This is a genomic window from Enterobacter sp. 342, assembly GCF_036663495.1.
Lineage (GTDB): Bacteria > Pseudomonadota > Gammaproteobacteria > Enterobacterales > Enterobacteriaceae > Enterobacter.
On the sequence record NZ_JAWUEI010000009.1, the window covers coordinates 56,439 to 171,781 of the forward strand.

Here is a 115,343-nt window from a genome sequence, read left to right on the forward strand (position 1 = left end):
CATTGTGGGTGATGCGGTCAACTATACGATTGGACGAGTATTTGGTGAGCGGCTTTTCAGTAACCCAGACTCGAAAATTTTCCGTCGTAGTTATTTAGACAAGACCCATGCGTTTTATGAGCGCCATGGCGGAAAAACCATTATCCTTGCGCGCTTTGTGCCTATTGTGCGTACATTTGCACCGTTTGTGGCGGGAATGGGACATATGTCCTATCGTCACTTTGCGGCATACAACGTGGTTGGCGCGCTGCTGTGGGTACTGCTGTTTACCTATGCAGGCTACCTGTTTGGCGATCTTCCGGTGGTGCAGGAAAACCTTAAGTTACTGATTGTAGCGATTATTGTGCTTTCTGTACTGCCTGGCGTGATTGAAATTATTCGTCACAAACGGGCGGCAGCAAAACAAGCGAAGTAAATGCACACTGGCGGTTCGACCACTTTTTTATCCAAAGTTTCGGGCTGTTATGTTTTAATGTGCAACATTCATGGTCTGTTGGAGGCAAAAATGGCATTATTCGCCTCTTATAGCAAAACTGGCATACGACCAGGTTCAGGCAGAAAGGTTATCAATGAGCTGGATTGAACGAATTAAAAGCAACATTACCCCAACGCGCAAAGCGAGCATTCCTGAAGGGGTATGGACGAAGTGTGATAGCTGCGGCCAGGTTCTGTATCGCGCAGAGCTGGAACGCAACCTAGAGGTGTGTCCGAAGTGTGACCACCACATGCGTATGTCGGCGCGCAACCGCCTGCATAGCCTGCTGGACGAAGGTTCTCTGGTAGAACTGGGTAGCGAGCTTGAGCCAAAAGACGTGCTGAAGTTCCGCGATTCCAAAAAATACAAAGATCGTCTGGCCTCTGCACAGAAAGAGACCAGCGAGAAAGACGCGCTGATCGTCATGAAAGGCACCCTGCATGAGATGCCGGTTGTTGCCGCTGCGTTTGAGTTCTCCTTTATGGGCGGCTCAATGGGCTCTGTGGTGGGTGCGCGTTTTGTGCGTGCCGTTGAGCAGGCGCTTGAAGACAACTGCCCGCTGATCTGCTTCTCTGCCTCTGGCGGTGCGCGTATGCAGGAAGCGTTGATGTCTCTGATGCAGATGGCGAAAACCTCTGCTGCACTGGCAAAAATGCAGGAGCGTGGTCTGCCTTACATCTCTGTGCTGACCGACCCAACCATGGGTGGCGTCTCCGCAAGCTTCGCGATGCTGGGCGATCTGAACATCGCTGAGCCAAAAGCGCTGATCGGCTTTGCGGGTCCTCGCGTTATCGAGCAGACCGTGCGTGAAAAACTGCCGCCGGGCTTCCAGCGCAGTGAGTTCCTCATTGAGAAAGGCGCCATCGACATGATCGTCCGCCGTCCGGAAATGCGCCTGAAGCTGGCGAGCATTCTGGCGAAGCTGATGAACCTGCCAGCGCCAAACCCGGATGAGCCGCGCGAAGGCGTGGTGGTACCGGATCAGGAACCCGAGGCCTGATAACTGAAAAGGGCAGGGCCGGTTGGCGCTGCCCTTTTGCTTTCTAAACTGTTAATGACAACCGGGCACCATGGAAAATAAAAGCATTCCCCAAGCCACGTCGCCCCTGGCCGCGTGGCTTTCTTATCTGGAAAACCTGCACAGTAAAACCATTGATATGGGCCTTGAGCGCGTAAGCCAGGTCGCTGCGCGTCTTGATGTGCTGAAACCTGCGCCTTTCGTTTTTACTGTCGCGGGCACCAACGGTAAAGGGACGACCTGCCGTACGCTGGAATCCATTCTGATGGCTGCGGGTTATAAGGTTGGCGTTTACAGCTCTCCACACCTGGTACGCTATACCGAACGGGTTCGCGTGCAGAACAGCGAGTTGCCGGAATCGGCACATACGGCCTCGTTCGCGGAAATTGAAGCCGCGCGCGGTGAGATCTCATTAACCTATTTCGAATTCGGTACGCTTTCGGCGCTGTGGCTGTTCAAACAAGCACAACTCGATGTGGTGATCCTTGAGGTTGGCCTCGGCGGACGTCTTGATGCCACCAATATGGTGGATGCGGATGTGGCGGTGATCACCAGTATCGCGCTGGATCATACCGACTGGCTGGGGCCGGATCGTGAAAGCATTGGCCGTGAGAAGGCCGGTGTTTTCCGGGCAGATAAGCCTGCCGTGGTCGGCGAGCCGGATATGCCGCATACCATTGCGGATGTGGCAAACGAGAAGGGCGCGCGTCTGCTGCGTCGCGACGTTGACTGGCAATATGAAGTGCTGAACCATGGCTGGCGCTTTAGCGATGCGCAGGGAGCGCTGGATAACCTGCCGTTACCGCAGGTGCCACAGCCTAACGCGGCAACGGCACTGGCGGCACTGCGCGCCAGCGGTCTCGCGGTCAGTGAACAGGCAATCCGCGATGGTATACAGAACGCGATTCTGCCCGGGCGTTTTCAGATCGTCAGCGAGTCACCGCGTCTCATTCTGGATGTGGCCCATAACCCACATGCGGCGGCTTATCTTGCCGGACGTCTTAAATCGTTACCAAAAACCGGGCGCGTACTGGCAGTTATCGGTATGCTTCATGATAAAGATATCGGCGGGACGCTGGCCTGCATGGAGAGTGTGGTCGATAGCTGGTATTGTGCTCCTCTGGAGGGGCCGCGTGGCGCAACAGCTGAGCAACTGATGGAACATCTTGGCAAAGGCGCAATCTACAATAGCGTGGCTCAGGCCTGGCATGCCGCGATGGCGGATGCTAAACCAGAAGATACCGTGCTGGTGTGTGGCTCATTCCACACCGTAGCACATGTCATGGAAGTGATGGACGCGGGGAGAACCGGTGGCGAGTAAGTTTCAGAACCGTTTAACAGGAACCATTGTGCTGGTCGCGCTCGGGGTGATTATCCTCCCGGGTCTGCTCGACGGGCAGAAAAAGCATTATCAGGATGAGTTTGCCGCTATTCCGCTGGTCCCTAAACCGGGTGACCGCGATGAGCCGGATATGCTCCCTGCGGCGACGCAGGCGCTTCCTGCTCAGCCACCGGAAGGTGCGGCAGAAGAGATCCGTGCGGGCGATGCCGCAGCGCCGTCGCTCGACCCGTCTCGTCTGGCGGCAACGAGCAACAATGAGATCGACCCTGTGCCGGTAGAGCAGCCTAAACCTGTTGAAAAACCGAAGCCGGTCGACAAACCTCAGCCTAAACCACAGCGCGATAAAACAGCAGAACAGCTGGCCGCTGCTTCAGAGACAGCTCCGCCTGCGAAACCGGCTCAGCAAGAGGCTGCAGCCCCAACGGGCAAAGCTTACGTTGTGCAACTTGGTGCGCTGAAAAATGCGGATAAAGTCAATGAGGTAGTGGGGAAACTGCGCAGTGCGGGGTATCGTGTTTACACTTCACCTTCCACGCCGGTGCAGGGTAAAATTACCCGTATCCTCGTGGGGCCAGAGGCGTCTAAAGACGAACTGAAAGGTTCGCTCGGCGAGCTGAAGCAGATCTCCGGTCTGAGTGGTGTAGTGATGAGCTACAGCGCTAACTAAGTACGACCTGCTCCTGAAAGAGAGAGGCGATAGGCCACGGCGTTGAACATTTTTTCAGCGCCTTTTTTATTTACGCGCGGGAAGGAAATCCCTACGCAAACGTTTTCTTTTTCTGTTAGAATTCGCCCCGAACTGGATGACAGGGCGTTAAATCGTGGGACACATATGGTCTGGATTGATTACGCCATCATTGCGGTGATTGGTTTTTCCTGTCTGGTTAGCCTGATCCGTGGCTTTGTTCGTGAAGCGTTATCGCTGGTGACATGGGGTTGTGCTTTCTTTGTTGCCAGTCATTACTACACTTACCTGTCTGTCTGGTTCACGGGCTTTGAAGATGAACTGGTCCGAAATGGAATCGCTATCGCGGTGCTGTTTATCGCGACGCTGATTGTTGGCGCTATCGTGAATTACGTGATAGGTCAGCTGGTCGAGAAAACCGGTCTGTCAGGAACGGACAGGGTGCTCGGGATCTGTTTCGGGGCATTACGAGGCGTGCTGATTGTAGCCGCGATCCTGTTCTTCCTGGATACCTTTACCGGGTTCTCCAAAAGTGAAGACTGGCAGAAATCGCAGCTCATTCCAGAGTTCAGCTTCATCATCAGATGGTTCTTTGACTATCTGCAAAGCTCGTCGAGTTTTTTGCCCAGGGCATAAACCCTGAGATGTGGCTTAACGAGGAAAAGACGAATGTGCGGTATTGTCGGTATCGCCGGTTTCATGCCGGTAAACCAGTCGATTTATGACGCGTTAACGGTGCTTCAGCACCGTGGGCAGGATGCTGCGGGTATCATCACCATTGATGCAAACAACTGCTTCCGTTTACGTAAGGCGAATGGCCTGGTAAACGATGTGTTTGAAGCCCGCCATATGCAGCGTCTGCAAGGTAATATGGGGATCGGTCACGTTCGTTATCCTACTGCTGGCAGTTCCAGCGCCTCTGAGGCACAGCCTTTTTACGTCAACTCACCGTATGGCATTACCCTTGCCCATAACGGTAACCTGACCAACGCGCACGAGCTGCGTAAAAAGCTGTTTGAAGAGAAACGTCGCCACATTAACACCACCTCTGATTCAGAAATCCTGCTCAATGTGTTCGCCAGCGAGCTGGATAACTTCCGTCACTATCCGCTGGAAGCAGACAACATCTTTGCTGCCATTGCTGCCACAAACCGCCAGATCCGTGGTGCGTACGCCTGTGTGGCGATGATTATCGGTCACGGCATGGTGGCCTTCCGCGATCCAAACGGCATTCGTCCGCTGGTGCTCGGCAAGCGCGACCTGGGCGATGGTCGTACTGAATATATGGTTGCCTCTGAGAGCGTGGCGCTGGATACCCTGGGCTTTGAATTCCTGCGTGACGTTGCGCCAGGTGAAGCCGTGTATATCACCGAGAAGGGACAGCTGTTTACCCGCCAGTGTGCAGATAACCCGGTCAGCAACCCGTGCCTGTTCGAATACGTTTACTTCGCCCGTCCGGACTCGTTCATCGACAAGATTTCCGTTTACAGCGCGCGCGTCAACATGGGCACCAAGCTGGGTGAGAAAATTGCCCGCGAGTGGGATGACCTCGACATCGACGTGGTTATTCCTATCCCGGAAACGTCCTGCGATATCGCCCTGGAAATCGCCCGCATTCTGGATAAGCCGTACCGTCAGGGCTTTGTGAAGAACCGCTACGTTGGCCGTACCTTCATCATGCCAGGCCAGCAGTTACGCCGTAAGTCCGTGCGTCGCAAACTGAACGCTAACCGCGCGGAATTCCGCGACAAAAACGTTCTGCTGGTGGATGACTCCATCGTCCGTGGCACGACTTCAGAGCAGATTATCGAGATGGCGCGTGAAGCAGGTGCGAAGAAAGTCTATCTTGCTTCCGCAGCGCCAGAAATTCGCTTCCCGAACGTGTATGGTATTGATATGCCAACCGCTAACGAGCTGATTGCTCACGGTCGCGAAGTGGACGAGATTCGCCAGATTATTGGTGCCGATGGCCTGATTTTCCAGGATCTGAACGATCTCATCGACGCAGTGCGTGCTGAGAACCCAGAGATTCAGCAGTTCGAATGCTCCGTGTTCAACGGCGTCTACGTGACCAAAGATGTTGACCAGCAGTACCTCGACTATCTGGATTCGCTGCGCAACGACGATGCGAAAGCCGTCCAGCTGCAAAACGATCTCGAAAGTTTAGAGATGCACAACGAAGGTTGATGTCTCTGCAAGTGAGGGTATTCGCCCTCACTTGCAACTCCCCGCAAAATCCTGCACAGTCTGCCCTGAAATCAGTAAGGGCGAAAATCATGAAACGACTCATTGTTGGGCTCAGCGGTGCCAGTGGCGCGATTTACGGCGTACGTCTGTTACAGGTTCTGCGTAACGTGGCGGAAGTGGAAACCCATCTGGTGATGAGTCAGGCGGCACGGCAAACGCTCTCTCTGGAAACCGATCTCTCCCTGCGTGACGTTCAGGCACTGGCAGATGTCGTTCACGATGCCCGCGATATCGCCGCCAGCATCTCTTCAGGCTCATTTAAAACCGCCGGCATGGTTATCCTGCCCTGTTCTATTAAAACGCTCTCCGGCATTGTGAACAGCTATACCGACACGCTGGTGACGCGCGCGGCAGATGTGGTGTTGAAAGAACGCCGCCCTCTTGTGCTTTGTGTGCGGGAAACACCGCTGCATCTGGGCCACTTGCGCTTAATGACCCAGGCCGCCGAGCTGGGTGCGGTGATCATGCCACCGGTACCGGCGTTTTATCATCGCCCAACCTCACTGGATGACGTGATTAACCAGACCGTTAACCGCGTACTGGATCAGTTTGATATCGACCTGCCCGAAGATCTGTTCACTCGCTGGCAGGGTGCTTGATTCTGTGCACAAACAAGGTGCATGAAAAGAGACGTTGCCCTGTTTCAGGGCAATTATGCAACGGCGATCATATCCTCGACATTTAATTCGTTTTTTCCCTTTTTCTCTTTCCGGTTCGTTCGGCAGACCTGCTATCTTTCACCATTAAGGCAATATCGCAACGTTTTATTAACATATTTAACGTCGAAGTTTTGACCAGACGGCAATGTGGCATAAGACCTGCAAGATGAAGCCTGCAACACAACACACAACACAATACATAATAAAATCACGGTACTTGAGGGTAAATGTATGAAGAAGACGGTTCTGGCTCTGTCTTTACTGGTGGGGTTAAGTGCGGCAGCAGGTAGCTACGCAGCGCTTCCACAGACAGTTCGTATCGGTACAGACGCAACCTACGCGCCATTCTCTTCCAAGGATGCGAAAGGCGATTTTGTGGGGTTTGATATCGACCTGGGAAATGAAATGTGCAAACGCATTGCGGTGAAATGCACATGGGTGGGCAGCGACTTCGACGCATTAATTCCGTCGCTGAAAGCCAAGAAAATCGACGCCATTATCTCTTCTCTCTCCATCACCGAAAAGCGTCAGCAGGAGATTGCCTTCTCTGACAAGCTCTACGCCGCAGATTCTCGTCTGATTGCGCCGAAAGGTTCCCCTATCAAGCCAACCATTGACTCGCTGAAAGGCAAGCATGTCGGTGTGCTTCAGGGGTCAACTCAGGAAGGTTACGCCAATGCAAACTGGCGTGAGAAGGGCGTAGACGTCGTCGCGTACCAGAACCAGGATTTGATTTACTCTGACCTGGCAGCAGGTCGTCTGGATGCGGCATTCCAGGATGAAGTGGCTGCAAGCGAAGGCTTCCTGAAGCAGCCTGCGGGTAAAGACTACGCGTTTGCAGGCCCGTCAGTGAAGGACAAAAAGTACTTTGGTGACGGTACCGGTATTGGCCTGCGCAAGGATGATACCGAGCTGAAAGCCGCCTTTGACAAAGCGTTCGAAGAGCTGCGTAAAGACGGTACTTACGACAAACTGGCGAAGAAATACTTCGACTTCAACGTTTACGGCGACTGATGCCTGACGGATATGCACCATAAAGGTGCGCCTCGGGAGTGAATGATCCACTACGGTGCATTTATTGCACTGTATTGGATCGTCATGTGCATACTTAAGCATTTATAATGCAAAAAATCCCAGCTGAAGGGCATTAATCTTTGCCTGTCAGAGGGGATTGATGGCACATTAGCACCACCCCGTCGTCGTAAAAATCCCGTATGAAGACAGTTTGTTGAGGACAGATATGAAAAAACTCGTGTTGTCACTATCTCTGGTACTGGCCTTTTCCAGCGCCACCGCGGCATTCGCAGCAATTCCGCAGAAAATTCGTATTGGTACTGATCCTACCTATGCTCCGTTTGAGTCAAAGAATTCTAAGGGTGAACTGGTTGGTTTTGACATCGATCTGGCCAATGAGCTGTGCAAACGCATCAAAGCACAGTGTACCTACGTTGAGAACCCACTGGACGCGTTGATCCCTTCTCTGAAAGCCAAAAAAATCGACGTGATTATGTCCTCGCTCTCTATCACCGAAAAACGCCAGCAGGAGATTGCCTTCACTGACAAACTCTACGCGGCCGATTCTCGTCTGGTGGTAGCTAAATCGTCTGACATTCAACCAACACTGGAATCGCTGAAAGGCAAACGTGTTGGCGTACTGCAGGGCACCACGCAGGAAACCTACGGTAACGAACACTGGGCACCGAAAGGGATTGAAATTGTCTCGTATCAGGGCCAGGAAAATATCTACGCAGACCTGACGGCAGGCCGTATTGATGCGGCCTTCCAGGATGAAGTCGCGGCGAGCGAAGGCTTCCTGAAGACGCCGGTGGGTAAAGATTACAAGTTTGGCGGCCCGTCCATTAAGGATGTGAAGTTGTTTGGCGTGGGCACCGGTATGGGCCTGCGTAAAGAAGACAACGAATTACGTGAAGCGCTGAACAAAGCGTTTGCCGAAATGCGCGCTGACGGCACGTACGACAAACTGGCGAAAAAATACTTCGATTTTAATGTTTACGGCGGCTAATCGCCCCGTCAAATAACGTGCGGCCCCTCCCGAAGTGGGAGGGGAAAAGACACGGTTCCACCACTCACGATACGACAGGGCTCGCGGTATGCTGTACGGATTTTCTGGCGTTATTTTACAGGGCGCGCTTGTCACCCTTGAGCTGGCTATCAGCTCCGTGGTGCTGGCGGTGCTGATAGGTCTGGCGGGTGCCGGTGCGAAGCTTTCAGCTAACAAACCACTGGCGTTAATTTTTGAAGGCTATACCACGCTCATTCGCGGTGTTCCTGATCTGGTGCTGATGCTGCTTATCTTTTACGGTCTGCAGATTGCGCTGAACAGCGCGACGGACGCGATGGGCATGGGACAAATTGATATTGACCCGATGGTGGCTGGTATTATCACCCTCGGTTTTATCTACGGAGCCTACTTCACTGAAACTTTCCGCGGTGCTTACATGGCCGTGCCGAAAGGTCACATTGAGGCGGCAACCGCATTTGGTTTTACCTCCTCACAAACGTTTCGCCGAATCATGTTCCCGGCCATGATGCGCTACGCGCTTCCGGGTATCGGTAACAACTGGCAGGTTATCCTCAAAGCGACGGCGCTGGTCTCGCTGCTCGGTCTGGAAGACGTCGTTAAAGCGACTCAGCTGGCGGGCAAGAGCACCTGGGAGCCGTTCTACTTTGCGGTGGTCTGTGGTGTGATTTATCTGGTCTTTACGACCGTCTCCAATGGTGTGCTGCTTCTGCTCGAGCGTCGCTACTCCGTGGGTGTGAAGAGGGCTGACCTGTGATTGAGATTATTCAGGAATACTGGAAATCGCTGCTGTGGACAGATGGCTATCGCTTTACCGGCGTGGCGATTACGCTCTGGCTGCTGATCTCCTCCGTGGTGATGGGCGGCATTCTGGCGGTGTTTCTTGCCATTGGCCGCGTGTCGAACAATAAATATATCCAGTTCCCGATCTGGCTGTTTACCTATGTGTTTCGCGGCACACCGCTGTACGTGCAGCTGCTGGTGTTCTATTCGGGGATGTACACGCTGGAGATCGTAAAAGGCACTGAGATGCTGAATGCGTTCTTCCGCAGTGGCCTGAACTGTACGGTGCTGGCGTTGACGCTCAATACCTGCGCCTACACCACCGAGATTTTCGCGGGGGCAATTCGTTCCGTGCCTTACGGGGAAATCGAAGCGGCACGTGCGTACGGTTTCTCGTCAGTGAAACTTTACCGCTGCATTATTCTGCCGTCGGCGCTGCGTATCGCGCTACCGGCGTACAGTAACGAAGTTATTTTGATGCTGCACTCCACCGCGCTTGCCTTTACCGCGACGGTACCGGATCTGCTTAAAATTGCGCGCGATATTAACTCCGCGACCTATCAGCCGTTTACTGCGTTTGGCATTGCGGCAGTGCTCTATTTAATTATCTCTTATGTTCTGATTAGCCTGTTCCGTAAGGCTGAAAAACGCTGGTTACAGCATATAAAACCTTCTTCGACGCACTGAGAAAGATGATGGCTGAGAACAAATTAAACGTTATTGATTTGCACAAACGCTACGGCGAACATGAAGTGCTGAAAGGGGTGTCGCTGCAGGCGAATGCGGGCGACGTGATCAGTATCATCGGCTCATCCGGCTCGGGGAAAAGTACCTTCCTGCGCTGCATTAACTTCCTCGAAAAACCGAGTGAAGGCTCGATTGTGGTGAGCGGGCAGAATATCAATCTGGTACGTGATAAAGACGGTCAACTGAAGGTTGCAGATAAGAACCAACTGCGCCTGTTGCGTACGCGTCTGACCATGGTCTTCCAGCATTTCAATCTCTGGAGCCATATGACGGTGCTGGAGAACGTAATGGAAGCACCCGTTCAGGTGCTTGGCCTGAGCAAGCAAGAAGCCCGCGAGCGTGCGGTAAAATACCTGGCGAAAGTGGGTATCGACGAGCGCCAGCAGATGAAATACCCGGTGCATCTCTCCGGTGGTCAGCAGCAACGTGTGTCTATCGCCCGCGCGCTGGCGATGGAACCCGAGGTGCTGTTGTTCGACGAACCAACTTCCGCACTGGACCCTGAACTCGTTGGCGAAGTGCTGCGCATCATGCAGAAGCTGGCCGAAGAGGGGAAAACGATGGTGGTGGTAACGCACGAGATGGGCTTCGCCCGTAACGTCTCGAACCACGTTATCTTCCTGCATCAGGGGAAAATAGAAGAGCAGGGGCATCCGGACGAGGTGCTGGCAAATCCGCAAAGCCCGCGTTTGCAGCAGTTCCTGAAGGGCTCACTGAAGTAGATTTTTCCTTTCGCCCTCTCCCGGTGGGTGAGGGCATCAAACCGCCCCGCACTCAAGCCGATACACCCAGTCGTCATAGCGCACGCCGTCAATCTCATACGCCTTTTCCAGTACCTGCGTACGCACAAATCCGGCTTTCTCTAATACCCGCACCGAGCCGCCGTTATCCGCCAGCACATACGCGTTAATTGCTTTCACGCCAGTCTGATTAAACGCGTAATTACACACCGCGCGCAGTGCCTCGCTGGCGATGCCTTGTCCCTGAGCAGCAGGCACGACGGTATAGCCGATATCGGCCTCTTCACGATTCTCAGGGCTGATTTGCAGGCCAATATCACCAAGCGGCGTATCATCATCCTGGAAGCGAATGACAAATACATGAGCAGCAGCGAGTCGCGCGGCAAACACGCGTCGGGTCTCTTTTTCCGGCGCGATGGCGGCCATATAGCGCATGATGCTGCGATCTTCTCGCAGTGAGCGGAAGAAGGCCCAGTCAGAGGGTTCGAAAGGGGTGAGGTGAAGCCGGGGTGTGGTGATGGTTGCCATTATTACGCCATTTCATCTGGACATGGCGTATGAATGTAGCATATTCACCGCACCACATCCTCCAGCGCTTCTTCTAAGTCATACCAGCGGAACGCAAACCCGGCCGCTTCCAGCCGTTTTGGCAGCGCCCGTTGCCCGCCTAATGCCAGCACCGATGCTTCACCCATTATCAGGCGAATTACCGTTGCAGGGACACGTAAAATCGCCGGACGATGCAGGGCGTGCCCCAGCGCATGAGCAAACTGTTCATTACGCACCGGATACGGTGCAACCATATTAAATGGCCCGCGTAGATCGTTATCCAGCAGCCAGAGAATGCCGTTCACCATATCGTCAATGTGGATCCACGCCATATACTGGCGGCCATTACCGATTGGCCCGCCGAGCCCGAGCCTGAAAGGGGGAAGCATCTTCGCCAGAATGCCACCTTTCGGCGCAAGCACGACGCCGGTTCGCAACAGGCAGACACGGGTATGATCGCTCTGCGCGGCACAGGCAATGCGTTCCCACTGGGCGCAGAGTTTGTGGGTAAACTCGTTATGGGGCGGCTCTTCCTCGGTCACTACCACTTCGCCGAGATCGCCGTAATAGCCCACTGCTGAGCCTGAAATCAACACCGAAGGCGGCGTGTGGCTATTGCGAATAAGCTCGACCAGCTTTTCGGTAATGTTCCACCGACTGCTGCAAAGCAGCTGTTTTTGCTCTTCCGTCCAGCGTTTGTCGGCGATGGGTTCACCTGCCAGGTTGATGACTGCGTCAAAGCCGTCCAGATTTTGCTGCTCGGACAGATTTTTCCAGATGTCGATACCTGTCCCAAGCACCTGGCGCGCTTTCTCCGGGCTGCGCGTCACAACGGTAATGTCGTGATGCAGCGCCTGCAGGCGCGCAACGAGATGACGACCAATCAGTCCTGTACCGCCGGTCAGCAAAATCTTCATACAACCTCCAGGTTTACGCCTGGTGTTGCCAGCTTAACGTCATGGAGACGGAATCGGCGTAACGCAGGGCGTGAAGTTTATCGATCTCTACTTCAGCATAAGTGACCCAGTGATGTTCGCGTGCGATGTCGAGCACATCCTGAGTTAATTTTTCCAGCAGAGAGAAGCGGTTATTTTCCACGTACTGGATGATGTTTTTGGTTATCGTGCGGTAGTTCAGCGCATCATTAATGTCTTCACTGGCCCGCGCTTTATCTGCCGGGTAGTGGATGACCACATTAATGACAATATCCTGACGGTTGGCGATCTCTTCCTCTTTGATACCGATGAAGGTACGCAAGCGTAAATTTTTTATACGAATAATAGCGTCTGGCTGTGACATTGCAGGTCTTCTCCGTGTCAGTATTTCCTGCTCATAATACATGAGAGGTTCGCAGGCACCCAGCCTCATATCAGGTTAAATCTGCTGGATTTTTTGCATTGCGCGTTCGGTGGCCGGGCGGGTCCGAATACGCTCAAACCAGTTGTTCACTGCCGGGTAAGAGGCCAGGTCAATCCGGTGCTTTTCATAGGTATTCACCCATGGCCAGCAGGCAATATCAGCAATACTGTAATGATCGCCCCCGAGCCATGGCGTTTTCTCCAGTCGACGATTCAGGACACCGTAGAGCCGTTGAGTTTCAACCTGGTAGCGTTCTATCGCATAGGGAATGGGCTGCGGGGCGTAAGCGGTAAAATGGTGATTTTGCCCCAACATGGGACCCAGTCCGCTCGCCTGCCAGAACAGCCATTGCAAGGTATGGTGACGTTCGCGCAATTCACCGCTCAACAGTTTGCCGGTTTTTTCCGCCAGATAGAGCAAAATTTCACCGGATTCAAACAGACTCAATGGTCTGCCCCCATCTGCTGGCTGGTTATCAATGATGGCTGGAATTTTATTGTTTGGTGAGATAGCCAGAAAGAGAGGGCTGAATTGTTCACCTTTGCTGATATCCACGCGAATGATCCTGTAATCCAGTTCGGCTTCTTCAAGAAAGAGGGTGATCTTTTGGCCGTTTGGGGTAGGGGCATAATAAAGGTCGATCATTTTCAACGCCTCTCCATGTGAATAATGGTGTCATGAAAATGAGTATAGGTGGTTGTTGTAAATCGTGAGTTTTCATCAAGTGACAGCGAGGCAAAGAGATTATATGTTGAGTAAAAACCGATCAGCCTATGAGGATGTTATGAACCAGCCTGTAATCACGTTGTGGTCCGATGCGAATTTCTTTTCTCCCTATGTAATGAGCGTATATGTTGCGCTGGCCGAAAAAGGGCTCACTTTTACGCTGAAGACCGTTGATCTTGATGGTGGTGAACATCTCAAACCGCAGTGGCAGGGTTATGACCTGACCCGACGCGTACCGGTGCTGGAAATTGATGGATTTGCGCTGAGCGAATCGTCAGCGATTGATGAATATCTGGAAGATCGGTTCGCGCCACCAGAATGGGAGCGCATCTATCCTCACGATCTGCAAAAGCGTGCCAGGGCGAGGCAGATCCAGGCGTGGCTGCGTAGCGATCTGGTACCGATTCGTGTGGAACGCTCGACGGACGTCGTGTTTGCCGGGGTGAAAAAGCCAGCCCTGAGCGCAGAAGGCACAGAAAGCGCGCAAAAACTGATTGAAACCGCCACTTCACTGCTTGCGCATGGCAACCCGAACCTGTTTGGGGAGTGGTGTATTGCTGATACCGATCTGGCATTGATGTTAAACCGCTTGATCCTCAACGGCGATGAAGTGCCGCAACTGCTGGTGGATTATGCTGCGTTTCAATGGCAGCGAGCTTCTGTGCAGCGCTATGTGGCACTCTCCGCTAAGCGTGCGGGCTGATAACCCCTGGCGCTTCAGGTATGATAAGGGCAGTTTGTTTTCCCGAGGAGTGACTGATGAAACTGATGTTTGCGTCGGATATCCATGGATCGCTGCCCGCTACCGAGCGTGTTCTTTCCCTGTTTGCGCAAAACGGTGCGCAGTGGCTGATTATTTTGGGTGATGTGTTAAATCATGGCCCGCGTAATGCGCTGCCGGAAGGTTATGCCCCGGCGCAAGTGGCGGAAAAACTCAACCAGTCTGCCTCGCGCATCATCGCCGTTCGCGGCAACTGTGACAGCGAAGTGGACCAGATGCTGCTGCATTTTCCCCTTACCGCGCCGTGGCAACAGGTACTGCTGGAAAAAAGTCGCCTGTTTCTGACGCATGGGCATCTTTTTAGCCCGGATAATCTCCCGGCGCTGGCGGCTGGCGATGTCCTGGTTTACGGTCATACTCATATTCCGGTTGCTGAAAAGCGCGGTGAGATTTATCACTTTAACCCGGGGTCGGTAAGCATACCCAAAGGCGGATACCCTGCGAGCTATGGCATGCTCGATGGAAATACGTTAAGTGTTATCGCACTTAATGATCAGCAAGTTATTGCGCAGGTAGCGATTAATCCGTAAGTTACACCTCAACTGCAAACGCGCCGAAAGAGCGCTTAGACGAGAAGGTTTCCCGATGGTGGAGCAGAATCATTTGGCAAGTACAGAGTGGGTTGACATTGTCAGCGAAGAGAATGAAGTGATCGCGCAGGCCAGCCGCGAACAAATGCGTGCGGAGCGTCTGCGTCATCGTGCGACATATATCGTTGTTCACGACGGTATGGGTAAAATTCTGGTTCAGCGCCGCACGGACACCAAAGATTTTCTCCCGGGTATGCTGGATGCCACTGCAGGCGGTGTGGTCCAGGCAGATGAAGTGCTGCTGGATTCAGCGCGTCGTGAAGCGGAAGAAGAGTTAGGTATTGCGGGCGTACCGTTTGCCGAACATGGCCAGTTCTATTTCGAGGATGAAAACTGCCGTGTCTGGGGCGGGCTGTTTAGCTGCGTCTCTCACGGGCCGTTTGCCCTGCAGGAAGAAGAAGTCAGCGAAGTGAACTGGATGACGCCGGAAGAAATTACCGCGCGTTGCGACGAGTTCACTCCAGATTCATTAAAAGCGCTGGCACTGTGGATGAGCCGTAACGCGAATAACGAGTCGACCAAATCAGAGAAAGAGGAAGAGGCTGAGTAAGCCTTAGCAACTCTCTCTCAGACACAGACTGGACGCGATGGGTTTTTGATCGCGCCAGTCTCCGTCATTCAGACGCTCCAGTAATGCTTTCCCGGCTTCGATCCCAATCTTGCGATGGGGAACTGCCATCGTCGTCAGCGGTGGCTGACAGACACGGCTGACATCGCTATCGCCAAATCCCACTACCGCCAGATCGTCTGGTACCTTAATACGTCTGCGTTGACACTCATACAGAGCACCGCAGGCCAGTTCGTCTGAGACGCACACCAGCGCATCCAGCTCAGGCCACGCCAGCAGGAATTCGGGCAGTTGCGCGGCACCGGTCGAGAAAACTGGCGGCATGGCGGCGTTAATGACCCGGTTCGGTGACATATGGTGGCGAAGCATTGCTTTGTACCAGCCCTGTAAATGCTGCTGGAAAATCCACTGTTCCTGGTTGGCGCACAGCAGACCAATATTTTGATAGCCGCGTTTAATCACCATTTCCGTCAGTTCGTACATGGCTGCTACGTTATCAATCCCGATATTCATATCAATCGGATCGGCACGCATGGCCCCCATTTCCACCACCGGAATGGAGGCATTTTTCAACCAGTGGCGAACGGTGTCAGTATGTTCAACGCTGAGCAAAATGGCGGCGGCAATATTCGACGCCAGCAGTGTCTCCAGCAGCTTCTCTTCCTGTTCAAGACGATGCTGGGATTCTGCCAGCATGATCTGATAACCGGCAGGCTGCAGCACCTGCTGTAGCCCGGCGAACATCTCCGAGCAACCGGCCTCGGAGAGATTAGGAACGACCATCGCAATCGTCCATGACGAGGCTGAGGCCAGTGCACTGGCCGCAAGATTGGGCATATAACCCAACTCTTGCACCGCAGCTTCAATTTTTTCTCGCAGTTTATCGGAAACTTGTTCAGGCGTGCGGAGTGCACGGGACACGGTCATCGTGCCCACACCGGCTAGCTGTGCGACATCGGCGAGTGTCACTTTTCCGGTACTGCGCCGTTTTCGGGTTAGAGACATACACCTTCCTGCTGACCAGACGCGTTCTTATTTTCCTTCGTTTCACGTGACAGGCAGTATACGCCCTAAATCCCTTTTTTTGCTGTGATTTCACACCATGATTACAATTTGATAGCGCTATCACATTTCTGAATGTTAGCGATTGGTAGCGCTATCTTTGTGATCTTGATCGCAGTCAGGTATTGATGTGTTGAATAAAGTTTGCTCATCTTTTGCAGTGTGGCGGGAGTGAAAAGTGCTGAAAAAATGGATATATGATGCAACCATTACGATTCAGGAAAGCGTTGAAAGCTGGCCGCAGGCGCTGGAGATATGCGCAAAACCGTTGCTGGATCTGCAGGTTATCGCGCCGGAATACGTCACGGCGATCGTTGAGCAACATCGTACATTAGGACCTTACTATGTGCTGGCACCAGGGCTGGCGATGCCGCATGCGCGGCCGGAGGAAGGAGCCAAAGGATTGGGGCTGTCATTATTAAAACTAAAACAGGGCGTCTCGTTTGGTGCCGGTGAGTTTGACCCTGTCGATGTCATTATTATGCTCGCGGCGCCGGACAAACATAGCCATATCGAGATGATTTCTGCGCTGGCTGAGCTGTTTTCCAGCGATGAAGATATGGTCGAATTACATCAGGCGAATACCCTGGAGGAAATTAAAACGATTATTGACCGCTTCTGATTTAATTATTTAATCCGATTTTTACAACATTACGCACCGGCGTGATGGGGCGTGCTTTACTCAAAAAAAAGGGGACAACAATGAAAATCATGGCTATTTGCGGCTCTGGCCTGGGCAGTAGTTTTATGGTTGAAATGAATATTAAAAAGGTGCTCAAAAAGCTGGAGATTGAAGCTGAGGTTGAACACTCCGATCTCTCCTCGGCCACACCGGGCGCGGCCGACCTGTTCGTGATGGCAAAAGACATTGCGGCCAGCGCCAGCGTGCCGGAAAGCCAGCTGGTGGTGATCAACAACATCATCGACATCAACGAGCTTGAAGCGCAGCTGCGCGCCTGGTTCGAAAGACAATAACCCTGATAAGGCGAGGTGGATATGTTTATCCTTGAAACGCTGAATTTCGTTGTTGATATATTAAAAGTCCCTTCTGTGCTGGTGGGGTTAATTGCGTTAATCGGTCTGCTTGCACAGAAAAAAGCGTTTTCGGACGTGGTGAAAGGGACAATTAAAACTATCCTGGGCTTTATTGTGCTGGGTGGTGGTGCCACAGTACTGGTAGGGTCATTAAATCCTTTAGGCGGTATGTTTGAGCACGCTTTTACTATCCAGGGGATTATTCCAAACAATGAAGCGATTGTGTCGATTGCGCTGGAAAAATACGGTGCAGCGACCGCACTGATTATGGCCTTTGGGATGGTGGCGAATATTATCGTCGCTCGCTTTACCCGCCTGAAGTATATCTTCCTGACCGGGCATCACACCTTTTACATGGCGTGCATGATTGGTGTGATCCTGACGGTAGCGGGCTTTGAAGGCGTAGGGCTGGTCTTTACCGGTTCGCTGATCCTTGGTCTGGTAATGGCCTTCTTCCCGGCCATCGCGCAGCGTTATATGAAGCGTATCACCGGTAACGACGATATCGCCTTCGGTCACTTCGGCACGCTGGGCTATGTGCTTTCCGGCTGGATTGGCAGCAAGGTTGGCAAAGGCTCCCGCTCAACCGAAGAGATGAACCTGCCGAAGAACCTGAGCTTCCTGCGCGACAGTTCTATCTCCATCTCGCTGACCATGATGATTATCTATCTGATCATGGCGGTGAGTGCCGGGCGTGAATACGTTGAGGCCACCTTCAGCGGCGGCCAGAATTACCTGGTCTACGCCATCATCATGGCGATTACCTTCGCAGCGGGCGTGTTCATCATCCTGCAGGGTGTGCGCCTGATCCTGGCGGAGATCGTTCCGGCCTTTACCGGCTTCTCGGAAAAACTGGTGCCTAATGCACGCCCGGCGCTGGACTGCCCGGTGGTCTATCCGTATGCACCAAACGCGGTGCTGATTGGCTTCCTGTTCAGCTTCCTGGGTGGGATTGTGGGGTTGATCATTTGCGGCCAGTTTAACTGGGTGCTGATCCTCCCGGGCGTAGTGCCGCACTTCTTCACTGGCGCAACGGCGGGTGTGTTTGGTAACGCCACCGGTGGACGTCGTGGGGCAATGATAGGTGCCTTTGCCAATGGGTTGTTGATCACCTTCCTGCCAGTGTTGTTGCTGCCGGTGCTGGGCGCAATTGGCTTTGCTAACACGACCTTCTCGGACGCTGATTTCGGCGCCGTAGGGATTGTGCTCGGCAACCTGGCGCGCTTCCTGTCGCCGCTTGCCATTACCGGGCTGGTTGTGGCGTTGTTCGCGCTGCTGGTGGCGTACAACGTCTTCGCGAAAAACAAACCTGCAGAGGGTAATGCGCAGGAAAACACCGGAGCCAAATCATGAATCAGAATGAGATAACCGAACTCGCACGCCAGATTCGCCTTGAGACGCTGAAATCCCTGACACAACTGGGGTTTGGGCACTACGGCGGCAGTATGTCAGTGGTTGAGACCCTGGCCGTGCTGTACGGTGCGGTGATGAAAATTGACCCGGCGGATCCGGACTGGCCAGAGCGTGACTATTTTGTCCTGTCGAAAGGTCATGCGGGCCCGGCACTCTACAGTACGCTGGCGATCAAAGGCTATTTCCCGATGGAAGAGCTGAGCACGCTGAACCAGAACGGTACCCGTCTGCCCAGCCATCCGGACCGCCTGAAAACGCGTGGTGTGGATGCCACCACAGGCTCCTTGGGACAGGGTATTTCCATTGCCGGGGGCATGGCGCTGTCGCACAAGCTGGCTGGGCGGCCGAACAGAGTCTTTTGCATCGTGGGGGACGGCGAATTAAACGAGGGGCAGTGCTGGGAGGCGTTCCAGTTTATTGCGCACCATCGTCTGAATAACCTGACGATATTCGTGGACTGGAACAAGCAGCAGCTGGATGGCGAGCTGGACGATATTATCTGCGTGTTCGACCTGGAAGGAAAATTCCGCGCCTTTGGTTATGACGTGGTGACGGTCAAAGGGGGCGATATTCCGGCGCTGCTGGAAGTGACTTCTCTGGTTCCGGCGAAAGATGCGCGCCCGCGGGTGGTGATCCTGGACAGCATTAAAGGGCAGGGGGTGCCGTATCTGGAGCAACTCAGTAACTCGCACCATCTGCGATTGACCGCCGAGAGTAAAGCGGCCCTCAACGAGACGATCCGCCAACTGGAGGAAACTCATGATTAAGGTTGCACCTGCAGGACAGAAAGATGCCATTGAGATGCGTAAAGTCTACGCGGGTTTTGTGGCTAAGCAGATTGAGGCGGGGAGTGAGATTATCGCCCTGGAAGCGGATCTGATGAGCTCGATGGCGATGGATAGCGTGGCGCGTGATTATCCGCAGCATGTGATTAACTGCGGCATCATGGAAGCGAACGTGATTGGGACGGCGGCAGGACTGTCACTTACCGGGCGCAAACCGTTTGTTCACACCTTTACCGCTTTCGCCAGTCGTCGCTGTTTTGACCAGTTGTTTATGTCCCTTGACTACCAGCGCAACAACGTGAAGGTGATAGCCTCTGATGCGGGTGTGACGGCCTGTCATAACGGCGGAACGCATATGTCGTTTGAAGACATGGGTATCGTGCGCGGTCTGGCGCATTCAGTGGTGCTGGAAGTGACGGACGCAGTGATGTTTGAGGACGTGCTGCGCCAGCTTATCGACCTTGAAGGGTTCTACTGGGTGCGCACCATCCGTAAGCAGGCACCGAGCGTGTACGCGCCTGGCTCGACGTTTACCATTGGCAAAGGCAATGTGCTGCGTGAAGGAACTGATATTACCCTGATTGCCAATGGCATCATGGTGGCTGAAGCACTGGAAGCGGCGCGTCAGCTGGAGCAGGAGGGTGTTAGCGCGGCGGTCATCGACATGTTTACCCTGAAGCCGATCGATCGGATGTTGGTGAAAAACTACGCCGAGAAAACCGGGCGTATTGTGACCTGCGAAAACCACAGCATCCACAACGGGTTGGGGTCGGCGGTGGCGGAAGTGCTGGTGGAGACGTGTCCGGTACCGATGCGGCGCGTGGGCGTGAAGGAGCGTTACGGCCAGGTGGGTACTCAGGATTTCCTGCAAAAAGAGTACGGCCTGACGGCACTTGACATTGTGTCGGCGGCAAGAGAGCTGCTGTAAATAAAAAAGGCGACCAAGTGGTCGCCTTTTTCGTGCAGTGAATAAATTACTGCTGCTGCGAAGACTGGATCGCGGTCAGCGCGATGGTATAGACGATATCGTCAACCAGCGCACCACGGGACAGGTCGTTCACAGGTTTGCGCATACCCTGCAGCATTGGCCCGATGGAGATCAGGTCTGCAGAACGCTGTACCGCTTTGTAGGTGGTGTTACCGGTGTTCAGATCAGGGAAGATGAACACGGTCGCGCGACCTGCAACCGGAGAGTTCGGCGCTTTGGATTTCGCAACGTCAGCCATAACCGCAGCATCGTACTGCAGCGGGCCATCGATCATCAGGTCAGGACGTTTTTCCTGCGCCAGACGAGTTGCTTCACGGACTTTCTCTACATCGCTACCTGCACCAGAGGTACCGGTAGAGTAGGAGAGCATTGCCACACGTGGTTCGATACCGAAGGCAATCGCGGAGTCAGCAGACTGGATAGCGATTTCAGCCAGCTGCTCTGCAGTTGGATCCGGGTTAATCGCACAGTCACCGTAAACATAAACCTGTTCAGGCAGCAGCATGAAGAACACGGAAGAAACCAGAGAGCTACCTGGAGCGGTTTTGATCAACTGCAGCGGTGGACGGATGGTGTTCGCAGTAGTGTGAACAGCACCGGAAACCAGGCCATCAACTTCGTCCTGCTCCAGCATCAGCGTACCCAGCACTACGTTGTCTTCCAGCTGTTCACGCGCAACGGCTTCGGTCATACCCTTGCTCTTACGCAGCTCAACCAGACGTGCAACATAGCTTTCGCGAACCACTTCCGGGTCAACGATTTCGATGCCTGTACCCAGTTCAACGCCCTGAGATGCCGCAACGCGGTTGATCTCGTCCGGGTTGCCCAGCAGCACGCAGGTCGCGATGCCGCGCTCTGCACAGATAGCCGCCGCTTTAACGGTACGTGGTTCGTCGCCTTCTGGCAGAACAACACGTTTGCCCGCTTTACGCGCCAGCTCGGTCAGCTGGTAACGGAATGCAGGAGGAGACAGACGACGGCTGCGCTCGGAGGTCGCCGTCAGGGATTCGATCCAGTCTGCGTTAATGTAGCCAGCAACGTATTCCTGAACTTTCTCGATACGCTCGTGGTCATCAACCGGCACTTCCAGGTTGAAGCTCTGCAGGCTCAGGGAGGTCTGCCAGGTGTTGGTGTTCACCATGAATACTGGCAGGCCAGTGGCGAACGCGCGTTCGCACAGCTTGCTCACGCGTGGGTCCATCTCGTAGGCACCGGTCAGCAGGATAGCACCGATTTCCACGCCGTTCATCGCGGCCAGGCACGCTGCAACCAGTACGTCAGGACGATCTGCGGAGGTCACCAGCAGGGAACCTGCGCGGAAGTGTTCCAGCATGTGCGGAATGCTACGCGCACAGAAGGTCACGGACTTCACGCGGCGGGTATTGATGTCGCCTTCGTTAACGATGGTGGCGTTCAGGTGACGCGCCATGTCGATTGCACGGGTGGCAATCAGATCGAAACTCCATGGTACCGCGCCAAGTACTGGCAGCGGGCTGGATTCCTGCAGTTTAGCCGGGTCAACTTTGATGACTTTCGCTTTGGAGGAGTCGTCGAAGATCTCGGACAGATCAGGGCGAGTACGGCCCTGCTCATCAACTGGCGCATTCAGTTTGTTAACGATTACGCCAGTGATGTTGGTGTTTTTCGCGCCGCCGAAGCTGCTGCGAGTCAGTTCGATACGCTCGTTCAGCTGCTCTGGGGTGTCAGTGCCCTGAGACATCACGAAAACGATCTCTGCGTTCAGGGTTTTCGCGATTTCGAAGTTCAGAGACTGGGCAAACTGGTGTTTGCGGGTCGGGACCAGACCTTCAACCAGCACCACTTCCGCGTCTTGCGTGTTAGCGTGGTAGTTGGCGATGATCTCTTCCATCAGCACGTCTTTCTGGTTAGTGGACAGCAGAGATTCAACGTGGCTCATCTTCAGCGGTTCAGCCGCTGGCAGATTGGAGTTTTTACGAACGATGGTGGTGGTCTGGTCTGGCGCATCGCCACCGGCACGAGGCTGGGCGATTGGCTTAAAGACGCTCAGACGAACGCCTTTGCGTTCCATAGCACGGATAACGCCAAGGCTGACACTGGTCAGGCCGACGCTGGTTCCGGTAGGGATCAGCATAATAGTACGGGACACGGTTTATCCTCTTTCGTTACCGCCGACATTGGGCGGGTTACAAAACAGCACCGCCAGCAGAGCTGGCGGTGTGGAATCAGGCGGTCAGACGGCTTGCGTCTTGCGCGATGACCAGCTCTTCGTTAGTTGGGATAACGATAGCTGGGCGGGTGCCTTCTTTGTTGATGAAGCCAGACTTGCCGAAACGGGCAGCCAGGTTACGCTCGTGATCAACGTCGAAGCCCAGAACGCCCAGTTTGCCCAGGGACAGTTCACGCACCATTGCCGCGTTCTCACCGATACCACCGGTGAAGATAACTGCGTCCAGACGGCCTTCCATCAGCGCAGTGTAAGAGCCGATGTACTTCGCCAGACGGTGGCAGTAAACGTCCATTGCACGTTTAGCGTCTTCTTTTTCTGCGTAGTTGTCTTCAACGTAACGGCAGTCGCTGGTGACTTCGGTCAGACCCAGCAGGCCAGACTCTTTGGTCAGCATTTTGTTGATCTGGTCAACGCTCATGCCCAGGGTGTCGTGCAGGTGGAAGATGATTGCCGGGTCGATGTCACCGGAACGGGTACCCATCACCAGACCTTCCAGTGGAGTCAGACCCATGGAGGTATCAACGCATTTACCGTTGCGGATAGCAGAAACAGAACCACCGTTGCCCAGGTGGCAGGTGATGATGTTCAGTTCTTCAACTGGCTTATTCAGTACTTTTGCCGCTTCCTGAGTTACATAGAAGTGGCTGGTGCCGTGTGCGCCGTAACGACGAACACCGTGCTCTTTGTACAGGCTGTATGGCAGGGCATAGAGGTAAGACTCTTCCGGCATAGTCTGATGGAACGCGGTGTCAAACACGGCCACGTTTTTATCTTTCAGATTCGGGAAGGATTTCAGCGCTTCAGCGATACCGATCAGATGCGCCGGGTTGTGCAGCGGTGCAAATGAGGCAGCATCTTTGATGCCCTGAATAACAGTTTCGTCGATCACGACGGAACTGGTGTATTTTTCGCCGCCGTGGACGATACGGTGACCAATCGCAGTCAGCTGAGCAGACAGTTCTGGTTTTTGTGCCAGAATAGTGTTAACGATAAAGTTCAGCGCTTCACTGTGAGCGGCGCCTGCACCTAAAGCCGCTTCTTGTTTGCTGCCGTCCATCTTCCACTTGATACGTGCTTCAGGCAGATGGAAACATTCGGCCAAACCAGAGAGGTATTCGTCACCGTTGAGCGCATCGATGATGGCGAATTTCAGTGAGGAGCTACCGCAGTTCAGAACCAGTACTAACTTACTCGACATGGAAGTACCTATTATTGATACGTGGCTAAAAAAACGTCAGTGAGTCTAACAGCGTAACGCATGATGACTCAGACATTTATGATTAACATCATGCCAAACGAACATTCTGGCATGATGAAAGAAATACCTATGATTTTATGCCATTTTGAACATTTTTCAGACAATGGCATAATATGCGATAATTTGACGAGTTAATGATTCTCGTCTATGGCCCTATCAGGCTGGCACAGGATACCCGATACGGGGTAGGGATGACAAAATATTTTGAACGTTGTCATAGCCTGTTGTGGTTTTGCACGAAAATTTTAATTTTTATATGTGAAGTTGAGGTACAGCCATGTCGACACCAGAGAACCCGACCGTAAATTTCTTTAGTCTGTTTCGTCGGGGACAGCATTACGCAAAGACGTGGCCGATGGAAAAGCGTCTTGCACCCATGTTTATAGAGAATCGCACCATCCGCGCAACGCGCTATGCGATTCGATTTATGCCTCCCGTTGCTATCTTTACCCTGTGCTGGCAAATCGCGTTGGGTGGTCAGCTTGGTCCGGCGGTCGCGACGGCGCTCTTCGCGTTAAGTCTGCCAATGCAGGGGCTCTGGTGGTTAGGTAAACGCTCCATCACACCGCTTCCGCCTTCTATTTTACACTGGTTTTATGAAGTGCGCGGAAAACTGGAAGAGGCAGGCCAGGCGCTCGCCCCGGTCGAAGGTAAGCCGGATTACCAGGCGCTGGCCGACACACTTAAGCGAGCTTTTAAGCAACTTGATAAAACATTCCTCGATGATTTGTGATTGATCATCGAAACGACTATTAAAAGAAGGCACAGTAACAATCAGTTACCGTGTCTTTTTTTTAAAGTGCAATGCGCTACAGGAGTCGAAAGATGGAAATGACCCATGCTCAACGTCTGATTTTGTCTAACCAGTACAAGATGATGACTATGCTTGATCCCGATAACGCTGCGCGCTACAGCCGCCTGCAGACCATCGTCGAACGCGGCTTTGGTTTGCAAATGCGCGAACTGGATCGCGAGTTTGGTGAGCTGAAAGAAGAAACCTGCCGCATCGTGATCGACATTATGGAGATGTATCACGCCCTGCATGTGTCCTGGACGAATCTTAAAGATCAGCAGTCCATTGACGAACGTCGTGTTACCTTCTTAGGCTTTGATGCCGCGACGGAAGCGCGTTATCTGAGCTATGTTCGCTTTATGGTGAATACCGAAGGACGTTATACCCACTTTGATGCGGGCACCCACGGTTTCAACGCGCAGACCCCAATGTGGGATAAATACCAACGCATGTTGAGCGCGTGGCACGCCTGTCCGCGCCAGTACCATTTAAGCAGCAACGAAATTCAACAAATCATTAATGCCTGACGGAGGTGCGTGTGCAGTGTAGAGGTTTTCTGTTTGATCTGGACGGTACGCTGGTGGATTCGCTACCGGTTGTGGAGCGCTCCTGGTGCCATTGGGCTGACAGACATGGCATCGACCATCAGGAGGTGCTGAATTTTATCCATGGCAAACAGGCCATAACCTCGTTAAGGCACTTCCTGGCCGGGCGCTCTGAGGACGACATTCAGGCGGAGTTCAAATACCTGGAACACATTGAAGCCACCGATACGGACGGCATCACTGCATTACCAGGGGCACGCGAACTGCTTGAGCATCTGAACGAGGCACAGATCCCGTGGGCGATTGTCACCTCCGGTTCCGTGCCGGTTGCTCACGCCCGACACAAGGCGGCAGGCCTGCCAACGCCCGAAGTGTTTATTACGGCAGAGCGCGTAAAGCGCGGAAAGCCTGAACCCGACGCCTTTTTACTGGGTGCTGAATTGCTGGGGCTCCCTCCGGCAGAGTGTGTAGTGGTGGAAGATGCAGCGGCAGGCATCCTGGCCGGTTTAAACGCCGGTAGCCACGTTATCGCCGTCAACGTTCCGACGGACTCCCCCCGGCTGACTGAAGCGGACTTTGTGCTCGATTCCTTGACGGCACTGGCTGTTTCAAAAGCACCTGACGGCGTTGTAACCGTCTCGCTGAAAATGTAATCCCATGATATAGCCCCACATTGTTGGGGCTTTTTTATGGTAAAAAAGTCTCATCTCCCACTGACAAGGACATGTTGTGAACGGTGAACTGATTTGGGTCCTTAGCCTGCTTTTAATCGCCATCATTCTTTTCGCCACGGGCAAGGTTCGCATGGATGCGGTCGCCTTGTTTATCATCGTTGCTTTTGTGCTGAGCGGTACGCTCACGCTGCCGGAAGCCTTCTCCGGGTTCAGCGATCCCAACGTCATTCTGATTGCCGCCCTGTTTATTATTGGTGATGGTTTGGTGCGCACCGGCGTAGCGACCATCATGGGTGCATGGCTGGTGAAGGTGGCCGGTAGCAGTGAAACAAAGATGTTGATCTATCTGATGCTGACCGTTGCCGGGCTGGGGGCGTTTATGAGCTCAACGGGCGTGGTCGCGATTTTTATCCCGGTGGTGCTGAGTGTCTCCATGCGGATGCAGACCTCGCCGTCGCGCCTGATGATGCCGCTGAGTTTTGCCGGTTTGATCAGCGGTATGATGACGCTGGTGGCAACGCCGCCGAACCTGGTTGTTAACAGCGAGCTGATCCGGGAAGGATTCCAGGGGTTCAGTTTTTTCAGCGTCACCCCACTTGGGCTGGTCATTCTGCTGTTGGGTGTGGTCTACATGCTGCTGACTCGTTTTGCTCTGAAAGGGGAAAAGCAGGATAAAACCAAAGAGGGCTGGAAGCGACGTACCTTCCGCGATCTGATCAAAGAGTACCGTCTCACCGGGCGTGCCCGCCGTCTGGCCATTCGTCCCGGCTCGCCGATGGTCGGGCAGCGGCTTGACGACCTGAGGCTGCGTGAGCGTTATGGCGCGAATGTGATCGGTGTAGAGCGCTGGCGTCGTTTTCGCCGGGTTATCGTCAACGTCAACGGGGTTTCGGAATTTCGTGCGCGGGATGTCCTGCTGATTGATATGTCCACCGCAGATGTGGATCTGCGCGAATTCTGCAGCGAGCAAATGCTGGAGCCGATGGTGCTGCGCGGGGAGTATTTTTCAGACCAGGCGCTTGATGTCGGCATGGCCGAAGTGTCGCTGATTCCGGAATCGGAATTACTGGGCAAAACCGTGCGCGAAATCGGCTTCCGAACCCGCTATGGTTTAAACGTGGTGGGATTGAAGCGTGATGGTGTCGCGATGGAAGGGGCCGTCGTGGATGAGCCTATCCAGTTGGGGGATATTTTTCTGGTCGTCGGTAACTGGAAGCTCATCAGCCAGCTCGGGCAAAAAGGGCGCGATTTTGTGGTGCTCAACATGCCAGTTGAAGAGAGCGATGCCTCTCCGGCTCACAGTCAGGCTCCCCACGCTATTTTTTGTCTGGTGCTAATGGTCGCGCTGATGCTGACCGATGAAATTCCTAATCCTGTGGCGGCGATTATTGCTTGTTTGCTGATGGGCAAATTCCGCTGTATTGATGCCGAAAGTGCTTATAAAGCGATTCACTGGCCGAGCATTATATTAATTGTCGGCATGATGCCCTTCGCCCTGGCGCTGCAAAAAACCGGCGGGGTGGATCTGATTGTTAAAGGTTTGATGGACGTTGGCGGCGGGTATGGGCCGTACATGATGATGGTCTGCCTGTTTATTATGTGCGCCACCATCGGTCTGTTTATCTCAAACACCGCGACGGCGGTATTGATGGCGCCGATTGCGCTGGCGATGGCGAAATCCATGGGCGTGTCACCGTATCCCTTTGCGATGATGGTGGCGATGGCGGCCTCAGCAGCGTTTATGACGCCAGTCTCTTCACCGGTCAATACCCTTGTACTGGGGCCAGGGAACTACCGATTCAGCGATTTTGTGAAACTGGGCGTGCCGTTCACCGTGCTGGTGATGCTGGTGTGCGTGGTATTGATACCGGTCCTGTTCCCGTTCTGAGAATTTTGCCGGGTGGCGGCTTCGCCTTACCCGGCAAAAATTACAACGGCGAATCCTGACTAATCTCGTCCAGCGATAAATGGAAGCTTGGTACGAACACCTGCATAAAATAATCCATCTCTTCGCTGCGGCGGGATTCCAGCGTTTTCTCCAGACGCGTTTTCGCCAGTAAAAATTCGTTATTCCCCGCAGACAGCTCTTCCAGACACTTCAGATAGGCGCAGAGTGCGTCGGCCTGTTTTACCAGTGACTTTTCATCTTCCGTGTACTGGTGCTCATCGATCAGTGGCTCAAAGATATCGCGTAACTCCTCCGGCACCATATCTATCAGCTTCTGCTGGGCAATTTTCTCGATGGCCTTATATTCCTGCGCAATCTGTGAGTTGAAATATTTCACAGGCGTAGGCAGATCGCCGGTCAGCACTTCAGACGCGTCATGGTACATCGCCAGCAAGGCAATGCGTTCCGCGTTGACCTGGCCGTTAAATTTGCGGTTTTTAATGGCGGCCAGCGCGTGAGCAACCATGGCAACCTGCAAACTGTGCTCCGATACATTCTCAGTGCGCACGTTGCGCATCAGCGGCCAGCGGTTGATGAGTTTCAGGCGGGAGAGATGGGCAAAGAAATGACTCTGACTCATAAGGTACCTTTTGTCTTCACTGCGACAGACTTCATTGTGCGGGGAGGGGAGGGAAGATGCAAATCAGGCTACCGAGGTAGCCTGATTTTTAAGATTACTGATGATAGCCGGAAAGGAATCGCCCGAATCTGCTGATGGCCATTTCGAGATCATCTTCGCGCGGCAGCGTAACGATACGGACATGATCTGGCCACGGCCAGTTAAATGCCGTTCCCTGAACCAGCAGCACTTTTTCCTGTAACAGGAAATCAAGCACCATTTTCTGGTCGTCATGAATATTGAAGCGCTTCGCGTCGATTTTCGGGAACATGTAGAGTGCCCCGTTTGGCTTCACACAGGAGACACCAGGGATGTCGTTGATCAGTTCCCATGCACGGTTACGCTGTTCGTACAGACGACCGCCAGGGACAATAAACTCACTAATGCTCTGATAGCCACCGAGCGCCGTCTGGATCGCGTGTTGCGCTGGTACGTTGGCACATAAACGCATTGAGGCCAGCATCTCCAGCCCTTCAATATAGCCTTTCGCGTGCTTTTTAGGGCCGTTCAATACCATCCAGCCCTGACGGAAACCCGCCACACGGTAGGTTTTAGACAGACCGTTAAAGGTAACGGTCAGCAGGTCCGGGGCCAGCGCGGCGATAGAGTGGTGCTGCGCCGCGTCATACAGGATCTTGTCGTAAATTTCGTCGGCAAAGATGATCAGGTTGTGCTGACGGGCGAGCTCGACGATCTCCATCAGAAGTTCTTTGGAATAAACCGCACCCGTTGGGTTGTTCGGGTTAATAATCACGATGCCACGCGTACGAGGGGTAATTTTCGCGCGAATATCATCGAGATCAGGGAACCAGTCAGAAGACTCGTCGCACAAATAGTGCACCGCTTTCCCACTGGACAGAGATACGGCCGCCGTCCACAACGGATAATCCGGCGCAGGTACCAGCATCTCGTCGCCACTGTTTAGCAGTGCCTGCATCGCCTGCACGATCAGTTCAGAGACACCGTTGCCGATGTAGATATCTTCAACGGTAACATCGCGCATACCGCGTGCCTGGTAGTGCTGCATGATGGCTTTACGCGCGGAGTAAAGTCCTTTTGAGTCGCAATAGCCTTGTGCGGTGGGCAGGTTACGGATCACATCAACCAGAATTTCATCCGGCGCTTCAAAACCAAATGGCGCAGGGTTACCAATGTTGAGTTTCAGAACCTTATTGCCTTCTTCTTCAAGGCGTTTTGCCTCTTTCAGAACCGGACCGCGGATGTCATAACAGACGTTATCTAGCTTGCTGGATTTTTCGATAGGGGACATGAACCTTTAACCTTTTCGCTATTATTGCCACTCCCTGCCGTGGAAGTCAGCACGGAATAATGTACTCCCCCCTCGCTTCGTTTTGAAGGGTGTGCAGTAGAAGATTTTGTGAAGAGAGCAAAAGTCTGGTGAATCTATTTCGCTATTAATGCACAGCTTTACTGTCTTAAAGTTATGCACATAGCACATGCTTAGGTTGATTGTACTGTTAATTTGAAAAAATACTGTATATTGTGCTGGTGAAAATAAGTGGCGAGCAGTACCGTGGGTAAGTTACGCTGCGTGACTTTTCGTAAAACCTGAATGCTTGCTACATTTTACCGTAATAGCATGATGTGGCTAAAAGTTACTCATGTGAAATTAATGTTAAGCATTATTAATGAAAGACCTTAATCTAAATTAAAATTTATTTATTATTAACGAACAAAATGCAACTTTAGTTAATATTAATAAAATCAGTTTAGAAGCTTAACAACCCGTTTTAATCCGCAATATTGCAATAAGACTTATAAATAAAGTGGATTTGGGTTAAGATGTCTTTCAGGAAAGCAGGTGACAGAGGCATATGTTTTGTTTATCTGGAACTGCTTATCTGAATTAATTGATTGTTATTGTTGGAGTTATCTCTGGCTGGAATGTGTCGAACATTTCCCGCTACGTTGACAGCGCTGCGATATAGATGGCAGAAAAGGTGTTGTACCTTTAATGTAATTTACATAAACCTGCGAACATCTAATTATCCTGAACGTTTAAGAGAATAAAAATAACGTCATGAAACGTGCTTTCTGACTGTTGATATAAAGCAGCACAATAACTATCTGTCAGGCAGTCTGCCGGGCCGGGATGCGAGGGAAAACCTTCAGAGGGAATTGCTTAACTGTTACACACAGCTTCAACCCGGGCAGCTCCGCACGAGCAACCTGAAAGTGAATAGATATGATAAATGCAAATCGTCCGATAATGAATCTCGACCTCGATCTGCTGAGAACGTTTGTTGCGGTCGCTGATCTCAACACTTTTGCAGCTGCTGCTGCCGCCGTTTGCCTAACCCAGTCCGCCGTTAGCCAGCAAATGCAGCGGCTGGAGCAACTGGTTGGTAAAGAGCTTTTTGCCCGTCACGGGCGTAATAAACTCTTAACGGAACACGGTATTCAGCTTCTGGGTTATGCCAGGAAAATTCTTCGCTTTAATGATGAAGCATGTATGTCATTAATGTTTAGCAACCTCCAGGGGGTGCTAACGTTAGGTGCATCTGATGAGTCAGCAGATACGATATTGCCGTTCCTGCTCAACCGTATTAGCTCGGTTTATCCGAAGCTTGCGCTGGATGTGAGCGTAAAACGCAATGCCTTTATGGTTGAGATGTTAGATGAGAAAAAGGTCGACCTGGTGGTCACCACGCATCGTCCCGGGCAGTTTGATTGCCTGACGTTGCGTACATCGCCAACGCACTGGTATTGCGCAGCAGAATATGTGCTGCAAAAAGGGGAGCCTGTTCCACTGGTTTTACTGGATGACCCGAGTCCTTTCCGCGATATGGTGCTGACGGCGTTAAATGAAGCCAATATTCCGTGGCGTTTAGCGTATGTGGCTTCCACGTTGCCTGCGGTTCGCGCTGCTGTGAAAGCAGGGCTAGGCGTAACGGCACGCCCGGTAGAGATGATGAGCCCTGACCTGCGTGTGTTGGGCAAGTCTGATGGTCTTCCGATGCTACCCGATACGGAATATCTGCTCTGCCACAACTCGTCCAGCCATAACGAGCTGGCGAAAGTGGTGTTTGAGGCAATGGAAAACTACCATAACCCGTGGCAGTTCGAGCACGTTACCTCCGAAGGGGGGGATGATTCCCTGATCATGGAAGGCGATTTTGAGTGATCAATAGCTCAAAATTCTGGTAACAAAATGTAAGTGTAAAAAAAGGCCACTCATGTGATTTTTGCATGCAGTGGCTTTTTTTTGGCAATAATATCCACTTATGCGACATGGATTCTATAAATATTTTTTGTTTATCAATGTGATAAGTTGTTTTGCTTAAAACTTGTCCGTTTTCTGTTCTCACGTCACCCCTATCCCTCCCATGTTAAAAAAACAGGAAATATGTTGCCGTTTTCTTGGTTGAATTAACAAAAGCGTGTCGCAGATCAAGAAAATACTCCTATTTGGGGGGAGGAATCGCTGGCAAATCCTGTCAAAATAGGAGGGTTATTTTTTTTACTTCCGAAACGGACACGATTCAACAACATACATTTGACGGAAAGTCATGCACCCACCAGGGTTAAAGGGCACCAAATGTTAATGAGAATCGCTCGATGTAATTTAATGTGAAGAAACCTTTGTTAAAGTTGACAATAGGTTATAGAAAGGAGTAAAAAACCCCATCATTTTGCTGTCTCCGTCTCATTTCTGACAGTTAGTGTAAGGTTATTTGTTCCTCCCCATGAATCGATGTGATGCCCATCTGCCAGCAAGAGCAGTGTCGTAGGTATCACTTTTGATGAGTAAGCAATGAGTATGTCAACATCCACAGAAGTCATCGCTCATCACTGGGCATTCGCAATCTTTCTTATTGTAGCCATTGGCCTGTGCTGCCTGATGTTAGTCGGCGGCTGGTTCCTGGGCGGTCGCGCCCGTGCAAGGCACAAAAACACACCTTTCGAATCAGGTATTGATTCCGTAGGTTCCGCTCGCTTACGCCTGTCTGCCAAGTTCTATCTGGTAGCCATGTTCTTCGTCATCTTTGACGTTGAAGCGCTTTACCTTTTCGCATGGTCAACGTCCATCCGCGAAAGTGGTTGGGTGGGCTTTGTCGAGGCCGCAATTTTCATTTTAGTGCTACTGGCCGGTCTGGTTTATCTGGTGCGTATTGGCGCGCTTGACTGGACGCCTGCGCGTTCACGTCGTGAACACATCAACCCGGAAAACAGTATCTCTAATCGTCAGCAGTAACAGCGAGGCAATAAGATGGATTATACGCTCACCCGCATAGATCCTAACGGTGAGAATGACCGTTACCCCCTGCAAAAACAGGAGATCGTAACCGACCCCCTGGAGCAAGAAGTCAATAAAAGCGTGTACATGGGCAAACTCGAGCATGCCATGCACGATATGGTCAACTGGGGTCGTAAGAACTCCATCTGGCCATACAACTTTGGCCTTTCTTGCTGCTACGTTGAAATGGTGACGTCATTCACTGCGGTGCATGACGTTGCGCGTTTTGGGGCAGAGGTACTGCGTGCTTCCCCACGTCAGGCTGACCTGATGGTGGTGGCCGGTACGTGCTTTACCAAGATGGCACCTGTTATTCAGCGTCTTTATGACCAGATGCTGGAGCCAAAATGGGTTATCTCCATGGGCGCATGTGCAAACTCTGGCGGTATGTACGACATCTATTCCGTCGTGCAGGGCGTAGATAAGTTTATTCCAGTGGATGTGTACATCCCAGGTTGCCCGCCACGTCCGGAAGCTTACATGCAGGCGCTGATGCTGCTGCAGGAGTCTATCGGTAAAGAACGTCGCCCACTGTCGTGGGTTGTTGGCGATCAGGGAGTGTATCGCGCGAACATGCAGTCTGAGCGCGAGCGTAAACGTGGTGAACGTATTGCCGTCACCAATCTGCGTACGCCTGACGAAATTTAATTTGCGCCTGTAGGCCTGGAGAACACCTTCGCATATCACTACTCAAATAGCGCGAAGCCAGGCTTAACAGTCACCACGGACCATTTGCAATGGTGAACAATATGACCGACTTAACCGCGCAAGAAGCCGCCTGGCAGACCCGGGATCATCTGGATGACCCAGTCATTGGCGAACTGCGCAACCGTTTTGGGCCGGATGCCTTTACTGTTCAGGCTACCCGCACCGGGGTACCCGTTGTTTGGGTGAAGCGTGAACAATTACTGGAAGTTGTCGATTTCCTCAAGAAATTGCCAAAACCGTATGTCATGCTGTTTGACTTACACGGCATGGATGAACGTCTGCGTACCCACCGCCAGGGCCTCCCTGCTGCGGATTTTTCCGTTTTCTACCACCTGATATCAATAGACCGCAATACGGATATCATGCTCAAGGTGGCATTGTCTGAAAACGACATGCATCTGCCGACGATCACCAAACTTTTCCCGAACGCGAACTGGTATGAGCGTGAAACCTGGGAAATGTTCGGCATGACCTTCGACGGCCACCCGCATCTGACGCGCATCATGATGCCGCAGACCTGGACAGGCCACCCGCTGCGTAAAGACTACCCGGCACGTGCAACAGAATTCGACCCGTTTGAGCTGACCAAAGCCAAGCAGGATCTGGAGATGGAAGCGCTGACCTTCAAGCCGGAAGACTGGGGCATGAAGCGCGGTACCGACAACGAGGACTTCATGTTCCTTAACCTCGGTCCAAACCACCCGTCTGCGCACGGTGCATTCCGTATTATTCTTCAGCTCGACGGCGAAGAGATTGTCGACTGCGTCCCGGATATCGGCTACCACCACCGTGGTGCTGAGAAGATGGGTGAGCGTCAGTCCTGGCACAGCTACATTCCGTATACCGACCGTATCGAATATCTCGGCGGCTGCGTAAACGAAATGCCATACGTGCTGGCCGTTGAGAAACTGGCGGGTATCGTTACGCCGGATCGCGTTAACGTGATCCGCGTTATGCTGTCCGAGCTGTTCCGTATCAACAGCCACCTGCTATACATCTCTACGTTCATTCAGGACGTGGGTGCGATGACCCCGGTCTTCTTCGCCTTTACCGACCGTCAGAAAATCTACGATCTGGTTGAAGCAATTACCGGTTTCCGTATGCACCCGGCCTGGTTCCGTATTGGCGGTGTGGCACACGATCTGCCGCGCGGCTGGGACCGTCTGCTGCGTGAATTCCTCGACTGGATGCCAAAACGACTGGCCTCCTACGAGAAAGCCGCACTGCGTAACACCATCCTGAAAGGCCGTTCCCAGGGCGTTGCTGCCTACGGTGCGAAAGAGGCGCTGGAGTGGGGTACGACAGGTGCAGGTCTGCGTGCGACCGGTATTGATTTCGACGTGCGTAAAGCCCGTCCTTACTCTGGCTACGAGAACTTCGACTTTGAAGTCCCGGTTGGCGGCGGTGTATCCGACTGCTATACCCGCGTGATGCTGAAAGTGGAAGAGCTGCGCCAGAGTCTGCGCATTCTTGAGCAGTGCCTCAACAACATGCCGGAAGGCCCGTTCAAAGCGGATCACCCGCTGACGACGCCGCCACCGAAAGAGCGCACGCTGCAACATATCGAAACCCTGATCACCCACTTCCTGCAGGTTTCCTGGGGCCCGGTCATGCCGGCACAAGAATCCTTCCAGATGATTGAAGCGACCAAGGGTATTAACAGTTACTACCTGACCAGTGACGGCAGCACCATGAGCTACCGTACCCGCGTGCGTACGCCGAGTTTTGCGCATCTGCAGCAGATCCCGTCCGCCATCCGCGGCAGTCTGGTCTCCGACCTGATTGTGTATCTGGGTAGTATCGATTTTGTTATGTCAGATGTGGACCGCTAATTATGCACGAAAATCAACAACCACAGACCGAGGCTTTTGAGCTGAGTGAAGCAGAGCGTGCCGCCATTGAGCACGAGATGCACCACTACGAAGACCCGCGTGCGGCGTCCATTGAAGCGCTGAAAATCGTACAGAAACAGCGTGGCTGGGTGCCGGATGGGGCGATCTATGAGATCGCAAAAGTGCTGGGTATTCCGGCCAGTGACGTAGAAGGCGTAGCCACGTTCTACAGCCAGATCTTCCGTCAGCCGGTAGGCCGCCATGTGATCCGCTACTGTGACAGTGTTGTTTGTCACATTACCGGTTACCAGGGCATTCAGGCAGCGATTGAGAACAAGCTCAATATCAAGCCTGGCCAGACCACGTTCGATGGTCGCTTTACTCTGCTGCCAACCTGCTGCCTGGGTAACTGCGACAAGGGGCCGACCATGATGATTGATGAGGACACTCACAGCCATCTGACGCCGGAAGCCATTCCTGACCTGCTGGAGCAGTACAAATGAAAACGGTAATTCGTACTGCTGAGACCCATCCGCTGACCTGGCGTCTGCGTGATGATAAACAGCCGGTATGGCTCGACGAATATCAGAGCAAAAACGGCTATGCCGGTGCGCGTAAAGCCCTGGGTGGCATGGCACCGGACGATATCGTTAACGCGGTAAAAGATTCCGGCCTGAAGGGGCGCGGTGGTGCAGGTTTCTCCACGGGTCTGAAGTGGAGCCTGATGCCAAAAGACGAATCCATGAACATCCGTTATCTGCTGTGTAACGCCGATGAAATGGAGCCGGGTACCTATAAAGACCGTCTGTTGATGGAACAACTGCCGCACCTGCTGGTGGAAGGTATGTTGATCTCCGCGTTCGCGCTGAAAGCATACCGTGGTTACATCTTCCTGCGTGGTGAGTACATCGAAGCGGCAGAAAACCTGCGTCGCGCGATTGCCGAAGCCACCGAAGCGGGTCTGCTCGGTAAAAATATTCTGGGCACCGGTTTTGACTTCGAACTGTTCGTGCACACCGGTGCCGGGCGTTATATCTGCGGTGAAGAAACCGCGCTGATTAACTCCCTGGAAGGTCGTCGTGCGAACCCGCGTTCCAAGCCACCGTTCCCGGCAAGCTCCGGTGTATGGGGTAAACCGACCTGCGTAAACAACGTCGAAACCCTGTGTAACGTTCCGGCTATCCTCGCCAACGGTGTGGAGTGGTATCAGGGCATCTCTTCAAGCAAAGATGCCGGTACCAAGCTGATGGGCTTCTCCGGTCGCGTGAAGAACCCAGGCGTCTGGGAACTGCCGTTCGGTACGACCGCGCGTGAAATTCTTGAAGACTATGCTGGCGGTATGCGTGATGGCCTGAAATTCAAAGCCTGGCAGCCGGGGGGGGCAGGGACAGACTTCCTGACTGAGGCCCACCTTGATCTGCCAATGGAATTCGAAAGCATTGGTAAAGCAGGCAGCCGTCTGGGTACGGCGCTGGCGATGGCAGTCGACCACGAGATCGGCATGGTATCGCTGGTACGTAACCTGGAAGAGTTCTTCGCCCGTGAGTCCTGCGGCTGGTGTACACCGTGCCGTGATGGTCTGCCGTGGAGCGTGAAGATCCTGCGTGCTATAGAGCGTGGCGAAGGCCAGCCGGGTGATATCGAGACACTTGAGCAACTGTGTCGATTCTTAGGCCCAGGCAAAACCTTCTGTGCCCACGCACCGGGTGCCGTCGAGCCACTGCAGAGCGCGATTAAATATTTCCGCGACGAATTCGAAGCAGGCATCAAGCAGCCGTTCAGTAATACCCATGCCATCAATGGGATTCAGCCGAACCTGCTGAAAGCGCGCTGGTAAAGACAGAATTTTGATTAACGCTCGGTTTCGACCGAGCCAACTGGAAGCATGCTAATGGCTACGATTCATGTAGACGGCAAAGAATATGAGGTCAACGGGGCGGACAACCTGCTGGAAGCTTGTCTGTCGCTCGGCCTTGATATTCCGTACTTTTGCTGGCATCCGGCGCTGGGCAGCGTCGGTGCTTGCCGCCAGTGTGCGGTGAAGCAATATCAAAACGCGGAAGACACGCGTGGTCGCCTGGTGATGTCCTGTATGACGCCAGCCACCGAAGGCACCTTTATTTCGATTGATGACGAAGAAGCCAAACAGTTCCGCGAAAGCGTTGTGGAATGGTTGATGACCAACCACCCGCACGACTGTCCGGTCTGTGAAGAGGGCGGTAACTGCCACCTTCAGGATATGACCGTAATGACCGGTCACAGTTTCCGTCGCTATCGCTTTACCAAGCGTACCCACCGTAACCAGGACCTGGGGCCGTTCATCTCTCACGAAATGAACCGCTGCATTGCCTGCTACCGCTGCGTGCGTTACTACAAAGACTACGCAGACGGCCAGGATCTGGGCGTATATGGTGCGCATGACAACGTTTACTTCGGTCGTCCGGAAGACGGTACGCTTGAAAGCGAATTCTCCGGTAACCTGGTAGAAATCTGCCCGACCGGCGTATTCACCGATAAAACGCACTCCGAGCGCTACAACCGTAAATGGGACATGCAGTTTGCACCAAGCATCTGCCAGCAGTGTTCTCTCGGCTGTAACACCAGCCCGGGTGAACGCTACGGCGAACTGCGTCGTATCGAAAACCGTTATAACGGTACCGTTAACCACTACTTCCTGTGCGACCGCGGTCGTTTCGGCTATGGCTATGTGAACCTGAAAGACCGTCCGCGTCAGCCGGTTCAGCGCCGTGGCGACGACTTCATCACCCTGAATGCTGAACAGGCGATGCAGGGCGCGGCAGATATTCTGCGCCAGTCAAAGAAAGTGATCGGTATCGGTTCCCCGCGCGCCAGCATTGAAAGCAACTTCGCGCTGCGTGAACTGGTTGGGGCGGAAAACTTCTACACCGGTATTGCCCAGGGCGAGCAGGAACGTCTGCAACTGGTCCTGAAAGTGCTGCGTGAAGGTGGTATTCATACCCCTGCGCTGCGCGAAATCGAATCTTATGATGCAGTTCTGGTGCTGGGTGAAGATTTGACTCAGACCGGCGCTCGCGCGGCTCTGGCAGTTCGCCAGGCGGTGAAAGGGAAAGCACGTGAAATGGCAGCAGCACAGAAAGTGGCTGACTGGCAGATTGCTGCAATCCTGAACATCGGTCAGCGCGCGAAACATCCTCTGTTTGTGACTAACGTCGACAACACCCGTCTGGATGATATCGCGGCGTGGACCTACTGCGCCCCGGTTGAAGATCAGGCCCGTCTTGGCTTCGCGATTGCACACGCTCTGGACAACAACTCTCCAGCCGTTGAACTGGATCGTGACCTGCAAAACAAGGTCGACGTGATTGTTCAGGCGCTGGCGGGTGCGAAGAAACCTCTGATCATTTCTGGTACTAACGCCGGAAGCGCGGAGATCATTCAGGCGGCAGCGAACGTTGCCAAAGCCCTGAAAGGCCGCGGTGCTGACGTTGGTGTGACCATGATTGCCCGTGCGGTCAACAGCATTGGTCTGGGGATGATTGGTGGCGGTTCGCTGGAAGCTGCATTGGGCGAACTGGAAACCGGTGCCGCTGACGCCGTTGTGGTGCTGGAAAACGACCTGCATCGCCATGCTTCTGCCGCACGCGTTGACGCCGCGCTCTCCAAAGCGCCGCTGGTGATGGTAATTGACCATCAGCGTACGGCGATTATGGATAAAGCGCACCTGGTCCTCTCTGCGGCAAGCTTCGCAGAAAGCGACGGTACCGTTATCAACAATGAAGGCCGCGCACAGCGTTTCTTCCAGGTTTACGACCCGGCGTACTACGACAGCAACACTGTGATGCTGGAAAGCTGGCGCTGGCTGCACTCCCTGCACAGCACCGTGCAGAGCCGTGAAGTGGACTGGACGCAGCTCGACCACGTTATCGACGCGGTTGTTGAAAAACTGCCTCAACTGGCAGGCATTAAAGATGCTGCCCCTGAAGCGAGCTTCCGCATTCGTGGCCAGAAACTGGCGCGTGAACCGCACCGTTACAGTGGCCGTACCGCAATGCGCGCCAACATCAGCGTGCACGAACCGCGTCAGCCTCAGGATAAAGACACTATGTTCGCCTTCTCAATGGAAGGGAACAACCAGCCGTCTGCACCGCGTTCGCAGATCCCATTCGCCTGGGCACCAGGCTGGAACTCCCCGCAGGCATGGAACAAGTTCCAGGCGGAAGTGGGTGGTTCTCTGCGTCACGGCGACCCTGGTGTGCGTCTGATCGAAGCCTCCGAAACCGGTCTGGACTTCTTCACGACTGTTCCGGCGAGCTTCCAGGCTCAGGAAGGGAACTGGCGTATCGCGCCGTACTACCATCTGTTTGGTAGCGACGAGCTGTCCCAGCGCTCTCCGGTATTCCAGCAACGTATGCCGCAGCCATACATCAAGCTCAACCCGGCGGATGCCGCGAAGCTTGGCGTTAATGCTGGCGCGAACATCGCCTTTAGCTACGACGGTCAGACAATCAGCCTGCCGCTGATTATCTCTGAAGGCCTGACAGCAGGGCAGGTGGGTCTGCCAATGGGTATGTCTGGGATTGCGCCGGTACTGGCGGGTGCGCGTCTTGATAATCTGCAGGAGGCAAAAGCATGAGTTGGTTAACGCCGGATCTTATCGACATCCTGCTGAGCATTCTGAAAGCGATTGTTATCCTGCTGGTGGTTGTCACCTGTGGCGCGTTCATGAGCTTTGGTGAACGTCGTCTGCTCGGTCTGTTCCAGAACCGTTACGGACCGAACCGCGTGGGCTGGGGTGGTTCACTCCAGCTGGTTGCGGACATGATCAAGATGTTCTTTAAAGAGGACTGGATCCCGCGCTTCTCCGACCGCGTGATCTTTACTCTGGCACCGATGATCGCCTTCACCTCGTTGCTGCTGGCGTTTGCCATCGTTCCTGTCAGCCCGACCTGGGTTGTGGCTGACCTGAACATTGGCATTCTGTTCTTCCTGATGATGGCAGGGCTCGCGGTTTACGCGGTCCTGTTCGCAGGCTGGTCCAGTAACAACAAATACTCGCTGCTGGGTGCGATGCGTGCTTCCGCGCAAACGCTGAGCTACGAAGTGTTCCTGGGTCTCTCCCTGATGGGCGTGGTGGCGCAGGCCGGTTCATTTAATATGACCGACATCGTCAACAACCAGGCTGACATCTGGAACGTTATCCCGCAGTTCTTTGGTTTTATTACCTTTGCTATCGCGGGCGTGGCGGTGTGTCACCGTCACCCGTTTGACCAGCCAGAAGCCGAACAGGAACTGGCCGACGGTTACCACATTGAATATTCCGGTATGAAATTCGGTCTGTTCTTCGTGGGCGAGTACATCGGTATTGTCACCATTTCCGCGTTGATGGTAACGCTGTTCTTTGGTGGCTGGCATGGCCCGTTCTTACCGCCGTTCATCTGGTTCGCGCTGAAAACCGCGTTCTTCATGATGATGTTCATTTTGATTCGCGCAGCGTTACCTCGTCCGCGTTATGACCAGGTAATGTCCTTCGGCTGGAAAGTGTGCCTGCCGCTGACGCTCGTCAACTTGTTGGTAACGGCGGCTGTCATTCTCTGGCAGCAGCCATAAGGGGCTATAGACCATGACCTTAAAAGAATTACTGGTAGGCTTCGGTACCCAGGTACGCAGTATCTGGATGATCGGCCTGCACGCGTTTGCGAAACGCGAAACCCGGATGTACCCGGAAGAACCGGTATATCTGCCGCCGCGCTACCGTGGTCGTATCGTGCTGACGCGCGATCCGGACGGTTCCGAGCGCTGCGTTGCCTGTAACCTGTGTGCGGTAGCGTGTCCGGTAGGCTGTATCTCTCTGCAAAAAGCAGAGACGGTAGATGGCCGCTGGTATCCTGAGTTCTTCCGCATCAACTTCTCACGCTGCATCTTCTGTGGTCTGTGTGAAGAAGCGTGCCCAACCACGGCGATTCAGCTGACTCCAGACTTCGAACTGGGTGAGTACAAACGTCAGGATCTGGTGTACGAGAAAGAGGATCTGCTGATTTCCGGTCCGGGCAAATACCCGGAATATAACTTCTACCGGATGGCGGGTATGGCAATCGACGGCAAAGATAAGGGCGAAGCAGAGAACGAAGCTAAGCCTATCGACGTCAAGAGCCTGTTACCGTAAGGAGAGGGCAATGGAATTCGCTTTTTATATCTGTGGCCTTATCGCCATCCTGGCTACGCTGCGAGTGATCACGCACACCAACCCGGTGCATGCACTGCTGTACTTAATCATTTCGCTGCTGGCCATTTCCGGGGTGTTCTTTGCATTGGGCGCGCACTTCGCCGGTGCACTGGAAATCATCGTCTACGCCGGGGCCATTATGGTTCTGTTCGTGTTCGTGGTGATGATGCTGAACCTGGGCGGCTCTGAAATTGAGCAGGAACGTCAGTGGTTAAAACCGCAGGTGTGGATTGGCCCGGCAATTTTGTCGGCCATCATGCTGGTGGTGATTGTTTACGCCATTCTGGGTGTTAACGATCAGGGCATCGACGGCACGCCGATCAGCGCGAAAGAGGTCGGCATTACACTCTTTGGCCCATACGTTCTGGCGGTGGAACTGGCGTCGATGCTGCTGCTGGCTGGTCTGGTTGTTGCCTTCCACGTTGGCCGCGAAGAGCGTGCTGGCGAGGTGCTGAGTAACCGCACTGACGACCGCGCGAAAAGAAAAACGGAGGAGCGCGCATGATCCCCTTAACACATGGACTGATCCTCGCTGCGATTTTATTCGTTCTGGGTCTGACCGGTCTGGTTATCCGCCGCAATCTGCTGTTTATGCTGATCGGCCTGGAAATCATGATTAACGCCTCCGCGCTGGCCTTCGTGGTCGCCGGAAGCTACTGGGGCCAGACCGATGGTCAGGTGATGTACATTCTCGCCATCAGCCTCGCGGCTGCCGAAGCGAGTATTGGCCTGGCGCTGTTACTGCAGCTCCATCGTCGCCGCCAGAACCTGAACATCGATTCAGTAAGTGAGTTGCGTGGATGAACATGCTTGCCTTAACCATTATTTTTCCGCTGATTGGCTTCGTGCTGCTGGCGTTTTCTCGTGGCCGCTGGTCTGAGAATCTGTCTGCGACCGTAGGCATTGGCTCTATCGGTCTGGCTGCGCTGGTGACGGCGTACGCGGGTATCGACTTCTTCAATAACGGACGTCAGCCTTTCAGCGTACCGCTGTGGACCTGGATGTCGGTCGGTGATTTCAACATCGGTTTCAACCTGGTGCTGGATGGTCTCTCGCTGACCATGCTCTCCGTGGTGACCGGTGTGGGCTTCCTGATCCACATGTTCGCCTCCTGGTATATGCGCGGTGAAGAGGGTTACTCCCGCTTCTTCGCCTACACCAACCTGTTTATCGCCAGCATGGTGGTTCTGGTGCTGGCCGATAACCTGCTGCTGATGTATCTGGGCTGGGAAGGTGTGGGTCTGTGTTCTTACCTGCTGATCGGTTTCTACTACACCGATCCGAAGAATGGCGCAGCGGCGATGAAAGCGTTCATCGTGACCCGTGTGGGTGACGTGTTCCTCGCTTTCGCGCTGTTCATTCTTTACAACGAATTGGGCACGCTGAACTTCCGCGAAATGGTGGAACTGGCGCCGGCGCACTTCGCTGCAGGCAACAACATGCTGTGGTGGGCAACGCTGATGCTGCTGGGTGGTGCTGTAGGTAAATCCGCACAGCTGCCGTTGCAAACATGGCTGGCCGACGCGATGGCGGGTCCAACCCCTGTCTCCGCGCTGATCCACGCTGCGACCATGGTTACCGCTGGTGTTTACCTGATTGCACGTACCCACGGCCTGTTCCTGATGACCCCGGAAATTCTGCATCTGGTGGGTATCGTCGGTGCGGTTACGCTGGTGCTGGCAGGCTTTGCCGCGCTGGTGCAGACCGACATCAAACGCGTTCTCGCGTACTCCACCATGAGCCAGATTGGTTACATGTTCCTGGCGCTGGGTGTTCAGGCGTGGGACGCAGCCATTTTCCACCTGATGACGCACGCGTTCTTTAAAGCGCTGCTGTTCCTCTCATCCGGTTCCGTGATCCTGGCCTGCCACCACGAGCAGAACATCTTCAAGATGGGCGGACTGCGTAAGTCCATCCCGCTGGTATATGTTTGCTTCCTGGTGGGCGGCGCGGCGCTGGCGGCACTGCCGCTGATCACCGCGGGCTTCTTCAGTAAGGACGAAATCCTTGCGGGTGCCATGGCGAATGGTCATATCAATCTGATGGTTGCAGGTCTGGTCGGTGCGTTCATGACCTCCCTGTATACCTTCCGTATGATTTTCATCGTATTCCACGGTAAAGAACAAATTCACGCTCACGCAGGGAAGGGGATTACCCATCACCTGCCGCTGATTGTGCTGCTGGTACTCTCCACCTTCGTTGGCGCAATGATTGTGCCACCGCTGCAGGGCGTACTGCCGGACACCACCGAGCTTGAGCACGGTCGCGTTCTGACGCTTGAAATCACCTCCGGTGTGGTCGCTATCGCGGGCATCCTGATCGCTGCATGGCTGTGGCTGGGTAAACGTACGCTGGTGACGTCTGTTGCCAACAGTGCGCCTGGCCGTCTGCTGGGCACCTGGTGGTACAACGCATGGGGCTTCGACTGGCTGTACGATATGATTTTCGTCAAACCGTTCCTGGGTGTTGCGTGGCTGGTGAAACGCGATCCACTGAACAGCATGATGAATATCCCGGCGATCCTTTCCCGCTTTGCAGGTAAAGGCCTGCTGTTCAGCGAGAACGGTTACCTGCGCTGGTATGTGGCGTCCATGAGCATCGGTGCGGTTGTCGTGCTGGCGCTGCTGATGGTGTTGCGTTGATCGTTAAGTGAATTTTATTCGAATTCGTTGAAAATCAGGCCCCTGCTGGGGGCCTTTAAAAGGAATGTAAATCGCCATGTTACTACCCTGGCTAATATTAATTCCCTTCATCGGCGGCTTCCTGTGCTGGCAGACTGAACGCTTTGGCGTGAAGATGCCGCGCTGGATCGCGCTGATCACCATGGGATTGACGCTCGCGCTTGGTCTGCAACTGTGGTTGCAGGGTGGCTACTCTCTGACCCAGTCTGCGGGTATTCCGCAGTGGCAGTCTGAGTTTATCCTGCCGTGGATCCCACGTTTCGGCATTACGATCCACCTGGCCATCGACGGTCTGTCGCTGCTGATGGTGGTGCTGACCGGTCTGCTCGGCGTTCTGGCGGTACTTTGCTCCTGGCGAGAAATCGAAAAATACCAGGGCTTCTTCCACCTGAACCTGATGTGGATCCTGGGCGGCGTTATCGGCGTGTTCCTTGCCATCGACATGTTCCTGTTCTTCTTCTTCTGGGAGATGATGTTGGTGCCGATGTACTTCCTGATCGCGCTGTGGGGCCACAAGGCGTCCGACGGTAAAACGCGTATCACGGCGGCAACCAAGTTCTTCATCTATACCCAGGCGAGTGGTCTGGTGATGTTGATTGCCATTCTGGCGCTGGTGTTTGTTCACCACGAAGCGACCGGAGTCTGGACGTTCAACTATGAAGACCTGCTGAAGACGCCAATGTCTCACGGTGTTGAATACCTGCTGATGCTGGGCTTCTTCATCGCCTTCGCGGTAAAAATGCCTGTAGTTCCGCTGCACGGCTGGCTGCCAGACGCGCACTCCCAGGCACCAACGGCGGGTTCCGTTGACCTGGCGGGCATCTTGCTGAAAACCGCCGCCTATGGTCTGCTGCGTTTCGCGCTGCCGCTGTTCCCGAATGCGTCCGCTGAGTTCGCGCCAATTGCCATGTGGCTGGGTGTGATCGGTATCTTCTACGGTGCCTGGATGGCCTTCACGCAGTACGACATTAAGCGTCTGATTGCTTACACCTCCGTTTCCCACATGGGCTTCGTACTGATTGCTATCTACACTGGCAGTCAGCTCGCATACCAGGGTGCGGTGATCCAGATGATTGCGCACGGTCTGTCCGCAGCCGGCCTCTTCATCCTGTGTGGTCAGCTGTACGAACGTCTGCACACTCGCGATATGCGTATGATGGGCGGTCTGTGGAGCAAAATTAAATGGCTGCCAGCGCTGTCCATGTTCTTCGCGGTGGCTACTCTGGGTATGCCTGGCACCGGTAACTTCGTCGGCGAATTTATGATTCTGTTCGGCAGCTTCAAAGTGGTTCCGGTCATTACCGTGGTTTCGACTTTCGGTCTGGTGTTCGCTTCCGTTTACTCGCTGGCGATGCTGCACCGTGCCTACTTCGGTAAAGCGAAGAGCGAAATTGCTGCACAAGAACTGCCGGGGATGTCGCTGCGTGAGCTGTTCATCATCCTGCTGCTGGTCGTACTGCTGGTGCTGTTGGGCTTCTATCCGCAGCCGATTCTGGATACCTCGCATTCCGCGATGGGCAATATCCAGCAGTGGTTTGTTAATTCTGCTTCTACTACAAGGCCGTAATTCGCCATGACAATAACTCCACAACAACTGATCGCGCTGCTACCGCTGCTGATCGTCGGATTGACGGTGGTGGTTGTGATGCTCTCCATTGCGTGGCGACGCAATCACTTCCTGAATGCGACCCTGTCCGTTCTGGGTCTGAACGCTGCGTTGGTTTCCCTCTGGTTTGTTGGCCAGGCGGGCGCGATGGATGTCACCCCGCTGATGCGCGTTGACGGCTATGCCATGCTGTACACGGGTCTGGTTCTGCTGGCGAGCCTGGCAACCTGTACCTTTGCGTATCCGTGGCTTGAAGGCTACAACGACAACAAAGAAGAGTTTTACCTGCTGGTACTGATTGCCGCACTGGGCGGCATTCTGCTGGCGAATGCGAACCACCTGGCCGCGCTGTTCCTCGGTATTGAGCTGATCTCTCTGCCGCTGTTCGGTCTGATTGGTTATGCCTTCCGCCAGAAGCGCTCACTGGAAGCGAGTATCAAGTACACCATTCTGTCTGCTGCTGCGTCGTCCTTCCTGCTGTTCGGTATCGCGCTGCTGTATGCACAGTCTGGTAACCTCTCCTTCGTTGCGCTCGGCAAGAGCCTCGGCGACGGCATGCTGCATGAGCCGCTGCTGCTGGCGGGTCTGGGCATGATGATTGTGGGCCTCGGCTTCAAACTGTCTCTGGTTCCGTTCCACCTGTGGACGCCAGACGTATACCAGGGTGCTCCGGCACCGGTTTCCACCTTCCTGGCGACAGCGAGCAAAATCGCTATCTTCGGTGTGGTCATGCGTCTGTTCCTGTATGCACCGGTGGGTGATAGTGAAGCGGTTCGCGTTGTGCTCGGCATTATTGCGTTCGTATCCATCATCTTCGGTAACCTGATGGCGCTGAGCCAGACCAATATCAAACGTCTGCTGGGCTACTCGTCTATCTCCCATCTGGGTTACCTGCTGGTGGCACTGATTGCGCTGCAGAGCGGTGAGATGTCGATGGAAACAGTGGGCGTATATCTGGCAGGTTATCTGTTCAGCAGCCTCGGCGCGTTCGGTGTGGTGAGTCTGATGTCCAGCCCATACCGTGGCCCGGATGCGGATTCACTGTTCTCCTACCGTGGTCTGTTCTGGCACCGTCCGATTCTCTCTGCCGTGATGACAGTGATGATGCTCTCTCTGGCGGGTATCCCGATGACACTGGGCTTTATCGGTAAGTTCTACGTGCTGGCCGTCGGTGTGCAGGCGCACCTGTGGTGGCTGACTGCGGGCGTGGTTATCGGCTCTGCAATCGGTCTGTATTACTACCTGCGTGTGGCGGTGAGTCTGTATCTGAGTGCCCCTCAGCAACTCAACCGTGATGCCCCAACCAACTGGCAGTACAGTGCCGGTGGTATTGTGGTACTCATCTCCGCGCTGCTGGTGCTGATCTTTGGTATCTATCCGCAGCCGCTGATTGATATCGTGCAGCATGCGATGCCACTGATGTAAAAACAAAAAACCCGCCTCGGCGGGTTTTTTTATTGCCCAGCGGCGCTACGCTTGCAGGGCCTACGGGTTTTGTAGGTCGGGTAAGCGAAGCGCCACCCGACTAAGCCAGCTGCTTCCTGCTAATCAATGGCCCATCAATCTTCTTCATCGAACGATCCAGCACTTCCTCAATCACCGATGACAGCTCGTTCAGTTCAAATTTCGCCACATACCCGTCAGCTTTCACTTTACGAATATGATCTTCGTTGGCGTTACCAGAAAGCGACGAGTGGATCACCACCGGAATATCTTTCAGTACCGGGTCGGTTTTGATTTTGCGCGTCAGCGTAAAACCGTCCATCTCTGGCATTTCGAGGTCGGTCAGCACCAGGGCAATTTTATCAGTGATCGGGACCCCTTCCGCCTGCGCCTGAGCAGCGAGAACGCCAATTTTTTCCCACGCATCTTTACCGGTGATATGTAGCTGCGCCGGGATCTCCATCGCCTGCAAACCTTTTTCCAGCATGGAGCGTGCGACTTTGGAATCTTCCGCGACAATTGCGACAGCACCCGGCTTGATATGGAATTTTGTGGTTTGCAGATTAGTGGCGTGCAGATCGTGGTTAGCTGGGGTGATGTCATACAGAATCTGCTCAACGTCGAGCACCATCGCCAGTTCGTTGGTATCAGTTTTCTCGTCCAGGCAGGCGATACTGGTGATGTAACGTCCGCTGACTGCGGTTTCCGCCGCGTGTACCTGTTTCCAGTCGAGGCGCATGATGTTCTCAACGGATTCCACGGCAAACGCCTGCACGCTGCGGGCATATTCTGTGATCAGCAGGATGTTGAGCCCCGTTGTCGGTTTACAACCCGCTACGGCGGCCAGGTCAATCACCGGAATCACCTGATCGCGAATATTTACCATACCCATCAGCGGTGATTTCATCCCGGCGGGTTTCGTGAACTCTGGCATCGGCACAATTTCACGCAACTTGAAAACGTTAATACCAAAAAGCTCTGATTTGTTTTCGTTCAGAGACGTGCCCAGCCGGAATAACAACAGTTCAAAACGGTTCGACAGGGTCAGATTCGCCCTGTCATCAATATCTTTCTGGAAATTATCCATTCTACCCTCGAGAGAAATGCTGACCTTTTAATCGTTATCGGCATCCTGAGGGAAAAATGAAGGACTAAACGCTGACTTGAGTGAAATCTTCTGCCAGCTCACATTTCGGGAACACTGCGCGGCACTCTGCCAGCAGGCCTTCACATCCCCGAGCATCGTAGCGCGAGCTAACATGAGTAACGATCAGTTTCCCGACGCCTGCGTCACGGGCAAGTTGTGCCGCCTGGCGCGTTGAGCTATGCCCACGGCTGTTGGCTTTCTCTTCCATGGCCGTTTCAAGCGTTGCTTCATGTACCATGACATCCACGTCATGAGCCAGTTTCAATGCTGTCGGGCAGGGGGCGGTGTCGCCAAAAATTGCCAGTTTTTTGCCGGGTTGGGGGGCCGCGAGATAATCCTGACCGTTAATCACACGTCCATCCTCCAGCGTGACCGTCTCTCCCTGCTTCAGACGTTGGAACAGCGGCCCGGCCTTTACCCCCGCGGCAATTAACGCGGCGGCATCCAGTGCACCGGGTTTGTCATGCGCTTCAATGCGGTAACCATAGCACTCTACGGGGTGGTTAAGAGGGTGAGCGGTGACGACATAATCCTCATCATCGAAAACCAGCCCGCCGGTGATCTCAACCACCTCCAGCGGATAATCAGTCCAGGACCCACTGAGGCGTAGTGTGGTTTCAACAAATTCCCGGATACCCGCAGGCCCGTAAATCGTCAGCGGATTAGCGTTCCCGGCCATTGAACGGCTGCACAGCAGACCAGGAAGGCCAAACAGATGGTCACCATGCAGATGAGTGATAAAAATTTTATCCAGCTTGCCTGGGTGATAAGCGGTATGTAACAGCTGATGCTGTGTCCCTTCACCACAGTCAAACAGCCATAGCCCACCTCGGGTTGGGTGTTTAAGATCCAGCAGAATCGCGGTCACATTTCGTGAGCGAGTTGGCACGCCAGCGGACGTACCCAGAAAAATCAGTTCCATAACGCAATCAGCCCTTTGCCGAACGGGGAGGGGTTTAGTATAACGTGATGAACCCCAGGAAGGAGACTGACATGATCCAGTGGCAAGATTTACACCATAGCGAGCTCACCGTTAATTCACTGTATGCACTGCTCAAACTGCGCTGCGAAGTGTTTGTGGTAGAACAGACCTGCCCGTATCAGGATATTGATGGTGATGACCTGGTAGGAGAAAACCGCCACATCCTCGGCTGGCGTAATAATGAACTGGTGGCGTATGCGAGGATTCTGAAAAGCGAAGACGATTTCGAGCCTGTGGTGATTGGTCGCGTCATCATAAGTGGTAACGCGCGCGGTGAAAAACTGGGCTATCAGCTGATGGAAAAAACGCTGGAGGCGTGCCAGAAACAGTGGCCGGACAAGGCGTTATACCTGGGCGCGCAGGCGCACCTGCAATCTTTCTACGGCTATTTTGGCTTCACGCCGGTCACTGACGTATATGACGAAGACGGTATTCCGCACATTGGCATGGCGCGGGAGGCGAAGCAGGCGTAATGGGTCGTCGTTGGCTATAGTTAGCGGACTGGTGTACTAACATGGAGAAAAATATGTCATTTCAATCCTGGGATACCCGTATCGATGACGACCTGACGTTATTGAGAGAAACGCTGGAAGAAGTATTACGTTCGTCGGGCGACCCTGCCGATCAGAAATATATTGAGCTGAAAGAACGTGCAGAACAGGCGCTACATGACGTTAAAAACCGCGTCAGCCATGCGTCCGACACGTACTACTACCGCGCCAAAAAGGCGGTTTATCGTGCCGATGACTACGTTCACGAAAAACCGTGGAGAGGCATTGGTGTGGGCGCAGCTGTCGGGTTAGTGTTTGGGCTGCTTCTGGCTCGGCGTTAATTTTATGTTTAACGCTTAACCACTCCCTATACGTGGGTACTGCTATTTATAGCCAGTACCCCGTATAATATGAGGTTTCAACAGGGAGAGGTTCGCGTGAATTCGATTTTCCTCGCGCTGGAGCATCTGCGTAGTCAGCTTACGCAAGCGTTACCTGCAACACCCGGTTTACGTCACTTCGACGTCACTTTCCCGTTAAACGACGCTTTCGATCCGCTTGCCTGGCTTGGCGCGCAGCAGTGCTATCCCCAGTTTTACTGGCAACAGCGTAATGGTGATGAGGAACTGGCTGCTCTGGGGGCTGTCACCCAATTCTCCTCGCTGTCGTTAGCCTCGCAGTTTTTGCGTGAGCAGAATGCGGCAAATGATACCCGTATCTGCGGCCTGAATGCGTTTAACCCGGAGCAGGGCAGTCTCTTTTTACCTCGCCTGCTCTGGCGACGTTCCGCCGGAAATGCCACGTTGCGCCTGCAACTGTGGAGCGATGTCTCTCTTCAGAACGATGCCCGCATCGCGTTGGATTTTCTGCAGCAACTCCATGCCGCCAGACTTATCCGCCCGCTGTCTGTGCAGGTTGAGCGCGAAACCCATCATCCGCAAAAGCAGGAATGGCTGGAGCTTATCCGCAAGGCAACAGAGACTATCGCGCGCGGTGAATTTGAAAAGGTGGTCCTCGCCAGGGCAACCGATCTGCAGTTTAAACAGCGCGTTAACCCTGTCGCACTGATGGCCGCCAGCCGCGCCCTGAATTTAAATTGCTATCATTTTTGCATGGTTTTCGACGCCAGCAATGCGTTTCTCGGCTCAACGCCCGAGCGTCTCTGGCGGCGGCGGGGAAAATTGCTTCGTACCGAAGCGCTGGCGGGCACGGTCGCCAGTCATGTTGATGATAAACAAGCCCAGCGTCTGGGCGAATGGCTGCTGAATGATGATAAAAACCAACGCGAAAATATGTTGGTAGTGGAAGATATCTGTCAGCGCCTTCAGCACTTTACCCAGACGCTTGATGTGTTGCCTGCTCAGGTTGTGCGTCTGCGCAAAGTGCAACATTTGCGCCGCTGTATCTGGACCGAACTGAAACAGGCCAGTGATGAGCAGTGTTTGCATATTCTGCAGCCTACGGCGGCTGTTGCCGGGTTGCCGCGTCAACCTGCACGGGCGTTTATCGAGAATGTAGAACCCTTTAACCGCGAGTGGTACGCCGGGTCGGCCGGGTATTTATCACCCGAACAAAGCGAGTTCTGCGTGGCGTTGCGCTCTGCACGTGTCCAGGATGACGCCCTGCGGCTGTACGCCGGAGCCGGAATTGTCAGCGGGTCTGACCCGGAGCAGGAGTGGCAGGAGATAGAAAACAAAGCCGCAGGGTTGCGTTCTCTGCTCCTTAGGGATTAATACTGATTCGTGCATTCCCGATTCATATCAAAATTCCAAATTTTTCTATTATTTATACTGTGTCGTATTCTTGATTCCGGACAATCTCATGTCAGTAAGTTCTTTTAACCGGCGCTGGGCGGCGGTGATCCTTGAAGCCCTGACGCGCCATGGCGTCAGGCACGTGTGTATTGCGCCGGGTTCTCGCTCAACGCCGCTGACACTGGCGGCCGCTGAAAACCGGGCTTTCATTCACCATACCCATTTTGATGAACGTGGTCTTGGCCATCTGGCACTGGGGCTGGCGAAGGTCAGCAAAGAGCCTGTAGCGGTGATTGTCACCTCCGGTACTGCCGTGGCGAACCTCTATCCGGCACTGATTGAAGCCGGTTTAACCGGTGAAAAACTGATCCTGCTGACGGCTGACCGTCCACCTGAGCTTATCGACTGTGGCGCCAATCAGGCTATTCGTCAGCAGGGACTCTTTTCCTCGCACCCTTCGCAGACAATCTCGTTGCCTCGTCCCACGCAGGATATCCCGGCAAGCTGGCTGGTATCCACCGTCGATCACGCCATGGAGACATTGCGCAGTGGGGCGTTGCATATCAACTGCCCGTTTGCCGAACCCTTGTACGGCGAACTGGACAACACCGGTCTTGAGTGGCAACACACCCTCGGTGACTGGTGGGAAAGCGAAAAACCGTGGCTGCGTGAGCAGACACAGCTTGAGAGTGCAAAACAACGCGACTGGTTCTTCTGGCGGCAAAAACGCGGCGTGGTTATCGCCGGGCGCATGAGCGCTGCCGAAGGTGAATTGGTTGCTGAATGGGCGCAAACACTTGGCTGGCCGCTGATTGGTGACGTGCTCTCCCAGACCGGTCAGCCGCTACCGTGTGCCGATCTCTGGTTGGGGAATGCGAAAGCCGTCACTGAGCTTTCACAGGCGCAGATTGTTGTCCAGCTTGGTTCAAGTTTAACCGGTAAGCGATTACTGCAATGGCAGGCAACGTGCACCCCGGAAGAATACTGGCTGGTGGATCCGCTGGAAGGACGGCTCGACCCGGCACACCATCGCGGGCGTCGTCTGGTCAGCAATATCGACACCTGGCTTACGCTCCATCCGGCGGAAAAACGCAAACCCTGGGCCGTTGAAATACCGGAGCTTTCGCGTCAGGCGTGGGAGCTCACCAAAGCGCACTGTGAAGCATTGAGTGAAGCCGGGCTGGCGCACCGTATTCGTCAGTATCTGCCTGAGCAGGGACAACTGTTTGTCGGGAACAGCCTCGTTGTGCGCCTGATTGACGCGTTTTCGAAGCTGCCTGCGGGTTACCCGGTTTACAGCAACCGTGGCGCGAGCGGCATTGATGGGCTGATCTCAACGGCAGCTGGCGTGCAGCGCGCCAGCGCGAAATCGACGCTGGCAATCGTGGGCGATCTCTCCGCACTCTACGATCTCAACGCGCTGGCGCTGCTACGACAGGCGTCGGCCCCGTTTGTGCTAATTGTGGTCAACAACAACGGTGGGCAGATCTTCTCTCTCTTGCCAACGCCGCAAAGCGAACGTGAGCGCTTTTACCTGATGCCGCAGAATGTCCAGTTTGAACACGCCGCGGCGATGTTCAGCCTGAAATACCATCGCCCGGAAAACTGGGAACAGCTTGATATGGCGCTGAGCACCGCCTGGAAACAGCCGGGAGCAACGCTGATTGAGCTGGTGGTGAATGATGCTGACGGCGCGCAGATGCTGCAAAGCCTGCTGGCACAGGTGAGCCAGCTGTGATCCTCTCGGGTGTGCAAAAGGCTGGAAATCCAGGTTATCCCTGGCTGGTCTTTTTGCACGGTTTCTCCGGGGATTGCCGCGAGTGGCAGGTGGTTGGCGAGAAACTCAGCAATTATCCCCGGCTGTACCTGGATCTACCGGGGCACGGTGGATCCGGGAATATTGGCGTGACCGGGTTTAACGAGATGAGCACAATGCTCACCCGAACCTTGCTTAGTTACAACATACTTAACTTCTGGCTTATCGGGTACTCCCTTGGCGGCCGCATTGCGATGTTCCATGCCTGCCAGCAGCCACAGGGGCTGCTGGGGGTGATTGTGGAAGGTGGGCATCCGGGTCTGCTGGATGATGAAGAGCGCAACACGCGGCGGGTATCTGATCACCGCTGGGCACAGCGTTTTCGTACTGAACCGCTGGATAAAGCCTTTACTGACTGGTATCAACAGCCCGTCTTTGCCTCCCTGACAGATACCCAGCGCAAAGCGCTGATTACTTTGCGCAGCCAGAACAACGGCCTGAATCTGGCGATGATGCTGGAGGCGACGTCGCTGGCCGTGCAGCCTGATTTGCGTGCCGCGCTCAGCGCCCGCAATTTCCCCTTTGAATATTTATATGGTGAACATGATGAGAAGTTTGCGGCCCTTGCCGCGGAACTGAACGCCGTTCGCCATGCAATTCCCAACGCCGGACACAACGCCCACCGGGAAAACCCGGGTGCAGTTGCTGCGTGTCTGGCTCAGATACTGCGTCTTCGAATAAAGGACTCTCTATGATCTATCCTGATGAACACATGCTCTATGCTCCGGTTGAATGGCAAGACTGCTCCGAAGGTTATACCGATATCCGTTACCACAAATCCGCAGACGGCATTGCCAAAATCACCATCAACCGTCCACAGGTGCGTAACGCCTTTCGTCCGCTGACCGTGAAAGAGATGATCCAGGCGCTGGCAGATGCGCGCTATGACGATAACATCGGCGTGATTGTTCTGACCGGCGAAGGTGACAAAGCGTTTTGCTCCGGTGGCGATCAGAAAGTGCGCGGTGACTACGGCGGATACCAGGATGATGCGGGTACACACCATCTGAACGTGCTCGATTTCCAGCGTCAAATCCGTACCTGTCCAAAACCGGTCGTGGCGATGGTGGCAGGCTATTCCATCGGTGGCGGTCATGTGCTGCACATGATGTGCGATCTGACGATTGCCGCAGAGAACGCGATCTTCGGTCAGACTGGCCCAAAAGTGGGTTCTTTCGACGGTGGTTGGGGTGCCTCTTACATGGCGCGCATTGTCGGGCAGAAAAAAGCCCGCGAAATCTGGTTCCTGTGCCGTCAGTACAATGCTCAGGAAGCGCTGGACATGGGGCTGGTCAACACAGTCGTACCGATTGCCGATCTCGAAAAAGAGACCGTGCGTTGGTGTCGTGAAATGCTGCAAAACAGCCCAATGGCACTGCGCTGCCTGAAAGCAGCCCTGAACGCTGACTGTGACGGTCAGGCGGGTCTGCAGGAGCTGGCGGGCAATGCCACGATGCTGTTCTACATGACCGAAGAGGGTCAGGAAGGGCGCAACGCGTTTAACGAAAAACGCCAGCCAGATTTCAGCAAATACAAACGGAACCCGTAATGCGTCGCGCGCAGGTTTACCGCTGGCAGATACCGATGGACGCGGGTGTGGTACTGCGTGAACGGCGGTTAAAAACCCGTGACGGCTTCTTCGTTCATCTGCAGCAGGGTGAGCGGGAAGGCTGGGGGGAGATTTCACCTCTGCCAGGCTTTAGCCTTGAGTCGCTGGATGACGCGCAGTCTGCATTACTTGCGTGGGCCGGAGAGTGGCGTGATGGGGCAGATCCGGCGTTGCCGGACGTTCCTTCCGTGGCTTTTGGCATTAGCTGTGCGCTGGCTGAGCTCGACGGTAGTTTGCCTCAAGAGGCTAATTACCGCGCGGCACCGCTTTGCACCGGTGATCCGGACGAATTGTTCGCCCTGCTTTCCGCCATGCCCGGTGAGAAAGTGGCGAAAATCAAAGTTGGCCTGTACGAAGCGGTGCGAGATGGAATGGTCGCTAACCTCCTGCTGGAAGCGATCCCGGATCTGCATCTGCGTCTGGATGCTAACCGCGCGTGGACGCCACTGAAGGCACAGCAATTCGCGAAGTACGTCAATCCGGCATACCGCAGTCGCATTGCCTTCCTGGAAGAACCGTGTAAAACACGCGATGATTCGCGTGCGTTTGCCCGGGAAACGGGGATTGCCATCGCCTGGGATGAAAGCCTGCGCGAAGCGGATTTCGAATTTGTTGCCGAGCCCGGCGTCAGCGCGGTAGTGATTAAGCCAACGTTGACTGGCACTCTGGCGAAAGTGCGTGAGCAGGTCGCAGCAGCACATGCGTTGGGGTTGACGGCGGTGATCAGCTCCTCCATAGAATCCAGCCTTGGGCTGACCCAACTGGCACGCATCGCTGCCTGGTTAACGCCAGACACGATCCCGGGTCTCGACACGCTAAACCTGATGCAGGCTCAGCTTATTCGCCAGTGGCCGGACAGTTCGCTACCGTGTCTTGATATTGAGGTGCTGGAGCCATTGCTATGAGTTTTACCGACTGGCCGTGGCGGCACTGGTGTGCGCAGGCTGCCGATAAGCCAGCGCTGAGGCTGAACGATGAGGTGCTTACCTGGCAACAGCTATGTGCACGTGTCGACCGCCTTGCGGCAGGTTTTCAGCAGCAGGGCGTCGGAGAGGGCGACGGTGTGCTGCTGCTAGCCCATAATCATCCGCAAACCTTGATGGCGTGGCTGGCACTGCTCCAGTGCGGGGCACGTATTCTTCCCGTTAACCCGCAGTTGCCGCGTCATCTGCTGGAGGTGTTGCTTCCGCAGATGACACTGCGCTTTGCGCTGGTGTTGAATGGCATCTACGATGGTCTTCCTGCCCTGAACATGCGAGAGCACGCTGGCGAATATCGTGTTACGTGGCAGCCCACACGGCTGGCCTCCATGACGCTGACCTCCGGCTCTACCGGGCTGCCTAAGGCTGCGGTTCATACCTGCGACGCCCATCTTGCCAGTGCGCGAGGCGTCCTGTCGCTTCTCCCCTACGGTGATGACGATGACTGGCTACTTTCGCTACCGCTGTTTCATGTTTCCGGTCAGGGAATTTTATGGCGCTGGTTGCTGGCCGGGGCACGTTTAACCGTTCGCGAAAAGCAGCCGCTTGAGCAGGCACTGCAGGGCTGTACCCACGCTTCTCTGGTACCGACACAGCTATGGCGTCTGCTTAACACTCAGCAACATATTGCGCTGAAAGCCGTTCTGCTCGGTGGAGCGGCAATTCCTGTTGAACTGACAGAGGAAGCACGAAAACAGGGTGTTCGCACCTTCTGTGGCTATGGCCTGACGGAGTTTGCTTCAACTGTCTGTGCGAAAGAGGCTGACGGCGAGCCGGATGTAGGCCGTGTGCTGCCGGGCAGAGAAGTGCAGGTGGTTGATGGTGAAGTCTGGATCAAAGCGCAAAGCATGGCCTCAGGCTACTGGCGTGACGGGGCGTTGATCCCGCTGACGAATGAGCAGGGCTGGTTCGCTACCCGCGATCGCGGTGAATGGCATGATGACCGGCTGACAATTCTGGGGCGTATGGACAACCTCTTTTTTAGCGGTGGAGAAGGGATCCAACCTGAAAGTCTTGAACGGGTTATCGCCCGTCATCCGCAAATTAACCAGGTGTTTATCGTCCCGCTGGACGATGCTGAGTTTGGGCAGCGCCCGGTGGCAGTGGTGGAGTGCGAACCGGGAACGGATATTACCCATTTCCCGAACTGGGTGCAGGACAAACTGGCTCGCTTTGAGCAGCCAGCTCACTGGCTGGTGTTGCCGACGGCGCTAAAAAATGGCGGGATTAAGATCTCCCGCCAGGCGTTGAAACAGTGGGTCACGACGTTGTTAAAAGGATAATCAACCGATATCCGACGCAGGTTTACGCTGGCGGCGACGCAGCAGGCGTAATACCGGTGGTACGACAATGACCATGATAGCCATCGCTAACAGGACCTTCGCCACACTGCTGCCCCACAGGATGGACATATTGCCATTACTGATGGACAGGGCGCGGCGCAGGTTCTGCTCCAGCATCTCACCCAGCACAAAGCCTAAAATCAGCGGCGACATCGGGAAGTGCATTTTACGTAAGATGTAGCCGAACACCCCCAGTACCACCATCAGAATCAGGTCGAAGGTGGTACTGTGTACCGCATACACCCCAACCGCCGAGACGGCCGCAATGGCAGGTACCAGGAACCACAGCGGGATCGTCAGCATGCGCGTGAAGAGCCCAATCAGCGGGATATTCATCACCAGCAACATCACGTTGGCAATCAACAGCGCTGCAATCAGCCCCCAGACGATGTCAGGCTGCTCGGTAAACATGGCCGGCCCCGGAGTGATGTTATAGAGCGTCAGTGCACCCATCATCACCGCCGTGGTACCGGAGCCGGGAACACCGAGCGTCAGCATGGGAATAAACGAACCGCAGGCCGAAGCGTTATTGGCTGCCTCAGGCGCAGCAACGCCGCGAATATCCCCTTTGCCGAAGCTGTCGCTGTTGCCACTGAGCTTTTTCTCGGTCATGTAGGTAATGGCGCTGGCAATCGTGGCACCGGCCCCCGGCAGAATACCGACAAAGAAGCCAATTACTGAGGAGCGTAGCGTGGTGCCGATACACTGCGCACCTTCTTTGGCACTAAAGAGCATGCGGCCGGTTTTACGCACCAGCGTCTGCCCGCTGCTGGTATGTTCCAGCATCAGTAAGATCTCAGAGACAGAGAACAGACCAATCACGACCACGATAAACTGCACGCCGTCGGACAGGTGAACACTGTCGAAGGTAAAGCGATACACCCCGGTGTTGGCATCCACGCCGACAGTGGCTAACCCTAAGCCAATCAGCGCAGACAAAAACGACTTCAGTGGATTTTGCGCCATCATGCTGCCGAGGCAGGCGATAGCAAACACCATCAGGGCAAAATATTCTGCCGGGCCAAACGCCAGCGACCATTGCGCCAGTGCAGGGGCGAACAGAATGATGCCGCCAATGGCAATCAGCGAGCCAAAGAACGAACTGACCGCAGAGATAGAAAGCGCCACACCACCGCGCCCCTGTCGTGCCATCGGGTAACCATCCAGAGCGGTCATAATCGCCGCAGCATCTCCGGGCACGTTGAGCAATATTGACGAAATACGTCCGCCATATTCGCAGCCAATATAGACCGTCGCCAGCAGGATCAGTGCTGATTCCGCAGGTAAATGAAGGGCAAATGCCAGCGGGAGTAAAATGGCTACACCGTTGATCGGCCCAAGACCAGGAAGCAGGCCGACAATGGTCCCGACGAAGCAGCCGATCAGGGCGATCACCAGGTTTTCCGGGGTCATCGCCACGGCGAACCCCTGTGAGAGATAAATCCAGGTATCCATAGCGTGCTCCGTTAATTAAGCCATGCACCGAGGGGTAACGTCACGTCCAGCAGGCGGTCAAAGGCGTACCACAGTAAAATCCCCATCACGGCGCCTGAGATCCCCGCAGCGGGGAGGGTGGCGTTGAACAGCATGCCAATTACCATTGTCAGGATGGCGGTGGCAACCGGGAAGCCGAGCCACTCAAATCCCCAGGCATACATCAGCAGCACTATTACCATCACCAGCAGGCGTTGAAGAATGCGGCGTGGTGGCCACTCCACCGTATCCGGGTGGCGGAGCAGCAAGGCCACTGAGCAGAGTAGCATCAGGCCGACAATGCCCATTGGGAAAGGGCGTGGCCCCACGGGTTCATAACTGTATTCGCTGTGGATCTGCCAGGCGACGAACAGTCCGCCAATGCAGAGCAGCAGCCATATTCCGGCAAAAATACGATCGCTCATATCCCCTCCGGTTATTTGGCAAGGCCAAAGGCTTTCGCCTGTTCGCGATAGTCATTGACCTGTTTTTTGACATACTCGTCCAGCGGTTTACCTGTCAGGTTGAACTCAAACAGCCCGCGCAGATCGCGCTGCTTTTTAAACTCTTCTGTCTGCTGGAGTTTGTTGAAGCTTTCGACCCACCACTGATATTCCGCATCGGTCACTTTTGGCCCGACAAAGAATCCACGGATAATCGGCCAGACCAGGTTATAACCCTGTTCTTTGGCGGTTGGGACGTTCGCCAGCTGCCCCGGCAGACGGTTTTCGGAGAAGACCGCCAGCACGCGAATTTTATCCCCGCTCAGGTACGGCACCATTTCGCTGAGATCACCGGAAACCGCCTGAACGTGATTCCCCATCAGCGCCGTGACCGGCTCACCGCCACCTTCAAAGGCCACGTAACGCATCTTGTGCGGATCCACTTTGGCCTGCTGCGCCAGCAGAGCGGCTTTCATCCAGTCCTGGCTGCCAATAGACGCACCAGCGCCAATTACCACGCTGTTTGGGTCTTTTTCCATGGCGATCAGCAGATCTTTCAGGGATTTCCATGGGGAGTCCGCGCGCACGGCAATCATGCCGTAGTCGGTACCGACGGTGGCCAGCCAGCGCACATCATCCACGCCGTAGCGGCCAAATTTGCCCTGAGACAGATTCAGCAGTGAGCCACCGGAAAAGGCCACCACCGTGCCCGCTTCCGCAGGACGTTGCGCCACGATGGCGTTATAAGCCACAGCGCCCACACCGCCAGGCATGTAGGTCACGCGCATCGGTTTCTCGATGGCCTTTGTCTCCAGCAGACTGACCTGAATCAGTTTACAGGTGAGATCAAAGCCGCCGCCCGGCTTGGCCGGTGCGATGCACTCGGTGCGGGATGGCGCATCCTGCGCCTGAACGACAGAGGCACTCATCATCAATACGCTTACAGCAAGGGTCGAAAGTAATTGTTTTTTCATTGTTTATCCTCACGCCGGGGTACGGGTATCGGTTTTTTTCTGATTATGTGAACCACCTTGTAGCGGTTCCGTTGCGTGATTGTTAAAACAATAACCTTTCATTTCCCTTTCAATGGGACACCAACTTTACAGGATGTGACATGCGTCTCTTACTCGCTGAAGATAACCGTGAGCTGGCTCACTGGCTGGAGAAGGCGCTGGTGCAGGAAGGCTTTGCCGTGGACTGCGTCTCCGACGGGCGTGCCGCCGACCATCTGCTGCAGGGTGAAAACTACGCAGTTGCTATTCTGGATATCGGCATGCCCGGCTTTGATGGTCTCGAAGTGGTCCACCGCCTCAGAAAGCGGGGGCAGACGCTACCAGTCCTGTTCCTCACCGCGCGCAGCAATGTGGCGGACCGGGTAAAGGGCCTGAACGCCGGAGCGGATGACTATCTGCCAAAACCGTTTGAGCTGGAGGAGCTTGACGCTCGACTACGCGCTCTGCTGCGCAGAAGCGAGGGGCGTACCCAGGAGCGTCAGCGTCTGGGTGAGCTGGAGTATGATGATGAGGGCTTTTTTCTGCTGCGCGATGAGCCGCTTTCGCTCACTCCGCGTGAACTTTCGCTGTTGAAGGTGCTAATGCTTCGCCGAACCCGTCCTGTCTCACGGCAGCAGCTTTTCGACCAGGTGTTCAGCCTGAACGATGATGTCAGCCCGGAGAGCATCGATCTCTACATCCATCGTCTGCGCAAAAAGCTGAGCGGCAGCGGCGTGCGGGTAACGACCCTGCGGGGACTCGGTTATGTGCTGGAGAGCGGTGATGAAGTGGGCTAAACCGCAGTCGCTTTACCTGCAACTCTTGCTTTTTCTCGGTCTGCCACTGCTGTTGCTGTGGGGGCTCTCAGCCTTTAACAGCTATGTCAGCGCATTGCAGGCGGCTACGCAGGCTTACGACCGCACGCTGTTGTCCTCTGCCCGCACCATATCGGAACGGCTGGTCGTTCATGACGGTAAGCTGGGGGTAAATGTGCCTTGGGTGGTTCTCGACAGCTTTGAACTCAATATGAACGACCGGCTCTACTATAAAGTGGTCGACCCTGACGGACGGGTGATCTCCGGTTATGACGATCTGCCGAAGATGCCGCCTGCGACATCACGTACCACGCTCTACCCGGCACTGGCATGGTTTTACCATACCGAATATCGTGGGCAGGCGATTCGGGTGGCGCGTCTGCTGCAGCCCGTCAATGAAGGTAATATCATGGGTATGGCCGAGATTTACGTCGCGGAGACGCTCCAGTCCCGCCGTTATCTTGCCAGTCAGTTGCTTTTTTCATCATGGGTTTCCCAGGGGCTGCTGGTGCTGCTGACCCTGGTGCTAACCGCGTGGATGTTGCGTCGCGTACTGCGCCCGATGCGCCAGCTTTCGTCGCTGATGGTACGCCGTGAGCCGGGCTTGCTCACGCCGCTACCGGAATTATTACCCTGGTCTGAGACCCGGCTGTTGATCGTGGCCTTTAACCGCTATATCGACAGGCTGCGCGGTGTGCTTTCGCGTCAGGAACGCTTCAATGCGGATGCTTCGCATCAGCTCAAAACTCCGTTGGCGGTACTTAAAACCCAGGTCTCAGTCGCCTTGACTCGCCAGGATCCTGCGCTGTGGCAGGAGAGTTTGCGGGCGATGAATGCGACTCTGGATGACACTATTGTGCTCACAGAGCGGTTGTTACAGCTTTCGGCGGTGAAACGTAAAGAGCAGGGGGAGCGTCATTTTACGCCTGTGGATTTGGTGCAGGTGGTACAAAGTTGCTGTTTCTCACGGCTGGCCCAGGCGCGCAGCAAGGCGATCGATCTGGGTTATGAGGGTGTACAACAGGCGGTAATGGTCGAAGGCGATGAGGTTCTGCTGGGAGAACTGTGTGCCAATCTGCTGGAGAACGCGATTAAATATACCCCGTCGGGAGGGATGGTGACCGTTTCCCTGCGAATAGATGCGGGCACCGTTGAGCTGAGCGTGGAAGACAGTGGTCCCGGTATTGAAGAGGATCAGATCCACCAGGCGATGCTGCCGTTCCATCGGCTGGATAATGTCGGAGAGGCTGCCGGGTCCGGGATCGGTCTGGCGCTGGTGAGCGATATCGCCCGGCTGCACCGCAGCCCTCTTCAACTAACCCGCAGCGAAACATTAGGCGGACTGAGCGTAAAAATGCGCTTTCCGCTGCTCACGTAAAAAAACCGCGGTATCAATTCGTTACAATCTACCTGTCCGCCGCACGCAGAGTGCTTGATCCCCGGGAGACTCCGGTTAAAATCTCGCGTTTTTGGGACTTCTCTATAAATTGTGCGGGATCACGACAATGAAAAAAGTGGCATTACTGGGCTTCGGCCTGATGGTTGTTTCTGCGGCGGCAAACGCCATTAGCATTAACGGCTCGGCGGGTGAGGATTACACCCACCTGGGCTTTGGCGTAGGCACCGAGACGTCAGGTCTGGCAATGACCGGTGGTTGGACGCATAACGATGATGACGGTGACGCAGCCAGCCTTGGCCTGGGTCTGAACATTCCTCTTGGTCCATTCCTGGCTACTGTCGGCGGTAAAGGTATTTATACCAACCCGAATGACGGTGATGAAGGTTACGCGGCCGCGGTGGGTGGTGGCCTGCAGTGGAAAATTGGCGACAGCTTCGGTCTGTTTGGTGAGTATTACTATTCCCCGGACTCGCTCTCCAGCGGTATTGAAAGCTATGAAGAAGCCAACGCCGGCGCGCGCTGGACCATCATGCGTCCAATTACCATCGAAGCAGGCTATCGCTATCTGAACCTGGCTGGTAAAGACGGCAACCGCGACAACGCGCTGGCCGACGGCCCGTACGTGGGCGTCAGCGCAGGTTTCTAATCACTCCGGCGCGGCATTCTGTCGCGCCAGTTTCTCTCTTCTCCATCCCGCGTTTGCGTTATAGTGTTTCGACTATTTAAGCGGGAGAACATAATGATTAACGTGGAGATGTTATCCACCGGCGATGAAGTGCTGCATGGACAGATTATCGACACCAATGCTGCATGGCTTGCCGATCTTTTCTTTGAGCAAGGATTACCGTTAACGCGACGTAACACGGTGGGCGACAATCTTGAGTCACTGGTCAATATCCTGCGCGAGCGCAGCGAACAGTGTGACGTGCTGATTGTGAATGGCGGACTTGGCCCCACCAGTGACGATCTCAGCGCACTGGCCGCCGCCACAGCAAAAGGTGAAGGGCTGGTATTGCATGAGGCGTGGTTGGCGCAGATGGAACGCTTTTTCTCCGAACGCGGTCGTGTCATGGCACCCAGCAACCGCAAACAAGCTGAAATTCCCGCCAGCGCTGAGTTGGTTGATAACCCGGTCGGTACTGCATGTGGATTTGCCATGCAACTGAACCGCTGTCTGATGTTCTTCACGCCAGGCGTACCCTCAGAATTCAAAGTGATGGTTGAGCAGCAGATCCTGCCGCGCCTTCGCGACCGTTTTACTCTGCCTGAACCCCCGATTTGTCTGCGGTTGACTACTTTTGGCCGCTCTGAAAGCGATCTGGCCCAGAGTCTTGATCACCTGCAACTGCCGCCAGACGTATCAATGGGGTATCGGTCCTCCATGCCGATCATTGAACTCAAGTTGACGGGGCCTGCAGAGCAGAAAGCGGCGATGCTGGCACTCTGGCCTGAGGTGCAGCGTGTGGCGGGTGAAAGCCTGATCTTTGAAGGGACTGAGGGGCTGCCTGCACAAATTGCGAAGCATCTGCAGTCTCGCCAGTTGAGTGTGACCTTAAGCGAGCAATTCACCGGCGGTCTGCTTGCGCTGCAGTTATCGCGCGTCAATGCACCATTGCTGGCCAGCGAAGTGGTACCGTTCCAGCAGGAGACGCTGGCACAGACTGCCCGTTGGGCTTCTGAGCGTAGGGTGAAACATTTTGCCGGGCTGGCGCTGTTTGTCGGCGGGCTGGATGAGGAATACCTTAACTTTGCGCTGGCGACACCGGAAGGCACGTATGCCCTGAGGGTAAAAATGAGTATCACCCGCCACAGCCTGGCGATACGGCAGGAAGTTTGCGCCATGATGGCGCTGAACATGCTGCGCCGCTGGTTGAATGGCAAAGAGGTTGCCAGCGAGCACGGCTGGATAAACGTTGTCGAGTCGCTGTTCGTTGAGTAAAACGTTGGCCGGGGCTTCTCGCCCCGGTCATGTTCAGCCCAGTGCCTTCGCCAGTAAGGTGATGGGATGTTCACAGCGCTTGCTGGTGGACATCTCTATTTGCCATTTGCAGGTTTCGCAGTCGGTTACCACGATATCCGCACCGCTTTCCTCAATCTGACGGAACAGTGGGGCGCCAATCGCCTGTGATGTTTCGTAGTTTTCACTTTTGAAACCGTAGGTTCCCGCAATACCGCAGCAGCGGGAATCCAGCACCGTCAGCTCAAGCCCTGGAATTAAGCGTAGCAGTTCAAGCGTATAGAGCGACCAGCCCATTTTTTCCATGTGGCAGGGCGTGTGATACACCACTTTCAGCGGCAATTTCCTCAGCGGCAACGTCTGCCCGCTATCCAGTTTGCGCCACAGGAAGCGTGTTGCCAGTTCAATGTGCTCACGCAGCCCGGTGTTATCCACGTCCAGCAGATGCGGGTACTCATCGCGCAGGGTGAAGGTACAGGTAGACGAGGTGGCCAGCACCGGAATCCCCTTGTCGACGATGGCTTCACGCAGTGAGGTGACATTGCTTTTGGCCTGCTTGCGCGCTTTATCCGTAAATCCGTTGGCGATCAGTGGTACGCCGCAGCATTTTTCCTTACTGAGCAACTGAACGCCCGTCCCCATCGCATTCAGCACTTTAAGCAGATCTTTACCCAGTTGCGGGTGGTTGTAATTCACATAGCAGCCATGGAAGAACGCCACCTGTTCGGCATACTGCGCCTGTTGCGCCGCGACGGATTTATACCAGCGACGGAAGGTACCGTGAGAATATTTCGGCAGGCTGCGGTGATGGTCTATTTTAAGCGTCGTATCCAGCAACTGGCGCACCGGTTTGAGCGCGGTAGCGGCATTCACCAGTGGGGCGAACGGTGTCGAGATGCTCCCCATTAAATCGGTGTGACTCAGAATGGCATCCCGCAATGATGGCTTTTGCGTGCTATAACGCGCCCGGGCGCGCTGGATAATGTCGCCAATGTTGACATCCGACGGGCAGGCAACTTCACAGCGTTTGCAGTTGATGCAGTACTTCAGTGCTTCATCATACAACTTGCCGTCTTTCAGTCGCAGACGCTCACCGTCTGGCCCGGCCTGTTTCGGACCAGGATAGCGTGGATTTACGCCGCTGACCGGGCAGACGGTAGTACACACTGTGCATTTAATGCAGCTTTCGAAACGGGTATCGCTCATTGTTCAGCCTCCATGCGCTGGCTAATCTGCTCGGCCACATACAGCGCCGTGACGGCGCAGACTCCGCCACCGCAGCCCTGGGCTATAGGATCATATCCGCCAAGAAGCGAGCCGATAGCAAAGAGATTCCTGACAGACTTACCCGAAAGTTGCGGGTTCAGGTGGTTATCGACAATGACGCCGAACTGTTGCCAGGGTTGTGGCGTGAAGAAATCACTCTGATACCAGTCCGCGCGGGAGGCGCTTTGCCGGACATCCAGCCCCATTATGGCCTCGCGGATGCCGTCCCGACTGCTCAGCAGCCCGTTACTGAAGAAGCTGCCGCTTGCCAGCACCGTAAAGCGGGCGCGAAGCGGAATATCATCGTGGTTGCGCGTCCAGATTTCGCTCACTTCCCCGTCAGTCAGGGTGATTTTTTTCACCTCATCACCCGCCATCCAGACGCCACCCTGCGCAACAAATTTGCGCTGGAGCTGGGTATGCAGGCGAATACCGGGAACCGAAGGGGGGAGCGTCGGCAGTAAACCGAGTGTGCAGGGCAGTCGATCGGACAGCCAGCGCCAGAGTCGATTGTCGTTTAAGCCAAAGCAGGCGGGCATAAACAGCGCATCGCACCCTTCTGCAAGCGGTTTGAGCGCCTCATACAGCAGCGGCCATCTCTCTTCATTATCGAGAAAACGGGCAATATTCACCGCGCGAAACTCGCTTGGGTTGTCGCGCAGGACATCAAGCTCAGGCAGCTCTATTTCTGCCGTTTCAGCGTTTACCCCCTGGCGACAAAGTGATGCCGCCGCGAGATGGGGCTGAAAATCCAGAAAACCGCTAATACCCACCACCCGCACACGCGCTGAGTTGAACGGCGCGACGGGCACCTCCTCCGGGCTGAGCCAGGCGGAGCGTAGGGTGCCGAGTGGTGTAACGCGCTGATGATTTTGCCTGGCGCTTCCCTGCAGACGTGCGCCGCAATCTCCCAGTAACGCTTCGGTTTCCAGGGCAAAGCGATCAATATGCTGCGCGCCAGTCAGGTGATAAGGATGCTCTGGCGGAAGTTTTTCTCGGTACGTTTCGTCCACCAGATCCAGCGAGCCCGACGAGAAGTGCAGGGCGCTCTGGCCCCGGGTGATAATGGCGCAGCGTAGCCCCTGCTTCGTGAGTTTGATGCCACAGAGCAGACCCGCCAGCCCGCCGCCGACGATCACGGTATCAAATTTCATCGTGTTGCTCCTTCTCAAGTCCGCAAAGCCCCTGGTAGACCCAGCGGGTAAATTCACTTTCACGCAGAGCATCGCCCCAGGCGACAGGCTGAATGCCTTTCCAGCGCTCATTTAAAAAAGCACTGAGTTGATCGAGCGACTGGGTCGCGGTGGTGGTATGAAAGCGTTGCAATAACCCGGCGGCACGGCAGGCACACAATTCACCCTGACACGTCCCCATTCCAACCCGGGTGCGGCGGCGGAGATCGAGCAGAGAATTGACGGTCAGATTTTCCACTGCATACTGTACTTCTCCCGCGGTTACGGCTTCGCACTCGCAGACCAGGCTGCGACTAAGCCGACCTTCCCCCAGCCAGACCGGCGTCCTGTCACCATGACGATAGATAGCCGAACCGCGCAGGGGAGCGGGCAGGGAGATAATTTTTTGCAACGTCTTCTCGGTAGACTGGCGTGAGCCGGGCAGGGGTTGTTCTGCCGTTTTGCACGGCTCGGTATTGCCCAGTTTGCGGCAGACGGCATCGGTTGCCCATTCGGCCATCAGACGATAGGTCATCAGTTTGCCACCGGTGATGGTGATAAACCCTTCCATGCCGTCGCGTTCAGCGTGATCGAGCAGCACAATGCCCCTGCTGACGTTGCGCCCGCTTGGGTCGTTATCGCTGGCAACCAACGGACGCACACCCGCGTAGGCGCGCAGGATCCGGGTCTGCGCCATCACCGGGGCCAGTTTTTCCCCTTCACGCAGCAGAATATCCACCTCTTCGGCGGTTACACGGTTGTAATCAATCTCGCTGTAGTCCACGTGAGTTGAGGTGGTACCGATTAACGAAATGGTATCGCCCGGAACCAGAATATCGGCATCAGACGGTTTGCGGCAGCGGTTGATCACATGGTTATTGATGCGATGGTCGAGGATCAGCAGCGAGCCTTTTGCCGGAAACATGCGAACAGACAAGTCGGCATACTCTGCAATCCGCTGCCCCCAGATCCCTGCCGCGTTGACGACCACGGAAGCATACAGTTCACTGTGTTCGTTATATTGCGTATTAAAAAGCCGCACGCCACAGACGCGGTTCCCTTCCCGGATAAGCCCGGTCACTTCATGCCCGGTCAGGATGCGTGCGCTATGTTCTCGGGCATCAAGCATGTTGGCGGCCGTCAGGCGGAAGGGATCAACCGTGCCGTCTGGTACTTTTACCGCCCCTGTCAGGATCGGGTTGACGGAGGGCTCAATGCGCCGCGCCAGAGCCGGGTCAATGGCCTCGGCCTGAATCCCCGCCGCGCGACAGGCGGTAATAAAGGTAGCCTGAAAGGCGAGATCATCTTCGGGAAGCGTGATAAACAAGCCGTCTGTTGGTTCAATGCAGTGGCGAGCAATCCGCCGCAGGATCTGGTTTTCGGCAATACATTCACGAGCCGATTCGCCATCGGTAACGGCGTAGCGGGCACCGCTGTGAAGCAGGCCATGATTGCGCCCGGTGGCACCTGTCGCAATATCATGGCGCTCCAGAAGCGTGACGCTCAACCCCCTGAGTGCGCAATCACGTGCGATGCCGGCACCGGTCGCACCACCGCCAATGATAATCACATCGCTGTAGCGTGGATCGTGAATTGTCATTGTCATCCCTCTGTGTTCGTTTTTTTACCATTTAGCCACATGAAAACTATGGTTTGTTTGATTTCGAACATAAACGAGCGAAATTCGAAAGTGAAACGTGATTTCATGCGCTTTTTTGCGCATTCTGTCATATTTCTGTAACAATCTGTGCGTTGATTCACAGTAACAATCACCGTGATTTCTTAACATCGCCGCCTCTCTGGAGTATGGGGCAGTAAAACCCCTGTAAATTCAATACATGGCCACGGAGGCTGTCATGCTCAGTATCTTCAAACCCGCGCCGCATCGTGCGCGTCTGCCTGAGGCAGAAATTGATCCGCTATACCGTCGTCTGCGTTGGCAAATTTTCCTGGGGATTTTCTTCGGGTACGCGGCGTACTACCTGGTGCGTAAAAACTTCGCTCTCGCCATGCCTTATCTGGTGGAGCAGGGTTTTTCGCGTGGTGATTTGGGGTTCGCGCTGTCGGGAATTTCCATTGCCTACGGTTTTTCCAAATTCATCATGGGTTCCGTGTCAGATCGCTCGAATCCGCGTGTGTTCCTGCCAGCCGGTCTGATCCTGGCGGCAGCGGTGATGTTGTTTATGGGCTTTGTGCCGTGGGCAACCTCCAGTATTGCCATCATGTTCGTGCTGCTGTTCCTCTGTGGCTGGTTCCAGGGGATGGGATGGCCGCCATGCGGACGCACCATGGTGCACTGGTGGTCGCAGAAGGAACGTGGCGGCATCGTGTCAGTGTGGAACTGTGCGCATAACGTGGGGGGCGGTATTCCACCGCTGCTGTTCCTGTTGGGGATGGCCTGGTTCAACGACTGGCACGCGGCGCTCTATATGCCTGCCTTTGGCGCTATTCTGGTGGCGATTATTGCCTTCGCCCTGATGCGCGATACACCGCAATCCTGCGGTCTGCCGCCGATCGAAGAGTACAAAAACGACTACCCGGATGATTACAGCGAGAAGCACGAAGAAGAACTGACTGCGAAACAGATTTTCATGAAGTACGTGCTGCCAAACAAACTGCTGTGGTACATCGCGGTGGCGAACGTGTTCGTTTACCTGCTGCGTTACGGCATTCTGGACTGGTCTCCGACCTACCTGAAAGAGGTGAAGCACTTCGCGCTGGATAAATCTTCCTGGGCCTACTTCCTGTACGAATATGCGGGGATCCCGGGCACGCTGATTTGCGGCTGGATGTCGGACAAGGTGTTTAAAGGCAACCGTGGCGCAACGGGTGTCTTCTTTATGACCCTGGTGACCATCGCCACCGTAGTGTACTGGCTTAACCCGCCGGGCAACCCGGGTGTGGACATGGCTTGTATGATTGTCATCGGCTTTTTGATTTACGGCCCGGTAATGCTGATTGGTCTGCACGCCCTGGAGCTGGCGCCGAAAAAAGCGGCGGGTACGGCGGCGGGCTTTACCGGTCTGTTTGGCTACCTCGGCGGTTCGGTCGCGGCAAGCGCCATTGTGGGCTATACCGTTGACTTCTTCGGCTGGGACGGCGGCTTTATGGTAATGATTGGCGGTAGCGTGCTGGCGGTTCTGCTGCTGATTGTTGTGATGATCGGCGAAAAACGTCACCACGCTGAAGTGCTGGCGCGTCGTCAATAAGGAGCATTGCGATGAAATTAACTCAGTTAGCCACCGGTCTGCTGCTAGCCGGTTTGATGACAGGCTCCGCGCTGGCGGCAGATAAAATCGTTATTGCCCACCGCGGCGCAAGCGGCTATCTGCCGGAGCATACGCTCCCGGCAAAAGCGATGGCCTATGCGCAGGGCGCGGATTACCTGGAGCAGGATCTGGTGATGACGAAAGACGACCAGTTGGTCGTCCTGCATGACCACTATCTTGACCGCGTGACGGACGTGGCGGAGCGTTTCCCGGACCGTGCCCGCAAAGATGGCCGTTTCTACGCCATCGACTTCACGCTGGCGGAAATTCGCTCGCTGAAATTTACCGAAGGCTTTGAGATCGAAAACGGCAAGAAGGTGCAGGTCTATCCGGGACGCTTCCCGATGGGCAAATCTGACTTCCGGATCCATACCTTCCAGGAAGAGATTGAGTTTGTTCAGGGGCTGAACCACTCAACCGGTAAAAACATCGGCATCTACCCGGAAATCAAAGCGCCGTGGTTCCACCACCAGGAAGGGAAAGACATTGCGGCCAAAACGCTGGACGTACTGAAGCAGTACGGATACACCAGCAAAAAGGACAAGGTGTATCTGCAGTGTTTTGACGCCGCTGAGCTGAAGCGCATCAAAACCGAGCTGGAGCCGAAGAGGGGGATGGATCTCAATCTGGTACAGCTGATTGCCTATACCGACTGGAACGAAACCCAGGAGAAGCAGCCGGACGGGAAGTGGGTGAACTACAACTACGACTGGATGTTTAAGCCGGGTGCGATGAAGCAGATAGCGCAGTACGCCGATGGCATCGGGCCGGATTATCACATGCTGGTGGCGGAAGGCTCAACGCCGGGGCACGTGAAGTTGACGGCGATGGTGAAAGAGGCGCATGCCAGCAAGATGCAGGTCCATCCGTACACGGTGCGTGCAGACCAGTTGCCACCGTATGCCACGGACGTGAATCAGCTTTACGACGTGCTGTATAACCAGGCGGGTGTGGACGGACTGTTTACGGATTTCCCGGATAAAGCGGTGACGTTCTTAAAATAGAAAAAGGGCCGTAAGGCCCTTTTTTTACATCTCGATCTCGATATCGCCTTTTGCCCGGCAGCAGCAGGGCAAAATTTCCCCTTCACTGATAAAGGCCAGCGGCTCGGTCAGCCAGTCCACCTGGCCGGTCACCAGACGGCAGCGACAGGAGCCGCAATAACCTTCACGACACTGATACTCAACCTCCACCTGGTTCGCCTCAAGCGCCACCAGCAGAGAAGGGTGCTCTTCCTGACACAGCACTTCGGTGCCAGAAAGACGTAGCGTTACGCGTGTCATCAGAGCTGGAAGTTGCTCAGGTCGTCAGTATCAACTTCGGAGTCAATCTGACCGACCAGGTAAGAACTCACTTCCACTTCCTGCGGCGCAACCTGCACGTTATCGGATACCAGCCAGGTGTTGATCCACGGGATTGGGTTGGAGCGCGTCTGGAACGGCAGATCGAGACCGACGGCCTGCATACGGATATTGGTGATGTACTCAACGTACTGGCACAGAATGTCTTTGTTCAGGCCAATCATGGAGCCATCGCGGAACAGGTAGTCTGCCCACTCTTTCTCCTGCTGAGCCGCCAGCACGAACAGGTCATAGCACTCCTGTTTGCACTCTTCGGCGATTTCCGCCATTTCCGGGTCGTCCACGCCGCTGCGCAGCAGGTTCAGCATGTGCTGGGTGCCGGTCAGGTGCAGGGCTTCGTCACGGGCGATCAGACGGATGATTTTTGCGTTACCTTCCATCAGTTTGCGTTCGGCAAAGGCGAAAGAGCAGGCAAAGCTCACGTAGAAGCGAATGGCTTCCAGCGCGTTGACGCTCATCAGGCACAGATACAGCTGCTTTTTCAGCGCACGCAGGTTCACGGTAACGGTTTTGCCGTTCACGTTATGGGTGCCTTCGCCCAGCAGATGCCAGTAACTGGTCATCTCGATCAGCTCGTCGTAGTAGTGAGCAATGCCTTCTGCGCGCTTCTGGATCTGCTCGTTGGTGACGATATCGTCAAACACCACCGCTGGATCGTTAACGATATTGCGGATGATATGGGTGTAAGAACGGGAGTGGATCGTCTCAGAGAACGCCCAGGTTTCTACCCAGGTTTCCAGTTCCGGAATGGAGATCAGCGGCAGTAGCGCCACGTTCGGGCTGCGGCCCTGAATGGAGTCCAGCAGTGTCTGGTACTTCAGGTTGCTGATGAAGATATGCTTCTCATGCTCCGGCAGCGCCTGGAAATCAATGCGATCGCGGGAAACATCAACCTCTTCCGGGCGCCAGAAGAAGGAGAGTTGCTTTTCAATCAGCTTTTCGAAGATGTCATATTTTTGCTGATCGTAGCGTGCCACGTTGACTGGCTGGCCGAAGAACATCGGCTCTTTGAGCTGGTCGTTTTTCGTCTGTGAAAAGGTGGTGTATGCCATGAATTGGAGTCCTGTCTTACGAAATAAAGGCGGGGAAATCCCCGCCCTTTATTAGATCTTACATGCGCCGCTTTCGCAGCCATCGTCCTGAATTGACGGTACAAGGTCGTCCTGCGCGTCTTCTGCACCATCACGGGTGTTGTGATAGTACAGGGTTTTCACGCCAAATTTATAGGCAGTGAGCAGGTCTTTCAGCAGTTGCTGCATCGGTACCTTACCTGACGGGAAGCGCGTTGGGTCGTAGTTGGTGTTTGCAGAGATCGACTGGTCGATAAACTTCTGCATGATCCCAACCAGTTGCAGGTAGCCATCGTTGTTTGGCATTTCCCACAGCAGCTCGTAGTTGTTACCCAGCGTCTCGTAATCCGGCACCACCTGGCGCAGAACACCGTCTTTCGACGCTTTAATGCTGACGTGGCCGCGAGGTGGCTCGATACCGTTGGTGGCGTTAGAGATCTGCGAAGAGGTCTCAGACGGCATCAGGGCAGAGAGCGTAGAGTTACGCAAGCCGTAAGTCTTAATGGACTCGCGAAGGCCTTCCCAGTCCAGATGCAACGGCTCGCTGACAATCGCGTCCAGATCTTTCTTGTAGGTATCGATCGGCATAATGCCTTTCGCGTAGGTGGTTTCGTTAAACCACGGGCACGCACCTTGCTCTTTCGCCAGTTCGTTGGACGCTTTCATCAGATAATACTGAATAGCTTCAAACGTCTGGTGGGTCAGGTTATTGGCGCTGCCGTCAGAGTAACGCTTGCCGTTTTTCGCCAGCCAGTAGGCAAAGTTGATCACGCCAATGCCCAGGGTACGACGACCCATTGCACCACGTTTAGCGGCCGGGATTGGGTAATCCTGGTAGTCCAGCAGGGCATCCAGCGCACGAACCGCCAGCACGGCCAGCTCTTCCAGCTCGTCGAGGCTCTTAATCGCACCCAGGTTGAACGCAGACAGCGTACACAGCGCAATTTCACCGTTTTCGTCGTTAACATCGTCCAGCGGCTTGGTCGGCAGGGCGATTTCCAGGCACAGGTTAGACTGGCGCACTGGCGCAACAGCCGGATCAAACGGGCTGTGGGTGTTGCAGTGGTCAACGTTCTGGATGTAGATACGGCCGGTAGAGGCACGTTCCTGCATCATCAGAGAGAACAGATCTACCGCTTTCACACGCTGTTTACGGATGCTGTCGTCTTTCTCATATTTGGTGTACAGACGTTCGAACTCATCCTGATCAGCGAAGAACGCGTCGTACAGGCCAGGGACGTCGGACGGGCTGAACAGGGTGATGTCTTCACCTTTCAGCAGACGGGTGTACATCAGTTTGTTGATCTGTACGCCGTAGTCCATGTGACGCACGCGGTTGCCTTCCACGCCACGGTTGTTTTTCAGTACCAACAGGCTTTCCACTTCCAGGTGCCACATCGGGTAGAACAGGGTTGCTGCACCACCGCGTACGCCGCCCTGAGAGCAGGATTTCACTGCCGTCTGGAAGTGCTTATAGAACGGGATACAGCCGGTGTGGAACGCTTCACCGCCGCGAATTGGGCTGCCCAGGGCGCGAATACGACCGGCGTTGATACCGATACCAGCACGCTGGGAAACGTATTTCACAATGGCGCTGGAGGTGGCGTTGATAGAATCCAGGCTGTCACCACACTCGATCAGTACGCAGGAGCTGAACTGACGGGTAGGGGTGCGCACGCCAGACATGATTGGCGTAGGCAGAGAAATTTTGAACGTTGAAACCGCATCATAGAAACGCTTCACGTATTCCAGACGGGTGTCACGTGGGTAATTAGAGAACAGGCAGGCGGCCACCAGAATATAGAGGAACTGGGCGCTTTCGTAGATCTCACCGGTCACACGGTTTTGAACCAGGTATTTGCCTTCGAGCTGCTTCACCGCCGCGTAGGAGAAGTTCATGTCGCGCCAGTGATCGATAAACCCGTTCATCTGCTCGAACTCTTCTTCCGTATAGTCTTCCAGCAGATGCGTGTCGTATTTGCCCAGCTCAACCATTTTCACTACGTGATCGTAAAGCGCAGGCGGCTCAAACTGGCCGTAGGCTTTTTTGCGCAGGTGGAAAATAGCCAGACGTGCAGCGAGGTACTGATAATCCGGTGCTTCGCGGGAGATCAGATCGGCTGCCGCTTTGATGATGGTTTCGTGGATATCAGACGTTTTGATGCCGTCGTAGAACTGAATGTGAGATTTCAGTTCGACCTGGGAGATAGATACGTTGTTCAGTCCTTCTGCTGCCCAGTCGAGAACTCGATGGATTTTGTCCAGATTGATACGCTCGGTAGTACCGTCGCGCTTTGTCACCAGCAGACTCTGATTCATGTGGGTTTTACCTGTCCGTGAAATAAAAAATATCCCCCGTTTATCCACAGATCCGTCTTGTGACTAACTCTGTGGATAAATACTACATATAGGGGGTTTGCGATAAGAAAAACGCTATATGGTGAGTATTCTAGTATCGATTCTTTTCAGCACAAGGGTTGATTTTGACGTTAAATTGAGGTTGTGAAAGGGTAAAAAAGCGTAAGTCCTCGTACCGTAAGGCCTGGAAGACATGTCAATAATTAAGAAAAAAAATTCAAAATTTGATCGAGTGCTGATTTCTTCAACGAGAGGTCAGAATTGCGCAACATGATGTCGCGCAATCTTTATAAGAATTACAGATGACGTTAGTCGTTTTTGGCGGTTGTATGCAACATATAGTTAACATCCACGCCCGGTGCGAGTTTGAATTTATCGGTCAATGGATTGAAATGCAGACCGGTGATGTGTTGCTCTTTAAGCCACGTCTGGTCAACCCAGCTCAGTAACTCAGCAGGCTTAATGAATTTCTTCACGTCGTGTGTCCCTTTCGGCACCATGCGCAGCACATACTCTGCGCCGACGACGGCCATCAGCCAGGCTTTACCATTACGGTTGATGGTCGAGAAGAAGACTTGTCCACCGGGTTTCACCAGTTTTGCGCAGGCGTGCACCACGGACTGTGGATTGGGAACGTGTTCCAGCATCTCCATGCAGGTCACCACATCGTACTGATGCGCATGTTTGGCCGCGTGTTCTTCCACGGTTTCCTGCACGTATTCCACCTTTATGCCGGACTCAAGTGCATGAAGACGGGCAACCTGTAGCGGTTCAAAGCCCATGTCCAGACCCGTGACAGTCGCCCCTTCGCGCGCCATGCTCTCTGCCAGGATACCGCCACCGCAACCGACATCGAGCACTTTCTTACCGAACAGACCGCCGGAACGCTCCGCGATATAGCCCAGACGCAGCGGGTTAATACGGTGCAGAGGTTTGAACTCACCCTCGAGATCCCACCAGCGGGACGCCACCGCTTCAAATTTGGCAATCTCTTCATGGTCAACGTTGTGAGACACCGGGGATTTTTCGGCATTCATGGGCGCTTTTACTCCTTATTTAGCAAGACGAATGAGTATATCAGGCAATCCCTGTGAATAAAGCGTATAGGTTTACCTCAATCACCTCGGCTGTGTTATAATTTGCGACCTTTGAATCCGGGATACAGTAGAGGGATAGCGGTTAGATGAGCGACCTTGCGAGAGAAATTACACCGGTTAACATCGAGGAAGAGCTGAAGAGCTCCTATCTGGACTATGCGATGTCGGTCATTGTTGGCCGTGCGCTGCCGGACGTCCGCGATGGCCTGAAGCCGGTACACCGTCGCGTACTATACGCCATGAACGTATTGGGCAATGACTGGAATAAAGCCTACAAAAAATCTGCCCGTGTCGTTGGTGACGTAATCGGTAAATACCATCCTCATGGTGATTCCGCGGTGTACGACACTATCGTCCGTATGGCGCAGCCATTCTCGCTGCGTTACATGCTGGTAGATGGTCAGGGTAACTTTGGTTCTATCGACGGCGACTCCGCCGCGGCAATGCGTTATACGGAAATCCGTCTGGCGAAGATTGCCCATGAGCTGATGGCCGACCTGGAAAAAGAGACGGTTGATTTCGTTGATAACTACGACGGCACGGAAAAAATTCCTGACGTTATGCCAACGAAAATCCCTAACCTGCTGGTGAACGGTTCGTCCGGTATCGCCGTCGGTATGGCAACCAACATTCCGCCGCACAACATCACGGAAGTGATCAACGGTTGCCTGGCTTATATCGACGATGAAGACATCAGCATTGAAGGGCTGATGGAACACATCCCGGGCCCGGACTTCCCGACGGCGGCGATCATCAACGGTCGTCGTGGTATTGAAGAAGCGTACCGCACCGGTCGTGGCAAGATTTACATCCGTGCCCGCGCTGAAGTGGAAGCGGACGCCAAAACCGGCCGTGAAACGATCATTGTTCACGAGATCCCGTATCAGGTGAACAAAGCGCGTCTGATTGAAAAAATCGCCGAGCTGGTAAAAGAAAAACGTGTTGAAGGTATCAGCGCGCTGCGTGATGAGTCTGATAAAGACGGCATGCGCATCGTGATTGAAATCAAACGTGACGCGGTGGGTGAAGTTGTTCTGAACAACCTGTACTCCCAGACTCAGCTCCAGGTTTCCTTCGGTATCAACATGGTTGCACTGCACCATGGTCAGCCGAAGATCATGAACCTGAAAGAGATCCTGAGCGCGTTCGTGCGTCACCGCCGTGAAGTGGTGACACGTCGTACCATCTTTGAACTGCGCAAAGCGCGCGACCGTGCGCACATCCTTGAAGCGCTGGCGGTTGCCCTGGCTAACATCGACCCGATCATCGAACTGATCCGTCGTGCGCCAACCCCGGCAGAAGCGAAAGCCGCACTGATTTCCCGTCCGTGGGATCTGGGTAACGTTGCAGCGATGCTGGAACGTGCGGGTGATGATGCTGCGCGTCCTGAGTGGCTGGAACCTGAGTTCGGCGTGCGTGACGGTCAATACTATCTGACTGAACAGCAGGCCCAGGCGATTCTGGATCTGCGTCTGCAGAAACTGACCGGCCTTGAGCATGAAAAACTGCTCGACGAATACAAAGAACTGCTGGAACAGATTGCTGAGCTGCTGCACATCCTGGGTAGCGCAGAACGTCTGATGGAAGTGATTCGTGAAGAGCTGGAGCTGGTCCGTGATCAGTTCGGCGATGAGCGTCGCACCGAAATCACCGCGAATACCGCGGACATCAACATCGAGGACCTGATCAACCAGGAAGACGTTGTTGTGACCCTGTCTCACCAGGGCTACGTGAAGTATCAGCCGTTAACCGACTACGAAGCACAACGTCGTGGTGGTAAAGGCAAGTCTGCGGCACGTATTAAAGAAGAAGACTTTATTGACCGTCTGCTGGTGGCGAACACCCATGACACGATCCTCTGCTTCTCAAGCCGTGGTCGTCTGTACTGGATGAAGGTCTACCAGTTGCCGGAAGCGAGCCGTGGCGCACGTGGTCGTCCAATCGTTAACCTGCTGCCGCTGGAAGCGAACGAACGTATCACCGCCATTCTGCCGGTACGCGAGTACGAAGAGGGCGTGAACGTCTTTATGGCGACCGCCAGCGGTACCGTGAAGAAAACCGCGCTCACCGAGTTCAGCCGCCCACGTTCTGCGGGTATCATCGCGGTGAACCTGAACGAAGGCGATGAGCTGATTGGCGTGGATCTGACCTCCGGTTCGGATGAAGTGATGCTGTTCTCTGCCGCCGGTAAAGTGGTGCGCTTTAAAGAGAACGCTGTCCGTGCAATGGGTCGTACCGCTACGGGCGTTCGTGGTATCAAGCTGGCTGGTGAAGACTCTGTGGTTTCCCTGATTATTCCGCGCGGTGAAGGGGCTATCCTGACCGTGACGCAGAATGGTTACGGTAAACGTACAGCGGAAGGGGAATACCCAACCAAGTCTCGCGGTACACAGGGCGTTATCTCTATCAAAGTCACCGAGCGCAACGGTTCCGTTGTTGGCGCGGTACAGGTAGACGATGCTGACCAGATCATGATGATCACCGATGCCGGTACGCTGGTGCGTACACGCGTATCTGAGATCAGCGTGGTGGGTCGTAACACCCAGGGCGTGATCCTCATCCGTACTGCGGAAGATGAAAACGTTGTGGGTCTGCAGCGTGTTGCTGAGCCGGTGGACGACGAAGAACTCGATTCCATCGACGGCAGCGTCGCAGAAGGTGATGACGATATCGCACCGGAAACCGACACCGACGACGATGCAGCGGATGACGCTGACGAGTAATATTGCATGATGCAAAAAAGGGCCGGATTCCGGCCCTTTTCTTTTGCAGAAGCAGATAAGTCAACGTTGCGACCTGGCGCGTTTACCGCTACCTTAACCACATTCTTTTGACCCCGACGGCGGAGCCTCGCCCCTTTGAAATACCTCGTCTCCTTTCGTACTACGCTGAAAGTTTCTCGCTATCTGTTTCGGGCGCTGGCGCTCTTGCTTTGGCTACTGGTGGCATTGTTCTCGGTGTTTTACATCGTTAACGCGCTGCATCAGAAAGAAGCGGAGATCCGCCAGGAGTTTAATTTAAGCTCCGACCAGGCCCAGCGCTACATTCAGCGAACATCTGATGTGATGAAGGAGTTGAAGTACATTGCTGAAAATCGTCTGACGGCGGAAAACGGTATTCTTGCCCTCCGCGGTCGTAACGACAAAACTGAAGTCCCGGATTTCCAGCCGCTGTTCCCGGATTCCGATTGTTCCACCATGAGCAATACCTGGCGTGGGTCACTGGAATCTCTGGCCTGGTTTATGCGCTACTGGCGCGACAATTTTTCTGCTGCCTATGACCTCAATCGCGTATTTCTGATTGGCAGTGAAAATCTCTGCGTGGCGGATTTTGGCCTGCGCGATCTTCCCGTCGAGCGTGATGATGCGCTGAAAAGCCTGCACGAACGCATTGTGAAATACCGCAATGCACCGCAGGATGAACGCGGGAATAACATTTTCTGGATAAGCCAGGGTCCGCGCACGGGTGTGGGTTATTTCTACGCCCTGACACCGGTGTATCTGGGCAATCGCCTGCAGGCGCTGCTGGGAATTGAACAGACCATTCGCATGGAAAACTTCTTCACCCCAGGCAGTCTGCCAATGGGTGTGACTATTCTTGATGAAAATGGACATCAGCTTATCTCCCTTACCGGGCCAGACAACCGTTTAAACGTCGATCCGCACTGGATGCAGGAGCGATCGTGGTTTGGCTATACCTCCGGCTTCCGTGAGCTGGTGCTGAAAAAGAACCTGCCGCCTTCGTCGCTGAGCATTGTCTATTCGCTGCCGGTGGATATGGTGCTTGAACGCATTCGTATTCTGATCCTCAACGCCATTTTGTTGAATATCGCGGTGGGCGTGGCGCTGTTTATGCTGGCACGCATGTATGAACGTCGGATATTTATTCCGGCAGAGGTGGATGCTCAACGCCTTGAAGAACATGAGCAATTTAACCGTAAAATTGTCGCCTCGGCACCGGTGGGGATCTGTATCCTGCGTACCCAGGACGGAACCAATATCCTGAGTAATGAGCTGGCACATAATTACCTGAACATGCTGACGCATGAGGATCGGCAAAGGCTGACGCAAATTATCTGTGGTCAGCAGGTAAACTTTGTCGACGTGCTGACCAGCACGCACACTAACCTGCAAATCAGCTTTGTTCATTCCCGCTATCGCAATGAAAACGTGGCGATTTGCGTGCTGGTGGATGTCTCTGCACGCGTGAAGATGGAAGAGTCGTTGCAGGAGATGGCGCAGGCGGCAGAGCAGGCCAGTCAGTCGAAATCGATGTTCCTTGCGACAGTCAGCCACGAGTTGCGTACGCCGTTGTACGGGATTATCGGTAACCTCGACCTCCTGCAGACGAAAGAGCTGCCGAAAGGGGTCGACAGGCTGGTGACGGCGATGAACAACTCCTCCAGCCTGTTGCTGAAAATCATCAGTGATATTCTCGACTTCTCCAAAATTGAGTCTGAGCAGCTGAAAATCGAACCACGGGAGTTCTCTCCGCGTGAGGTGATGAACCACATCAGCGCCAACTATCTGCCGCTGGTGGTGCGTAAACAGCTGGGGCTTTACTGTTTTATCGAACCGGATGTGCCGCTGACATTGCACGGCGATCCCATGCGCCTGCAGCAGGTCATTTCTAACTTGCTCAGTAATGCCATTAAATTCACCGACGTCGGTTGTATTGTATTACACGTTTGCCGGGCCGGTGATTACCTGAGTATCCGCGTGCGGGATACGGGGGTGGGCATTCCGGCGAAAGAAGTGGTTCGTCTGTTTGACCCGTTCTTCCAGGTGGGGACCGGCGTGCAGCGTAACTTCCAGGGTACCGGGTTGGGGCTGGCGATCTGTGAGAAACTCGTCAGCATGATGGACGGTGATATCTCCGTTGATACCGAGCCCGGTATGGGTAGCCAGTTTACCATCCGCATTCCGCTCTATTCGGCTCAGTATCCGGCAAAAACGACGGTTGATGGTCTGAGCAATAAACGCTGCTGGCTGGCGGTGCATAATGCCTCGCTGAATGACTACCTCACTGCGCTGCTCACTCATAGCGGCGTGAGGGTGTCCCGCTATGAAGGTCAAACACCGGATGTGGACGATGTACTGATTACCGACGATATGCCGGAACAGCCGTGGCAGGGAAGAGGGACGGTACTCTTCTGCCGTCGTCACATCGGGATCCCGGTTGAGCGTGCGCCGGGAGAATGGGTACACAGTGTAGCAACGCCGCATGAGCTGATGAGCCTGCTGGCACGCATCTACAAAGTGCATCTGGAAGAGAGTGACGGCGCGGGTGGATTACCGTCAACGGAGTCTCTGGCGTCAGTGAATGACGATATGATGATTCTGGTGGTGGATGACCATCCGATTAACCGCCGCCTGCTGGCCGACCAGCTTGGTTCGCTTGGCTATCAATGCAAAACGGCTAATGATGGCGTGGATGCGCTGAACGTACTGAGTAAAAATCATATTGATATTGTTCTCAGCGACGTAAACATGCCTAACATGGATGGCTACCGTCTGACACAGCGTATCCGCCAGCTTGGTCTGACGTTACCGGTTGTGGGTGTGACGGCGAACGCGCTGGCGGAAGAGAAACAGCGCTGTCTGGAGTCGGGAATGGACAGTTGTTTGTCGAAACCGGTGACGCTGGATGTGCTGAAGCAGACATTGTCTGTTTATGCGGAGCGCGTGAGAAAAACAAGAACATAAAAAAGGCCCGCAAGGGCCTTTTACGTTTTTCACTCTTTCCCTGTGGGAGAGGAACCTCCGAAGGGAATCAATCCTTATCCGTTGCGCTCAGCGTGACGGAGGAGAGATAGTTCAGCAGGGCAATATCGTTGTCCACACCCAGTTTCATCATCGCTGATTTTTTCTGGCTGCTGATGGTTTTAATACTGCGGTTCAGCTTCTTGGCAATCTCGGTCACCAGGAAACCTTCAGCGAACAGGCGCAGAACTTCGCTCTCTTTCGGTGACAGGCGTTTGTCACCGTAACCACCTGCGCTGATTTTTTCCAGCAGGCGAGAGACGCTCTCAGGCGTGAATTTCTTGCCTTTCTGCAGCGCAGCGAGTGCTTTAGGCAGATCGGTCGGTGCGCCTTGTTTCAGCACAATGCCTTCGATATCCAGATCCAACACCGCGCTCAGAATCGCCGGGTTGTTGTTCATGGTCAGAACGATAATCGAGATATCCGGGAAGTGACGTTTAATATATTTGATGAGCGTGATCCCATCACCGTACTTGTCTCCAGGCATGGAGAGATCGGTAATGAGCACGTGTGCATCAAGCTTTGGGAGGTTATTGATCAGAGCTGTAGAGTCTTCAAATTCACCGACCACATTCACCCACTCGATCTGTTCAAGTGATTTGCGAATACCGAACAGTACAATCGGATGGTCATCGGCAATAATTACGTTCATATTGTTCATGTATTAGGCTACCTTGCTACAGCAAGCTTTTGACGTAGGCGTCAATGTCGCTGATGTATTTTTCAATGCCAGAGGCATCTTTCTCACGAATTAGATGTTCCAGCGTTTCACATAACTGCTTGCCGGGAACCAGATTAAGCATGGCAAACACCCCTTTAAGCCGGTGTGCTGTCTGTGCCAGCGCTGCGAAATCATTCGCAGCGGACTCAGTATACAACCGCTTAACATCATCTGGTACTGTATCAACAAAGAGTGAATAATATCCGCTGGCGTGAAGCTCGGCATTTTCATTGCCGCCTAACGGGGATTCCGCTATCTCTTCCTGCGCCAGTTGCTCTTCTATTAGTTGTAGTACAGCTTCCTGCATCGCATTGCTTATATTAAAATTGACGCGCAGCTGGCCAGGGCCGATTTTCCGCACGCCTGACTCATCATCGCTTAAAAGCAAGCCGGAGGCAGTAAGATTAGACGGATTATCAGTTAAAAACAGATCAAATTCTTGACTTGCCAGCCTTTCATCCGGCGTGATGCAGGCCGCACCCCAGTTTTCTAACTGACGAACCACAATATTACGGATCTCATTTGAGGTCACATCGACCATCACCACAACATCATCCAGCAGACGTTCTTCATCTTCTTCCTGTGGATTGGCGGCCATTTTAACGTGCAGAGAGTACCTGGTGCCGAGGGATTCACGGGCCTTGATATTCAGATGACCACCAAGCTTACGCGCCAGTTGATCGCACAACCAGAAGGTCAGCGCATTGGCTTTGCCGTAATGATCGCTCTGGGTGTCATTCAGGAACGGGAAGTGCAGATTATCAATTTCGCTTGTCGTGACGCCTTCCCCGGTGTCGAGGATGCGGAACGTCAGACGATCTTCAGCAGACTCGTCCGTGCTCACCTCCAGGGTGATCTTGCCAATCTGCGTGGTGGTCACCGCATACTGAATAAGCATCAGCAGAATGCGACGCAGTGCTTCGCGATCGCCGTGACGTTCATCATTCGCGGATAAATGGTTATTGATCAGCAGTTGCAGTCCTTTGCGCTTAATCACAGGCAGGACGTCCGGAACCACTTCATCGATCAGATTCTGAATGGAGAAGAGGGTAGGTGTTCCTTTCCAGAAATCATTCTCCAGCATGTTCGCTAACTGGATCTCATCAACCATACGAACCAGTGAGTCGGCCTGGCTGGCAAGCTGGTGGCTTTCTGACGTATCTAACGCCGCCGCCTGGGTTGCCAGCGTTTTTAATGGCTGTTTGAAGGCATCACCAATATTCTGCATAAATGCCGCGCGACCCTGCTGGTTTTTCTCATACAGCCTTTGCGCCTGCTTCAGCTTTTTATTCACCAGCACTTCTCTATCCTGATCGCGGATAATGAAAATTTGCGTGCGCGGGGCGACCTGACTGCGGAACTGACGGATCTCATACAGTTCATTGTTAATGGTGGCCTGAATCACCCCCTGGTGTTGATCCGCCATGGTGGTGATGTTTTGCAGATTGAGATGTGGCAGCAGATGGTCAGCAATTTTATTGCTCATCACCGTACGATTCGCTTCCTGATCGTGAACCAGCACGCCAAGCGGTAGCACGGAAATAATCTCTTCATTTAATGCACGTAACACGCGCAGCTCATTAGTGGTTCCAGCCGAAATCGCAGAGGTGTCGCTTTGACGACCCGGCTGGAAACGGAACGTACTGTAGCCAAACAGAGCCAGCGCCAGCAGACCGATATTCAGCAGCAGAGGCAACAGGATATTTTGCAGGGTATCGAGCAGCAGTGTGCCAAACGGTACCTGCCACACCAGACGCATGCCGGTTGAGTTCAGAGAAGAGGCAATTTCAATTTTCGAGCCGTTAAAAGAGATCGATACGCTCTCTGCGGCCTCTTTGTCAGACGCTGCCCGCATGTTCTGGGTGCTGCTGTCTGGCTCCAGGCGGAAGCTGTCGAGCGGCATATCCGGCGGGATTAAATCATTAATCGGTAAATCGAAGGCCACCACTGTCGCCAGATGTCCTGGCTGGTTGAACGTGGTGCGTAGGGTAAAATAATGGCCATTTTGCCAGGCCAGCCGCCGCAGTGATGAGAAGCTCTCACGTTCATCGAGAGCATTTGCCTGCTGTAGCATTTCTGCCCGGCGGGAATCGACAATGCTGCCCACGGTTGTCTCTTTAAACCCGGAAGAGAGATCTTTCAACGGCAGCGTCGAGATCAGGATCATGCTGTTGTCCTGACCATTCAGATAGTACATCGACCACGGCACTGTTTCGGCTCCCCAAAGGGTATCCAGATAGGTCGAAATACGTTGCGTCATCTCCAGCGTCGCACTGTCGTGAGAGCCAAAGATAAGTGCCTCCGTTTTGCGCTGTGGTTTTTCGAGATAATAGACGTCCTGCTTAAGACGCGTCTCCTGTAGTCCATCTCCGGATGGGGTTGCGGGCGCAGCCGCAATATTGTCGTAAATCTGCCAGGTGGCGTAGCGCCAGGTATCAATGCGCTTGTGCACGGCATGGGTGATATCAACAACCTGATAGCTTTTGTCCTTCAGCCAGGCGTTCACCGCGCTCTGTACCATAACCCCCATGGTGACTAACAGCACAACGATCAAAAGAAGAAAGAAACGGGTGATGCTCCCGGGGAGGAGGGAGAATTTGCTCGGGGCGGTAGTTTCAGTCTGACTCATTGATATCTCTAACCTGTGATGGTCGTGCTCTGTCGCGATAGGGCAGTATAAAGGGTAATAACTGAATTTCCAGCGCCACTGGTCTGGAAGATGCGTCTTTTTCATCGGGCATTATCAACGGCGGAGAGTGCATCAAACATGTACAAACTCGCCGGGGGCGTACAAATAAATAACGCCATTAACCGGGAAATAGCACGAATTAACAAGAAATTAAGTTCAGCATCATTTCTCCGTCATCAGGGGACTCACGGCGAGAATTTAGTTAATAGTCGTTACAATTTCGTGGCGGTAGCACAAAAAAAGAAAGGTTACGTAAAGAAAGGTAAAAAAAAACCGAATGCGAAGCATCCGGTTGAATTAGGGATAAACAGACATTCAAAACTGAATGACGGTAATAAATAAAGTTAATGATGATAGCGAGAGTTATTTTAGAGATTAGGTGTGATCTTGTTTTGTCATTCAGTGCTGTAATGCTTTTTTATTGTAAGTTATTGATAATTATGTGGTTATTTTTTCGTTTGATTATAAGTGCTAAATTTTTAAGCTATTTGTGCTTTGTAAAAGTTCCTTTATATTTACAAATTGAAACATGTTGATGCATAAATGAAACACCTTCAAAGTTTTAGTATCATATTCGCATTGGATTATTCTGTAATTTTGAGGAGAATGAAATTGCCGACTGGTTAATGAGGGTTAACCAGTAAGCAGTGGTAATTATAAGGCATATAACAGAGGGTTAATAAAATGAAAGTTAAAGTACTGTCCCTCCTGGTACCAGCACTGCTGGTAGCAGGCGCAGCAAATGCGGCTGAAATTTATAACAAAGATGGCAACAAATTAGATCTGTACGGCAAAGTTGATGGTCTGCACTATTTCTCTGATGATGACAGCGTTGATGGTGACCAGACCTACATGCGTCTTGGCTTCAAAGGCGAAACGCAAATTAACGATCAACTGACCGGATACGGCCAGTGGGAATACCAGATTCAGGGTAACACTGCTGAAAGTGAAAACCAGTCCTGGACCCGTGTGGCGTTTGCCGGTCTGAAATTTGGTGATGCGGGTTCTTTCGACTACGGTCGTAACTACGGTGTTGTTTACGATGTTACTTCATGGACCGACGTTCTGCCGGAATTCGGCGGCGATACCTACGGTTCTGACAACTTCATGCAGCAGCGTGGTAATGGTTTCGCGACCTACCGTAACAGCGATTTCTTCGGGTTGGTTGATGGCCTGAACTTCGCGGTTCAGTATCAGGGTAAAAACGGTAGCGTAAGCGGTGAAGACCAGACCGCCAATGGCCGTGAGCCGCTGCGTCAGAACGGTGATGGTGTCGGTGGTTCTATCACTTATAACCTGGGCGAAGGGTTCGGTATCGGTACTGCAGTAACCAGTTCTAAACGTACCAACTCCCAGAACGATATGGACTACGGTAATGGCGATCGCGCTGAAACTTACACTGGTGGTCTGAAATACGACGCAAACAACCTCTACCTGGCGACTCAATATACTCAGACCTACAACGCGACTCGCGTAGGTAATCTGGGTTGGGCAAACAAAGCGCAGAACTTCGAAGTTGTTGCTCAATACCAGTTCGACTTCGGTCTGCGTCCGTCCGTAGCTTACCTGCAGTCTAAAGGTAAGGACCTGGAAAACGGCTACGGCGACCAGGATATCCTGAAATATGTTGATGTTGGTGCGACTTACTACTTCAACAAAAACATGTCTACCTACGTGGACTACAAAATCAACCTGCTGGATGAAAACGACTTCACCCGTAGTGCAGGTATCAGCACTGACGATGTCGTAGCACTGGGTCTGGTTTACCAGTTCTAATCGCTTCGCAATTTGACAAAGGGGCCTGATGGCCCCTTTTTAGTCTGTTTTTTTAGGATCTCACAAACCACCCGTTTTGGTGTACTCTTGCCGCCCTGGCATGAGGATAATAATGAATGGACATGACTTTTTTACGCGCCAGCTTTCTGGCTACTTTTTTTTTCCTGACCGCTTGTGACTCTTCCACGCCGCCGGTGGCGAAAGCCGATGCACCTGCGGCGACGGTGCTTGAAGGTAAAACGATGGGCACTTTCTGGCGTGTCAGCGTGATGAACCTTGATAAAACACGCGCAGACGAACTCCGTGGCAAAATTCAGTCACAGCTGGACGCTGACGATCAACTACTTTCAACGTATAAAAATGACTCGGCGCTGATGCGCTTTAATCTCTCAAGCAGTACTTCCCTGTGGCCGGTCAGTGAAGCGATGGCCGATATCGTGACGGAGTCACTCCGCGTGGGTTACAAAACAGGCGGAGCGATGGACGTCACCGTTGGACCGCTGGTAAATCTCTGGGGTTTTGGCCCCAACAAGCAACCGGTCATCACGCCCGATCAGGCAGCCATTGATGACGCCCGTGCCAGGACTGGTCTACAACATCTGACGGTGATCAATCAGTACGGTCAACAGTACCTGCAAAAAGATATCCCCGATCTGTTTGTCGACCTGTCAACGGTTGGGGAAGGTTATGCGGCAGATCACCTGGCAGCGTTGATGGCCCAGGAAGGGATTTCGCGTTATCTGGTTTCTGTGGGGGGCGCCTTAGTGAGCCGCGGCATGAACGCCAGTGATAAGCCCTGGCGGGTGGCCATCCAAAAGCCGACCGATCAGCAAAATGCCGTGCAGGCGATGGTGGATATCAACGGGCACGGCATCAGCACATCCGGAAGCTACCGTAACTATTACGAACTTGACGGTAAACGCATTTCGCATGTCATTGACCCGCAGACCGGGCGCCCAATCACACATAACCTGGTTTCGGTGACGGTCATTGCCCCCACGGCGCTGGAAGCCGATGCCTGGGATACCGGGCTAATGGTACTCGGACCGGAGAAAGCCAAAGAGGTGGTTCGTCAGGAAGGGCTGGCGGTTTATATGATCATCAAAGAGGCTGACGGATTTAAAACCTGGCATTCGCCGCAGTTCAACAGCTTCCTGGTGAGTGACAAAAATTAAAAAGCAAGGTTGCGGGTTTTTTATCAGTGGCACTCAGGCACGCTGTATGTATGCTTGTAAGAGGAGTTGATGATGAAAAACCCGACCTTTATTACCGATGAAGATCGCTGGCAGGCCGTGCTGGCCCGCGATCCACGCGCTGACGAACAGTTTGTCTTTGCCGTGCAGACCACGGGGATCGTGTGTCGTCCGTCCTGCCGTGCCCGCCACGCGCTGCGTAAAAATGTCAGCTTTTATGCTGATGTCCACCATGCCATTCAGGCAGGGTTTCGCCCATGCAAACGCTGTATGCCGGACAAAGGCAATCCGCAGGAACTGAAGCTGGCAAAAATAGAGCACGCCTGTCGCCTTCTGGAGCAGGATCCCACCCTGACACTGGAAAAGCTGGCGAACCAGGTTGCCATGAGTCCTTTCCATTTCCATCGTCTGTTTAAATCCGTGACGGGTATGACGCCAAAAGCCTGGCAGCAGGCGGCACGGGGACAGCGCTTGCGCACGGCACTTGCGCAGGGAGACAACATTACCGACGCCGTGCTGGCGGCAGGGTTTCCTGATAGCAGCAGTTATTATCGTAAAGCCAATGATGCGCTGGGGATGACAGCGAAGCAGTACCGTAAAGGCGATGTGGCTGTGCGTTATGCCATCGACGACTGTTCGTTAGGACGCTGTCTGGTTGCTGAAAGTGAGCGAGGGATCTGCGCGATACTGCTGGGGGACAACGATACAGAATTAACCGAAGAGCTTGCTACGCTGTTTCCAAAAGCAGAACGCGTACCGCTGGAAGACGATTTTGCGCTACGAGCCCATCAGGTTATCGCCAGTATTGATAACCGTGCAGTGCCGCTGTCACTGCCGCTGGATATACGTGGAACCGCTTTCCAGCAGCGCGTCTGGCAGGCCCTTCGCGACATTCCCTGCGGTGAAACGGCAAGTTATCAGCAGGTGGCAAAAGCAATTGGTAAACCCAATGCCGTACGTGCCGTTGCCGGAGCCTGTGCTGCAAACAAACTGGCGATAGTGATCCCCTGCCATCGCGTTGTTCGCAATGATGGTGCGCTATCGGGTTACCGATGGGGAACGGAACGAAAAGCGTTATTACTGAAACGTGAGGCGGAACACCAGGAGGGATGATGCTCGATCTTTTTGCGGATGCTGAACCCTGGCAGGAACCACTTGCTCCGGGCGCGGTGATCCTCCGCCGCTTTGCACTTTCACGTGCGGCGGCGCTGCTTGCCGGTATCGAAGAGGTGACGGCCGTTTCACCGTTTCGCCATATGGTGACGCCGGGAGGCTACACCATGTCGGTGGCAATGGCCAACTGCGGAGAACTCGGTTGGGCGACGAACGAACGGGGCTATTTGTATGCCCCTGTCGATCCTTTAACCGGTCAGCCGTGGCCTCCCATACCTGCTGTTTTTCAGTCTCTCTGCCACGAGGCCGCCGTGGCTGCGAATTATCCAGGCTTCCGTCCGGATGCCTGTCTGATCAACCGCTACGCCGCAGGTGCGAAACTCTCGTTGCATCAGGACAAGGATGAACCTGACTTGCGCGCACCTATCGTATCCGTCTCCCTGGGGCTACCTGCCGTCTTCCAGTTCGGCGGGTTACGCCGCAACGACCCGCTCAAGCGCCTGATGCTGGAGCATGGCGATGTGGTGGTGTGGGGCAGGGAGTCGCGGCTCTATTATCACGGCATTCAGCCTCTGAAACCCGGGGTCCACCCATTGACTGGCGAGTACCGATATAACCTGACTTTTCGCCAGGCAGGCGTGAGTAAATAAAAATAAGAATTATTCTTGATGTACACGCAGGGCAGTTTACACTGCTGGCTGATTTTTATTGTCCGGATTGCCTGCATGCAACTACTTCTTCTTGTCTGGCGTCAGTATCGCTGGCCCTTCATTGCAGTAATGGCGTTAAGCCTTGCCAGTGCCGCATTGGGTATTGGCCTGATCGCGTTTATTAACGTACGTCTGATTGAAATGGTCGACACGTCACTCTCCGTTTTGCCGGAGTTTCTTGGTCTGTTGCTGTTGTTGATGGTGGTCACGCTCGGCTCTCAGCTGGCGCTGACTGCGCTTGGGCACCATTTCGTTTTTCGTTTACGCAGTGAATTTATCAAGCGGATCCTCGACACGCAGGTTGAGCGCGTGGAGCAGCTCGGAAGTGCTTCTCTGCTGGCGGGACTGACCAGCGATGTGCGTGCCATCACTATTGCATTCGTCCGTTTACCGGAACTGGTCCAGGGGATCATTCTGACCTTTGGCTCTGCGGCCTATCTCGCCTGGCTCTCCAGCAAAATGCTGGCAGTGACCGCTCTGTGGATAGCCATTACCATCTGGGGCGGTTTTGTGCTGGTGTCACGGGTCTATAAACACATGGCGGTACTGCGCGAAACCGAAGATAAGCTCTATAACGATTACCAGACGGTGCTGGAAGGGCGTAAAGAGCTGACGCTGAACCGCGAGCGCGCCGAGCATATCTTTAACCATCTCTACATCCCGGATGCGCGCGAATATCGGCACCATATCATTCGCGCCGATACCTTCCACCTTAGCGCGGTGAACTGGTCAAACATTATGATGCTGGGTGCCATTGGCCTGGTATTCTGGATGGCGAACAGCCTGGGCTGGGCGGACACCAACGTGGCGGCCACCTACTCGCTGACGCTGCTGTTTTTGCGCACGCCGCTGCTCTCCGCTGTCGGCGCACTGCCTACCTTGCTGAGTGCGCAAGTTGCGTTTAATAAACTCAAAAAATTCGACCTTGCACCGTTCAAAGCTGAATTCCCGCGCCCGCAGGCGTTCCCCAACTGGCAAACGCTGGAGCTGCGTAACGTTACGTTCCGCTATCAGGACAACGCCTTCTCCATAGGGCCGGTCAACCTGACGATACATCGTGGCGAGCTGCTGTTCCTGATTGGCGGCAACGGCAGCGGTAAATCGACGCTGGCAATGTTGCTGACCGGGCTCTATCAGCCGCAATCGGGTGAGATTTTGCTGGACGGTAGGACGTTGAACGCCGAGAAACCGGAAGATTACCGCAAGCTTTTCTCGGCGGTGTTCACCGATGTCTGGTTGTTTGAACAACTGCTTGGGCCTGAAGGGCAACAGGCCAATCCTGCGCTGGTGGAGAAATGGCTGGCGCAGTTGCAGATGTCGCACAAGCTGGAGCTACAGGACGGGAAGATCCTCAACCTGAAATTCTCTAAAGGGCAGAAAAAACGTGTGGCGCTGCTGCTGGCACTGGCGGAAGAGCGCGACATTATCCTGCTGGATGAGTGGGCTGCGGATCAGGATCCGCATTTCCGCCGCGAGTTTTATCAGGTTCTGCTGCCGCTGATGCAGGAGATGGGCAAAACCATTTTCGCCATCAGCCACGACGATCACTACTTCATTCACGCCGACCGTCTGCTGGAGATGCGCGACGGCAAGCTGAGCGAGCTGACCGGTGAAGAGCGAGATGCGGCGTCGCGTGACGCGGTGGCGCGCACGGCCTGAGTGTGATTGTGCCGGGTGGCGGCTTCGCCTTACCCGGCCTACTTTTTTAACCACCCTCGCTGTTTTTTTACCCGTCCCGCCCCGTTGTTTATTCTTATTTACATATCCCCGCGCTATGCTTAATACCAACTTATTTCATGGATTTATGATTGATGTCGGTATTAACGAAAAACAGCGCCAGACAGCGTGACCAGGAACGCGCGCGACTGATCTGGCTTCTCACGACCGATAAAGCGGTCACTTCTGCGTTATTGGGCAAACTGACCCTGGCTGAGCAATATGATGTCGGCACCTTAGCCGACGATATTGCTGAGGTAGGTGCGCTGGTTGCCCACTTACCCCCGCCTGACCTGGCCGATACTCTTGAAGCGCTCCCTTCAGAAGAGCGCCATGCGTTGTGGCGTTTGGTGCAGGATCACGAGCGTGGCCAGGTGCTGCTTGAAGCCTCGGAAAACGTCTGGGATGACCTTATCGATGAGATGAGCGACCGGGATATTCTTGATGCGCTGAAAACACTGGATATCGACGAACAGATTTACCTTGTTCAACACCTGCCGCGTAACCTGACCGGCCGCCTGCTGGCCTCTCTGCCAGCCGAGGAGCGGGCACGTGTGCGTCAGGTGATGCACTACGAGAAACACAGCGTTGGCGCGATCATGGAGTTTGGCGTTATCACGGTACGCCCGGACGTTACGCTTGGTACCGTCCAGCGCTACCTGCGCCGCCTCGGTAGTATGCCGGACAACACCGATAAACTGTTTGTGACCTCGCGGGATAAAACGTTGCTCGGTGAGCTGGAGTTGAAAACGATCCTGCTCAACAGTACTCAACGGCGGGTGAGTGAAGTGATGGAGACCGAGCCGATGGTCTTCTCTCCGGAAGACGATGCTGAAAAAGCGGCGCGTACCTTCGAACGTGACGACCTTGTGAGTGCGGCGGTAGTCGATTCTGTCGGCAAGCTGATGGGGCGTCTGACCATTGATGAGATCGTTGATGTGGTTTACGAAGAAACTGATAACGATTTACGTGCTCTCGGCGGGCTCAGCGCGGAAGACGACGTCCATGCATCCGTTGGCAAGGCCGTCAAAACCCGCTGGGCGTGGCTTGCCATTAACCTGTGTACTGCGTTTATCGCTTCCCGCGTGATTGATGGTTTTGAACACACTATTTCTCAATTAGTCGCGCTAGCGTCGCTGATGCCGATTGTGGCCGGGATTGGCGGCAACACCGGAAACCAGACTATTACCATGATCGTCCGCGCGCTGGCGCTGGAGAATATTCAGCCTGGCAATTTTACTTTCCTGATCTTAAGAGAAATGGGTGTTGCGCTGATTAACGGCCTGGTATGGGGCGGCATTATGGGCGGTATTACCTGGTGGCTGTACGACGATATGGCGTTAGGCGGCGTGATGATGCTGGCGATGGTATTAAACCTGCTGGTGGCATCAATGATGGGGGTGATTATCCCTCTGACGATGACCAAACTGGGGCGCGACCCCGCAGTGGGGTCGAGCGTGATGATCACCGCTATCACCGATACCGGTGGCTTCTTTATTTTTCTTGGGCTGGCGACGATTTTTCTTCTTTAATCCGACCCTTAATACGGGCAGGAAGCAGTGCCATGATGATAATCCCGCCCAGTACACCAACCGCCAGGTTACCGGTTGAAACCGTTGCCGCAACGGTCACCAGCATTACCACCGTTTCTGCAATGGGGGCATTTTTTACGGTTGCAGGCTGAAGGCTATGCCAGCTGAAGGTTTTGAAGGCGACAATCGCCATGATCCCGGCCAGCACCACCATCGGGATTTTGGCCATCACTTCACTGAGGGCAGTTACGAGGATCAGCAGCACGATCCCCGCCGCAATGGTTGAAATACGGCTTCGTCCTTTCCCCATCTCAACGTTAACAATGGTTTGTCCGATCATTGCGCAGCCCGCAATACCACCATAAAAGCCAGACAGAATATTACCCACACCCAGCCCGATGCTCTCACGGCGTTTGCTCGACGGTGTTGCGGTCAGCTCATCCACCAGTTTTGCCGTCAGCAGAGATTCCAGCAGGCCGACGAAGGCGATGCTCAAGGCACACGGCCAGATAATACTCAGCGTTTGCAAATTCATCGGTACCAGCAGCTCGGTAAGCCCCGGCAAACCGCCATTCGTGGAACCTTCATCGCCGACCGTCGGCAGGATCTGTCCGGTGGTCACGGTAAACAGGGTTAACACGACAATGGCAATCAGTGGGGAAGGGACACTTTTGATATAGCGCGGCACCCACAGCACTATCAGCAGCGTCAGCACGAACAGGCCGACAATCAGCGGGCTGCGGCTCCAGAAGTGGGGAACCTGGGCGAAGAAAATCAACATACCGAGCGCGTTAACAAACCCGGTCATCACGGCCTGAGGTATAAAGCGCATCAGACGCGCCATGCCCGATACCCCAAACAGGATCTGAATCACGCCTGCCATCAGCACTGCCGGCAAAATGTACTGCACGCCGTGCTGATGCACCATCGGACCAATGACCAGTGCGACGGAACCGGCCGCCGCCGTCACCATCGCCGGACGACCGCCCAGCACGGACAGGGCAAGACACAGCACCACAGAGGCAAACAGGCTGACTTTCGGGTCAACACCTGCGACCACGGAAAACGAAATGACTTCAGGGATCAGTGCCAGAGCGGTAATCACGCCCGCAAGCGTTTCACGCATCAAAAGCTTAGGCGAACCGAGGACCGCGGTGACATGGACTTCGCGGGGCAAAGCAGAATGGGGTAAGGACATAACAATTCGCTGGTTGGAGCAGGCTTCCGTGCGTGCGATCACAAAGTTCGGCATAGTAGCCAGAAAATCTCGCTATTACCAGCAGCCTGCGTAATTCCCCACAAACAATCCATCATTAAATTTCACAATTACAATAATTTCGTAACCTTTAAACAATATTTAAAAGTTGTTACCGTTCCCCCGCAGCTTTTTTCACCTGCAATTTCCACGCATCAAGCACTTTTACACTAAGGCATAAATTATGAAAAAAATGACTGCCATGCTCTTTTCTCTGGCCGTGGGGCTTAACACCGTCTCAATGGCGGCGAAAGCTGACGCACCAAAAGAGCAGGAAACGGACGTCCTTTTAATTGGTGGCGGTATCATGAGCGCCACGCTGGGAACCTATCTGCAGGAACTGCAGCCTGACTGGTCAATGACCATGGTCGAACGCCTCGATGGCGTGGCACAGGAGAGCTCGAACGGCTGGAACAACGCCGGCACGGGACATTCGGCACTCATGGAACTGAACTATACGCCGCAGAAAAAGGACGGTTCCATTAGTATCGAGAAGGCGGTAGAGATCAACGAAGCATTCCAGATTTCACGCCAGTTCTGGTCTCACCAGGTCAACAGCGGTGTGATGCATGACCCGCACTCCTTCATTAACACCGTGCCGCATATGAGCTTTGTGTGGGGCGAGCAGAACGTCAACTTCCTGCGCGCGCGTTACGCTGCTCTGCAGCAGAGCACGCTGTTCCGCGGTATGAAATACTCTGAAGACCACGCTCAGATCAAAGAGTGGGCCCCGCTGGTTATGGAAGGTCGTGACCCGAACCAGAAAGTAGCGGCAACCCGTACTGAAATTGGTACTGACGTTAACTACGGTGAAATTACCCGCCAGCTGGTGACGTCTCTGAAGAAAAAAGAGAACTTCAATCTGCAACTCAGCACCGAAGTGCGTGGCTTTAAGCGCAACGCGGATAACAGCTGGAGCGTGACCGTTGCTGACCTGAAAAACAACGAAGCCGAGCACGTCATCAAGGCGAAGTTTGTCTTTATTGGTGCGGGTGGCGCGGCGCTGAAACTGCTGCAGGAATCCGGTATTCCTGAAGCTGACGATTATGCCGGTTTCCCGGTCGGCGGCCAGTTCCTGGTGTCCGAAAACCCGGAAGTGGTGAATCGCCATCTGGCGAAAGTGTACGGTCAGGCTTCTGTTGGTGCGCCGCCAATGTCAGTTCCGCACATCGACACCCGTATGCTTGATGGTAAACGCGTGGTGCTGTTCGGGCCGTTCGCGACCTTCTCCACTAAGTTCCTGAAAAACGGCTCCCTGTGGGATCTGCTCAGTGCAACCACCACCTCTAACGTTAAGCCAATGATGGATGTGGGGCTGGATAACTTCGACCTGGTGAAATACCTGATTAGCCAGGTGATGCTCTCTGACGACGATCGTTTCGAAGCGCTGAAAGAGTACTACCCGGAGGCGAAGAAAGAAGACTGGCGTCTGTGGCAGGCGGGTCAGCGTGTGCAGATCATCAAGCGCGACCCGAAAGAGGGTGGTGTGCTGCGCCTGGGTACTGAAGTGGTGAGTGATAAGGATGGCACAATTGCTGCGCTGCTGGGGGCATCACCAGGTGCATCTACCGCTGCGCCAATCATGCTGCACCTGATGGAAAAAGTGTTTAAAGATAAAGTGTCCAGCCCGGAATGGCAGGCTAAGCTGAAAACCATTATTCCATCCTACGGTACAAAGCTGAACGGTAACGTGGAGGCAACGGAGCAGGAGCTGGAATACACCAGCCGTGTACTGCAACTGCAATACGTCAAGCCGCAGGCTGCTGATGCTGCGCCAAAAGCGGAGCTTAAACCTCAGGCGGAAAACAAACCGGTTGCGGATATCGCGCTGTAAATAAAAAAACCGGGTGGCGCTAACGCTTACCCGGCCTACGTTCGACGTTGTTTTATAGGTCGGGTAAGGCGAAGCCGTCACCCGACTTTTTTCAACGTGCTACCGCTTGTCCGACATTCTCATCTGCCTTCCAGACGCGATACTTCACTTCCACGTTGTCCGGTGTATAGATCACGATTGGCAGCTTGCTGTTGTAGCGCAGCAGACTTTTGTCACCCAGATACGCCGTCACAAATTTCTTCTCTTTCTTGCCATCCGGGCAGGCCATCATGGTAGAGACCGGAGAGGTGACTTTGTCGAAGACATAATAGTCATAACCCCAGCCTTCAAGCGTTTTACTTTCCAGTTGACCACCCAGACGGTGCTGGTTGCAATCCACTTCCAGCGTTTTGCCAATTAACAGCTCCACTTTGAAATTTGCTTCATCCTGCTGAGCCGGTAATTGAATCACCTGGCGCTTCATCCCTTTGTCCGCTTTCGGATATGGGGCAACTTTTTCCAGCGGCTGCTCTTTTGGGGGTTCGCTGGCAAAAGCGCTGGTGCTGACGCACGCGGCGGCGATCAGAGCGATGGCAAATTTAGGTGCGTTTTTCATTGTCATTCCTTTATGTCAAAACGATCCTGAACAGATTAGCATAGCGCTCATGAATGATTGGCTTGATTTACTTACATTTTCAATATTCTTAGTGATATAAACTTTATTTTTGCTGTTTTAATGGTCGTTTGTACTGGTGTGGAGTCTGGTGATAGTTCGTGTTATTTTAAGGGCCCTATAATGTTATTCATCTGTAAAGGGAAGTGAGATGGTTCGTGCAAAACTTAAAACACCTGAAGGCCGTAAGTTCCTCCTGGCGCTACTGGTAGTGTTTATGATTGCTGCCGCGTGCGTTGGGCGGGCAACCATTGTTGGCGTTATCGAACAGTACAACATCCCCCTCTCAGCCTGGACGACCAGCATGTATGTCCTGCAATCAGCGATGATCTTTGTCTACAGCCTGGTGTTCACCGTGCTGCTGGCCATCCCGCTGGGTATTTTCTTCCTGGGTGGACGCGAAAAGCACTAAGCCTTCATGAGCCAGCCTCAGGGTTGGCTTTTTTATGATCCCTTAATTCCCCCTCAGGTTTTTTAATCCGCCATATCCTATTCTGTAAACATTCAGGCAACTGTTTTTAAAGCAGGAGTCGCGCATGCTTTCCAGATTTCCAGTACTCAGCCAGATCCCAAAAGGTGTCTGGGTTGTGGGGGGCGTCAGTATGCTGATGGACATCTCTTCAGAGAGTATTCACAGCCTGCTCCCTCTTTTTATGATGACCACACTCGGGACCAGCGTGCTATTCATCGGTCTGATTGAAGGGCTGGCGGAGGCAACCGCTCTCTTTATTAAGGTCTTTTCGGGGGCGATAAGCGATTATCTTGGTCAGCGCAAAGGTCTGGCACTGTTGGGATATGGCCTGGGCGCGTTAAGCAAACCCCTTTTCGCTTTGGCTTCTTCTTCAGGTATGGTTTTAGGTGCACGTCTGATGGACCGAACGGGGAAGGGGATCCGGGGTGCACCACGTGACGCACTGGTTGCAGACGTCACACCACCGGAAATGCGTGGTGCGGCATATGGCCTGCGTCAGTCGATGGATACCACAGGAGCCTTTCTCGGACCATTACTGGCGGTGAGTTTGATGTTATTGCTGGACAATGACTTTCGCACCGTTTTCTGGATAGCGCTCATCCCCGGCCTGCTTTCAGTTGCACTGCTTTATTTTGGTCTGCAGGAACCGAAAACCCCTGTCGAGCACAAACGTACTAGCCCCATTAAAAGAGCGAATTTAAAGCGCCTGGGGAAAGCGTGCTGGTGGGTGATTGGCCTTGGCGCGGTGTTTACTCTGGCCCGATTCAGCGAGGCTTTTCTTGTGCTTCGCGCGCAACAGTCGGGTGTTCCCCTGGCTTTTATTCCGCTGGTGATGGTGGTAATGAACGTTCTCTATTCACTCTCGGCCTATCCCTTTGGCAAACTTTCTGATGGCATGAGCCACACCCGACTGCTGCAGTGGGGGTTAATGGTGTTGATTAGCGCAGATGTCGTTCTGGCGCTGAGTAGCCACTGGATCGGTATTATTCTCGGTGTCGCATTGTGGGGCGTTCATATGGGAATGACTCAAGGGCTGCTGGCGGCAATGGTTGCTAAAACCGCTCCGGCCGATCTGCGAGGTACGGCTTTTGGTATTTTTAGCCTGGTCAGTGGCGTGGGATTGTTAATCGCCAGCGTGAGCGCCGGAGCGATCTGGGAAATGTTTGGCGCACAATACACGTTTTATGCCGGGGCGGTAATTTGTCTGGTTACGCTGGCGTATCTGCATAAAACACCGGGCGAGGCGCAATAAAAAAACAGCTATCAGGTGCTGACACTACCACCAGGAAGATAAAAGGGAAATCAGGCCGAAGAAATCAAAATACTCTTTAAAACAATGCTGGTCACCTTAGGTGACTGGCATTAGGCTCGATGCCCCTTTATTTACTTTTCTTAATTGCCAATCATTTAACGTTTAAGCTGTTGGGCGTTCGTTCCATGCGTCTGTATATTGGATGTTCCCATCTTTATAAAGCCAGGTGATTTTTTCATAACGTAGTTGCACATTTTCCATGTGACCAGTACCGGGGCAATCTCTTGTGTCGTGCATTACTGGAGTGATGGAAATAACTTTTACTCTTTCCATTTTTATATTGAAATATTCAACTTCCTGACCTGCATCGTTGATATGGTAAAACTTAAATTCAGCGCTTTGCAGTGTCTGACCAGTGGCAACGGCTTTGTAAAGGTAGGGGGATGCAGAATCAATTGCTTTAGTCAGGCTGAAAGCGGAATGTTTACGAGTTCCGGTTAGCTTACCTGTTGCCCCGTCCGTTGGGATGCAGAGATTATGAATCAGATCCCTAAGCTCAATACTTCCTTCACGGCCTTCAACATCTGAACCACCACGGATCATAGCTCCGCCGTCATCTTTCAAAAATAGGTGAACTGGTACAGCCATTTATCTAACTCCTTTAGTCTCGCGTGCCGTTGGCTATGAGGTTGATAACGGGTATCACAGCGATCCCGTCTGTGTAGAACAAATCTGAATTTGTGAAGTTATAAATTTTCCCGTTTACTTTCAGGTTTACAGTGTTTCCGTAACCTGTGGCCGTATATGAGTTGGTTTTTGCTTCCATGAATGGAGTCCGTTTTTTAAGTGCCTCCATAACATCGGAATCGCCTTCATCTTTATCAAGATAGAAGCGGTAAAAATCCGACACAGTGGCGTTACCTTCATCGTACTTTGTGACGTACAACCAAACGCTATCAGATAGCTTTTGCTTACTCACAAAAACATCTTTCGGTGGGAGATTGAACCAATATTGATATACACAATAACCACCAACTATCAGGAGTAGGGCGGCTGTCAGCATACAGTGAAGGGTTTTAATAACCGATCTTTCTTGCATAATCGATACCTTGTCTTATCCAGAACTGATCATGTGGGTCATCACCGTGTGGTGCTTGCTGATACCAATGACCCCATTCCTTTCGGCTAGTTCCTGCATGTTCCTGAGCAAATCCAGCACCCATTAAAAGAATTTCGGCAGGTATCCCGGCAGCATAACCAATAGCCCCATAGTGAAAGTTACCAAAATTTTCTAGTTCAGGGTGATGTTGCTTATAATCCCACGGCCCACGATTTCTAACCTGATAGTAAAACCATTTATAAGTCATTGGGTTAGCCATATCTCTGGACATGCCGTGAGCGCGAGCAATGCGCATATGGTCTAAAACTAACCCTATTCCCTGTTGAGGGAGGAAAGGTATAACAGCCATGTTAACCCTTTAATTTATAAGTGATTAACAATCATACGCTTAATACAATCAGAAAGTGGAGATAATATGTCTTGAAAAATTCTTAAAAATCAGAGCGTTTTAAGTAAAGGCAATCGATTATTTTAGATTTTCTACAGTGCGTAGCCCCTGAAATTTTCGACACATAGCGCAACCTGATAGCAAAGGCGGTCTTTGGTCACCGTCTTATGAATGAAGTGAATGCTCGAATTAAATAATCTGGTGCTATATGTGTGGGATGTGAGACCTCTTTACTCCGTTTTACCTGCCGTTCTGGTCTCTCGTGAACTACTTACGGACTAGCAACATTATCTCGACTGTCATCAATTCAACTGTCGGGCGATTGAAACTTCATGTGGCTGGGCCGTTATTAACATCAGCTTGAATTCAGAAAGAAGGGATAGGTTGCTGGTAAACATGGACGGAAGAAACCAGTTATGTAGCATGTAAATATCGGTTTTTTCCCCCATTATTCCCCCACACAAAATTTAGCCATAAAAAAACCAGCCATAAGCGGCTGGTTTTCAATATGTTTTTGGTCGGCACGAGAGGATTTGAACCTCCGACCCCCGACACCCCATGACGGTGCGCTACCAGGCTGCGCTACGTGCCGACGCATGAAAAGAATACTACTCGATTCCGTTTTGAATGCAAGGGAATCTGTCGCTAACTGGTTTATTATTAATCAGTTAGCGATGAAGCGCTTCTCATCCGTCAGGACCTGCAGCAGCAGGCTTAACTGCGGCTTCTGGTCTTTCAACCGTTCGCCCTGCAGGTTATACGTCTGATAATTTCCGTTGCTGTTCAGCACCAGCGTCAGCTTAGGCGTGGTCACCACCAGGGTGTTATTCCCGGCAGCCGTGACCCAGCTATGGCGGCGCGCAGCACTGAAGAGATCCTGCCCCTGCGAATATTCGTTCGCTGGCGTGCTGACATGCAGCAGGCGTTGCATCAGCGTGGTCATCACGTCTTTATGCTCGGTGAGCGTAGTAATGCGCTGAGCCGGCGTGCCTGGCCAGTGGATCACCAGCGGAACCTGCAGATTCGGACGAGACCAGCTCATACTCTTCGTCTCATCACCTAACGGCACGCCATGACCCGCTGTCACGATCACTACGGTGTTGTCCAGCTTGCCTGACTCACGTAGCGCGTCAAGCACGCGGCCTATTTGTGAATCAACGTCACTGGCCGCGCGACTGTAGCGGCGCGTAAAGCCATTCTGGTTACTGTCGTTGAGCGTGGTACCGTTAAACGCAACCCATGAGAACCAACGGTTATCTTCCTGGGCGTAGCGTTGCAGCCAGTTTATCCATTGGCTGGCGGTCTGCGCATCGGACTGATTTTGTGCCGCCGGCAGTGAGAAATCAGACAACAGCGCCTGGCGGTAAAGCGGGCTGTTAAAGCCATCAGAGGAGAACAACCCTAACTGATACCCTTGCTGATTCAGCCCGGTGATCAGTGCCGCAGGCGTACGGGCAGACAGCACGCCGTCCATGTATCCAGCTGAGATGCCATAGAACAGCCCAAAGATACCCGCATCTGTAGAATTACCAGAGCTCATATGCTGGGTGAACGTGACGTTTTTACTCGCGAAATCGGCCAGCGCAGGCATCTGCTTCTCATAACGGGAATAGTTCAGGCCATCGACCGTGATCAGCAAGACGTTTTGCCCGCGACCCATATCGCGATAACGCAGATCGCTCAGAGGATACTGAACGCTGACCGCCTCCGGATTACCCTGTTCGATCAGACGGCGCTGGTACTCCTGCGCATCAAGCAGACCGTGTTTTTCGAGGAAACGACGGGCGGTCATAGGATACGAGAGCGGCAGGTTAGCGCGCTGCATGGTAATAGGGCGATAGAAGTTCGCATCCGCCCAGATATACATGATATGCGAACTGATGAATGAGACAAAAAAGAGTGTGGCGACGGGTTTGGCGTAATGCCGCCGCCGGGTCAGGCTGCGAAGTTTTTGCCAGCTCCAGGTAGCAAACAGCATCTCAATCAGCAGAATGACCGGAACGCTGATAAACATCAGTTGCCAGTCACGGGCCGTCTCGTTTTGGTCGGGGTTAATCACCAGTTCCCAGACGATAGGGTTGAGATGGAGGTGGAAGCGGGTGAACACTTCACTGTCGATAATCAACAGCGTCATCCCTGCTGTTGCAAGGATGGTCGACAAGAATCGCATCAAACGCTGCGACATGACGATAAACGTCAGAGGGAACAGGATCAGCAGATAGGTGGCGAAAACCAAAAAGCTAAAATGACCCACAACACTTATCCAGGAGTAGATACGCCCGGTTAGCGTTGTCGGCCAGTCCGCGACAAACAGATAACGACAGCCAATCACCGTCGCTAACAGAATGTTGAACAGGGCAAACCAGTGCCCCCAGCTGACCATCTGGGAGACTTTTTCACGGTAGCGCTGACGATTCGTCACCATAAACTGTTGTTCGTATCCCTTAATGGGCCTGGTCGTTGCTGACGGATGACTGTAAAGCCTGGGCGAAAGATTTGGCGATCGCCTGACGCTGAGCCGGAGCAACGCTGGTATTGATAAGGTTGGTGACCATATTTCCCAAAACCATCAGGGAGAGATCGGTCGGCGTTTTATGTTTTTCCAGTACGTTAACCAGCTCACTGAGCAGCTGTTCAACGTGTTCATCACTGTAGCGGGAATGTTGTGGCATAAATCAAAATCAGTTTGTTGATGAAAGGGCAACATATTACCGTAGCAACAGCTTTTTTTCCCCTTTTTTATCTGTTGTTGCACACATGCCCTGGTGGTGGTTGAATACCGCCCGGTCTAAAAGGAGAGTTTATCATGAGTCTGGAAATCAACCAGATTGCCTTGCACCAGCTTATCAAGCGTGATGAGCAAACCCTTGAAGTGGTGCTGCGCGATTCGTTACTGGAACCCACGCCTACCGTTGTAGAGATGATGGCAGAGTTACACCGTGTCTACAGCGCAAAAAATAAAGCCTATGGCCTGTTCAGTGAAGAGAGCGAACTGGCTGATAGCCTGCGTCTGCAACGTCAGGGCGAAGAAGATTTTCTGGCGTTCAGCCGCGCCGCGACCGGACGTCTGCGCGACGAACTGGCGAAATATCCGTTTGCTGACGGGGGGATCGTTCTGTTCTGCCATTACCGCTATCTGGCGGTAGAGTATCTTCTGGTGACGGTGCTGAATAACTTAAGCAGCATGCGCGTGAACGAGCAACTGGATATTAGCTCGACACATTATCTGGATATCAACCACGCGGATATTGTGGCACGCATTGATTTGACCGAGTGGGAAACCAACCCGGAGTCGACCCGCTACCTGACTTTCCTGAAGGGACGTGTAGGCCGCAAAGTGGCGGATTTCTTTATGGACTTCCTCGGCGCCAGCGAAGGGCTGAACGCCAAAGCGCAGAACAAAGGTTTGCTCCAGGCGGTTGATGACTTCACGGCAGAAGCACAGCTCGATAAATCTGAGCGCCAGAACGTGCGTCAGCAAGTCTATAGCTACTGTAACGAGCAGCTGCAGGCGGGGGAAGAGATTGAACTGGAGTCGCTGTCAAAAGAGCTGGCGGGCGTCAGCGAAGTCAGCTTCCAGGAATTCACCGCGGATAAAGGCTATGAGCTTGAAGAGAGTTTCCCGGCAGATCGCAGTACGTTGCGTCAGTTAACCAAGTTTGCCGGCAGCGGCGGCGGGTTAACCATTAACTTTGATGCGATGTTGCTGGGAGAACGCATTTTCTGGGATCCGGCCACCGATACGCTGACCATTAAAGGAACGCCGCCGAACTTGCGCGATCAGCTTCAGCGTCGTACTTCAGGCGGTAAATAGCAGGCACAAAAAACCCCGCAGAAGCGGGGTTTTTCTCGACGAGTTTGCGATTACGCGCGAACGAAGTCGATGTGAGTCAGTTTTGGCTTGAACGCGTGACGCTGAACAGCCTGAACTTTCACTTTTTCTTCTTTACCGCCAACAACGATGGTCAGAACTTCGCTGTAGAATTCAGCTTTGGTCTGCAGGTTCCACAGTTTGTCGTGATCCAGTTCGATTGCAACTGGAGCAGCTTCGCCACCGTAAACGATAGCCGGGAACTTGTTAGCGTTACGCAGGCGGCGGCTCGCACCCTTACCCTGCACGTTACGTACTTCTGCTTCGATAGTAAACATTGATTTCTCTCTGTATTTAAAACCCTACTACAGGCGACCCAGCAGCAGGTGAGTGTTCTGCCTCACGGATGTGAAGCGGGCGGCATTTTATACTCAAATGCTCCTCACATCAATGAAAAGTCCGGTTAACCGCGCAATTCGTTGGCGCGACGAAAGCGACCTTCATAATCAAAGACCTTCTCACGGACCTGCCAGAACTGGCCTTTCTTGCGAGCAACAACAAAATCCGGATGGCGCAGTAACGCCTGCTGGTGCACGATATCAGCCACGGTTATCCAGCGCAGAGGAACGCCTGGCGTACGGGTGTGCGGGCGAATAAAGAGTTGCTCGAAGGCCGTGCGTTGAGCGGGAGTTTGTACCCTGAAGCGCTCACTGACGTCCGCCCCGTCCTCATCGTAGTAAGTGATTTTTAACCACTCGCCTTTTTCATCCGCACCGGGCTGTAGTGCCATGCCTGAGCAGCGGAGTACCAGTGCATCTTTTAACTTCAGTGCCGCTTTTAACATGTCGTCAGGATCGACCAGTACCGTGTCACATTCCCGGCAGCGGCGTGCGGCAATGTCATTTTCGGCGTTGCATTGTGGGCAGTTCTTGAAGCGGAAACGGAAATCGCACTGCTCGCGATGCCCTTCGTCATCTTCAAACCAGCCCTGACAGCGGCGGCCAAAATGCTCAATTAGCGTACCGTCGGCGGTGGTTTTACCCCAGAAAGTATTGGCAAAACCGCAGGCAGGACAAAAGACCTGTACCGGCACATTGTCGCTTTTTCCTTTTGGTGTGCCCACTTCCGGGGAGTAGAGATCGTGAGGGTTACCGGCGTAATCGAGGATCAGGCAGTCGGTTTTACCGGGGGCCAGACGCAGGCCACGGCCGACGATCTGTTGATACAGACTGACCGATTCGGTCGGACGTAAAATAGCGATCAGATCGACATGTGGGGCGTCAAAGCCGGTGGTTAATACCGACACGTTAATCAGATAACGAAACTGCTGGGCTTTAAAGGCGTCAATCAGGCTGTCGCGTTCCGGGCCTGGGGTCTCGCCAGTAATTAATGCCGCGTCGTCAGGGGGCAGTAACCCGGTAATTTCTCGCGCGTGTTCAACGGTGGCAGCAAAGATCATCACCCCTTTACGTGTCGCGGCGAACTCCTCGATCTGGCTAATGATGTGCGGCGTAATGCGCTTTTGTTTTTTCAGTTCATGATTGAGGTCAGCCTCGCTGAATAGCCCGTTACTCTGCGCCTGTAACCGGCTGAAATCGTACTGTACCACGGGCATATCCAGCCGTTCAGGCGGCGTCAGGTAACCGTGTTTAATCATGTAGCGCAGCGGAAGTTCATAGATACAGTCCCTGAACAGCGCTTTTTCATCACCACGCACCATACCGTGATAATGAAAGCGATAGATCCAGCCTTTACCCAGACGAAACGGTGTGGCGGTCAGGCCGAGCAGACGTAAGTGAGGATTCACCTCTTTCAGGTGTGTCAGGATTTGCTGATACTGGCTGTCGTCGTCATCGCTGATACGGTGACACTCGTCAACAATCAGCAGCGAAAATTCACTGCGAAACAGGTCAAGGTTGCGAGCTACCGACTGCACGCTGCCAAAGACCACTTTACCGTGGCTCTCTTTACGCTTTAGCCCGGCGGCGAATATGTCGGCTTCCAGTCCAAGGGCGCAATATTTGGCATGGTTCTGCGCGACCAGTTCTTTAACGTGCGCCAGGACCAGCACGCGGCCACGGGCCAGACGTGCCAGTTCGGCGATGACCAGGCTCTTGCCTGCGCCAGTCGGAAGCACAATCGCCGCGGGTTCACGGTGTTTACGGAACCAGGCGAGGGTGGCATCGACGGCTTCCTGCTGATAGGGGCGAAGTGTAAAAGTCATGGGGGCTCGGTTTCATTATTCCGCACATAGTATGCCACGAAACTTTTTCCCTTGAGTGGCGCAACCAGACCATTATACTGAACCGTTCCAGACTGCTTCTTTTTCGGACGTACTGTTCGACTTCCAGCACCATTAAGGCTAAAAAGATTTCATGCGACTTGATAAGTTTATCGCTCAGCAACTCGGCGTAAGCCGCGCTATTGCCGGGCGTGAAATTCGCGCCAGCCGCGTTACCGTGGACGGCGACATTGTGAGAGACAGCGCTTTCAAACTGCAACCTGACCATCAGGTTGAGTATGACGGCAATCCGCTGACCCAGCAGCATGGCCCACGCTATTTCATGCTCAATAAGCCGGAAGGCTATGTCTGTTCAACGGACGATCCGGACCACCCGACAGTGCTCTATTTCCTCGACGAACCGGTTGCGCACAAGCTGCATGCCGCTGGTCGCCTGGATATCGACACCACCGGCCTGGTACTGATGACTGACGACGGGCAGTGGTCGCACCGTATTACCTCTCCGCGCCATCATTGCGAGAAAACCTATCTGGTGACGCTGGAGTCTCCGGTGGCGGATGACACGGCAGAGCAATTCGCCAAAGGCGTTCAACTGCATAATGAGAAAGATCTCACCAAACCTGCTGTACTTGAGGTGATCACCCCGACCGAAGTTCGCCTGACCATCAGCGAAGGGCGATATCATCAGGTAAAACGGATGTTTGCTGCAGTGGGGAACCACGTTGTCGGCTTGCATCGTGAGCGGATTGGTGCGATTGAACTCGATCACGACCTGGCGCCAGGCGAATACCGCCCGTTAACGGAAGAAGAGATCGCCAGCGTCGGTCTGCCTTCGCATTAATCTCAGGAGAACTCTGTGACCACCAGGCCACACTCATCGTTCAAAATTGTCTTCATTCTTGGCCTGCTGGCCATGTTGATGCCGCTGTCTATCGATATGTATCTGCCTGCGCTGCCGGTTATTGCCGCGCAGTTTGGTGTACCAGCAGGCAGCGCGCAGATGACACTCAGCACCTATATACTCGGCTTTGCCCTGGGACAGCTGTTTTATGGCCCGATGGCGGATAGCCTGGGACGCAAGCCTGTTATTCTGGGTGGGACGTTGGTCTTTGCGGCCGCGGCAGTTGCCTGTGCGCTGGCGCAGACCATCGATCATCTGATTATCATGCGCTTCTTCCACGGTCTGGCGGCTGCAGCGGCAAGTGTGGTGATTAACGCTCTGATGCGCGATATCTACCCGAAAGAAGAGTTCTCCCGCATGATGTCGTTCGTGATGCTGGTGACGACGATTGCACCTCTGGTGGCCCCGATGGCGGGTGGTGCGGTGCTGGTGTGGTTTAGCTGGCATGCGATTTTCTGGATCCTGGCGCTGGCCGCGCTGCTGGCCTCCGCGATGATTTTCTTCTTTATTGATGAAACGCTTCCCGTCGAGCGCCGTCAGAAATTTCACATCCGCACCACAATAGGCAACTTCGCCTCACTGTTTCGCCACAAGCGTGTGCTGAGTTATATGCTGGCGAGTGGGTTCAGCTTCGCCGGGATGTTCTCCTTCCTGAGCGCCGGGCCGTTTGTTTATATCGAACTGAACCATGTTTCACCGCAGCACTTCGGCTATTACTTTGCGCTTAACATCGTCTTCCTGTTCATCATGACTATCATCAACAGTCGTTTTGTCCGGCGGGTGGGGGCACTGAACATGTTCCGTGCCGGGCTGTGGATCCAGTTTGTGATGGCTATCTGGCTGGTGGTTAGTGCGGTTATGGGCGTGGGCTTCTGGGCGCTGGTGGTGGGTGTGGCGGCCTTTGTCGGCTGCGTGTCGATGGTATCGTCGAATGCGATGGCGGTGATCCTTGATGAATTCCCGCATATGGCGGGAACGGCATCGTCACTGGCAGGAACCTTCCGCTTTGGTATTGGGGCGATTGTCGGGGCGTTGCTTTCTATGGCTACCTTTACGACGGCCTGGCCAATGTTGTGGGCGATGGCTTTTTGCGCAACCAGCTCCATACTCTTCTATCTTTACGCAAGTCGGCCGCGAAAAGCGGCTCACTAAAGCACAGAGAAGGCCCGACAGGGCCTTTTTTGTTGATGCATATCAACCAAACTCACGTTCACACACCCGGTGTTTGTTTCTTTTATGTAAAATCTATTTATGTAAAAAGTCACATCATTGTATTCAAAAAGGTTGAGTTAGATCGCAGAAACGGGTACATATAGCGCCGACGCAAGCCTGGATACCTATAAAAAAGCGCTGAATAGTGCAGGTTAGCGATGATGTGTTACTATAAATGTAAATAAATTGTGAAGTAAATTTTGCTTCCGGGGATCGAACGTGAATACATTACAACTCTCCATTGTCCATCGCTTGCCCCAGAGCTATCGCTGGTCAGCGGGTTTTGCAGGTTCGAAAGTTGAACCGATTCCGCAAAGTGCCGCGGGCTGCGATAATTGTCTGGTTGCGCTCAAACTGCTCAGCCCGAGCGACGAAGACGCATGGCCGGTTATGGAACGCTTAAGCCAGGCGTTGACGGATATCGAAGTAGACAGCTCTGTACTGGAGTGCGAAGGTGAGCCGTGCCTGTTTGTTAAAAGTCAGGATGAATTTGCCGCGACCTGCCGCCTGAAAAATTTTGGCGTTGCTATTGCGGAGCCTTTCTCTGGCCAGTATCCATTCTGAGCGCTAGTCTGCTGACAGCAGCTGGCGCGTGTAGCTCTGCGTTGGCGCAGTAAATACGCGCTGGCACTCCCCCTGTTCGACCACTTCTCCCTGTCGCAACACAATCACCTGATGGCATAGCGCCCGAACCACCTGTAAATCATGGCTGATAAAGATATAGGCCAGCCGATGTTTTTCCTGTAACCCTTTGAGCAGTTTCAGGATCTGCGCCTGGACGGTTCTGTCCAGAGAGGAGGTCGGTTCATCCAGAATAATCAGTTCCGGTTTCAGGATCAGCGCACGGGCAATGGCGATACGCTGACGCTGCCCACCAGAGAATTCTGCCGGATAGCGGTGACGGGTCTCGGGATCTAAACCGACTTCGGCCATCACCCGCATAACCTCCTGTTCCCGCTGTTGGCCATTCAGGCTGGGCTGATGAACACGCAGACCCTCTTCAACGATCTGTAACACGCTGAGCCGTGGGTTAAGCGAGGAGTTGGGATCCTGAAATACCACCTGCATACGAGGGCGTACCGGAAGCATCTGGCGTCGGTTCCAGAGATGCAGTGGCATGTTGTCAAAGAGGATCTCGCCCTGAGAAGAGATTAAGCGCAGCAGCGCCAGGCCAGTGGTGCTTTTACCCGAACCGGATTCACCTACCAGTCCCAGAGATTCCCCCGGACGCAGAGAGAAGCGGATATTTTTCAACACCGGATTCTGGTCGACGACGCGCCGCAGAATACCTTTGCGAATGGGAAACGAGACGGACAAATCGTCAACACGCAACAGCGGTACGCTGTCAGCTGGCAGCGGAACCGGGTCGCCAGAGGGTTCACTGTCGAGCAGGCGCTGGGTATACGGGTGTTGTGGCGCGTTTAACAGCGTGGACGCGACATTCTGCTCGACACATCGCCCGTTTTGCATCACCGCAACGCAGTCGGCCAACTTTTTCACGATACTCAGGTTGTGCGTGATAAACAGCAAACTCATGTTCAGCTCGTCACGCAACTCGCGCAGCAGCGTCAAAATTTGCGCCTGCACCGTCACGTCCAGCGCCGTTGTAGGTTCATCGGCAATCAACAGTTCTGGTCGCGTGAGCAGGGCCATGGCGATCATCACACGCTGACGTTCACCGCCGGAAAGCTGATGCGGAAAATCATTCAGCCGTTTGGCTGCATTGCGTATGCCTGTTCGTTCGAGACAGTCCAGAATTTCCCCGCGCGCGGCTTCTTTACGCATCCCCCGGTGCAGGGACAGGACTTCATAGAGCTGTTTTTCCAGGGTGTGAAGGGGGTTAAGAGAAACCATCGGTTCCTGGAAAATCATGGCAATCTTATTACCGCGGATTGCGCGCAGCGTGTGTTCGTCAGCGTGCAACAGCGAGCTGCCGTGAAACAGAATGTCTCCTTGCGGGTAGCTCACGGGCGGAGACGGCAGCAGACGCAGGATGGAGAGCGCTGAGACGCTCTTGCCTGAACCTGACTCACCCACCAGCGCCAGCGTTTCACCGCGCTGGATCTGGAGTGACAAGTCGGTGACGACGGTGCGCATCTCACCCTGTGTTGAAAAAGCAATCGACAGGTTATCAATACTGAGAAGGGGCTGCGTCATCTTATACCGCCTTGTTAGGATCGAAGGCATCGCGCACGGCTTCGCCAATAAAAATCAGTAGCGAAAGCAGCACGGCCACAGACAGGAAGGCGGTAATACCCAGCCAGGGCGCCTGCAGGTTGTTCTTGCCCTGTAACAGCAACTCGCCGAGCGACGGGGAACCCAGTGGTAACCCGAAGCCAAGAAAATCCAGCGAGGTAAGAGTGGTGATGGAACTACACAGAATAAAAGGCAGGAAGGTAAGCGTGGCCACCACAGCGTTAGGCAGCATATGGCGGAAAATAATCCCGCGGTCGCTCACGCCCAGCGCCTGCGCGGCGCGAATATAGTCGAAGTTGCGGGTGCGCAGAAATTCCGCCCGCACGACACCCACCAGCGCCATCCAGCCGAAGAGTACGGTGATACCTAACAGCCACCAGAAGTTTGGCTGTACCACACTCGAAAGCAGGATGATCAGAAACAGTGTCGGCATGCCTGACCAGACTTCAATAACACGCTGGCCCCACAGGTCTATTTTTCCACCGTAATAGCCCTGAACCGCGCCGGCCACGACCCCCATCACACTGGAAAACAGTGTCAGCATAAGTCCAAACAGAAGCGATATCCGTGTGCCATAAAGGATGCGCGCCAGGACATCGCCACCATTGGCATCCGTTCCCAGCCAGTTTTGTGCAGAGGGTGGGGAAGGGAAGGGCGTTGTGGTGGCGAAGTTAATGCTGTTTGCGCCAAAACGCACCGGTGCCCAGATAGCCCAGCCATGTTGCTCAATTTGCTGGCGAAGCCACGGGTCCTGATACTCCGCAGGTGTTGCAAACGGGCCACCAAAATCGCTTTCACTGTAATTAGCGAGAACCGGTACATACCAGCGGTCGTTAAAATGCACCAGCAAAGGCTTGTCGTTGGCAATCAACTCAGAGCACATGCTTAAAATAAACAACACGGCAAATATCCACAGTGACCAGTAGCCGCGGCGGTTGTGGCGAAAACGGGCCCAGCGGGCCTGGTTTACGGGGCTTAAACGCGACATTAGCGGCCCTCAAAATCAATTCGGGGATCAACCAGCGTATAGCTGATATCACTGATGATATTCAGCAGCAGGCCAATCAGGGTGAAAATGTAGAGTGTGCCAAACATCACCGGATAATCGCGCGAGACGGTGGCTTCATAGCCCAACAGGCCCAACCCGTTGAGTGAGAACATCACCTCGATCAGCAGTGAACCGGTAAAAAACATACTGATGAACGTGGCGGGAAATCCGGCAATCACCAGTAGCATGGCGTTGCGGAATACGTGTTTCCACATAATCTGCTTCTCACTCACGCCTTTGGCGCGGGCCGTGACGACGTACTGTTTTCGAATTTCATCAAGAAAGGCGTTTTTGGTCAGCATGGTCAGAGCCGCAAACCCACCAATAACCGTTGCCAGAACCGGTAGTGTGATATGCCAGAGATAGTCGGTGATTTTCTGGTACCACGGCAGGGTACTGAAATCGGCGGAGACTAACCCTCGCAGCGGAAAGATATCGAAATAACTCCCCCCGGCAAAAAAAACAATCAGCAGGACGGCAAACAGAAACGCCGGGATGGCATAACCGATGATGATGAACGTGCTACTCCAGATATCGAAACGGCTGCCGTTATAAACGGCTTTACGGATCCCGAGCGGAATCGAGACCAGGTAGATAATCAACGTTCCCCATAACCCCAGCGTGATTGACACTGGCAGGCTTTGCTTAATCAACGATAAGACTGATGCACTGCGAAACAGGCTATCGCCGAAATCAAAGCGAATATAGTCCCAGAGCATTTTGAAATAGCGCTCGTGAATGGGTTTGTCAAAGCCATAGCGGTGGGTGATCTCGGCGATCACTTCAGGATCCAGCCCACGCCCACCGCGATAATGACTTTCACTGATATTCCCTACACCGGTTCGCGCATGGCTCGCGCCCATTCCTTCACCACCACCGCCGGGCATGCCGCCGCTATTACCAAACTCGATGGCGGCAATAGCCTGATCAACCGGGCCGCCAGGCGCGATTTGCACGATAAAAAAGTTAATCGTGATGATGGCCCACAGGGTCGGGATGACCAGCAGCAGACGGCGGATAAGATAGGCACCCATGATGATTCCTTATCGTCGCTCAGCGGGGAGTCTGGCGGCTTTGTTGACGTCATACCACCAGGTATCGAAGCCCAGTGAATAGACAGGGCGTACGGAAGGCACGGAGAACTTGTCCCAGCGAGCAAGACGATCTTCACCCATATACCACATCGGAAGCATGTAGTAGTTCCAGGTTAAGACCCTGTCGAGCGCCCGCCCGAGCGGCAGGAGTTTTTCTTTATCACCCTGCGCCGCCACTATTTTCGCAATCAGTGCATCAATCGCCGGGCTTTTTACCCCTGGGGCATTATATGAGGAGTCGATGTAGCTGGAGGCCCATGAAATTTGCAGATCGGAACTTGGCCACGGCTGTGCGGACCACAAGCGCTGCATCATGTCGTAATCGCGGCTGCGCATGCGATTGGTAATCTGCGCGTTATCAACCTGGCGAATGTTCATGGTTACGCCCAGCCGCTCAAGGTTGTGCTTAAACGGCAGCACCCACTGATCGTTGCCCCCGGACGAAAGCAGCAGCTCAAAGCTGAGAGGCTTACCCGTTTTGGCATCAACACGCTTTTGATTCTTCAGGGGCCAGCCCGCGTCGTCCAGTAGCTTGCTGGCTTTCAGCAGGTTGGCGCGGTCGTAGCCGTCACCGTTCGACACGGGCGGCTGAAACACCGAGGTGAACACTTCCGCGGGTACTTCTGCTTTCAGCGGTGCCAGCAGGACCAGTTCGTCGGCTTTCGGGTAGTCACGCGCGGCATATTCCGTGTTCTGGAAATAACTGTTCGCACGGCTGTAGGCACCGTAAAACAGCGCTTTGTTCATCCACTCAAAATCAAAGGCCAGGGAAATCGCTTCCCGTACCCGGCGGTCATTAAATACCGGACGCTGAATATTAAATGCTAGCCAGCGCGTGTCCTGGGCGGATTCATTTTTGTGTTCATCTTTAACGATGTAACCTTTCGCGAAATTTTTCCCTATATACCGTGTGGCCCAGTTTTTGGCGCTGCTCTCAACGCGCAGATCGAAGGCACCGGCTTTGAATGCTTCAAATGCTACGTTATCGTCGAGGTAGTAATCATAACGAAGGGTGTCGAAATTCCAGCGCCCGCGGTTTACTGGCAGATTTGCCGCCCAGTAGTCTTTGACACGAGAATAGACCACATATTGCCCCATTCGCCAGTCGGTGATGCGGTAGGGACCGCCTGCCAGAGGGGGAGTCGAGAGCGGGTCACTCAGTTTGTGATCTTTCCAGAACGATTGAGGCATAACAGGCAGCGAGAACAAGCTGAGCATGTTCTCTTTGTTCGGTTCGCTCAACGCAATGCGCACGGTAAGCGGCGCGATGGCGCTGACTGACGCGCCTTTATATACAATGCGGAACTGGGGAACGCCTTCGGTCATAAACTTGTGAAAGGTGAACGCGACGTCACTGGCCTTAACCGGTGAACCATCGTGAAAACGTGCCCGAGGGTTTATCGAGATTTCAGCCCATGCAAAGTTATCCGCGTAACGCACGTTATCGGCAATCAGCGGATAGTAGCTGCCGGGCTCATCATCAGACGTGACAAAAAGCGTATCGTAAAGCGATTCCGTTCGTGCTGCCGCCACGCCACGCAGGGCGTAGCGGTTGAAGTTGTCGAACGTGCCCGTGGCGGAAAGTGTTACCTTCCCGCCTTTGGGGGCGGCCGGGTTGACGTAATCGAAGTGTGTAAAATTGACCGCGTATTTCGGCTCGCCAATCACCGCGAATGCGATGTTTTCTTTGATGGTTTGCGCCTGACTGGGCAGGCTCATGAATACCAACAACAGCAACATGAAACGCATAAACATCTCGCGGCGGCTCCCTCTTTTACATACCGGCTCAGTTAAGCTGAATAATAAGTGACGCCACAGGTAATGTGAAATTATTCACCGCCGGAGGACACGTCAGGCCGCCATTTGCGAAATTGATCCAGGGGCATCGGGCGGCTAATCCAGTATCCCTGCAGGAAATTGACGCCATGTTCGCGTAGCCATGCAGCCTGTTCCGGCGTTTCAACACCCTCCGCGACGGTCGACATATTCAGGCGTCTGGCCAGTGTCAGCACAGCATCAAGCACTGGTGAGGTGACGGTTTCTGTACCAATCGCGTTAACGAAACCCCGGTCGATTTTGAGATAGTCCATGGTGAAATGCTCAAGGTAAATCAGCGCACTATGGCCTGTACCAAAATCATCAATGGCTATTTCAAACCCTTCATTGTGTAACCATTCAAAAAGATTGTTGGCTTCCCGGTGGTTAAGCATGTCGCGCTCGGTGATTTCCAGCACGATCTGGAAGTGATCTGGCGGCAGTAACGCTTTGAAGGTGAGCATATCGTCTTTGAAGCTTTCCGCATGCAGATGCCCTGGCGCAATGTTGATGCCCAGTTTTGCGCCCGGTGGCAGCACGGTCTGTAACGCTGGTGCATCGCGAATGATGAGATCAAAAAGATGCAGCGTCAGCGGAACGATCAACTTCTGTGCTTCGGCAAAATTGATAAAGGCGTCAGGCGGAATTTCACCCATGGTCGGGTGTTTCCAGC

General features: G+C 53.8%; 105 protein-coding genes, 1 tRNA gene and 1 pseudogene (2 of these 107 cut by a window edge). 68 read left to right on the top strand and 39 right to left on the bottom strand.

The genetic code is table 11. The features are described from left to right. The 12 genes from V6E55_RS09590 to hisP all read left to right on the top strand — a co-directional run. On the top strand, positions 1–415 hold the 3' portion of the coding sequence (locus tag V6E55_RS09590; protein ID WP_039263236.1) for a DedA family protein. 245 nt of this gene lie to the left of the window's left edge; the window shows 415 of its 660 coding nt (coding positions 246–660); its start codon lies beyond the left edge, outside the window; the stop codon is at positions 413–415. 154 nt (positions 416–569) lie between these two features. Continuing rightward, positions 570–1,475, top strand: coding sequence for an acetyl-CoA carboxylase, carboxyltransferase subunit beta (accD, locus tag V6E55_RS09595; RefSeq protein WP_114977626.1), 906 nt, complete (start codon positions 570–572; stop codon positions 1,473–1,475). 70 nt (positions 1,476–1,545) lie between these two features. Next, positions 1,546–2,814, top strand: a complete 1,269-nt coding sequence (folC, locus tag V6E55_RS09600; RefSeq protein WP_316942709.1) for a bifunctional tetrahydrofolate synthase/dihydrofolate synthase — start codon at positions 1,546–1,548, stop codon at positions 2,812–2,814. Beyond that, positions 2,804–3,502, top strand: a complete 699-nt coding sequence (dedD, locus tag V6E55_RS09605) for a cell division protein DedD (RefSeq protein WP_316942710.1) — start codon at positions 2,804–2,806, stop codon at positions 3,500–3,502. The genes folC and dedD overlap by 11 nt, the downstream gene beginning before the upstream one ends. Positions 3,503–3,667: 165 nt before the next feature. After that, the gene (gene cvpA, locus V6E55_RS09610; protein ID WP_000262116.1) at positions 3,668–4,156 is read left to right on the top strand and encodes a colicin V production protein; all 489 of its coding nucleotides are present in this window, start codon (positions 3,668–3,670) and stop codon (positions 4,154–4,156) included. 33 nt (positions 4,157–4,189) lie between these two features. After that, complete coding sequence (gene purF, locus V6E55_RS09615; RefSeq protein WP_114977629.1) at positions 4,190–5,707, top strand: amidophosphoribosyltransferase; 1,518 nt, start codon at positions 4,190–4,192, stop codon at positions 5,705–5,707. Positions 5,708–5,796: 89 nt separating this feature from the next. After that, positions 5,797–6,366 (top strand): UbiX family flavin prenyltransferase, encoded by a 570-nt coding sequence (locus V6E55_RS09620; protein ID WP_047346638.1) that lies wholly within the window; start codon positions 5,797–5,799, stop codon positions 6,364–6,366. A gap of 291 nt (positions 6,367–6,657) precedes the next feature. After that, positions 6,658–7,440 (top strand): lysine/arginine/ornithine ABC transporter substrate-binding protein ArgT, encoded by a 783-nt coding sequence (argT, locus tag V6E55_RS09625; protein WP_316942711.1) that lies wholly within the window; start codon positions 6,658–6,660, stop codon positions 7,438–7,440. 226 nt (positions 7,441–7,666) lie between these two features. Then, complete coding sequence (gene hisJ / locus V6E55_RS09630) at positions 7,667–8,449, top strand: histidine ABC transporter substrate-binding protein HisJ (protein WP_008502592.1); 783 nt, start codon at positions 7,667–7,669, stop codon at positions 8,447–8,449. Positions 8,450–8,537: 88 nt separating this feature from the next. Beyond that, the gene (locus V6E55_RS09635; RefSeq protein ID WP_114977630.1) at positions 8,538–9,224 is read left to right on the top strand and encodes a histidine ABC transporter permease HisQ; all 687 of its coding nucleotides are present in this window, start codon (positions 8,538–8,540) and stop codon (positions 9,222–9,224) included. Then, positions 9,221–9,937 (top strand): ABC transporter permease, encoded by a 717-nt coding sequence (locus V6E55_RS09640; RefSeq protein WP_028016219.1) that lies wholly within the window; start codon positions 9,221–9,223, stop codon positions 9,935–9,937. The genes V6E55_RS09635 and V6E55_RS09640 overlap by 4 nt, the downstream gene beginning before the upstream one ends. A gap of 8 nt (positions 9,938–9,945) precedes the next feature. Then, positions 9,946–10,719 carry a histidine ABC transporter ATP-binding protein HisP gene (gene hisP, locus V6E55_RS09645; RefSeq protein ID WP_028016220.1) on the top strand — a complete coding sequence of 258 codons (774 nt, stop codon included), beginning with the start codon at positions 9,946–9,948 and terminating at the stop codon, positions 10,717–10,719. A 36-nt stretch (positions 10,720–10,755) separates the two neighbouring features. Here the strand turns inward: hisP and V6E55_RS09650 are convergent, their stop codons facing one another. From V6E55_RS09650 to yfcG, 4 genes are all read right to left on the bottom strand, one after another. Beyond that, the gene (locus V6E55_RS09650; RefSeq protein ID WP_129995276.1) at positions 10,756–11,265 is read right to left on the bottom strand and encodes a GNAT family N-acetyltransferase; all 510 of its coding nucleotides are present in this window, start codon (positions 11,263–11,265) and stop codon (positions 10,756–10,758) included. A 44-nt stretch (positions 11,266–11,309) separates the two neighbouring features. Next, entirely contained in the window at positions 11,310–12,203 is an 894-nt protein-coding gene (locus V6E55_RS09655; RefSeq protein WP_316942712.1) for a TIGR01777 family oxidoreductase, read from the bottom strand. 13 nt (positions 12,204–12,216) lie between these two features. Next, the gene (gene folX, locus V6E55_RS09660; protein WP_028016226.1) at positions 12,217–12,585 is read right to left on the bottom strand and encodes a dihydroneopterin triphosphate 2'-epimerase; all 369 of its coding nucleotides are present in this window, start codon (positions 12,583–12,585) and stop codon (positions 12,217–12,219) included. Between the two features lie 75 nt (positions 12,586–12,660). Next, entirely contained in the window at positions 12,661–13,290 is a 630-nt protein-coding gene (gene yfcG, locus V6E55_RS09665) for a GSH-dependent disulfide bond oxidoreductase (protein ID WP_129995277.1), read from the bottom strand. Between the two features lie 139 nt (positions 13,291–13,429). On the opposite strand from yfcG, the gene yfcF reads away from it, so the two are divergent. From yfcF to yfcD, 3 genes are read left to right on the top strand one after another with little or no spacing between them, the layout of a single operon-like run. After that, complete coding sequence (gene yfcF / locus V6E55_RS09670; RefSeq protein ID WP_129995278.1) at positions 13,430–14,074, top strand: glutathione transferase; 645 nt, start codon at positions 13,430–13,432, stop codon at positions 14,072–14,074. Between the two features lie 56 nt (positions 14,075–14,130). Next, a complete protein-coding gene (yfcE, locus tag V6E55_RS09675) occupies positions 14,131–14,682 on the top strand; it encodes a phosphodiesterase (protein WP_129995279.1) in 552 nt (183 codons plus the stop codon). Between the two features lie 55 nt (positions 14,683–14,737). Next, positions 14,738–15,292, top strand: a complete 555-nt coding sequence (yfcD, locus tag V6E55_RS09680) for an NUDIX hydrolase YfcD (RefSeq protein ID WP_028016230.1) — start codon at positions 14,738–14,740, stop codon at positions 15,290–15,292. Positions 15,293–15,295: 3 nt separating this feature from the next. Here the strand turns inward: yfcD and V6E55_RS09685 are convergent, their stop codons facing one another. Beyond that, positions 15,296–16,315 (bottom strand): LacI family DNA-binding transcriptional regulator, encoded by a 1,020-nt coding sequence (locus tag V6E55_RS09685; protein ID WP_114977636.1) that lies wholly within the window; start codon positions 16,313–16,315, stop codon positions 15,296–15,298. A 235-nt stretch (positions 16,316–16,550) separates the two neighbouring features. Here V6E55_RS09685 and V6E55_RS09690 point away from each other — a divergent pair, with 235 nt between their 5' ends. The 5 genes from V6E55_RS09690 (at position 16,551) to V6E55_RS09710 (ending at position 20,533) form a co-directional block, all read left to right on the top strand. After that, complete coding sequence (locus tag V6E55_RS09690; RefSeq protein WP_129995280.1) at positions 16,551–16,994, top strand: PTS sugar transporter subunit IIA; 444 nt, start codon at positions 16,551–16,553, stop codon at positions 16,992–16,994. An 80-nt stretch (positions 16,995–17,074) separates the two neighbouring features. After that, positions 17,075–17,347: a PTS sugar transporter subunit IIB gene (locus V6E55_RS09695; protein WP_003861447.1), complete on the top strand. Its 273-nt coding sequence runs from the start codon at positions 17,075–17,077 to the stop codon at positions 17,345–17,347. 21 nt (positions 17,348–17,368) lie between these two features. After that, the gene (locus tag V6E55_RS09700) at positions 17,369–18,760 is read left to right on the top strand and encodes a PTS ascorbate transporter subunit IIC (RefSeq protein WP_129995281.1); all 1,392 of its coding nucleotides are present in this window, start codon (positions 17,369–17,371) and stop codon (positions 18,758–18,760) included. After that, a complete protein-coding gene (locus V6E55_RS09705; protein ID WP_129995282.1) occupies positions 18,757–19,587 on the top strand; it encodes a transketolase in 831 nt (276 codons plus the stop codon). Before V6E55_RS09700 ends, V6E55_RS09705 begins: the two co-directional genes overlap by 4 nt. Beyond that, a complete protein-coding gene (locus V6E55_RS09710) occupies positions 19,580–20,533 on the top strand; it encodes a transketolase family protein (RefSeq protein WP_129995283.1) in 954 nt (317 codons plus the stop codon). The genes V6E55_RS09705 and V6E55_RS09710 overlap by 8 nt, the downstream gene beginning before the upstream one ends. A gap of 46 nt (positions 20,534–20,579) precedes the next feature. On the opposite strand, the gene pta is transcribed toward V6E55_RS09710, so the two are convergent. Next, on the bottom strand, positions 20,580–22,721 hold the full coding sequence (pta, locus tag V6E55_RS09715) for a phosphate acetyltransferase (protein ID WP_114977642.1): 2,142 nt from the start codon (positions 22,719–22,721) through the stop codon (positions 20,580–20,582). 76 nt (positions 22,722–22,797) lie between these two features. Further along, on the bottom strand, positions 22,798–24,000 hold the full coding sequence (ackA, locus tag V6E55_RS09720; RefSeq protein WP_114977643.1) for an acetate kinase: 1,203 nt from the start codon (positions 23,998–24,000) through the stop codon (positions 22,798–22,800). A 337-nt stretch (positions 24,001–24,337) separates the two neighbouring features. On the opposite strand from ackA, the gene yfbV reads away from it, so the two are divergent. The 4 genes from yfbV (at position 24,338) to V6E55_RS09740 (ending at position 27,960) form a co-directional block, all read left to right on the top strand. Further along, the gene (gene yfbV, locus V6E55_RS09725; RefSeq protein ID WP_028016238.1) at positions 24,338–24,793 is read left to right on the top strand and encodes a terminus macrodomain insulation protein YfbV; all 456 of its coding nucleotides are present in this window, start codon (positions 24,338–24,340) and stop codon (positions 24,791–24,793) included. A gap of 92 nt (positions 24,794–24,885) precedes the next feature. Then, positions 24,886–25,380, top strand: coding sequence for a YfbU family protein (locus tag V6E55_RS09730; RefSeq protein ID WP_008502874.1), 495 nt, complete (start codon positions 24,886–24,888; stop codon positions 25,378–25,380). Positions 25,381–25,391: 11 nt separating this feature from the next. Next, entirely contained in the window at positions 25,392–26,051 is a 660-nt protein-coding gene (locus V6E55_RS09735; RefSeq protein ID WP_236919681.1) for a sugar phosphatase, read from the top strand. A gap of 76 nt (positions 26,052–26,127) precedes the next feature. Then, positions 26,128–27,960 (top strand): SLC13 family permease, encoded by a 1,833-nt coding sequence (locus tag V6E55_RS09740; RefSeq protein ID WP_236919682.1) that lies wholly within the window; start codon positions 26,128–26,130, stop codon positions 27,958–27,960. Positions 27,961–28,000: 40 nt separating this feature from the next. Here the strand turns inward: V6E55_RS09740 and yfbR are convergent, their stop codons facing one another. Then, complete coding sequence (gene yfbR / locus V6E55_RS09745) at positions 28,001–28,600, bottom strand: 5'-deoxynucleotidase (protein ID WP_028016242.1); 600 nt, start codon at positions 28,598–28,600, stop codon at positions 28,001–28,003. A 94-nt stretch (positions 28,601–28,694) separates the two neighbouring features. After that, complete coding sequence (alaA, locus tag V6E55_RS09750) at positions 28,695–29,909, bottom strand: alanine transaminase AlaA (protein WP_008500204.1); 1,215 nt, start codon at positions 29,907–29,909, stop codon at positions 28,695–28,697. Positions 29,910–30,845: 936 nt separating this feature from the next. On the opposite strand from alaA, the gene lrhA reads away from it, so the two are divergent. The 14 genes from lrhA to nuoN all read left to right on the top strand — a co-directional run bounded on the left by lrhA (position 30,846) and on the right by nuoN (position 47,354). Then, positions 30,846–31,784: a transcriptional regulator LrhA gene (lrhA, locus tag V6E55_RS09755; protein WP_316942714.1), complete on the top strand. Its 939-nt coding sequence runs from the start codon at positions 30,846–30,848 to the stop codon at positions 31,782–31,784. 630 nt (positions 31,785–32,414) lie between these two features. Beyond that, positions 32,415–32,855, top strand: a complete 441-nt coding sequence (gene nuoA, locus V6E55_RS09760; protein WP_014171000.1) for an NADH-quinone oxidoreductase subunit NuoA — start codon at positions 32,415–32,417, stop codon at positions 32,853–32,855. A 15-nt stretch (positions 32,856–32,870) separates the two neighbouring features. Further along, positions 32,871–33,545, top strand: coding sequence for an NADH-quinone oxidoreductase subunit NuoB (gene nuoB, locus V6E55_RS09765; protein ID WP_003861482.1), 675 nt, complete (start codon positions 32,871–32,873; stop codon positions 33,543–33,545). Between the two features lie 89 nt (positions 33,546–33,634). Then, complete coding sequence (gene nuoC, locus V6E55_RS09770) at positions 33,635–35,437, top strand: NADH-quinone oxidoreductase subunit C/D (RefSeq protein ID WP_023312537.1); 1,803 nt, start codon at positions 33,635–33,637, stop codon at positions 35,435–35,437. 2 nt (positions 35,438–35,439) lie between these two features. Next, complete coding sequence (nuoE, locus tag V6E55_RS09775) at positions 35,440–35,940, top strand: NADH-quinone oxidoreductase subunit NuoE (RefSeq protein WP_316942716.1); 501 nt, start codon at positions 35,440–35,442, stop codon at positions 35,938–35,940. Beyond that, on the top strand, positions 35,937–37,274 hold the full coding sequence (gene nuoF, locus V6E55_RS09780; RefSeq protein ID WP_023312536.1) for an NADH-quinone oxidoreductase subunit NuoF: 1,338 nt from the start codon (positions 35,937–35,939) through the stop codon (positions 37,272–37,274). Before nuoE ends, nuoF begins: the two co-directional genes overlap by 4 nt. 54 nt (positions 37,275–37,328) lie before the next feature. Further along, a complete protein-coding gene (gene nuoG, locus V6E55_RS09785) occupies positions 37,329–40,052 on the top strand; it encodes an NADH-quinone oxidoreductase subunit NuoG (protein WP_316942717.1) in 2,724 nt (907 codons plus the stop codon). Next, positions 40,049–41,026: an NADH-quinone oxidoreductase subunit NuoH gene (gene nuoH / locus V6E55_RS09790; RefSeq protein ID WP_008500211.1), complete on the top strand. Its 978-nt coding sequence runs from the start codon at positions 40,049–40,051 to the stop codon at positions 41,024–41,026. Before nuoG ends, nuoH begins: the two co-directional genes overlap by 4 nt. Positions 41,027–41,039: 13 nt before the next feature. Then, positions 41,040–41,582, top strand: coding sequence for an NADH-quinone oxidoreductase subunit NuoI (nuoI, locus tag V6E55_RS09795; protein ID WP_003861491.1), 543 nt, complete (start codon positions 41,040–41,042; stop codon positions 41,580–41,582). A 10-nt stretch (positions 41,583–41,592) separates the two neighbouring features. After that, entirely contained in the window at positions 41,593–42,147 is a 555-nt protein-coding gene (gene nuoJ, locus V6E55_RS09800) for an NADH-quinone oxidoreductase subunit J (RefSeq protein ID WP_047346614.1), read from the top strand. After that, entirely contained in the window at positions 42,144–42,446 is a 303-nt protein-coding gene (gene nuoK / locus V6E55_RS09805) for an NADH-quinone oxidoreductase subunit NuoK (protein WP_003861496.1), read from the top strand. Before nuoJ ends, nuoK begins: the two co-directional genes overlap by 4 nt. Continuing rightward, on the top strand, positions 42,443–44,284 hold the full coding sequence (gene nuoL / locus V6E55_RS09810; RefSeq protein ID WP_028016247.1) for an NADH-quinone oxidoreductase subunit L: 1,842 nt from the start codon (positions 42,443–42,445) through the stop codon (positions 44,282–44,284). The genes nuoK and nuoL overlap by 4 nt, the downstream gene beginning before the upstream one ends. 76 nt (positions 44,285–44,360) lie before the next feature. After that, a complete protein-coding gene (gene nuoM, locus V6E55_RS09815; protein ID WP_316942718.1) occupies positions 44,361–45,890 on the top strand; it encodes an NADH-quinone oxidoreductase subunit M in 1,530 nt (509 codons plus the stop codon). A 6-nt stretch (positions 45,891–45,896) separates the two neighbouring features. After that, entirely contained in the window at positions 45,897–47,354 is a 1,458-nt protein-coding gene (nuoN, locus tag V6E55_RS09820) for an NADH-quinone oxidoreductase subunit NuoN (protein ID WP_114977649.1), read from the top strand. A gap of 100 nt (positions 47,355–47,454) precedes the next feature. On the opposite strand, the gene V6E55_RS09825 is transcribed toward nuoN, so the two are convergent. Further along, positions 47,455–48,459 (bottom strand): chemotaxis protein, encoded by a 1,005-nt coding sequence (locus tag V6E55_RS09825; RefSeq protein ID WP_108090827.1) that lies wholly within the window; start codon positions 48,457–48,459, stop codon positions 47,455–47,457. A 64-nt stretch (positions 48,460–48,523) separates the two neighbouring features. Continuing rightward, positions 48,524–49,441, bottom strand: coding sequence for a ribonuclease BN (gene rbn, locus V6E55_RS09830; protein ID WP_316942719.1), 918 nt, complete (start codon positions 49,439–49,441; stop codon positions 48,524–48,526). A 71-nt stretch (positions 49,442–49,512) separates the two neighbouring features. Here rbn and V6E55_RS09835 point away from each other — a divergent pair, with 71 nt between their 5' ends. From V6E55_RS09835 to menE, 8 genes are all read left to right on the top strand, one after another. After that, positions 49,513–49,974, top strand: coding sequence for a GNAT family N-acetyltransferase (locus V6E55_RS09835; RefSeq protein ID WP_316942721.1), 462 nt, complete (start codon positions 49,513–49,515; stop codon positions 49,972–49,974). A 53-nt stretch (positions 49,975–50,027) separates the two neighbouring features. After that, positions 50,028–50,333, top strand: a complete 306-nt coding sequence (gene elaB, locus V6E55_RS09840) for a stress response protein ElaB (protein ID WP_236919688.1) — start codon at positions 50,028–50,030, stop codon at positions 50,331–50,333. 96 nt (positions 50,334–50,429) lie between these two features. After that, entirely contained in the window at positions 50,430–51,725 is a 1,296-nt protein-coding gene (gene menF, locus V6E55_RS09845) for an isochorismate synthase MenF (RefSeq protein WP_316942722.1), read from the top strand. 88 nt (positions 51,726–51,813) lie between these two features. Further along, complete coding sequence (gene menD, locus V6E55_RS09850) at positions 51,814–53,484, top strand: 2-succinyl-5-enolpyruvyl-6-hydroxy-3-cyclohexene-1-carboxylic-acid synthase (RefSeq protein WP_316942724.1); 1,671 nt, start codon at positions 51,814–51,816, stop codon at positions 53,482–53,484. Beyond that, a complete protein-coding gene (gene menH / locus V6E55_RS09855) occupies positions 53,481–54,257 on the top strand; it encodes a 2-succinyl-6-hydroxy-2,4-cyclohexadiene-1-carboxylate synthase (RefSeq protein WP_316942725.1) in 777 nt (258 codons plus the stop codon). The genes menD and menH overlap by 4 nt, the downstream gene beginning before the upstream one ends. Beyond that, positions 54,254–55,111: a 1,4-dihydroxy-2-naphthoyl-CoA synthase gene (gene menB / locus V6E55_RS09860; protein ID WP_080328564.1), complete on the top strand. Its 858-nt coding sequence runs from the start codon at positions 54,254–54,256 to the stop codon at positions 55,109–55,111. The genes menH and menB overlap by 4 nt, the downstream gene beginning before the upstream one ends. After that, positions 55,111–56,076 (top strand): o-succinylbenzoate synthase, encoded by a 966-nt coding sequence (menC, locus tag V6E55_RS09865; protein WP_316942726.1) that lies wholly within the window; start codon positions 55,111–55,113, stop codon positions 56,074–56,076. Before menB ends, menC begins: the two co-directional genes overlap by 1 nt. After that, complete coding sequence (gene menE, locus V6E55_RS09870) at positions 56,073–57,434, top strand: o-succinylbenzoate--CoA ligase (RefSeq protein WP_316942727.1); 1,362 nt, start codon at positions 56,073–56,075, stop codon at positions 57,432–57,434. The genes menC and menE overlap by 4 nt, the downstream gene beginning before the upstream one ends. On the opposite strand, the gene V6E55_RS09875 is transcribed toward menE, so the two are convergent. Genes V6E55_RS09875 through V6E55_RS09885 form a run of 3 tightly spaced genes read right to left on the bottom strand, consistent with a single transcriptional unit; the run spans position 57,435 to position 60,384 of the window. Continuing rightward, complete coding sequence (locus V6E55_RS09875; RefSeq protein WP_114977657.1) at positions 57,435–58,949, bottom strand: tripartite tricarboxylate transporter permease; 1,515 nt, start codon at positions 58,947–58,949, stop codon at positions 57,435–57,437. Between the two features lie 11 nt (positions 58,950–58,960). After that, on the bottom strand, positions 58,961–59,392 hold the full coding sequence (locus V6E55_RS09880) for a tripartite tricarboxylate transporter TctB family protein (protein WP_114977658.1): 432 nt from the start codon (positions 59,390–59,392) through the stop codon (positions 58,961–58,963). A gap of 11 nt (positions 59,393–59,403) precedes the next feature. Further along, a complete protein-coding gene (locus tag V6E55_RS09885; RefSeq protein ID WP_316942728.1) occupies positions 59,404–60,384 on the bottom strand; it encodes a Bug family tripartite tricarboxylate transporter substrate binding protein in 981 nt (326 codons plus the stop codon). 140 nt (positions 60,385–60,524) lie between these two features. Between V6E55_RS09885 and tctD the strand changes: the two genes are divergently transcribed. From tctD to V6E55_RS09905, 4 genes are all read left to right on the top strand, one after another. Further along, positions 60,525–61,199, top strand: a complete 675-nt coding sequence (tctD, locus tag V6E55_RS09890) for a transcriptional regulator TctD (RefSeq protein WP_316942729.1) — start codon at positions 60,525–60,527, stop codon at positions 61,197–61,199. After that, positions 61,186–62,595: a sensor histidine kinase gene (locus tag V6E55_RS09895; protein WP_114977661.1), complete on the top strand. Its 1,410-nt coding sequence runs from the start codon at positions 61,186–61,188 to the stop codon at positions 62,593–62,595. The genes tctD and V6E55_RS09895 overlap by 14 nt, the downstream gene beginning before the upstream one ends. Before the next feature lie 127 nt (positions 62,596–62,722). Next, entirely contained in the window at positions 62,723–63,262 is a 540-nt protein-coding gene (locus V6E55_RS09900) for a YfaZ family outer membrane protein (RefSeq protein WP_114977662.1), read from the top strand. Positions 63,263–63,355: 93 nt separating this feature from the next. Continuing rightward, positions 63,356–64,555: a nicotinamide mononucleotide deamidase-related protein YfaY gene (locus V6E55_RS09905; protein WP_114977663.1), complete on the top strand. Its 1,200-nt coding sequence runs from the start codon at positions 63,356–63,358 to the stop codon at positions 64,553–64,555. A gap of 33 nt (positions 64,556–64,588) precedes the next feature. Here the strand turns inward: V6E55_RS09905 and glpC are convergent, their stop codons facing one another. The 3 genes from glpC to glpA are packed head-to-tail and all read right to left on the bottom strand — an operon-like array spanning position 64,589 to position 68,611. Further along, positions 64,589–65,779 (bottom strand): anaerobic glycerol-3-phosphate dehydrogenase subunit GlpC, encoded by a 1,191-nt coding sequence (gene glpC, locus V6E55_RS09910; protein ID WP_316942731.1) that lies wholly within the window; start codon positions 65,777–65,779, stop codon positions 64,589–64,591. Next, complete coding sequence (gene glpB / locus V6E55_RS09915) at positions 65,776–66,993, bottom strand: glycerol-3-phosphate dehydrogenase subunit GlpB (protein ID WP_316942732.1); 1,218 nt, start codon at positions 66,991–66,993, stop codon at positions 65,776–65,778. The genes glpC and glpB overlap by 4 nt, the downstream gene beginning before the upstream one ends. Beyond that, on the bottom strand, positions 66,983–68,611 hold the full coding sequence (gene glpA / locus V6E55_RS09920) for an anaerobic glycerol-3-phosphate dehydrogenase subunit A (RefSeq protein ID WP_316942733.1): 1,629 nt from the start codon (positions 68,609–68,611) through the stop codon (positions 66,983–66,985). The genes glpB and glpA overlap by 11 nt, the downstream gene beginning before the upstream one ends. Positions 68,612–68,867: 256 nt before the next feature. On the opposite strand from glpA, the gene glpT reads away from it, so the two are divergent. Both glpT and glpQ read left to right on the top strand, forming a co-directional pair. Next, complete coding sequence (gene glpT, locus V6E55_RS09925; RefSeq protein ID WP_008500232.1) at positions 68,868–70,220, top strand: glycerol-3-phosphate transporter; 1,353 nt, start codon at positions 68,868–68,870, stop codon at positions 70,218–70,220. A gap of 11 nt (positions 70,221–70,231) precedes the next feature. After that, the gene (gene glpQ / locus V6E55_RS09930; protein ID WP_208594210.1) at positions 70,232–71,284 is read left to right on the top strand and encodes a glycerophosphodiester phosphodiesterase; all 1,053 of its coding nucleotides are present in this window, start codon (positions 70,232–70,234) and stop codon (positions 71,282–71,284) included. Between the two features lie 24 nt (positions 71,285–71,308). Here the strand turns inward: glpQ and yfaE are convergent, their stop codons facing one another. The 4 genes from yfaE to ubiG all read right to left on the bottom strand — a co-directional run bounded on the left by yfaE (position 71,309) and on the right by ubiG (position 76,106). After that, positions 71,309–71,563 carry a class I ribonucleotide reductase maintenance protein YfaE gene (gene yfaE / locus V6E55_RS09935; protein WP_114977668.1) on the bottom strand — a complete coding sequence of 85 codons (255 nt, stop codon included), beginning with the start codon at positions 71,561–71,563 and terminating at the stop codon, positions 71,309–71,311. Continuing rightward, complete coding sequence (nrdB, locus tag V6E55_RS09940; RefSeq protein ID WP_129995301.1) at positions 71,563–72,693, bottom strand: class Ia ribonucleoside-diphosphate reductase subunit beta; 1,131 nt, start codon at positions 72,691–72,693, stop codon at positions 71,563–71,565. Before nrdB ends, yfaE begins: the two co-directional genes overlap by 1 nt. Positions 72,694–72,744: 51 nt before the next feature. Then, positions 72,745–75,030 (bottom strand): class 1a ribonucleoside-diphosphate reductase subunit alpha, encoded by a 2,286-nt coding sequence (nrdA, locus tag V6E55_RS09945; protein WP_114977670.1) that lies wholly within the window; start codon positions 75,028–75,030, stop codon positions 72,745–72,747. 347 nt (positions 75,031–75,377) lie between these two features. Further along, positions 75,378–76,106 (bottom strand): bifunctional 2-polyprenyl-6-hydroxyphenol methylase/3-demethylubiquinol 3-O-methyltransferase UbiG, encoded by a 729-nt coding sequence (gene ubiG / locus V6E55_RS09950; protein ID WP_114977671.1) that lies wholly within the window; start codon positions 76,104–76,106, stop codon positions 75,378–75,380. Positions 76,107–76,252: 146 nt separating this feature from the next. Between ubiG and gyrA the strand changes: the two genes are divergently transcribed. Together gyrA and rcsC are read left to right on the top strand one after the other, a co-directional pair. Continuing rightward, positions 76,253–78,889: a DNA topoisomerase (ATP-hydrolyzing) subunit A gene (gene gyrA, locus V6E55_RS09955; protein WP_114977672.1), complete on the top strand. Its 2,637-nt coding sequence runs from the start codon at positions 76,253–76,255 to the stop codon at positions 78,887–78,889. A gap of 135 nt (positions 78,890–79,024) precedes the next feature. Next, a complete protein-coding gene (gene rcsC / locus V6E55_RS09960) occupies positions 79,025–81,871 on the top strand; it encodes a two-component system sensor histidine kinase RcsC (protein WP_316942734.1) in 2,847 nt (948 codons plus the stop codon). 67 nt (positions 81,872–81,938) lie between these two features. On the opposite strand, the gene rcsB is transcribed toward rcsC, so the two are convergent. After that, positions 81,939–82,589 carry a response regulator transcription factor RcsB gene (gene rcsB / locus V6E55_RS09965; protein ID WP_003859405.1) on the bottom strand — a complete coding sequence of 217 codons (651 nt, stop codon included), beginning with the start codon at positions 82,587–82,589 and terminating at the stop codon, positions 81,939–81,941. 16 nt (positions 82,590–82,605) lie between these two features. Continuing rightward, entirely contained in the window at positions 82,606–85,278 is a 2,673-nt protein-coding gene (gene rcsD / locus V6E55_RS09970; RefSeq protein ID WP_316942735.1) for a phosphotransferase RcsD, read from the bottom strand. A 138-nt stretch (positions 85,279–85,416) separates the two neighbouring features. Between rcsD and V6E55_RS09975 the strand changes: the two genes are divergently transcribed. From V6E55_RS09975 to mgtE, 7 genes are all read left to right on the top strand, one after another. Next, entirely contained in the window at positions 85,417–85,680 is a 264-nt protein-coding gene (locus V6E55_RS09975; RefSeq protein WP_165383574.1) for a hypothetical protein, read from the top strand. Positions 85,681–86,022: 342 nt separating this feature from the next. Further along, entirely contained in the window at positions 86,023–87,114 is a 1,092-nt protein-coding gene (locus V6E55_RS09980) for a porin OmpC (RefSeq protein WP_129995304.1), read from the top strand. A gap of 116 nt (positions 87,115–87,230) precedes the next feature. After that, the gene (gene apbE, locus V6E55_RS09985) at positions 87,231–88,289 is read left to right on the top strand and encodes an FAD:protein FMN transferase ApbE (protein WP_129995305.1); all 1,059 of its coding nucleotides are present in this window, start codon (positions 87,231–87,233) and stop codon (positions 88,287–88,289) included. Positions 88,290–88,361: 72 nt separating this feature from the next. Beyond that, a complete protein-coding gene (ada, locus tag V6E55_RS09990; RefSeq protein ID WP_316942747.1) occupies positions 88,362–89,420 on the top strand; it encodes a bifunctional DNA-binding transcriptional regulator/O6-methylguanine-DNA methyltransferase Ada in 1,059 nt (352 codons plus the stop codon). Next, positions 89,420–90,070: a DNA oxidative demethylase AlkB gene (gene alkB / locus V6E55_RS09995; protein WP_316942748.1), complete on the top strand. Its 651-nt coding sequence runs from the start codon at positions 89,420–89,422 to the stop codon at positions 90,068–90,070. The genes ada and alkB overlap by 1 nt, the downstream gene beginning before the upstream one ends. A 75-nt stretch (positions 90,071–90,145) precedes the next feature. Then, the gene (locus V6E55_RS10000; RefSeq protein WP_316942736.1) at positions 90,146–91,789 is read left to right on the top strand and encodes a multidrug ABC transporter permease/ATP-binding protein; all 1,644 of its coding nucleotides are present in this window, start codon (positions 90,146–90,148) and stop codon (positions 91,787–91,789) included. A 152-nt stretch (positions 91,790–91,941) separates the two neighbouring features. Continuing rightward, positions 91,942–93,378: a magnesium transporter gene (gene mgtE / locus V6E55_RS10005; RefSeq protein ID WP_129995308.1), complete on the top strand. Its 1,437-nt coding sequence runs from the start codon at positions 91,942–91,944 to the stop codon at positions 93,376–93,378. On the opposite strand, the gene V6E55_RS10010 is transcribed toward mgtE, so the two are convergent. Next, complete coding sequence (locus tag V6E55_RS10010; RefSeq protein WP_316942737.1) at positions 93,341–94,630, bottom strand: SulP family inorganic anion transporter; 1,290 nt, start codon at positions 94,628–94,630, stop codon at positions 93,341–93,343. The genes mgtE and V6E55_RS10010 overlap by 38 nt on opposite strands. A 187-nt stretch (positions 94,631–94,817) precedes the next feature. Between V6E55_RS10010 and mqo the strand changes: the two genes are divergently transcribed. After that, on the top strand, positions 94,818–96,467 hold the full coding sequence (gene mqo, locus V6E55_RS10015) for a malate dehydrogenase (quinone) (RefSeq protein WP_128347405.1): 1,650 nt from the start codon (positions 94,818–94,820) through the stop codon (positions 96,465–96,467). Between the two features lie 91 nt (positions 96,468–96,558). Here the strand turns inward: mqo and eco are convergent, their stop codons facing one another. Further along, positions 96,559–97,062 carry a serine protease inhibitor ecotin gene (gene eco, locus V6E55_RS10020; protein WP_316942738.1) on the bottom strand — a complete coding sequence of 168 codons (504 nt, stop codon included), beginning with the start codon at positions 97,060–97,062 and terminating at the stop codon, positions 96,559–96,561. A 208-nt stretch (positions 97,063–97,270) separates the two neighbouring features. Here eco and V6E55_RS10025 point away from each other — a divergent pair, with 208 nt between their 5' ends. Together V6E55_RS10025 and V6E55_RS10030 are read left to right on the top strand one after the other, a co-directional pair. Then, positions 97,271–97,531: a DUF2534 family protein gene (locus V6E55_RS10025; protein WP_008500962.1), complete on the top strand. Its 261-nt coding sequence runs from the start codon at positions 97,271–97,273 to the stop codon at positions 97,529–97,531. Between the two features lie 124 nt (positions 97,532–97,655). Continuing rightward, positions 97,656–98,843 (top strand): MFS transporter, encoded by a 1,188-nt coding sequence (locus V6E55_RS10030; protein WP_316942739.1) that lies wholly within the window; start codon positions 97,656–97,658, stop codon positions 98,841–98,843. A 162-nt stretch (positions 98,844–99,005) separates the two neighbouring features. Here the strand turns inward: V6E55_RS10030 and V6E55_RS10035 are convergent, their stop codons facing one another. The 7 genes and pseudogenes from V6E55_RS10035 to V6E55_RS10065 all read right to left on the bottom strand — a co-directional run bounded on the left by V6E55_RS10035 (position 99,006) and on the right by V6E55_RS10065 (position 103,023). Continuing rightward, complete coding sequence (locus V6E55_RS10035; protein WP_114977683.1) at positions 99,006–99,491, bottom strand: Hcp family type VI secretion system effector; 486 nt, start codon at positions 99,489–99,491, stop codon at positions 99,006–99,008. Positions 99,492–99,504: 13 nt separating this feature from the next. After that, positions 99,505–99,942, bottom strand: coding sequence for a hypothetical protein (locus tag V6E55_RS10040; RefSeq protein ID WP_236919708.1), 438 nt, complete (start codon positions 99,940–99,942; stop codon positions 99,505–99,507). Further along, a complete protein-coding gene (locus V6E55_RS10045) occupies positions 99,920–100,312 on the bottom strand; it encodes a polymorphic toxin type 44 domain-containing protein (protein ID WP_114977685.1) in 393 nt (130 codons plus the stop codon). Before V6E55_RS10045 ends, V6E55_RS10040 begins: the two co-directional genes overlap by 23 nt. A 211-nt stretch (positions 100,313–100,523) precedes the next feature. Then, a pseudogene (locus V6E55_RS10050) lies at positions 100,524–100,658 on the bottom strand (recombinase); the annotation flags it as partial. A gap of 208 nt (positions 100,659–100,866) precedes the next feature. Next, a tRNA-Pro gene (locus V6E55_RS10055) sits at positions 100,867–100,943 on the bottom strand. 72 nt (positions 100,944–101,015) lie between these two features. Then, a complete protein-coding gene (yejM, locus tag V6E55_RS10060; RefSeq protein ID WP_114977686.1) occupies positions 101,016–102,776 on the bottom strand; it encodes an LPS biosynthesis-modulating metalloenzyme YejM in 1,761 nt (586 codons plus the stop codon). A 19-nt stretch (positions 102,777–102,795) separates the two neighbouring features. Next, a complete protein-coding gene (locus V6E55_RS10065; RefSeq protein ID WP_014884596.1) occupies positions 102,796–103,023 on the bottom strand; it encodes a YejL family protein in 228 nt (75 codons plus the stop codon). Positions 103,024–103,157: 134 nt separating this feature from the next. Between V6E55_RS10065 and yejK the strand changes: the two genes are divergently transcribed. Further along, positions 103,158–104,165 carry a nucleoid-associated protein YejK gene (gene yejK, locus V6E55_RS10070; RefSeq protein ID WP_028016284.1) on the top strand — a complete coding sequence of 336 codons (1,008 nt, stop codon included), beginning with the start codon at positions 103,158–103,160 and terminating at the stop codon, positions 104,163–104,165. A 50-nt stretch (positions 104,166–104,215) separates the two neighbouring features. On the opposite strand, the gene rplY is transcribed toward yejK, so the two are convergent. After that, positions 104,216–104,500 carry a 50S ribosomal protein L25 gene (gene rplY / locus V6E55_RS10075; protein WP_023312497.1) on the bottom strand — a complete coding sequence of 95 codons (285 nt, stop codon included), beginning with the start codon at positions 104,498–104,500 and terminating at the stop codon, positions 104,216–104,218. 125 nt (positions 104,501–104,625) lie between these two features. Then, positions 104,626–106,386 carry a DEAD/DEAH box helicase gene (locus tag V6E55_RS10080; protein ID WP_316942741.1) on the bottom strand — a complete coding sequence of 587 codons (1,761 nt, stop codon included), beginning with the start codon at positions 106,384–106,386 and terminating at the stop codon, positions 104,626–104,628. A gap of 151 nt (positions 106,387–106,537) precedes the next feature. Here V6E55_RS10080 and rsuA point away from each other — a divergent pair, with 151 nt between their 5' ends. The 3 genes from rsuA (at position 106,538) to V6E55_RS10095 (ending at position 109,081) form a co-directional block, all read left to right on the top strand. Beyond that, positions 106,538–107,245, top strand: coding sequence for a 16S rRNA pseudouridine(516) synthase RsuA (rsuA, locus tag V6E55_RS10085; RefSeq protein ID WP_028016286.1), 708 nt, complete (start codon positions 106,538–106,540; stop codon positions 107,243–107,245). A 15-nt stretch (positions 107,246–107,260) separates the two neighbouring features. Beyond that, positions 107,261–108,457, top strand: coding sequence for a Bcr/CflA family multidrug efflux MFS transporter (locus V6E55_RS10090; RefSeq protein ID WP_236919711.1), 1,197 nt, complete (start codon positions 107,261–107,263; stop codon positions 108,455–108,457). 279 nt (positions 108,458–108,736) lie between these two features. Then, positions 108,737–109,081, top strand: a complete 345-nt coding sequence (locus V6E55_RS10095) for a YejG family protein (RefSeq protein ID WP_114977689.1) — start codon at positions 108,737–108,739, stop codon at positions 109,079–109,081. Between the two features lie 3 nt (positions 109,082–109,084). Here V6E55_RS10095 and yejF read toward each other — a convergent pair whose 3' ends face one another. The 5 genes from yejF to V6E55_RS10120 form a co-directional block, all read right to left on the bottom strand. Beyond that, positions 109,085–110,674: a microcin C ABC transporter ATP-binding protein YejF gene (gene yejF, locus V6E55_RS10100; RefSeq protein WP_316942742.1), complete on the bottom strand. Its 1,590-nt coding sequence runs from the start codon at positions 110,672–110,674 to the stop codon at positions 109,085–109,087. Between the two features lies 1 nt (position 110,675). Next, positions 110,676–111,701 carry an ABC transporter permease gene (locus tag V6E55_RS10105; RefSeq protein ID WP_028016290.1) on the bottom strand — a complete coding sequence of 342 codons (1,026 nt, stop codon included), beginning with the start codon at positions 111,699–111,701 and terminating at the stop codon, positions 110,676–110,678. Beyond that, entirely contained in the window at positions 111,701–112,795 is a 1,095-nt protein-coding gene (locus V6E55_RS10110) for a microcin C ABC transporter permease YejB (protein ID WP_114977692.1), read from the bottom strand. Before V6E55_RS10110 ends, V6E55_RS10105 begins: the two co-directional genes overlap by 1 nt. Before the next feature lie 9 nt (positions 112,796–112,804). Further along, the gene (locus V6E55_RS10115) at positions 112,805–114,610 is read right to left on the bottom strand and encodes an extracellular solute-binding protein (protein WP_129995346.1); all 1,806 of its coding nucleotides are present in this window, start codon (positions 114,608–114,610) and stop codon (positions 112,805–112,807) included. Positions 114,611–114,684: 74 nt separating this feature from the next. Then, positions 114,685–115,343 carry the 3' end of a cyclic di-GMP phosphodiesterase gene (locus V6E55_RS10120; RefSeq protein ID WP_316942743.1) on the bottom strand. Its footprint extends 898 nt past the window's final position, so 659 of the gene's 1,557 nt are visible here — the last part of the coding sequence; its start codon lies off the right edge, out of view — the gene reads right to left on this strand; its stop codon occupies positions 114,685–114,687.

Coding starts and splice junctions, on each gene's coding strand:
- glpC (WP_316942731.1), bottom strand. CDS start 65,779: ATGAGCGATACCCGTTTCGAAAGCTGCATTAAATGCACAGTGTGTACT.
- nuoN (WP_114977649.1), top strand. CDS start 45,897: ATGACAATAACTCCACAACAACTGATCGCGCTGCTACCGCTGCTGATC.
- nuoB (WP_003861482.1), top strand. CDS start 32,871: ATGGATTATACGCTCACCCGCATAGATCCTAACGGTGAGAATGACCGT.
- yejM (WP_114977686.1), bottom strand. CDS start 102,776: ATGGTGACGAATCGTCAGCGCTACCGTGAAAAAGTCTCCCAGATGGTC.
- menC (WP_316942726.1), top strand. CDS start 55,111: ATGCGTCGCGCGCAGGTTTACCGCTGGCAGATACCGATGGACGCGGGT.
- menD (WP_316942724.1), top strand. CDS start 51,814: ATGTCAGTAAGTTCTTTTAACCGGCGCTGGGCGGCGGTGATCCTTGAA.
- ada (WP_316942747.1), top strand. CDS start 88,362: ATGAAAAACCCGACCTTTATTACCGATGAAGATCGCTGGCAGGCCGTG.
- nuoF (WP_023312536.1), top strand. CDS start 35,937: ATGAAAACGGTAATTCGTACTGCTGAGACCCATCCGCTGACCTGGCGT.
- nuoA (WP_014171000.1), top strand. CDS start 32,415: ATGAGTATGTCAACATCCACAGAAGTCATCGCTCATCACTGGGCATTC.
- V6E55_RS09705 (WP_129995282.1), top strand. CDS start 18,757: ATGAATCAGAATGAGATAACCGAACTCGCACGCCAGATTCGCCTTGAG.
- mgtE (WP_129995308.1), top strand. CDS start 91,942: ATGTCGGTATTAACGAAAAACAGCGCCAGACAGCGTGACCAGGAACGC.
- glpT (WP_008500232.1), top strand. CDS start 68,868: ATGCTCAGTATCTTCAAACCCGCGCCGCATCGTGCGCGTCTGCCTGAG.
- ackA (WP_114977643.1), bottom strand. CDS start 24,000: ATGTCGAGTAAGTTAGTACTGGTTCTGAACTGCGGTAGCTCCTCACTG.
- V6E55_RS09650 (WP_129995276.1), bottom strand. CDS start 11,265: ATGGCAACCATCACCACACCCCGGCTTCACCTCACCCCTTTCGAACCC.
- yfcD (WP_028016230.1), top strand. CDS start 14,738: ATGGTGGAGCAGAATCATTTGGCAAGTACAGAGTGGGTTGACATTGTC.
- V6E55_RS10105 (WP_028016290.1), bottom strand. CDS start 111,701: ATGTCGCGTTTAAGCCCCGTAAACCAGGCCCGCTGGGCCCGTTTTCGC.
- menE (WP_316942727.1), top strand. CDS start 56,073: ATGAGTTTTACCGACTGGCCGTGGCGGCACTGGTGTGCGCAGGCTGCC.
- accD (WP_114977626.1), top strand. CDS start 570: ATGAGCTGGATTGAACGAATTAAAAGCAACATTACCCCAACGCGCAAA.
- gyrA (WP_114977672.1), top strand. CDS start 76,253: ATGAGCGACCTTGCGAGAGAAATTACACCGGTTAACATCGAGGAAGAG.
- yejK (WP_028016284.1), top strand. CDS start 103,158: ATGAGTCTGGAAATCAACCAGATTGCCTTGCACCAGCTTATCAAGCGT.
- argT (WP_316942711.1), top strand. CDS start 6,658: ATGAAGAAGACGGTTCTGGCTCTGTCTTTACTGGTGGGGTTAAGTGCG.
- V6E55_RS10080 (WP_316942741.1), bottom strand. CDS start 106,386: ATGACTTTTACACTTCGCCCCTATCAGCAGGAAGCCGTCGATGCCACC.
- nuoJ (WP_047346614.1), top strand. CDS start 41,593: ATGGAATTCGCTTTTTATATCTGTGGCCTTATCGCCATCCTGGCTACG.
- nrdA (WP_114977670.1), bottom strand. CDS start 75,030: ATGAATCAGAGTCTGCTGGTGACAAAGCGCGACGGTACTACCGAGCGT.
- V6E55_RS10040 (WP_236919708.1), bottom strand. CDS start 99,942: ATGCAAGAAAGATCGGTTATTAAAACCCTTCACTGTATGCTGACAGCC.
- V6E55_RS10000 (WP_316942736.1), top strand. CDS start 90,146: ATGCAACTACTTCTTCTTGTCTGGCGTCAGTATCGCTGGCCCTTCATT.
- alaA (WP_008500204.1), bottom strand. CDS start 29,909: ATGTCCCCTATCGAAAAATCCAGCAAGCTAGATAACGTCTGTTATGAC.
- rcsD (WP_316942735.1), bottom strand. CDS start 85,278: ATGAGTCAGACTGAAACTACCGCCCCGAGCAAATTCTCCCTCCTCCCC.
- V6E55_RS09730 (WP_008502874.1), top strand. CDS start 24,886: ATGGAAATGACCCATGCTCAACGTCTGATTTTGTCTAACCAGTACAAG.
- glpQ (WP_208594210.1), top strand. CDS start 70,232: ATGAAATTAACTCAGTTAGCCACCGGTCTGCTGCTAGCCGGTTTGATG.
- yfbR (WP_028016242.1), bottom strand. CDS start 28,600: ATGAGTCAGAGTCATTTCTTTGCCCATCTCTCCCGCCTGAAACTCATC.
- V6E55_RS10110 (WP_114977692.1), bottom strand. CDS start 112,795: ATGGGTGCCTATCTTATCCGCCGTCTGCTGCTGGTCATCCCGACCCTG.
- V6E55_RS10115 (WP_129995346.1), bottom strand. CDS start 114,610: ATGTTTATGCGTTTCATGTTGCTGTTGTTGGTATTCATGAGCCTGCCC.
- rbn (WP_316942719.1), bottom strand. CDS start 49,441: ATGGAACTGATTTTTCTGGGTACGTCCGCTGGCGTGCCAACTCGCTCA.
- yfaE (WP_114977668.1), bottom strand. CDS start 71,563: ATGACACGCGTAACGCTACGTCTTTCTGGCACCGAAGTGCTGTGTCAG.
- rplY (WP_023312497.1), bottom strand. CDS start 104,500: ATGTTTACTATCGAAGCAGAAGTACGTAACGTGCAGGGTAAGGGTGCG.
- folC (WP_316942709.1), top strand. CDS start 1,546: ATGGAAAATAAAAGCATTCCCCAAGCCACGTCGCCCCTGGCCGCGTGG.
- V6E55_RS09620 (WP_047346638.1), top strand. CDS start 5,797: ATGAAACGACTCATTGTTGGGCTCAGCGGTGCCAGTGGCGCGATTTAC.
- hisJ (WP_008502592.1), top strand. CDS start 7,667: ATGAAAAAACTCGTGTTGTCACTATCTCTGGTACTGGCCTTTTCCAGC.
- V6E55_RS09825 (WP_108090827.1), bottom strand. CDS start 48,459: ATGGATAATTTCCAGAAAGATATTGATGACAGGGCGAATCTGACCCTG.
- hisP (WP_028016220.1), top strand. CDS start 9,946: ATGGCTGAGAACAAATTAAACGTTATTGATTTGCACAAACGCTACGGC.
- V6E55_RS10065 (WP_014884596.1), bottom strand. CDS start 103,023: ATGCCACAACATTCCCGCTACAGTGATGAACACGTTGAACAGCTGCTC.
- mqo (WP_128347405.1), top strand. CDS start 94,818: ATGAAAAAAATGACTGCCATGCTCTTTTCTCTGGCCGTGGGGCTTAAC.
- yfcF (WP_129995278.1), top strand. CDS start 13,430: ATGAACCAGCCTGTAATCACGTTGTGGTCCGATGCGAATTTCTTTTCT.
- yejF (WP_316942742.1), bottom strand. CDS start 110,674: ATGACGCAGCCCCTTCTCAGTATTGATAACCTGTCGATTGCTTTTTCA.
- nrdB (WP_129995301.1), bottom strand. CDS start 72,693: ATGGCATACACCACCTTTTCACAGACGAAAAACGACCAGCTCAAAGAG.
- yfbV (WP_028016238.1), top strand. CDS start 24,338: ATGTCGACACCAGAGAACCCGACCGTAAATTTCTTTAGTCTGTTTCGT.
- nuoM (WP_316942718.1), top strand. CDS start 44,361: ATGTTACTACCCTGGCTAATATTAATTCCCTTCATCGGCGGCTTCCTG.
- nuoL (WP_028016247.1), top strand. CDS start 42,443: ATGAACATGCTTGCCTTAACCATTATTTTTCCGCTGATTGGCTTCGTG.
- rcsB (WP_003859405.1), bottom strand. CDS start 82,589: ATGAACAATATGAACGTAATTATTGCCGATGACCATCCGATTGTACTG.
- V6E55_RS09880 (WP_114977658.1), bottom strand. CDS start 59,392: ATGAGCGATCGTATTTTTGCCGGAATATGGCTGCTGCTCTGCATTGGC.
- V6E55_RS10030 (WP_316942739.1), top strand. CDS start 97,656: ATGCTTTCCAGATTTCCAGTACTCAGCCAGATCCCAAAAGGTGTCTGG.
- V6E55_RS10010 (WP_316942737.1), bottom strand. CDS start 94,630: ATGCCGAACTTTGTGATCGCACGCACGGAAGCCTGCTCCAACCAGCGA.
- V6E55_RS09655 (WP_316942712.1), bottom strand. CDS start 12,203: ATGAAGATTTTGCTGACCGGCGGTACAGGACTGATTGGTCGTCATCTC.
- nuoI (WP_003861491.1), top strand. CDS start 41,040: ATGACCTTAAAAGAATTACTGGTAGGCTTCGGTACCCAGGTACGCAGT.
- glpA (WP_316942733.1), bottom strand. CDS start 68,611: ATGACAATTCACGATCCACGCTACAGCGATGTGATTATCATTGGCGGT.
- yfcE (WP_129995279.1), top strand. CDS start 14,131: ATGAAACTGATGTTTGCGTCGGATATCCATGGATCGCTGCCCGCTACC.
- nuoH (WP_008500211.1), top strand. CDS start 40,049: ATGAGTTGGTTAACGCCGGATCTTATCGACATCCTGCTGAGCATTCTG.
- V6E55_RS09835 (WP_316942721.1), top strand. CDS start 49,513: ATGATCCAGTGGCAAGATTTACACCATAGCGAGCTCACCGTTAATTCA.
- tctD (WP_316942729.1), top strand. CDS start 60,525: ATGCGTCTCTTACTCGCTGAAGATAACCGTGAGCTGGCTCACTGGCTG.
- V6E55_RS09900 (WP_114977662.1), top strand. CDS start 62,723: ATGAAAAAAGTGGCATTACTGGGCTTCGGCCTGATGGTTGTTTCTGCG.
- V6E55_RS10025 (WP_008500962.1), top strand. CDS start 97,271: ATGGTTCGTGCAAAACTTAAAACACCTGAAGGCCGTAAGTTCCTCCTG.
- lrhA (WP_316942714.1), top strand. CDS start 30,846: ATGATAAATGCAAATCGTCCGATAATGAATCTCGACCTCGATCTGCTG.
- V6E55_RS09905 (WP_114977663.1), top strand. CDS start 63,356: ATGATTAACGTGGAGATGTTATCCACCGGCGATGAAGTGCTGCATGGA.
- eco (WP_316942738.1), bottom strand. CDS start 97,062: ATGAAAAACGCACCTAAATTTGCCATCGCTCTGATCGCCGCCGCGTGC.
- V6E55_RS10035 (WP_114977683.1), bottom strand. CDS start 99,491: ATGGCTGTACCAGTTCACCTATTTTTGAAAGATGACGGCGGAGCTATG.
- V6E55_RS09695 (WP_003861447.1), top strand. CDS start 17,075: ATGAAAATCATGGCTATTTGCGGCTCTGGCCTGGGCAGTAGTTTTATG.
- cvpA (WP_000262116.1), top strand. CDS start 3,668: ATGGTCTGGATTGATTACGCCATCATTGCGGTGATTGGTTTTTCCTGT.
- V6E55_RS10045 (WP_114977685.1), bottom strand. CDS start 100,312: ATGGCTGTTATACCTTTCCTCCCTCAACAGGGAATAGGGTTAGTTTTA.
- V6E55_RS09700 (WP_129995281.1), top strand. CDS start 17,369: ATGTTTATCCTTGAAACGCTGAATTTCGTTGTTGATATATTAAAAGTC.
- menB (WP_080328564.1), top strand. CDS start 54,254: ATGATCTATCCTGATGAACACATGCTCTATGCTCCGGTTGAATGGCAA.
- nuoK (WP_003861496.1), top strand. CDS start 42,144: ATGATCCCCTTAACACATGGACTGATCCTCGCTGCGATTTTATTCGTT.
- V6E55_RS09875 (WP_114977657.1), bottom strand. CDS start 58,949: ATGGATACCTGGATTTATCTCTCACAGGGGTTCGCCGTGGCGATGACC.
- nuoE (WP_316942716.1), top strand. CDS start 35,440: ATGCACGAAAATCAACAACCACAGACCGAGGCTTTTGAGCTGAGTGAA.
- V6E55_RS09635 (WP_114977630.1), top strand. CDS start 8,538: ATGCTGTACGGATTTTCTGGCGTTATTTTACAGGGCGCGCTTGTCACC.
- V6E55_RS09685 (WP_114977636.1), bottom strand. CDS start 16,315: ATGTCTCTAACCCGAAAACGGCGCAGTACCGGAAAAGTGACACTCGCC.
- rsuA (WP_028016286.1), top strand. CDS start 106,538: ATGCGACTTGATAAGTTTATCGCTCAGCAACTCGGCGTAAGCCGCGCT.
- V6E55_RS09980 (WP_129995304.1), top strand. CDS start 86,023: ATGAAAGTTAAAGTACTGTCCCTCCTGGTACCAGCACTGCTGGTAGCA.
- folX (WP_028016226.1), bottom strand. CDS start 12,585: ATGTCACAGCCAGACGCTATTATTCGTATAAAAAATTTACGCTTGCGT.
- alkB (WP_316942748.1), top strand. CDS start 89,420: ATGCTCGATCTTTTTGCGGATGCTGAACCCTGGCAGGAACCACTTGCT.
- nuoC (WP_023312537.1), top strand. CDS start 33,635: ATGGTGAACAATATGACCGACTTAACCGCGCAAGAAGCCGCCTGGCAG.
- V6E55_RS09710 (WP_129995283.1), top strand. CDS start 19,580: ATGATTAAGGTTGCACCTGCAGGACAGAAAGATGCCATTGAGATGCGT.
- V6E55_RS09885 (WP_316942728.1), bottom strand. CDS start 60,384: ATGAAAAAACAATTACTTTCGACCCTTGCTGTAAGCGTATTGATGATG.
- glpB (WP_316942732.1), bottom strand. CDS start 66,993: ATGAAATTTGATACCGTGATCGTCGGCGGCGGGCTGGCGGGTCTGCTC.
- V6E55_RS09895 (WP_114977661.1), top strand. CDS start 61,186: ATGAAGTGGGCTAAACCGCAGTCGCTTTACCTGCAACTCTTGCTTTTT.
- V6E55_RS09975 (WP_165383574.1), top strand. CDS start 85,417: ATGTACAAACTCGCCGGGGGCGTACAAATAAATAACGCCATTAACCGG.
- nuoG (WP_316942717.1), top strand. CDS start 37,329: ATGGCTACGATTCATGTAGACGGCAAAGAATATGAGGTCAACGGGGCG.
- elaB (WP_236919688.1), top strand. CDS start 50,028: ATGTCATTTCAATCCTGGGATACCCGTATCGATGACGACCTGACGTTA.
- yfcG (WP_129995277.1), bottom strand. CDS start 13,290: ATGATCGACCTTTATTATGCCCCTACCCCAAACGGCCAAAAGATCACC.
- ubiG (WP_114977671.1), bottom strand. CDS start 76,106: ATGAATGCCGAAAAATCCCCGGTGTCTCACAACGTTGACCATGAAGAG.
- apbE (WP_129995305.1), top strand. CDS start 87,231: ATGGACATGACTTTTTTACGCGCCAGCTTTCTGGCTACTTTTTTTTTC.
- purF (WP_114977629.1), top strand. CDS start 4,190: ATGTGCGGTATTGTCGGTATCGCCGGTTTCATGCCGGTAAACCAGTCG.